This is a genomic window from Ensifer sp. Root954 (assembly GCF_001429005.1).
GTDB lineage: Bacteria > Pseudomonadota > Alphaproteobacteria > Rhizobiales > Rhizobiaceae > Ensifer > Ensifer adhaerens.
The window spans coordinates 149,565-247,059 of sequence record NZ_LMJM01000023.1; the positions used below are offsets into that span (position 1 = coordinate 149,565).

General features: G+C 63.3%; 85 protein-coding genes, 2 pseudogenes and 1 riboswitch. Of the genes and pseudogenes, 55 read left to right on the plus strand and 32 right to left on the minus strand.

The features are described 5' to 3' along the window. On the minus strand, positions 1-1,619 hold a 1,619-nt coding region (gene groL / locus ASE71_RS14790; protein ID WP_060634954.1), incomplete at its 3' end, for a chaperonin GroEL. Positions 1,620-1,681: 62 nt separating this feature from the next. Then, entirely contained in the window at positions 1,682-1,978 is a 297-nt protein-coding gene (groES, locus tag ASE71_RS14795) for a co-chaperone GroES (RefSeq protein ID WP_004675403.1), read from the minus strand. A gap of 433 nt (positions 1,979-2,411) precedes the next feature. On the opposite strand from groES, the gene ASE71_RS14800 reads away from it, so the two are divergent. From ASE71_RS14800 to ASE71_RS14820, 5 genes are all read left to right on the plus strand, one after another. Further along, positions 2,412-3,260 carry a TIGR01459 family HAD-type hydrolase gene (locus ASE71_RS14800; protein ID WP_034800971.1) on the plus strand — a complete coding sequence of 283 codons (849 nt, stop codon included), beginning with the start codon at positions 2,412-2,414 and terminating at the stop codon, positions 3,258-3,260. 13 nt (positions 3,261-3,273) lie between these two features. Then, entirely contained in the window at positions 3,274-4,260 is a 987-nt protein-coding gene (locus ASE71_RS14805; RefSeq protein ID WP_034800973.1) for a bifunctional riboflavin kinase/FAD synthetase, read from the plus strand. Between the two features lie 244 nt (positions 4,261-4,504). Further along, positions 4,505-7,414, plus strand: a complete 2,910-nt coding sequence (gene ileS / locus ASE71_RS14810; protein WP_060516569.1) for an isoleucine--tRNA ligase — start codon at positions 4,505-4,507, stop codon at positions 7,412-7,414. 127 nt (positions 7,415-7,541) lie between these two features. Next, a complete protein-coding gene (locus ASE71_RS14815) occupies positions 7,542-8,162 on the plus strand; it encodes a hypothetical protein (RefSeq protein WP_060516427.1) in 621 nt (206 codons plus the stop codon). A 115-nt stretch (positions 8,163-8,277) separates the two neighbouring features. Further along, positions 8,278-8,757 carry a GNAT family N-acetyltransferase gene (locus ASE71_RS14820; RefSeq protein ID WP_060516425.1) on the plus strand — a complete coding sequence of 160 codons (480 nt, stop codon included), beginning with the start codon at positions 8,278-8,280 and terminating at the stop codon, positions 8,755-8,757. Positions 8,758-8,772: 15 nt separating this feature from the next. Here the strand turns inward: ASE71_RS14820 and ASE71_RS14825 are convergent, their stop codons facing one another. After that, on the minus strand, positions 8,773-9,222 hold the full coding sequence (locus ASE71_RS14825; protein WP_060516423.1) for a nucleoside deaminase: 450 nt from the start codon (positions 9,220-9,222) through the stop codon (positions 8,773-8,775). A gap of 73 nt (positions 9,223-9,295) precedes the next feature. Between ASE71_RS14825 and ASE71_RS14830 the strand changes: the two genes are divergently transcribed. The 3 genes from ASE71_RS14830 (at position 9,296) to ASE71_RS14840 (ending at position 12,903) form a co-directional block, all read left to right on the plus strand. Beyond that, complete coding sequence (locus ASE71_RS14830) at positions 9,296-11,371, plus strand: pseudouridine synthase (RefSeq protein ID WP_034800981.1); 2,076 nt, start codon at positions 9,296-9,298, stop codon at positions 11,369-11,371. Positions 11,372-11,377: 6 nt separating this feature from the next. Continuing rightward, the gene (gene rsmD / locus ASE71_RS14835; protein ID WP_060516422.1) at positions 11,378-11,938 is read left to right on the plus strand and encodes a 16S rRNA (guanine(966)-N(2))-methyltransferase RsmD; all 561 of its coding nucleotides are present in this window, start codon (positions 11,378-11,380) and stop codon (positions 11,936-11,938) included. An 83-nt stretch (positions 11,939-12,021) separates the two neighbouring features. After that, positions 12,022-12,903 carry a patatin-like phospholipase family protein gene (locus ASE71_RS14840; protein WP_060516420.1) on the plus strand — a complete coding sequence of 294 codons (882 nt, stop codon included), beginning with the start codon at positions 12,022-12,024 and terminating at the stop codon, positions 12,901-12,903. A 71-nt stretch (positions 12,904-12,974) separates the two neighbouring features. On the opposite strand, the gene ASE71_RS14845 is transcribed toward ASE71_RS14840, so the two are convergent. Further along, positions 12,975-14,810 (minus strand): monovalent cation:proton antiporter-2 (CPA2) family protein, encoded by a 1,836-nt coding sequence (locus ASE71_RS14845; RefSeq protein WP_034800989.1) that lies wholly within the window; start codon positions 14,808-14,810, stop codon positions 12,975-12,977. 147 nt (positions 14,811-14,957) lie between these two features. On the opposite strand from ASE71_RS14845, the gene ASE71_RS14850 reads away from it, so the two are divergent. The 6 genes from ASE71_RS14850 (at position 14,958) to lpxK (ending at position 20,889) form a co-directional block, all read left to right on the plus strand. Beyond that, positions 14,958-16,304 (plus strand): TldD/PmbA family protein, encoded by a 1,347-nt coding sequence (locus tag ASE71_RS14850; protein ID WP_060516567.1) that lies wholly within the window; start codon positions 14,958-14,960, stop codon positions 16,302-16,304. 84 nt (positions 16,305-16,388) lie between these two features. Continuing rightward, positions 16,389-17,204, plus strand: a complete 816-nt coding sequence (locus tag ASE71_RS14855; RefSeq protein ID WP_034800994.1) for a 3'(2'),5'-bisphosphate nucleotidase CysQ — start codon at positions 16,389-16,391, stop codon at positions 17,202-17,204. A gap of 60 nt (positions 17,205-17,264) precedes the next feature. After that, the gene (locus ASE71_RS14860; protein WP_043620984.1) at positions 17,265-17,501 is read left to right on the plus strand and encodes a DUF4170 domain-containing protein; all 237 of its coding nucleotides are present in this window, start codon (positions 17,265-17,267) and stop codon (positions 17,499-17,501) included. A gap of 91 nt (positions 17,502-17,592) precedes the next feature. Continuing rightward, positions 17,593-18,906: a lipid IV(A) 3-deoxy-D-manno-octulosonic acid transferase gene (waaA, locus tag ASE71_RS14865; protein ID WP_060516417.1), complete on the plus strand. Its 1,314-nt coding sequence runs from the start codon at positions 17,593-17,595 to the stop codon at positions 18,904-18,906. Positions 18,907-18,930: 24 nt separating this feature from the next. Continuing rightward, entirely contained in the window at positions 18,931-19,635 is a 705-nt protein-coding gene (locus ASE71_RS14870) for an HAD family hydrolase (protein ID WP_060516415.1), read from the plus strand. 213 nt (positions 19,636-19,848) lie between these two features. Continuing rightward, entirely contained in the window at positions 19,849-20,889 is a 1,041-nt protein-coding gene (gene lpxK / locus ASE71_RS14875; protein WP_060516413.1) for a tetraacyldisaccharide 4'-kinase, read from the plus strand. 53 nt (positions 20,890-20,942) lie between these two features. On the opposite strand, the gene ASE71_RS14880 is transcribed toward lpxK, so the two are convergent. Both ASE71_RS14880 and mutL read right to left on the minus strand, forming a co-directional pair. Next, positions 20,943-21,176, minus strand: a complete 234-nt coding sequence (locus ASE71_RS14880) for a DUF2093 domain-containing protein (RefSeq protein WP_034801006.1) — start codon at positions 21,174-21,176, stop codon at positions 20,943-20,945. Between the two features lie 90 nt (positions 21,177-21,266). Continuing rightward, the gene (mutL, locus tag ASE71_RS14885; RefSeq protein WP_060516411.1) at positions 21,267-23,084 is read right to left on the minus strand and encodes a DNA mismatch repair endonuclease MutL; all 1,818 of its coding nucleotides are present in this window, start codon (positions 23,082-23,084) and stop codon (positions 21,267-21,269) included. Between the two features lie 381 nt (positions 23,085-23,465). Here mutL and ASE71_RS14890 point away from each other — a divergent pair, with 381 nt between their 5' ends. Then, a complete protein-coding gene (locus ASE71_RS14890) occupies positions 23,466-25,184 on the plus strand; it encodes a response regulator (protein ID WP_060516409.1) in 1,719 nt (572 codons plus the stop codon). A gap of 263 nt (positions 25,185-25,447) precedes the next feature. Beyond that, positions 25,448-26,794 (plus strand): putative bifunctional diguanylate cyclase/phosphodiesterase, encoded by a 1,347-nt coding sequence (locus ASE71_RS14895; protein WP_051659581.1) that lies wholly within the window; start codon positions 25,448-25,450, stop codon positions 26,792-26,794. Positions 26,795-26,800: 6 nt separating this feature from the next. On the opposite strand, the gene ASE71_RS14900 is transcribed toward ASE71_RS14895, so the two are convergent. Further along, positions 26,801-27,739 carry a LysR substrate-binding domain-containing protein gene (locus ASE71_RS14900; protein WP_060516407.1) on the minus strand — a complete coding sequence of 313 codons (939 nt, stop codon included), beginning with the start codon at positions 27,737-27,739 and terminating at the stop codon, positions 26,801-26,803. A gap of 92 nt (positions 27,740-27,831) precedes the next feature. On the opposite strand from ASE71_RS14900, the gene ASE71_RS14905 reads away from it, so the two are divergent. Then, positions 27,832-29,382 carry a trimethylamine methyltransferase family protein gene (locus ASE71_RS14905; RefSeq protein WP_060516405.1) on the plus strand — a complete coding sequence of 517 codons (1,551 nt, stop codon included), beginning with the start codon at positions 27,832-27,834 and terminating at the stop codon, positions 29,380-29,382. Between the two features lie 82 nt (positions 29,383-29,464). Further along, positions 29,465-30,015, plus strand: a pseudogene (locus tag ASE71_RS14910) (N-methylproline demethylase); the annotation flags it as partial. A gap of 101 nt (positions 30,016-30,116) precedes the next feature. Here the strand turns inward: ASE71_RS14910 and ASE71_RS14915 are convergent. Then, entirely contained in the window at positions 30,117-30,755 is a 639-nt protein-coding gene (locus tag ASE71_RS14915) for a PRC-barrel domain-containing protein (RefSeq protein WP_060516403.1), read from the minus strand. Positions 30,756-31,112: 357 nt separating this feature from the next. Between ASE71_RS14915 and ASE71_RS14920 the strand changes: the two genes are divergently transcribed. Continuing rightward, positions 31,113-32,207 (plus strand): hypothetical protein, encoded by a 1,095-nt coding sequence (locus tag ASE71_RS14920; protein WP_156400695.1) that lies wholly within the window; start codon positions 31,113-31,115, stop codon positions 32,205-32,207. A 63-nt stretch (positions 32,208-32,270) separates the two neighbouring features. Here the strand turns inward: ASE71_RS14920 and ASE71_RS14925 are convergent, their stop codons facing one another. The 5 genes from ASE71_RS14925 to ASE71_RS14945 all read right to left on the minus strand — a co-directional run bounded on the left by ASE71_RS14925 (position 32,271) and on the right by ASE71_RS14945 (position 37,314). Further along, positions 32,271-33,995 (minus strand): IlvD/Edd family dehydratase, encoded by a 1,725-nt coding sequence (locus ASE71_RS14925; protein WP_034801023.1) that lies wholly within the window; start codon positions 33,993-33,995, stop codon positions 32,271-32,273. A gap of 96 nt (positions 33,996-34,091) precedes the next feature. After that, complete coding sequence (locus ASE71_RS14930; RefSeq protein WP_060516398.1) at positions 34,092-34,976, minus strand: SMP-30/gluconolactonase/LRE family protein; 885 nt, start codon at positions 34,974-34,976, stop codon at positions 34,092-34,094. Then, on the minus strand, positions 34,976-35,611 hold the full coding sequence (locus ASE71_RS14935; protein WP_034801028.1) for a 2-dehydro-3-deoxy-6-phosphogalactonate aldolase: 636 nt from the start codon (positions 35,609-35,611) through the stop codon (positions 34,976-34,978). The genes ASE71_RS14930 and ASE71_RS14935 overlap by 1 nt, the downstream gene beginning before the upstream one ends. Before the next feature lie 15 nt (positions 35,612-35,626). After that, positions 35,627-36,547: a 2-dehydro-3-deoxygalactonokinase gene (locus ASE71_RS14940; RefSeq protein ID WP_200949861.1), complete on the minus strand. Its 921-nt coding sequence runs from the start codon at positions 36,545-36,547 to the stop codon at positions 35,627-35,629. Further along, on the minus strand, positions 36,544-37,314 hold the full coding sequence (locus ASE71_RS14945; protein WP_060516394.1) for an SDR family NAD(P)-dependent oxidoreductase: 771 nt from the start codon (positions 37,312-37,314) through the stop codon (positions 36,544-36,546). The genes ASE71_RS14940 and ASE71_RS14945 overlap by 4 nt, the downstream gene beginning before the upstream one ends. A 154-nt stretch (positions 37,315-37,468) precedes the next feature. Between ASE71_RS14945 and ASE71_RS14950 the strand changes: the two genes are divergently transcribed. The 12 genes from ASE71_RS14950 (at position 37,469) to ASE71_RS15005 (ending at position 49,464) form a co-directional block, all read left to right on the plus strand. Further along, positions 37,469-38,287 carry an IclR family transcriptional regulator gene (locus ASE71_RS14950; protein ID WP_060516565.1) on the plus strand — a complete coding sequence of 273 codons (819 nt, stop codon included), beginning with the start codon at positions 37,469-37,471 and terminating at the stop codon, positions 38,285-38,287. Between the two features lie 195 nt (positions 38,288-38,482). Further along, the gene (locus ASE71_RS14955; protein ID WP_060516392.1) at positions 38,483-39,223 is read left to right on the plus strand and encodes a LuxR family transcriptional regulator; all 741 of its coding nucleotides are present in this window, start codon (positions 38,483-38,485) and stop codon (positions 39,221-39,223) included. A gap of 142 nt (positions 39,224-39,365) precedes the next feature. Continuing rightward, a complete protein-coding gene (locus tag ASE71_RS14960) occupies positions 39,366-40,139 on the plus strand; it encodes a LuxR family transcriptional regulator (protein ID WP_051659571.1) in 774 nt (257 codons plus the stop codon). A gap of 460 nt (positions 40,140-40,599) precedes the next feature. Next, entirely contained in the window at positions 40,600-41,763 is a 1,164-nt protein-coding gene (locus tag ASE71_RS14965) for an Mrp/NBP35 family ATP-binding protein (protein WP_034801037.1), read from the plus strand. A 362-nt stretch (positions 41,764-42,125) separates the two neighbouring features. Further along, positions 42,126-43,103 carry a magnesium transporter CorA family protein gene (locus tag ASE71_RS14970; protein ID WP_060516390.1) on the plus strand — a complete coding sequence of 326 codons (978 nt, stop codon included), beginning with the start codon at positions 42,126-42,128 and terminating at the stop codon, positions 43,101-43,103. Between the two features lie 16 nt (positions 43,104-43,119). After that, positions 43,120-45,021, plus strand: coding sequence for a potassium transporter Kup (locus tag ASE71_RS14975; protein ID WP_034801041.1), 1,902 nt, complete (start codon positions 43,120-43,122; stop codon positions 45,019-45,021). Between the two features lie 345 nt (positions 45,022-45,366). Then, the gene (locus ASE71_RS14980) at positions 45,367-46,488 is read left to right on the plus strand and encodes a cell wall hydrolase (protein WP_060516388.1); all 1,122 of its coding nucleotides are present in this window, start codon (positions 45,367-45,369) and stop codon (positions 46,486-46,488) included. A 300-nt stretch (positions 46,489-46,788) separates the two neighbouring features. Further along, on the plus strand, positions 46,789-47,148 hold the full coding sequence (locus ASE71_RS14985) for an AtpZ/AtpI family protein (RefSeq protein ID WP_034801042.1): 360 nt from the start codon (positions 46,789-46,791) through the stop codon (positions 47,146-47,148). Positions 47,149-47,208: 60 nt separating this feature from the next. Beyond that, complete coding sequence (locus ASE71_RS14990) at positions 47,209-47,961, plus strand: F0F1 ATP synthase subunit A (protein ID WP_043620932.1); 753 nt, start codon at positions 47,209-47,211, stop codon at positions 47,959-47,961. An 82-nt stretch (positions 47,962-48,043) separates the two neighbouring features. Next, positions 48,044-48,271 carry a F0F1 ATP synthase subunit C gene (locus tag ASE71_RS14995; protein WP_025426100.1) on the plus strand — a complete coding sequence of 76 codons (228 nt, stop codon included), beginning with the start codon at positions 48,044-48,046 and terminating at the stop codon, positions 48,269-48,271. A 76-nt stretch (positions 48,272-48,347) separates the two neighbouring features. Continuing rightward, entirely contained in the window at positions 48,348-48,965 is a 618-nt protein-coding gene (locus tag ASE71_RS15000) for a F0F1 ATP synthase subunit B (RefSeq protein WP_034801046.1), read from the plus strand. A gap of 13 nt (positions 48,966-48,978) precedes the next feature. Next, on the plus strand, positions 48,979-49,464 hold the full coding sequence (locus ASE71_RS15005; protein WP_034801048.1) for a F0F1 ATP synthase subunit B: 486 nt from the start codon (positions 48,979-48,981) through the stop codon (positions 49,462-49,464). Between the two features lie 299 nt (positions 49,465-49,763). Here the strand turns inward: ASE71_RS15005 and ASE71_RS15010 are convergent, their stop codons facing one another. Continuing rightward, positions 49,764-50,414 carry a ribonuclease HII gene (locus ASE71_RS15010; protein WP_034801051.1) on the minus strand — a complete coding sequence of 217 codons (651 nt, stop codon included), beginning with the start codon at positions 50,412-50,414 and terminating at the stop codon, positions 49,764-49,766. A 221-nt stretch (positions 50,415-50,635) separates the two neighbouring features. Next, positions 50,636-51,793, minus strand: a complete 1,158-nt coding sequence (locus ASE71_RS15015; protein ID WP_060516385.1) for a PA0069 family radical SAM protein — start codon at positions 51,791-51,793, stop codon at positions 50,636-50,638. Positions 51,794-51,968: 175 nt separating this feature from the next. Here ASE71_RS15015 and ASE71_RS15020 point away from each other — a divergent pair, with 175 nt between their 5' ends. Continuing rightward, positions 51,969-52,490 carry a hypothetical protein gene (locus ASE71_RS15020; protein ID WP_060516383.1) on the plus strand — a complete coding sequence of 174 codons (522 nt, stop codon included), beginning with the start codon at positions 51,969-51,971 and terminating at the stop codon, positions 52,488-52,490. Positions 52,491-52,783: 293 nt separating this feature from the next. Here the strand turns inward: ASE71_RS15020 and moaB are convergent, their stop codons facing one another. From moaB to ASE71_RS15040, 4 genes are all read right to left on the minus strand, one after another. Then, positions 52,784-53,326, minus strand: coding sequence for a molybdenum cofactor biosynthesis protein B (moaB, locus tag ASE71_RS15025; RefSeq protein WP_034801059.1), 543 nt, complete (start codon positions 53,324-53,326; stop codon positions 52,784-52,786). Position 53,327: 1 nt separating this feature from the next. Continuing rightward, entirely contained in the window at positions 53,328-54,242 is a 915-nt protein-coding gene (locus ASE71_RS15030; RefSeq protein WP_060516381.1) for a 4-(cytidine 5'-diphospho)-2-C-methyl-D-erythritol kinase, read from the minus strand. 7 nt (positions 54,243-54,249) lie between these two features. Then, positions 54,250-56,085, minus strand: a complete 1,836-nt coding sequence (locus ASE71_RS15035) for a tetratricopeptide repeat protein (RefSeq protein ID WP_060516379.1) — start codon at positions 56,083-56,085, stop codon at positions 54,250-54,252. Positions 56,086-56,245: 160 nt separating this feature from the next. Continuing rightward, positions 56,246-57,262 carry a polyprenyl synthetase family protein gene (locus ASE71_RS15040; RefSeq protein WP_060516377.1) on the minus strand — a complete coding sequence of 339 codons (1,017 nt, stop codon included), beginning with the start codon at positions 57,260-57,262 and terminating at the stop codon, positions 56,246-56,248. A gap of 107 nt (positions 57,263-57,369) precedes the next feature. On the opposite strand from ASE71_RS15040, the gene ASE71_RS15045 reads away from it, so the two are divergent. From ASE71_RS15045 to ASE71_RS15070, 6 genes are all read left to right on the plus strand, one after another. After that, positions 57,370-57,591: a DUF2007 domain-containing protein gene (locus ASE71_RS15045; protein ID WP_034801069.1), complete on the plus strand. Its 222-nt coding sequence runs from the start codon at positions 57,370-57,372 to the stop codon at positions 57,589-57,591. Positions 57,592-57,602: 11 nt separating this feature from the next. Beyond that, a complete protein-coding gene (locus ASE71_RS15050; RefSeq protein WP_060516563.1) occupies positions 57,603-58,373 on the plus strand; it encodes a tRNA1(Val) (adenine(37)-N6)-methyltransferase in 771 nt (256 codons plus the stop codon). Positions 58,374-58,545: 172 nt separating this feature from the next. Further along, positions 58,546-59,412 (plus strand): S49 family peptidase, encoded by an 867-nt coding sequence (locus tag ASE71_RS15055; RefSeq protein ID WP_060516374.1) that lies wholly within the window; start codon positions 58,546-58,548, stop codon positions 59,410-59,412. Between the two features lie 34 nt (positions 59,413-59,446). Further along, positions 59,447-59,638 (plus strand): membrane protein, encoded by a 192-nt coding sequence (locus tag ASE71_RS15060; protein WP_034801076.1) that lies wholly within the window; start codon positions 59,447-59,449, stop codon positions 59,636-59,638. Positions 59,639-59,763: 125 nt separating this feature from the next. After that, positions 59,764-60,720 carry a glycine--tRNA ligase subunit alpha gene (locus ASE71_RS15065; protein WP_060516372.1) on the plus strand — a complete coding sequence of 319 codons (957 nt, stop codon included), beginning with the start codon at positions 59,764-59,766 and terminating at the stop codon, positions 60,718-60,720. Next, a complete protein-coding gene (locus ASE71_RS15070) occupies positions 60,717-61,283 on the plus strand; it encodes an AAA family ATPase (protein WP_060516370.1) in 567 nt (188 codons plus the stop codon). The genes ASE71_RS15065 and ASE71_RS15070 overlap by 4 nt, the downstream gene beginning before the upstream one ends. Here the strand turns inward: ASE71_RS15070 and ASE71_RS15075 are convergent. After that, complete coding sequence (locus ASE71_RS15075) at positions 61,276-61,473, minus strand: hypothetical protein (RefSeq protein WP_034801082.1); 198 nt, start codon at positions 61,471-61,473, stop codon at positions 61,276-61,278. The genes ASE71_RS15070 and ASE71_RS15075 overlap by 8 nt on opposite strands. Before the next feature lie 247 nt (positions 61,474-61,720). Here ASE71_RS15075 and ASE71_RS15080 point away from each other — a divergent pair, with 247 nt between their 5' ends. The 6 genes from ASE71_RS15080 to ASE71_RS15105 all read left to right on the plus strand — a co-directional run bounded on the left by ASE71_RS15080 (position 61,721) and on the right by ASE71_RS15105 (position 69,000). Continuing rightward, positions 61,721-62,269, plus strand: a complete 549-nt coding sequence (locus tag ASE71_RS15080) for a LemA family protein (RefSeq protein WP_034801085.1) — start codon at positions 61,721-61,723, stop codon at positions 62,267-62,269. A gap of 87 nt (positions 62,270-62,356) precedes the next feature. After that, entirely contained in the window at positions 62,357-63,613 is a 1,257-nt protein-coding gene (locus tag ASE71_RS15085) for a 3-phosphoshikimate 1-carboxyvinyltransferase (RefSeq protein ID WP_413814639.1), read from the plus strand. A 109-nt stretch (positions 63,614-63,722) separates the two neighbouring features. Next, positions 63,723-65,663, plus strand: coding sequence for a DUF2207 domain-containing protein (locus ASE71_RS15090; protein ID WP_060516366.1), 1,941 nt, complete (start codon positions 63,723-63,725; stop codon positions 65,661-65,663). 112 nt (positions 65,664-65,775) lie between these two features. Next, a complete protein-coding gene (gene glyS, locus ASE71_RS15095) occupies positions 65,776-67,941 on the plus strand; it encodes a glycine--tRNA ligase subunit beta (RefSeq protein ID WP_060516363.1) in 2,166 nt (721 codons plus the stop codon). 112 nt (positions 67,942-68,053) lie between these two features. Next, positions 68,054-68,434, plus strand: a complete 381-nt coding sequence (locus ASE71_RS15100) for a cupin domain-containing protein (RefSeq protein WP_060516361.1) — start codon at positions 68,054-68,056, stop codon at positions 68,432-68,434. 62 nt (positions 68,435-68,496) lie between these two features. Then, the gene (locus tag ASE71_RS15105; protein WP_034801098.1) at positions 68,497-69,000 is read left to right on the plus strand and encodes a DUF523 domain-containing protein; all 504 of its coding nucleotides are present in this window, start codon (positions 68,497-68,499) and stop codon (positions 68,998-69,000) included. Between the two features lie 118 nt (positions 69,001-69,118). Here ASE71_RS15105 and ASE71_RS15110 read toward each other — a convergent pair whose 3' ends face one another. From ASE71_RS15110 to ASE71_RS15130, 5 genes are all read right to left on the minus strand, one after another. After that, entirely contained in the window at positions 69,119-69,640 is a 522-nt protein-coding gene (locus ASE71_RS15110) for a plant virulence effector HPE1-like domain-containing protein (RefSeq protein ID WP_034801101.1), read from the minus strand. Positions 69,641-69,745: 105 nt separating this feature from the next. Then, positions 69,746-71,017, minus strand: coding sequence for a phosphoribosylamine--glycine ligase (gene purD, locus ASE71_RS15115; protein ID WP_060516358.1), 1,272 nt, complete (start codon positions 71,015-71,017; stop codon positions 69,746-69,748). Between the two features lie 108 nt (positions 71,018-71,125). Then, positions 71,126-73,495, minus strand: coding sequence for a putative bifunctional diguanylate cyclase/phosphodiesterase (locus ASE71_RS15120; RefSeq protein ID WP_034801106.1), 2,370 nt, complete (start codon positions 73,493-73,495; stop codon positions 71,126-71,128). Beyond that, positions 73,492-74,532, minus strand: a complete 1,041-nt coding sequence (locus ASE71_RS15125; protein ID WP_034801108.1) for an ABC transporter substrate-binding protein — start codon at positions 74,530-74,532, stop codon at positions 73,492-73,494. Before ASE71_RS15125 ends, ASE71_RS15120 begins: the two co-directional genes overlap by 4 nt. A 173-nt stretch (positions 74,533-74,705) precedes the next feature. After that, complete coding sequence (locus tag ASE71_RS15130; protein ID WP_060516356.1) at positions 74,706-75,902, minus strand: MFS transporter; 1,197 nt, start codon at positions 75,900-75,902, stop codon at positions 74,706-74,708. Positions 75,903-76,011: 109 nt separating this feature from the next. Between ASE71_RS15130 and ASE71_RS15135 the strand changes: the two genes are divergently transcribed. The 3 genes from ASE71_RS15135 to ubiA all read left to right on the plus strand — a co-directional run bounded on the left by ASE71_RS15135 (position 76,012) and on the right by ubiA (position 78,838). After that, a complete protein-coding gene (locus ASE71_RS15135; protein ID WP_060516355.1) occupies positions 76,012-76,827 on the plus strand; it encodes an AraC family transcriptional regulator in 816 nt (271 codons plus the stop codon). A 170-nt stretch (positions 76,828-76,997) separates the two neighbouring features. Then, the gene (locus ASE71_RS15140; protein WP_060516353.1) at positions 76,998-77,804 is read left to right on the plus strand and encodes a MipA/OmpV family protein; all 807 of its coding nucleotides are present in this window, start codon (positions 76,998-77,000) and stop codon (positions 77,802-77,804) included. Positions 77,805-77,878: 74 nt separating this feature from the next. Further along, positions 77,879-78,838 carry a 4-hydroxybenzoate octaprenyltransferase gene (gene ubiA / locus ASE71_RS15145; protein ID WP_060516351.1) on the plus strand — a complete coding sequence of 320 codons (960 nt, stop codon included), beginning with the start codon at positions 77,879-77,881 and terminating at the stop codon, positions 78,836-78,838. 401 nt (positions 78,839-79,239) lie between these two features. On the opposite strand, the gene ASE71_RS15150 is transcribed toward ubiA, so the two are convergent. Beyond that, a complete protein-coding gene (locus ASE71_RS15150; protein WP_034801118.1) occupies positions 79,240-79,806 on the minus strand; it encodes a DUF6101 family protein in 567 nt (188 codons plus the stop codon). Between the two features lie 343 nt (positions 79,807-80,149). On the opposite strand from ASE71_RS15150, the gene ASE71_RS15155 reads away from it, so the two are divergent. Beyond that, positions 80,150-82,624: a DUF1217 domain-containing protein gene (locus ASE71_RS15155; RefSeq protein WP_034801120.1), complete on the plus strand. Its 2,475-nt coding sequence runs from the start codon at positions 80,150-80,152 to the stop codon at positions 82,622-82,624. A gap of 69 nt (positions 82,625-82,693) precedes the next feature. Here the strand turns inward: ASE71_RS15155 and ASE71_RS15160 are convergent, their stop codons facing one another. The 3 genes from ASE71_RS15160 to ASE71_RS15170 all read right to left on the minus strand — a co-directional run bounded on the left by ASE71_RS15160 (position 82,694) and on the right by ASE71_RS15170 (position 85,923). Continuing rightward, positions 82,694-84,127 carry an FAD-binding oxidoreductase gene (locus tag ASE71_RS15160; protein WP_060516349.1) on the minus strand — a complete coding sequence of 478 codons (1,434 nt, stop codon included), beginning with the start codon at positions 84,125-84,127 and terminating at the stop codon, positions 82,694-82,696. Between the two features lie 144 nt (positions 84,128-84,271). Then, complete coding sequence (locus tag ASE71_RS15165) at positions 84,272-85,246, minus strand: L-threonylcarbamoyladenylate synthase (protein WP_060516346.1); 975 nt, start codon at positions 85,244-85,246, stop codon at positions 84,272-84,274. Between the two features lie 77 nt (positions 85,247-85,323). Further along, positions 85,324-85,923: a DUF6656 family protein gene (locus ASE71_RS15170; protein ID WP_060516344.1), complete on the minus strand. Its 600-nt coding sequence runs from the start codon at positions 85,921-85,923 to the stop codon at positions 85,324-85,326. Between the two features lie 317 nt (positions 85,924-86,240). Next, positions 86,241-86,442, plus strand: a riboswitch (cobalamin riboswitch). A 103-nt stretch (positions 86,443-86,545) separates the two neighbouring features. Between ASE71_RS15170 and ASE71_RS15175 the strand changes: the two genes are divergently transcribed. Both ASE71_RS15175 and ASE71_RS15180 read left to right on the plus strand, forming a co-directional pair. Further along, on the plus strand, positions 86,546-87,790 hold the full coding sequence (locus tag ASE71_RS15175) for an aromatic ring-hydroxylating oxygenase subunit alpha (RefSeq protein ID WP_060516342.1): 1,245 nt from the start codon (positions 86,546-86,548) through the stop codon (positions 87,788-87,790). Position 87,791: 1 nt separating this feature from the next. Further along, complete coding sequence (locus tag ASE71_RS15180) at positions 87,792-88,886, plus strand: hybrid-cluster NAD(P)-dependent oxidoreductase (protein WP_034801131.1); 1,095 nt, start codon at positions 87,792-87,794, stop codon at positions 88,884-88,886. A gap of 222 nt (positions 88,887-89,108) precedes the next feature. Here the strand turns inward: ASE71_RS15180 and ASE71_RS15185 are convergent. Then, positions 89,109-90,146: pseudogene (locus tag ASE71_RS15185) on the minus strand (glycoside hydrolase family 25 protein); the annotation flags it as partial. 78 nt (positions 90,147-90,224) lie between these two features. Here ASE71_RS15185 and ASE71_RS35770 point away from each other — a divergent pair. Together ASE71_RS35770 and ASE71_RS15190 are read left to right on the plus strand one after the other, a co-directional pair. After that, a complete protein-coding gene (locus ASE71_RS35770) occupies positions 90,225-90,479 on the plus strand; it encodes a hypothetical protein (protein WP_143034205.1) in 255 nt (84 codons plus the stop codon). Positions 90,480-90,562: 83 nt separating this feature from the next. Next, positions 90,563-90,991, plus strand: coding sequence for a BA14K family protein (locus ASE71_RS15190; RefSeq protein ID WP_034801454.1), 429 nt, complete (start codon positions 90,563-90,565; stop codon positions 90,989-90,991). 131 nt (positions 90,992-91,122) lie between these two features. Here the strand turns inward: ASE71_RS15190 and ASE71_RS15195 are convergent, their stop codons facing one another. Both ASE71_RS15195 and ASE71_RS15200 read right to left on the minus strand, forming a co-directional pair. Next, positions 91,123-91,557, minus strand: a complete 435-nt coding sequence (locus tag ASE71_RS15195) for a VOC family protein (RefSeq protein ID WP_060516340.1) — start codon at positions 91,555-91,557, stop codon at positions 91,123-91,125. Between the two features lie 76 nt (positions 91,558-91,633). Continuing rightward, complete coding sequence (locus ASE71_RS15200; protein ID WP_060516337.1) at positions 91,634-92,623, minus strand: transporter; 990 nt, start codon at positions 92,621-92,623, stop codon at positions 91,634-91,636. Between the two features lie 289 nt (positions 92,624-92,912). Here ASE71_RS15200 and ASE71_RS15205 point away from each other — a divergent pair, with 289 nt between their 5' ends. From ASE71_RS15205 to mcpU, 3 genes are all read left to right on the plus strand, one after another. Next, a complete protein-coding gene (locus ASE71_RS15205) occupies positions 92,913-94,694 on the plus strand; it encodes an acyl-CoA dehydrogenase (protein WP_060516335.1) in 1,782 nt (593 codons plus the stop codon). Positions 94,695-94,705: 11 nt separating this feature from the next. Beyond that, positions 94,706-95,458, plus strand: coding sequence for a crotonase/enoyl-CoA hydratase family protein (locus ASE71_RS15210; RefSeq protein WP_060516333.1), 753 nt, complete (start codon positions 94,706-94,708; stop codon positions 95,456-95,458). 378 nt (positions 95,459-95,836) lie between these two features. Beyond that, on the plus strand, positions 95,837-97,495 hold a 1,659-nt coding region (mcpU, locus tag ASE71_RS15215), incomplete at its 3' end, for a methyl-accepting chemotaxis protein McpU (RefSeq protein WP_244497372.1).

Here is a 97,495-nt window from a genome sequence, read left to right on the forward strand (position 1 = left end):
ATGCCGCCCATGCCGCCAGGCATGCCAGCCGGGGCGTCCTTCTTCGGCAGTTCGGCGATCATGGCTTCCGTCGTAACGAGGAGGCCGGCAACCGAAGCAGCGTCCTGAAGGGCGGTGCGAACGACCTTGACCGGGTCGATGATGCCCATCGAGATCATGTCGCCGTATTCGCCGGTCTGGGCGTTGTAGCCGAAGTTGTCCTGGTCCTTGTCGAGGATCTTGCCGACAACGATGGAGGCTTCGTCACCAGCGTTCTCAGCGATCTGGCGGGCCGGAGCCTGCAGAGCGCGACGAACGATGTTGATGCCGGCTTCCTGGTCGTCGTTTGCACCCTTGACGGTGATCTTGACGGAAGAACGCAGCAGGGCAACGCCGCCGCCCGGTACGATGCCTTCCTGAACAGCAGCGCGCGTCGCGTTGAGAGCGTCGTCGATGCGGTCCTTCTTTTCCTTCACTTCGACTTCCGTCGAGCCGCCAACGCGGATCACGGCAACGCCGCCAGCGAGCTTGGCAAGACGTTCCTGCAGCTTCTCGCGGTCGTAGTCGGAGGTGGTGTCTTCGATCTGGGCCTTGATCTGGGCAACGCGGCCTTCGATGTCGGCCTTCTGGCCGGCGCCGTCGACGATCGTCGTGTTTTCCTTGGAGATCGAAACCTTCTTCGCACGGCCGAGCATGTCGAGCGTGACGTTTTCGAGCTTGATGCCGAGGTCTTCGGAGATCACGGTGCCGCCCGTCAGGATGGCGATGTCTTCGAGCATGGCCTTGCGGCGATCGCCGAAGCCCGGAGCCTTGACGGCAGCGATCTTCAGGCCGCCACGCAGCTTGTTGACGACGAGCGTTGCAAGAGCTTCGCCTTCGACGTCTTCAGCGATGATGAGGAGCGGCTTGCCGGTCTGAACGACAGCTTCGAGAACCGGGAGCATGGCCTGGAGGTTCGAGAGCTTCTTCTCGTGAAGGAGAACGAAGACGTCGTCGAGGTCAGCGACCATCTTTTCCGGGTTGGTGACGAAGTAGGGCGACAGGTAGCCGCGGTCGAACTGCATGCCTTCGACGACTTCGAGTTCCGTTTCGGCGGTCTTGGCTTCTTCAACCGTGATGACGCCTTCGTTGCCGACCTTCTGCATCGCTTCAGCGATGTCGAGGCCGATCTGACGCTCGCCGTTGGCCGAGATCGTGCCGACCTGTGCAACTTCTTCCGAAGTGTTGATCTTCTTGGCCTTGGCCTGGAGATCCTTGACGACTTCGGTGACAGCGAGGTCGATACCACGCTTCAGGTCCATCGGGTTCATGCCGGCAGCAACAGCCTTTGCGCCTTCGCGAACGATCGCCTGGGCAAGAACGGTTGCAGTCGTGGTGCCGTCGCCGGCGATGTCGTTGGTCTTCGAAGCAACTTCGCGGACCATCTGGGCGCCCATGTTTTCGAACTTGTCTTCGAGTTCGATTTCCTTGGCGACCGATACGCCGTCCTTGGTGATGCGCGGAGCGCCGAAGGACTTGTCGATGATGACGTTACGACCCTTCGGGCCGAGCGTGACCTTTACGGCGTCAGCGAGGATGTCGACGCCACGCAGCATCTTTTCGCGCGCGGTGCGGCCGAACTTGATTTCTTTTGCAGCCATTAGAGAAAACTCCCGGGCTCATTGCCCATTGGTTGTCATAAAAAGGGGTGGACGCCGGCTGATCAGCCGATGATGCCCATGATGTCGGCTTCCTTCATGATCAGAAGGTCTTCGCCGTTGATCTTGACTTCGGTGCCCGACCACTTGCCGAACAGAACGCGGTCGCCAGCCTTGACGTCGAGGGCAACGACCTTGCCGCTTTCGTCACGGGCGCCCGAACCGACGGCGACGATTTCGCCTTCCTGCGGCTTTTCCTTGGCGGTGTCCGGAATGATGATGCCGCCCTTGGTCTTCTCTTCAGACTCAACGCGGCGAACGACGACGCGGTCGTGCAGCGGGCGGAAGTTGGTGCTTGCCATTAGTCTAATCCCTCGATCAAATGACATTACGGATCGCTGATCGACCCGATGGATGGGTGTTAGCACTCTCATTTATCGAGTGCTAGCGATGCCGAGATAAGCTTGGGTATGGGGTGAGTCAAGGATCGGCGCCTAGATTTTTTGCTGACGGCAGGTGCCCCGGACGGGCGCAGCAGGCGCGGGCACAGGCAGCCTAGCCCCATTCTTGGCGAAATGTGGGCGATCGCGTCGATGAGTGGCATGGGCGGGATTTTGACGGTTGATAACCACGACAATGTGCTTCTGCGCGGCGGGCCGCATCTGCAGTGCATTTTTCCTGGTTCTCGACACCGCCGGAATCCTTGGGAGGGTGCGCCTTTTTCGGGAGACGAGACTTGTAATCTCCTGCCTTCCTTGCCATGCAAGCCGGAAACCGTGTTTGCAGGAAGCCAGGATGGCCGCAAGGATCAACAGTTTTCGCGAAATCGCCAAGCGCTACGATGTCGTTTTATGTGACGTCTGGGGCGTGCTTCACAACGGCGTGCAGGCTTTCGCGTCCGCCTGTGAAGCATTGGCCGAGGCGCGCGCCGCCGGACTGACCGTCGTGCTCATCACCAATTCGCCGCGCCCGAGCCCGATGGTGAAGGTGCAGATCCGCAGTCTCGGCGTGCCCGACGAAGCCTATGACCGGATCGTCACTTCGGGCGACGTGACCCGGGCGCTGATCGCTGCCGCCGACAAGAAGATCTTCTTCATCGGCGCCGAGCGCGACCTGCCCCTGCTCGAGGGTCTGGGGACGCAGATCGTTTCCTCGGAAGATGCCGAGACGGTCGTCTGCGCCGGCTTCTACGACGACGAGACCGAAACGCCCGAGCATTACCGCGCGACCCTGACGGGCCTTGCCAAGCGCAAGATCCCGTTCATCTGCGCCAACCCGGATCTCGTCGTCGAGCGTGGTCACCGGCTGATCCCCTGCGCCGGTGCGATTGCCAAGCTTTACGAAGAGCTGGGTGGCGAGGCGCGCATCGCCGGCAAACCCTATATCGCGATCTATCGCGCCGCCCTGGGCGAGGCGAAGGCCGCGCGCGGAGCGATTGACCTGACCCGTGTCATCGCCGTTGGCGACGGCATGCCGACGGACGTCAAGGGCGCGCAGGACGCGGGCCTGGATCTGCTCTATATCAGCGCCGGTATCCACGCCCAGGAATACATGAACGAAAGCCGGACCGACGAGGCGAAGCTTGCCGCCTTCCTCAAGAAGGAGGGCGCCTCGCCGAAATACTGGATGCCACGGCTCGCCTGACGGGAAGACGGAGATGACGGTTTTTCATCGCAACGAGACCCGTGATCCGCTTCCGGAGCACTTGCGCGGCGGTGTCGTCGCCATCGGCAATTTCGATGGCGTTCACCGCGGCCACCAGTCGGTCCTTAACCGGGCGCTGGAGGAGGCCAAGTCGCGCGGCGTGCCCGCGCTGGTCCTGACTTTCGAGCCGCATCCGCGAACCGTTTTTCGCCCGGACACTCCAGTCTTCCGGTTGACGCCGGCGCCGCTGAAGGCGCGCATCCTCGAAGGCATGGGCTTCGGCGCCGTCATCGAATATCCCTTCGACCGTACCTTCTCTCAGCTTTCCGCCTCGGATTTCATCCACCGCATCCTGCTTGAATGGCTGCATGCCTCGCATGTGGTGACCGGTTTCGACTTTCATTTCGGCAAGGGCCGCGAAGGCGGGCCTGCCTTTCTGATGGCGGCAGGCGGCGACAACGGGTTTGGTGTGACGCTGGTCGATGCCTTCCGTGATGAAAATGCATCCGTCATCTCGTCGAGCTATGTCCGTGCGCTGCTCGGCGAAGGCGATGTCGCCCAGGCCGCGGGCATGCTCGGCTACCGTTATCTCGTCGAAGCCGAGGTGATCGGCGGCAAGAAGCTCGGTCGCGAACTCGGTTTTCCCACCGCCAACATGCGGCTTGCACCCGAGGTGGAACTCCGACCCGGCATCTACGCCGTGCGCTTCCGTCGTCCCGACGGCTCGCTTTACGACGGGGTCGCCAGTTTCGGGCGCCGGCCGACGGTCGACAGCGACGGCGAACCGCTGCTCGAGACCTTCGTCTTCGACTTCTCCGGCGATCTCTATGGCGAAGTCTGCGCCGTGACTTTCTTCGGTCACCTGCGCGACGAATTGAAATTCGATGGCCTCGATCCGCTGGTGGCGCAGATCCGGCAGGACGAGGCCGAGGCCCGCGCGCTGCTTTCCGGCGTCACGCCACTCGGTGACATCGACCGCAAGCTCAACTTCGCCCGATAAAAGATTTCGGTCTTCGCGCGGCGGCGGACCTTTTCAAAAGGCCGAAAACGCCTTAAACAACCGGCCACCATGACCCGGCACCGTCGATTGATCATCGATCAGCGAATTATTGGCCCGGCCTTCCGCGTGCTTTGATCAGCCGGAAGGTCCGGGATTTCGGCGTTTCCGACGCCCCAGTCATCTCTCGATACCGAGCCCATTTCGTATGCGCGGCCGTTCGCGCGAAGAAGCGATTGCAAAAACCATGACCGACACCGCTGAAAAGATCGACTACTCCTCGACCCTCTATCTGCCGCAGACGGAATTTCCGATGCGCGCGGGCCTGCCGCAGAAGGAGCCGGAAACGGTGGCCCGCTGGCAGAAGATGGGCCTCTACAAGAAGCTGCGCGCATCGGCTGCCGGCCGCGACAAGTTCGTGCTGCACGACGGCCCGCCCTATGCTAACGGCAACATCCACATCGGCCACGCGCTGAACAAGATCCTCAAGGACGTCATCAACCGCTCGTTCCAGATGCGCGGTTTCGACGCCAACTACGTGCCCGGCTGGGACTGCCACGGTCTGCCGATCGAGTGGAAGATCGAGGAGAAGTACCGCGAGAAGGGCCAGAACAAGGACGAGGTTCCGGTCAACGAGTTCCGTCGGGAATGCCGCGATTTCGCCGCCGGCTGGATCCAGGTCCAGGCCGAGGAGTTCAAGCGTCTCGGCATCGAGGGCGACTTCGACAATCCCTACACGACGATGAACTTCCACGCCGAAGCGCGCATCGCCGGTGAGCTGATGAAGATCGCCAAGCTCGGCCAGCTCTATCGCGGCTCGAAGCCTGTCATGTGGTCGGTTGTCGAGCGTACGGCGCTTGCCGAAGCCGAAGTCGAATACGCCGATGTCGAAAGCGACATGATCTGGGTGAAGTTCCCGGTCACCGAAGGTCCCGACAGCCTTGCCGGCACCTTCGTTGTGATCTGGACGACCACGCCCTGGACCATCCCCGGCAACCGCGCCATCGCCTACTCGTCGCGTTATGCCTATGGCCTCTACGAAGTGGCGACCGCCGAGAACGATTTCGGCCCCCAGCCGGGCGAGAAGCTGATCTTTGCCAAGCGCCTGGCCGATGAGTCTGCCGCCAAGGCGAAGCTCACCTTCAACTTCGTTCGCGACCTCGAGGCCGATGAACTGTCGTCCGTGACCTGCGCCCATCCGCTGCACGGTCTGGGCGGCGGCTACGCCTTCAAGGTGCCGCTGCTCGACGGCGACCACGTGACCGACGATGCCGGCACCGGCTTCGTGCACACGGCCCCGAGCCACGGCCGCGAGGACTTTGATGCCTGGATGGACAATGCCCGCGCGCTCGAAGCCCGCGGCATCTCCTCGGCGATCCCGTTCACGGTCGACGACGCCGGCTACTTCACCGCTGACGCCCATGGTTTCGGCCCGGACGCCGAAGGTGGCGCCGGCCGCGTCATCGACGACAAGGGCAAGAAGGGCGACGCCAACGATCGCGTCATCAAGGCGCTGATCGCCCGTCACGCGCTCTTCGCTCGCGGTCGCCTCAAGCATTCCTATCCGCATTCCTGGCGCTCGAAGAAGCCGGTGATCTTCCGCAACACGCCGCAATGGTTCGTCTACATGGACAAGGCCTTTGGTGATGGCACGACCCTGCGTTCGCGCGCGCTGTCCGCCATCGACGACACCCGTTTCGTTCCGGGCGCCGGCCAGAACCGCCTGCGTGCCATGATCGAGGGACGTCCGGACTGGGTGCTCTCGCGTCAGCGCGCCTGGGGCGTGCCGATCGCGATCTTTGCCGACGATCAGGGCGAGATCCTGATCGACGAGGCCGTCAACGCTCGCATCCTCGACGCTTTCGAACAGGAAGGTGCCGATGCCTGGTTCACCGAAGGCGCCAAGGATCGCTTCCTCGGCAACGACCACGATCATGCCAAGTGGCATCAGGTCATGGACATCCTCGACGTGTGGTTCGACAGCGGTTCGACCCATACCTTCACGCTCGAAGACCGTCCGGACCTGAAGTGGCCGGCCGACGTCTATCTCGAAGGTTCGGACCAGCATCGCGGCTGGTTCCATTCCTCGCTGCTCGAAGCCTGCGCCACGCGCGGCCGCGCACCCTACAACGCCGTTGTCACCCATGGTTTCACCATGGATGAGAAGGGCGAGAAGATGTCGAAGTCCAAGGGCAACACCGTCACCCCGCAAGAGGTGATGAAGGATGCCGGCGCCGACATCCTGCGCCTGTGGGTGATGACGACGGATTATTGGGAAGATCAGCGCCTCGGCAAGACGATCATCCAGACAAACATCGACGCCTATCGCAAACTGCGCAACACGATCCGCTGGATGCTCGGCACGCTCGCCCACGACAAGGGCGAGGACATTGCCTATGCCGAGATGCCGGAACTCGAAAAGCTGATGCTGCATCGCCTGGCCGAACTCGACCAGGTCGTGCGCGAAGGCTACGACGCCTTCGACTTCAAGAAGATCGCCCGTTCGCTGATCGATTTCTCGAACGTCGAGCTCTCGGCCTTCTATTTCGACGTTCGCAAGGATGCGCTCTACTGCGACGCGCCGTCGAGCCTGCGCCGCCGTGCGGCACTCGCCGTCATCCGCAAGCTCTTCGATTGCCTCGTGCTGTGGCTGGCGCCGATGCTGCCGTTTACGACCGAAGAGGCCTGGCTGTCGCGCAAGCCCGATGCGGTCTCGGTGCACCTCGAACAGTTCCCGGCGATCCCGGCGGAATGGAAGAACGATGCGCTCGAAGCCAAGTGGGAGAAGATCCGTGCGGTCCGCACCGTCGTCACCGGCGCGCTCGAGATCGAACGCAAGGACAAGCGCATCGGCTCGTCGCTGGAAGCCGCACCGGTCGTCCACGTCGCCGATCCGGAGCTGTTGAAGGCGCTGGAAGGCCAGGACTTCGCCGAGATCTGCATCACCTCGGGGATCACTGTCGAGACCACCGAAGGTCCGGCCGACGCGTTCCGGCTGGCTGACGTGGCCAAGGTCAGCGTCGTGCCGAAGCTTGCCGAAGGCCAGAAATGCGCTCGCTCCTGGCGGATCACGACCGATGTCGGTTCTGACGCACTCTACCCGGACGTGTCCGCCCGGGATGCCGCTGCCTTGCGCGAGCTTGGTTTCAAGGCTTAACGCATTGTTACCGGATGAATTGCACTCCTTGCGTTCATCCGGTAAAACCTGCCCGAAATTTGGCGGATTTCTCCGCCATGGGCGCTTGAGTGGCCGCGCTGACTGGTGGCCGGCTGGAAGGAATCTCATGGAAATGACGCGAGAGTTGCGAGTGTTTGCCAGCGTGGCCGCCATTTTGACGAGCGGCCTGGTGCTTACGGGCTGCATCGGCGGCCCGACCTACGGCACGGACAAGACCGCCGGCGAACAGCTCATGGACGACCTCGGCAGCGTCGCAAGCTTCGGCCCGCCGAAGCGGGATCCGGTCAAGTACCAGCCGCGTCCGGGTCTCGTCCTGCCGCCGTCGGCCCAGCAGGCCTCGCTCGTCGAGCCGCAGAAGTCGCTCGCCAGCCGCGAGGGGAACCCGGAATGGGTCGAGTCTCCGGAAGAGGTGCGCAACCGCCTGCGTGAAGAGGCCGACGCCAACAAGAACAACCCGAACTATGTCTCGCCGCTTGCCAAGGCAAGCGCCAACGGTCGCCGGCTCTCTGCAAAGGAGCAGCAGGAGGCCTATCGTGAAGGGCGCAAGATCGAGATGGGCGCCTATTCCGACAAGCGCCGCTTCCTGAGCGATCCGCCGCTCGATTACCGCCGCCTGCCCGAGGGTACCGAGACCGATCTCGGCGAGCCGGAGAAGGACAAGGAGCGCCGCCGCAAGAAGGAGGCGCAGATCAAGAATACCGGCTCCAAGTGGTATTGGCCCTTCTAAACCCGTTCTCGCCGTTCCCTTGAACGGCGAAATGCCTCTCTCCCTTGGATCTATGCAGTTCCGGTCGAAAGCGCGTTTGCTTGGCTGCTGGAACTGCTTGAGAAGCGCCTGAGCCATGACCATCAGCATTCGCGACGCCCGCCCGGAAGACGCCGAAACCATTCTGCGCTTCATCACCGAACTTGCCATCTACGAGAAGGAGCCCGACGCCGTCGAGGCGACGGTCGAGATGCTGCAGGCCTCGCTCTTCGGTCCCGGTGCGATCACCCGCGCGGTGATCTGCGAGAAGGATGGCAAGCCGGCTGGTTTTGCCATGTGGTTCTACAACTATTCCACCTGGCAGGCGCGCAAGGGTCTTTACCTCGAGGATCTTTACGTCACCCCGGATTGCCGCGGCTCCGGCGCCGGCAAGATGCTCCTGAAGCATCTGGCAAAGATTGCCGTCGAGGAAGGCTGCGGGCGCTTCGAATGGAGTGTGCTCGACTGGAACGAACCGGCGATCCGCGTCTACGAATCGGTCGGCGCAGAGCCGATGTCCGAGTGGACGCGCTACCGCCTTTCGGGTGTCGCGCTCGAGAGCTTCGCCGCCGACTGAAGACGTTAAGGGGTCTCACCGCTTGCCGGCAAAGAAATCCCTGAGGATATCGGCGGCTTCCCGCTCGGCGATGCCCGAATAGACATCGGGCGCATGGTGGCAGGTGGGCGAGCCGAAGAAGCGCACACCGCTGTCGACCGCGCCGCCCTTCGGGTCGTCTGCGCCGTAATAGAGGCGACGGATGCGGGCGAATGAAATCGCCGCCGCGCACATGGTGCAGGGTTCGAGCGTGACGTAGAGATCGGCGCCGGTCAGCCTTTCGTCCTCGAGAACGGCGGCAGCCTCGCGGATGGCGACGATCTCCGCATGGGCGGTCACGTCGTTGAGCTCGCGGGTGCGATTGCCGGCGCGCGAGATGATGCGGCCGTCGAAAACCACCACGGCGCCGATCGGCACTTCGCCGCGTTCGGCAGCCTTGCGGGCCTCTTCAAGGGCCGCATCCATGAAGCGTGTCGTCTCAGCCATCGCTCAAACAATAATTTCTCTTAACCCACGGGCCGCGACCTGATAGGACAGCCGCAAAAGGCAGGCAACACAAATGACATCCAAAGACAAGCCCACGCGGCCTGGCGGCAAGTCCGCTGGCCGGGACAAGAAACCGCATTTCGCCGACAAGAAGGGCGCTGCGCCGAAAAAGGCTGCAGGAGCCAAGGCTTCCGGCCCGAAGTCTTTCGGTGCCAAGGGCCCCGGCAGGAGCTTCGACGCAAAGACGTCTGATCCCAAGGCCGGCGCTTCGCGTCCGGCCCGGGAGCGCCCGGCAGCGGCTGCAGCGGCCGCCGACGAGCCGCAGCGCATCTCGAAGATCCTGGCGCGCGCCGGCGTTGCCTCGCGTCGCGACGTCGAGCGCATGATCATGGAAGGCCGCATCAGGCTCAACGGTGTCATCCTCGACACGCCCGTGGTCAACGCGACGCTCGCCGATGCGATCGAGGTCGATGGCCAGCCGATCCGCGGTATCGAGCGCACGCGCCTCTGGCTCTATCACAAGCCGGCCGGTCTGGTGACCACCAATGCCGACCCGGAGGGCCGTCCGACCGTATTCGAGAACCTGCCGGACGAGCTGCCGCGGGTTCTGTCGATCGGCCGCCTCGACATCAACACCGAGGGCCTGCTGCTCCTCACCAATGACGGCGGCCTTGCCCGCGTGCTCGAACTGCCGTCGACCGGCTGGCTGCGCCGTTACCGCGTGCGCGCCCATGGCGAGATCGATCAGGAAGCGCTCGACAAGCTGAAGGACGGCATCGCCGTCGACGGCGTGCTGTACGGCGCCATCGAAGCGACGCTCGACCGCGTCCAGGGCTCGAACGTCTGGATCACGATGGGGCTTCGCGAAGGCAAGAACCGCGAAATCAAGAACGTGCTCGGCGCGCTCGGCCTCGACGTCAACCGCCTGATCCGCATCTCCTACGGCCCGTTCCAGCTCGGCGAACTGCCGGAGGGACACGTCCAGGAAATTCGCGGACGCACGCTGCGCGACCAATTGGGACCGCGCCTGATCGAGGACGCCAAGGCGAACTTCGACGCGCCGCTTTACAATGATCAGGCGGCGACCGTTGCCGGTGAGGCTGAAGACGACGCCGCCGACACGCGCAGGCCGGAGCGCAACAACCGCTGGGAAAAGCCGGAGGACAAGCGCGAGCGTGCCCTTTCTCGTCTGGACACCCGTCGTGACGACCGCCGCGACGGTGGTGGTCGTGGCAAGGATGGTGCCCGCGGCAAGGGTGGCCCGCGCGAAGACCGCGACGCCAAGTTCGAGGATCGGCCGAAGCGCGCGCCGGCTCAGCGCGCCCGCACGGCCAATGTCTGGATGGCGCCGGGCGCCCGCCCGCTCGCCGAAAAGAAGCCGAAGTCCGTTGATGGCGATGCCACCGAGAAGTCCGCCCGTCGCGAGCGTCCGGAAAGCGCGCCGAAGTCCAAGCGCTACGGCCGCAACAAGGATGGTCTGGCGACGAAGACGACCGGCAAGTTCGACCCGGACCGCAAGGGTGGCCCGCACAGAGACTTCGACCGCGCCGATCGTCCGGCGTCTGCCGCGCCGGTCAAGCGTCGCGACGACGAGGGCGAATGGATCAGCGCCAGCGAGCCTGCCCGTCGCGGCAAGGACGAGGGCCGCGATGGCGGCTTTGGCCGACGCAAGTCGGGCGACGCGGGTGACCGCAGGTCGCGCGATCACGGTGACCGTCCTGCGCGCCGTGACGGCGGCGACCGTCCCCGTTCTGAAGGCGGACCGCGCAGCTATTCCGACAAGCCGAGGGCGCCACGCGCCGACGGTGATCGTCCGCAGCGTCGCGAAGGCGGTGAGCGTTCGTTCAGTGACCGTCCAGCTCGCAGCGACGGCGGTGATCGCCGGTTCGACAAGCCGCGGGCTCCACGCGCTGACGGTGACCGTCCGCCGCGTCGCGAAGGTGGCGACCGTCCGTTTGGCGACAAGCCTCGCGGCAAGTCGTTCGGCGGCAAGCCCTCGGGCGGAAAATCCTTCGGTGAACGCTCCGGCGGTCCGCGCGGCGGTAAGCCTGGTGGCGGCAAGCCCGGCGGTGGACGCCCCGGCGGTCCTGGTCGCTCCGGCGGCGGGCGCCCGGCTGGCGGCGGCAAGCCGCGCGGCAGAGGAAACTAAGCGGTCGTGCGGATCGTCGGCGGAGAGTTTCGGGGTCGCAGCCTGGCGACCCCCAAGTCCAACGATATCCGGCCGACCACGGACCGGACGCGCGAAAGCCTGTTCAACATTTTGAGCCATTCCTATCCGAACGCGCTCGACGGCACGCGTGTGCTCGACCTTTTCGCGGGCACCGGCGCCGTCGGCTTCGAGGCGCTGTCGCGCGGGTGCCGGCATGCGCTCTTTGTCGAGCAGGGCGTCGAGGGCAGGGGCCTGATCCAGACCAACGTCGAGACGCTCGGCCTGCAGGGCCGGGCCAAGGTCTTCCGGCGCGACGCCACCAGCCTTGGCGGCGTCGGTACGATGGAGCCGTTTCATCTCGTCTTCGCCGACCCGCCCTATGCCAAGGGGCTGGGCGAAAAGGCCTTGGAGTCGGCTGCCATCGGCAACTGGCTGGTGCCCGGCGCCCTGGTGATCCTCGAAGAGCGGGCAGATGTCCAGCCGGCGCCGGTCGCCGTCTTCGAAAACCTCGACGTCAGGGTGTTCGGCGACACGCGCATGCATTTCTATCGGTTTCGCGGAGCCTGATGCCGTAATTTCGGTTGAGTTGCCGGGATAGGCTCAGCCGGATGACGCCATTTTCTCAACCCGCCCAGCGCGGAGGCATGCCGATGAAGCAGGATCTTTCGATGACGCATGGATCGGCGGAAGCCCCGGCGCGGCCCACCGTCGCGCTGGCGCTTGGCGGTGGCGGCGCCCGCGGTCTTGCGCATATCCATGCCATCGAGGCGCTGGATGAACTCGGCATTCGGCCGGTCGCGATCGCGGGCTCGTCGATCGGCGCGATCATGGGCGCGGGCATGGCGGCGGGTTTGCGCGGCGAAGAGATCCGGGCCCATACGCTTTCCACCGTCGGCCACCGGCGCGAAGTGGTCAACCGCCTGTGGCAATTGCGGCCGTCGAGTCTTTCCGAAGCGATGGCGAGCGGCTTCCGTTTCGGCCAGTTCAATGTCGAGCGGGTGCTCAAGGCCTTCCTGCCCGAGGCCATCCCGCAAAAATTCTCCGACCTCGAAATCCCGCTGAAGGTAGTCGCCACCGACTATTACGGTCAGACGGAGAAGATCTGCGAGAAGGGCGACCTCCGCAAGGCCCTGGCTGCGTCTGCGGCGCTGCCGGCGATCTTCACGCCGGTCCGGATCGACGGGCGGGTCATGATCGACGGCGGCATCTACAATCCCATTCCCTTCGATCACCTGCGCGGCCTTGCCGATATCGTCATTGCGGTCGATGTCGTCGGCGGGCCGGATGGCGACGGCAAGGCGATCCCGAGCCGGATCGACAGCCTGTTCGGCGCGAGCCAGCTGATGATGCAGTCGATCATCGCCATGAAGCTGAAGGAGGGGGCGCCGGACATCCTGTTGCGTCCCGATGTCGGCCGCTACCGCGTGATGGATTTCCTGCGCGCCCAGGACGTGCTGAACGCAACGGCTGCGATCAAGGACGAACTGAAGCGCGCCCTCGAAGAGCGGATGACAGCGCCAAGGCTCACCTGAACCTTGGTGTTTGAAGCTTGGGGCCTGAACAACCTTGGCAATGACGGCGCGTGCCGTCGCAGCGTGAGCGGTTAGGCGCTTTCGCGCTCGTCCGCGGGAAGGCCCGGGAGGATCCGTTCGCCAGTCTCTTGCGAATGGTCGACCTCGCGCTTCGGCTTGACCAGCGGCTCCGGACGCACAGGCCGCGAGTGCAGCATGTCGCGGCCGGCGGTGATGCCCTCGGCCTCCTGTAGCACGAGGCGCGCCTCGTCGCGCTTGCGGATGTCGTCCATGATCGCGATCGCCTCGTCGTCGCCGACCCCCAGTGCCTCCAGTGTCTTGCGGCCGAAGAGCAGGCCGGACTCGAAGGTCTCGCGCAGTTCGTAGTCGACACCCTTGGCGCGCAGTTCCAGCGTGTGCAGACGATCGTAGGAGCGGGCGTAGATGCGGGCATTCGGATATTCGGATTGCACGAGGTCGATGATGTGGTCGGTCGTTTCCTTCTTCTGGGTGCAGACGGCGACGATCTTGGCCCGTTCGATTCCGGCGGCGCGCAGCACGTCGAGGCGGTTGCCGTCGCCGAAATAGATCCGGAAGCCGAAGGTCGCGGCCTGGCGCACGCGCGCGGCGGAATGATCGATGATCGTCACATCGCGACCGCCGGCAAGCAGGATCTGGGCGGCGATCTGGCCGAAGCGGGAGAAGCCGATCATCAGCACATCGGCATTGGCGCCATCGAAGTCTTCTTCGATCTCTTCGTCCATCTCGTCCTGCTCGCGCATCAATTTCGGCGCGAGCATGGAGGCAAGGGGCGTCAGCGCCATCGACAGGGTCACGATCGCGACCAGCAGCGAGGCGTTGCCGTCCGAGAAGACGCCGGCGCTTGCCGCCGCCGTGAACAGCACGAAGCCGAACTCGCCGCCCTGCGGCAAGAGCAGGCTGATGCGCACGGCGTCATTGTGATGTGATCCGGTGAAGCGGCAGAGCCAATAGAGAACCAGGCTCTTCAGTGCCATCAGCAGCGGCACGGCGATGATGATCAGCTGGTAGCGCTCGACGATGACGCCGAGCTCTAGCGACAGGCCGACCGCCATGAAAAACAGCGCCTGCAGGATACCGCGAAACGGCTCGATATCCGCCTCGAGTTCATGGCGGTAGGAGGACTCGGCCAGCAACACGCCTGCAAGGAAGGCACCCATGGCCATCGACAATCCGGCGAGCTGCATCATGGTCGCCGCCCCCATGACCACAAGCAGTGCGGCGGCGATCATGACATCGCGTGCGCCGGTGCGAGCGATGAGCTGGAACAGCGGATTCACCAGGTAGCGCCCGGCAGCGAAGAGCACGACGATCGCAGTGGTGGCGATGGCGAAATCCTCGAGCGGTGGCGTGGTGTCCTCGGGCGCCTGTGCCGCCAGCAGCGGGATCAGCGCCAGAAGCGGCACGATCGCGAGATCCTGCAGCAGCAGGATCGAGAAGGCGCGCTGCCCGTAGCGCGTGTTGCGGTCGTTGCCCTCGTCGAGAATCTGCATGGCGAATGCCGTCGACGAGAGGGACAGTCCGAAGCCGGCGATGATGCTGCCGCCATGATCGAGGAGGCCGAGGGCATAGATGGCGTAGGAGAGCAGGATGCCTGTCAGCAGCACCTGCGCCGTGCCGAGGCCGAAGATGTCGCGCCGCATCTGCCAGAGGCGCGAAGGCTTGAGTTCGAGCCCGATGATGAAGAGCAGGAAGACGACGCCGAGTTCCGAGACGTGCAGGATCTGCTCGCCTTCGGTGATGCTTTGGGCGACAGGTCCGATCAGCACGCCGGCCGAAAGGTAGCCGAGGATCGTGCCGAGCCCGAGCCGCTTGAAGATGGGAGCGGCGATCACTGCGCCACCGAGCAGCATCAGGGCCTGGGAATAGATGATCGGTGTCGTTGCCATGCCTCAGGCTTTCACTGTTGCTGAACCCGGCCCCCAAGCGGAGCTTTCGAGAGCGCTTCATTTGCGGTGTTTGAGCGGGAATCGGGTCGATGCCCTTGATGCCTGCTTCGCCGCACAATAAATGGGGCAGGAATGAAAGGCCACACCATGTCAGACACGATCGATTCTGCCGACCTCGAAAAACGTGCATCCGAACTCGTGGACCTCGCCCGCAAGGCCGGCGCCGATGCGGCGGACGCGGTGGTGGTGCGCGGGCGCTCCCGCTCCGTCGCCGTCCGCCTCGGCAAGGTCGAAGCGACGGAAGCCTCCGAAAGCGACGACTTTTCGCTCCGTGTTTTTGTCGGACGGCGTGTCGCCAGCGTTTCGGCCAATCCGGGTTTTGACCTGAAGCTGCTCGCCGAGCGCGCGGTTGCCATGGCCAAGGCTTCGCCGGAGGATCCCTTCGCCGCGTTGGCGGACGCCGACCGGCTGGCGAAGTCCTATCCGGACCTCGACCTTTTCGACGCCACGGCGGTTTCCACTGAAACCCTGACCGAGGCGGCGCTTGCCGCCGAAGAGGCGGCACTTGCGGTCTCGGGTGTTACCAATTCCAGCGGCGCTGGCGCATCGGCCGGCATGGGCGGACTGGTACTCGTAACCTCGCATGGCTTTTCCGGCTCCTACATGGCCACCCGCTTTGGCCGCTCCGTCAGCGCGATTGCCGGCGAGGGCACCAAGATGGAGCGCGACTACGATTATGATAGCCGCCTCTTCTTTGCCGACCTGCGCGACGCCGACGAAATCGGCCGCCTTGCCGGCGAGCGCGCGGTCGCCCGCATCAATCCGCGCCAGGTGCCGACCGCCAAGAATGTCACCGTCGTCTTCGATCCACGCATAGCCCGCGGCTTCGTCGGCCATCTGGCCGGCGCCATCAATGGCGCGGCTGTCGCCCGCAAGACGAGTTTCCTGCGCGACATGATGGGCAAGCAGATCCTGAAGTCGGGTCTTTCCGTGACCGACGACCCGCTGATCGTGCGTGGCTCCTCTTCGCGTCCCTTTGACGGCGAAGGGGTCAGCGGCGAGAAACTGGCGATGGTCGAAGATGGTGTGCTGAACCACTGGTTCCTGTCCACATCGGCAGCGCTCGAACTCGGGCTTCAGACCAACGGTCGCGGCGTGCGCGGCGGTCCGACGGTCAATCCGTCCTCGACCAATCTGGCGCTCGAGCCGGGATCGATCTCGCGGGACGATCTCATCCGTGGGGTTGGCACCGGCTTCTACGTCACCGAGCTGATCGGCCAGGGCGTCAACATGGTGACCGGCGAATACAGCCGCGGCGCCTCCGGCTTCTGGATCGAGAACGGCGAGCTGACCTTTGCCGTCTCTGAAGTCACGATCGCGTCCAATCTCAAAGACATGTTCATGGCGCTGACGCCGGCAGACGACATCGACCGCAAGTTCGGCGTCGCGGCGCCGACGCTCGCCATCGAGGGCATGACGCTCGCCGGCCTCTGACAAGGCCGCTGGAAAAGCAGGCGCGGGAAGCCCGCGCCGATCCCGCCTTCCGGACAAGGGAGAGGCGGGCTGACGGGGTTTTGAATGTCTGACACAGCACCACCGGGCGCGGACTGGAAGCCGGATCTCGACGTGATCCGTGCCGCGGCGGTTGTCGCCGGCGAAACCGCGCTCGGCTATTTCCGCAAGGCGCCCGACGTCCGCTGGAAGAACGAAGGCCGCTCGCCGGTAAGCGAGGCGGATCTCGCCGCAAACGATGTGCTGAAGACGCGCTTGCTTGCGGCCCGGCCCGATTACGGCTGGCTGTCGGAGGAGACGGACGACGATCTGAGCCGGCTGTCGCGCGAAACGGTCTTCGTCGTCGATCCGATCGACGGCACGCGGGCTTTCATCGCCGGCAAGGAACTCTGGTGCGTCAGCGTCGCCGTCGTGCATCGCGGCCAGCCCGTTGCCGGCGTGCTCTATGCCCCGGCGCTCGATGAACTCTTCGAGGCGGTCGCAGGCGGCAGTGCGCTGAAAAACGGTGCCCAAATCTCGGTGCGCGAGGCAAAACCCGGGGAAACACTGCATCTGGCGGCTGCCGAGGACACGATCGGCAAGCTTCCGGCGCCCTATCGCAGCGCCGTTACCCGTATCCCGCATGTGCCGTCGCTTGCCTATCGGCTGGCCATGGTTGCCGACGGGCGGATCGACGGCACGCTGGTGAAGAAGAACTCCCACGACTGGGACCTGGCTGCAGCAGATCTCATTCTAGCGAGCGCCGGCGGCGCGCTGGCCGATCTCGATGCGCAGCCGCTCTCTTACAATCGATCCACTGTCGTTCACGGGGTTCTCTGCGCGGCGGCAAAGCCGCTCTTGCCGGGCCTGATCGCCGCATCGCGGTCCATGGAGCCCCATTGACCTTTGAGGCTGAATGCCTCAAATCAACGCCCACACCCAACAAGAATAAATGGAAGTCCGATGGCTCACGACACCGAGAAAAAACAACGTCTGCACCTCGTCTTCGGCGGCGAACTCACCACGCTGACTGACGTACATTTCCGCGACCTGGACAAGCTCGATATCGTCGGCATCTACCCGGACTACGACAGCGCCCTGACTGCCTGGAAATCCAAGGCGCAGATGACCGTCGACAACGCTCACATGCGTTACTTCATCGTCCACATGCACCGTCTGCTCGACCCGGAAAACGGCTGATGCCGATGAGGTCGGGATGCGCGGTGTTTACCCGCATGCCAGTCGCCCTTAAGTCTCTCCGGGCCGGAACGGCCGGGGAAGGTGGCCTGTCATGAGCAGCTTTCGCGCGCGCCTGGCGCTGTCCAGCTACCGCTGGATCGGCTCGGCCATCTATCCCCTCGTCTGGTCCTACCTTGCCATTCGCGCGGCGAAGGGCAAGGAGGATCCGGCGCGCCGCCGTGAGCGCTACGGCCATGCCAGCGAGCCGCGGCCGCAAGGCCCTCTCGTCTGGTTCCACGCAGCAAGCGTCGGCGAAACCAACGCCGTGATCCCGATGATCAAGGAAATCAGGCGGCGCGGCATCCACGTCGTGCTGACGACCGGGACGATGACCTCGGCGCGTGTCGTGGCCGAGCGCCTGGGGTCGACGGTGATCCACCAGTATGTCCCGCTCGATTTCAAGCCGGCCGTCAGCCGGTTTCTCAACTACTGGGAGCCGGATCTGGCGATCATCGCCGAATCCGAGATCTGGCCGATGACCATCCTGGAACTCGGCCGCCGCCATATCCCGCAGGTTCTGGTCAACGGGCGCATGTCCGACCGGACCTTCGCGCGCTGGAAGCGCCGACCGGCGCTCGCCGACGCGCTGTTCGAGAATCTCGCGCTCGTCATTGCCCAGTCCGATGTCGATGCGGAGCGCTTCCGCACGCTCGGTGCGCTGCCGGTCATGGTGTCGGGCAATCTCAAGGTCGACACCGACGCACCGCCACACGATCCGCAGGCGCTGAAGGAGTATCGCCAGCAGATCGGCGCCCGCAAGACCTGGGCGGCGATCTCGACCTTCGACGGCGAGGAGGCGGCCGCCGGTGTCGTGCACCGTGCGCTCAAGGAGCGAACCGGCCTTCTGACGATCATCGTTCCGCGTCATCCCGATCGCAGCGACGCCATCGAGGCGGCGCTGACGGCCAAGGGGCTGAAGGTCGCCCGGCGCACGCGCCGCGATCCGCTGACGCCCGACGTCGATATCTTCCTCGGCGACACGATCGGCGAAATGGGCCTCTATCTTCGCCTGACCGAGGTCGCCTTCGTCGGCCGGTCGCTGTTTGCCGAGGGTGGTCAGAACCCGCTGGAGCCGGCGATGCTCGGCTGCGCCATACTTTCAGGCGGCAACGTCCAGAACTTTCGCGAGACCTATCAGACGCTGGCCAAGAACGGCAGCGCCAAGATCGTGCGCGACGTCGAGATGCTGGCCAAGGGCGTCAACTATCTGCTCGCCAACGACGACATGCGTCGCTCGATGATCGATGCCGGCCTCGAAACCGTGCAAGAGATGCGCGGTGCCCTGTCGGCGACGATGAAGGGACTTGAGCCCTATATCAATCCGCTCGTCGTCAAGGCGCGTCTCAACCCGCCGACCGACAACTGATCCAGCAGGAGACGAAGCCTCGTCATGACAGCAGCCAAAGCCATAGCCGGCATCCTGTTCGACAAGGATGGAACCCTGCTCGACTACGCAAAGAGCTGGGTACCGGTGAACTACGAACTGGCGCGGATCGCGGCAAAGGGTGATGAGGCTCTGGCCCGCACGCTGCTTGCAGCCGGTGGCATGGACGCCGACACCGGCCACGTGCTGCCCGACAGCCTGCTTGCCGCCGGCAACACTGTCGAGATCGCGACCGGCTTCGTCGGCGCGGGCGCGCCCTTCACGATTGCCGAACTGACGAACCTGTTTGACGGCCTGTTTGCGCGCTCGGCGGAATATGCGGTGCCGGTGACCGATCTCGGCGCCTTCTTCGCCGGGCTGCACGCCAAAGGTTACCGCCTCGGTGTCGCCTCGAGCGACAACGAGCGTTCGATCCGCGAAACGGCAAAGCGCTTCGGCTTCGAGGATTACCTACACTATGTCGCGGGCTATGACAGCGGCTACGGCGTCAAGCCGGAGCCGGGCATGGTGCTTGGCTTTTGTGCTGCGACCGGCCTTGAGCCGCGGCAGGTGGTCGTCGTCGGTGACAACAATCACGACATGCACATGGGCCGTAGCGCCGGCGTCGGCATGACGGTCGCCGTCCTGACGGGTACCGGCTCGCGCCAGTCGCTTGCAGCGGCTTCCGACCATTGCCTCTCGGATATCACCGAACTCGAAGCTGTCCTCTAGATCGAGTTGCGGCAGCGCTTGCCGCGATTGCCTTCAGTTTTGCATCGTGATCGGCCCGGTTCAGCGCCCCTGCCGTGGCCGTATCGGTCTCCATAGCTTGCGTTTTTTCCCGTTCTGACGTTTTTTGTCGCAATCCGCCGGTTTCGACCGGCGAACAAACCGTCCCTCCCGGAAACGGAAGGACCTGAGCGGCCGGGAGGCCACGGAACAAAGATGGTATCGGAAGCGCCGCCATTCTGGTGGACCAAGGCGGATTGGCGTGCGCGCGCGTTGTGGCCGTTCTCATGGGTTTACGGACGGATTGCCGGCATGCGCATGGATCGCGCGCAGCGCGCCTCGGTGCCGGTCCCGGTCATCTGCATCGGCAATTTCACCGTCGGCGGCGCCGGCAAGACGCCGACCTCCATCGCGCTTGCGCGCGTCATCCGCGAAAACGGGCTGAAGCCCGGATTCCTCAGCCGCGGTTATGGCGGCTCGCTCGACGTGACGACCGTCGTCGATCTGGAACATCATCGCGCCCGCGACGTCGGCGACGAACCGTTGCTTCTGGCGAAGGAGGCCTTGACCGTCGTCTGCCGCCGCCGCGTCGATGGGGCTCGTCGGCTGGTGAAGGAAGGCGTCGACATCATCATCATGGACGACGGTTTCCAGAGCGCGCGGCTGGCCTTCGACTTCGCGCTTTTGGTGATCGATTCTCGCCGCGGCATCGGCAACGGCTATCTGGTGCCGGCGGGCCCGGTGCGGGCGCCACTGTCGAACCAGCTCCGCCACGCCACGGCCCTGCTCAAGATCGGTGACGGCACCGAGGCCGACGCCTTGATCCGTCGCGCCGCCCGCGCCGGCAAGCAGATCTACGAAGCCGACGTCATAAGCCGCGACGACGGATCGCTAAATGGCGTCAAGGTGCTTGCCTGGGCGGGCATTGCCGATCCGGAGAAGTTTTACCGCACCGTTCGGGAGACGGGCGCCGTCATCGAGGAAACCCGCAGTTTTCCCGACCACCACCATTTCTCCGAGGACGAAATCGCCGATCTGCTCGACCAGGCTGCAGCGCTCGGCTGCCAGCTCGTTACCACCGCCAAGGATCTGGTGCGCCTGGAGCCCGGCCACGGCCGCGCCGCCGAACTTGCCGCAGCGAGCAGGGTGATCGAGATCGATGTGCGCTTCGACGACCCGATGGCGCCGAAAAAGATCATCGAGACGGCGCTTGCCGCGGCGCGTGCCCGCAAGCTGCGCGAAGGCGCGGCTAAGTAACGGCGCCCTGTGGGTCGTGGCGCCGGAGTGCCGTTGTTGGTGTCCGGGCTTGATTAGCGGCGCTGGTTGGGCAGCGCGCCTGCGCGCTTTTCCGCCTCGAGCGAGGCCTCCGCGTCGACATAGGGCTCCTGCCGGGCGACGCTCCAGTAACGCAGTTCGTCGACGGGGATGATCTTGCCGGTCATCGCGCAGACCACGTGCGAACCCGCGAGCACGATCTGAAAGTCGCCGTCGAGATAACGGATCTTCGCTTCGCGCGAAGCGCTTCCTTCAAACCGGTTCATCATGCTCGGCGCCTGTTTCCGTCTTCGTTATTGGTTCTCTGGTCTAGCTCGCCGTCCGGAAAAATGCCAGTCGCATTTCGCCAGGCGTGAAGATCAGCTCCGGCCGAACAGCCGTTCGATATCGGAGAGCTTGAGTTCGATATAGGTCGGCCGGCCGTGATTGCACTGGCCCGAGCCGGGCGTCGCCTCCATTTGCCTCAAAAGCGCGTTCATCTCCTCGGTGCGCATGCGCCGTCCCGAGCGCACCGATCCGTGGCAGGCCATGGTCGCGGCGAGATATTCGAGCCGGCTCGTCAGCCCGCTTGCCGTATCCCATTCGGCAAGCTCGTCGGCGAGCTGGCGCACGAGACCGACGGCATCCATTTCGCCGAGCATGGCCGGCGTTTCGCGCACCGCAATCGCGCCCGGTCCGAAGCGCTCGATCGCGAGACCCAGGCGGGAGAACTCCTCCGCATGGGCCATCAACCGGTCGCAATCGTCTTCGGGCAGGTCGACGATCTCCGGGATCAGCAGCGCCTGGGCGGCGACCGGCCGCGAATGCAGCGCCGTACGCATCGCCTCGAACACCAGCCGCTCGTGCGCGGCATGCTGGTCGACGATGACGAGGCCGTCATCGGTCTGGGCGACGATGTAGTTTTCGTGCAGCTGGGCGCGCACGGCGCCGAGCGGGAACGATTGCGGCGGCGGCGGTTGCTTGGCCTCCGGCGCCGGCACGGGCATTTCCCGCTCGAACGGGGTGGCAACGCGCGCCGAAGGGGCGGAAAATGCCGCAAAGCTTGCCTGCGGCTGCTCGCCGAGGTGGCGCAGCATCGCGTCGAATTGTGTCGGCCGGGAAGGCGACGTCTCGGCGCTCCAGGGCTGCGGGCGGTAATCGCCGGAGCGGAACGCCTGCATCATGCCGCGGGCGCCCGTCGTTGCGGCGCGGTCGCCGTCGCGCGTCAGCGCCTGACGGATCGCGCCGATGATCAGCCCGCGGATCAGGCCGGGGTCGCGGAAGCGCACGTCGGACTTTGCGGGATGCACGTTGACGTCGACGAGCGCCGGGTCGAGCGTGATCGACAGCACGGCGACCGGATAGCGGCCGCTCGGGATCGTCTCGGAATAGGCGGCACGGATCGCCGACAGCAGCAACTTGTCCTGCACCGGGCGGCCATTGACGAAGACATATTGCTGCAGCGAGTTGCCGCGATTGTAAGTCGGCACGCCGGCAAAGCCGGTCAGTTCGACGTCTTCCCGCGCCGCATCGATCTCGATCGCATTGTCGCGAAAATCCTTGCCGAGCACTTGCGCCATGCGCGCTAGCCGGTCGTCGCCGGTTGCCGGGAATTCGAGCGTCGAGCGGTCGCTGCCGGAGAGCACGAAACGGACCGCCGGAAACGCGATCGCCATGCGGCGCACCACTTCCGAAATGGCCGCTGCTTCCGCCTTCTCGGTCTTCATGAACTTCAGTCGGGCCGGGGTGGCGAAGAACAAATCGCGCACTTCGACGACGGTGCCGGTATTGGCCGGCGAGGGGCGGACCGCCTCGGTTTTGCCGCCGGTAACCGCAATGACCGCGCCTTCGCTGGCGCCGGCCGTGCGCGTCGTGATCGACAGCCGGGCGACCGAGCCGATCGAAGGCAGGGCCTCGCCGCGAAAGCCGAGGGTGCGGATGTCGAAGAGGCTGTCGTCGAGCTTCGACGTGCAGTGCCTTCGGACCGCAAGTTCGAGGTCGCCAGGTGCCATGCCCGAGCCGTTGTCGGTGACCCGCAGCAGCGTCTTGCCGCCGCCGGCGGTCGCGATCTCGATGCGGGTCGCGCCGGCGTCGAGCGCATTCTCGATCAGCTCCTTGGCGGCGCTGGCCGGACGTTCGATCACTTCGCCGGCGGCGATCTGGTTGATGAGGGTTTCTGAAAGCTGCTTGATGGCCATGGCCCATTTTCCGGGATTCGCCGCGGAAACGGAAGAGGGGACGGTATCTCGTCCCCGGTCGCGAGCGCTTGGTGCCGACACCCTTGAAAAATGATCGAGGGTTTAATCGGCCCTTAACACTCTGCTGCGATTTTCCACAACAACCTGAATGATCACGGGTTTTGTCTTTTGAGCCTTGCGGCGTAGCTGGACGCCGCACTCCCGCCGCTCGAAGAGACGCCTGCCAAGGCCACCCCAGCATGTCCCGAAATGAAACCGCCGTTGCAGCGCCGCGCGTCATTATGAAGACGCGGCAGGCCGTTGTGGCACTTTGGATGGCCGCCTGTTCCCCCTGATCTGACGATCCAGGGACACATGCGGTAGGCGAGTGAGGACAGTGCGATGAGCGATGGGGCGCCGAACGGCGCGGACATCAACAGGGTCATTCTTGAGTCGAGTTGCGACGCACTCGGCATCGCTGTGCTTGTCTGCAGCCGGGACGATACCATTCTCTTTGCCAGCCGCACGATGCTGCAATTTTTCCCGGTCCCGGCGGAAGCCCTGATGCCGGGCGCGCGGCTCAGGGACTTCCTCGGTGCCGTCTATGACACCGGTGTCCGTCCGGGCACCGTCCCGGAAAACAGCCGCCGACGCACCAACCGCGAGGAATGGATTGCCGAGCACATGGCGCTGCATTGGCGCGAGCGCTACGAGAGCGTAGAGCGCGCCGGCCGCACCCGCTGGGTTTCGATGCGCAAGCGCCGCCTGTCGAGCGGCATGGGCATCCTGTCGATCAGCGACGTCTCCGACCAGAAGAAGCGCGACGAACAGCTTCAGACCGACCTAGAGCGGGTGGAACTGACCGAGCAGATCCTCGACGCGCAGCCCAATCCCATCTGCGTCAAGGATCGCAATCTCAATTACATCGCAGTCAACAAGGCCTTCTGCCTGATCCATGACCTGGCGCAGGACGCCATCCTCGGCCGCTCAGCCTGGGACCTGGTCGAGAGCGACCTGGCGGAGCGCTTCGAACAGTCCGATCGCATGGTGCTTGAAACCGGCAAACCGTTTTCGCAGGCCGAGCACATCGTGCGTGCCGACGGTAGCGACCTCTGGGTGCTGACCCGCAAGTACCGCGTCGGCATGCCCGGCCGCCATTTCGTCGTCACCTGCATGAACGACGTGACCGATATTGCCGTCTGGTATCAGGGCGGCGAGGAGCCCTCGGGCGAGGTCGCCCTGCAGATCCGCGACTACAGCATTTTTGCCGCGGCGCAGAATTTCTACGATCCTTTCCGGGCGCTGAATGTCCAGCAGCTCGTCGAGGCGGGGTCGATGATCGAGACCTTGCCGGCGCGCGGCCTGCGGGTGCTTCTGGCGACCGACGACCGAGCGCTGGAGGAGCGGCTTGTCGCCCGGCTGCGCGGCTCCGGGCTCGACGCCTGCGCCGTTCGCGATGCCGACGAATTGTACGCCTTCTGCGCTGCCGTCGACGAGGCGGGGCTGAAGCTCGACATCCTGTTGCTGGACGCGGCTTTCCCCGAGCGGCAGAAGATCGCTGCCGGCTGGCGCGACAGCCCGATCCTCCCGGTGTCCGCCGATCAGGACGGGGCGGCGGTGCTTGCGGAAGTCTTCCGTGTTTGTTCCGAGCGCGCGGGTGCCGCGCTGCAACCGGAATGGTCGCTGTCGTTCGAGGCCGAAGAGATCGCGCCGCCGCCGCCGGCTCCGCAGGTCGACGTGCTCGTTGCCGAGGACAATCAGATCAACCAGTTCGTCTTCACCCAGATCCTCGAGGGGCTCGGCGTTTCGCATCGGATCGCCGCCAACGGTCGCGAGGCCATCGAACTCTGGCACGAACTGCAACCGGCCCTTGTGCTGATGGATGTGTCGATGCCGGTCATGAACGGCTTCGACGCAACCGTCGCAATCCGGTCGGCTGAAAAGGGACGCGCACAGAAAACTCCGATCATCGGGGTTACCGCCCAGGCCTTGGATATCGACCTGCAGCAATGCAAGGCATGCGGCATGGACGACCACATCATGAAGCCGGTGAGCCCCGATATGATCGAGGCGGTGTTGAGAAAATTCATGCCGGTGAAGGCAGTACGAACGGCAGGTTGAGTAAAAGGCGTGTCAACTCGCTAGAATTGGGGAGGCCAATGGCAAATCTTGGAGCGGCACGATATCGGATTGTTAACCGCCGATTGCGATCGTCTGCCCCGAATTGCCGCTAAAGTGTAGAGCCCCATCCGTATGCCTCGCATCCACCTCGTTGCCCAAGCCCCGGTCGTGTCGGAAAGACACAGCCGGTTTGCGTCGTGGCGCATGCTGGCGGCGGGCTCGATCGCACGCCATCCCTGCCAGATGAGTGGGGGACGGCGATGATGACAGCGGAAACACCTTACCACCGTGTTGGCCGCGAGGCGCCTGCGGCCCGGGGTGATGTCGATCAACTGACCGGGCTCGGCAACGCCCGTTGCCTGCGCCAGTGTGTCCTTGATCTCGCCGAGGAGCGTGCCAGTGACCCGGCTCCGTTCACCATCGGCCTTGCCAATATCGATGGTTTCAAGCCGATCAATGACCTGTTCGGACCGGAAGCGGGCGACGAGATCCTCTGCCAGGTGGCCTATCGCCTGAAGGCCTGCGCGCCCGAGGGTGCCACGATCATCCGTTTCGACAGCGATGAATTTGCCTTCGTGTTGCCGCTGATCTTCGAGCGCAAGGGCGCCGAGAAGATCGGACAGATGCTGAAGGAGGTGCTGTCGGCCCCCTTTGATCTCGGCGACCGTCACGTTCGTCTGTCCGCCTCCTTCGGTTTCGCCGTTTATCCCTTTGCCGGAGAGGTATTCGAGGACCTCCTGAAAAGCGCCGATACCGCGCTTTATCGCTCGAAGCGCCGCGGCCGCGGGCAGATCACCGTCTACTCGCAGGAGATCGCCCAGGAGATGAAGCGCGCGACGCAGCTTGAGCAAGCGCTGCGCAACGCCATCATCGCCAACGAGGTTGACGTGCATTTCCAGCCGATCGTCGATCTGCGCAACGACGCGGTTGTCGGCTTCGAGGCCTTGGCGCGCTGGTGCGATGCCGATCTCGGCTATGTCTCGCCGGCGGTGTTCGTGCCGCTCGCCGAAGAGCGCGGTTTCATCGATTCGCTCGCCGAGGTCCTGCTGCGCAAGGCAGCCCATGCCGCGCTTTCCTGGCCGAAGGAGCTCTTCCTCTCCTTCAATCTCTCCTCGGCGCAGCTCACGGATCCGACCACCAGCCGGCGCCTGCTGTCGATCATCAGCCAGATCGGCCTCGACCCGCGGCGCCTGGAGCTGGAGATCACCGAAACGGCCGTCATGGCCGATGCGGATATCGCCCAGAAGATCGTTGCGGAACTGCGCGCCGCCGGCGTCCGTGTCTCGCTCGACGACTTCGGCACGGGCCAGTCGAGCCTTGGCCGGCTACGCGACTTCTCCTTCGACAAGGTCAAGATCGACCGGGCCTTCGTCTCGCGCATTTCTGCCGATCGTGCCTCGGAGCATATCATCAAGGCGATCGTGTCGATGTGCGAGGGGCTTGAGCTCGAAGTCGTCGCCGAAGGCATCGAGGATTTTTCCGAAGCCCTGAAACTGAAGGCGCTCGGCTGCGGACTGGGGCAGGGCTACTTCTACGGAAAGCCCGCCGATGCGGTGGCGACGATGCGCTATCTTGCCGATCGCTACCGCGATCTTCCCGCCCAGGCCTGATCCGGGTTAGTCGTCGGCGCCGGACATCGCTGCGCGGTCGCGCCGCCCCTCATCCAGCAGCCAGTCACGCACCCTTTTGGCCTGCGCATTCAGTTCGCGCGATTTCGGCCAGACGACGTAGAAGGCAAGGCCCGTCTTCAGCACGTGTCCGGCGACCGGAACCAGCGCGCCCGAGCGGATCTGCGGATAGATCAAGTGTTCCCATCCGAGCGCCACGCCTTCGCCGGATAGCACCGCCTGGATCACCAGGACATAGTCGTTGATCGAAAGCCGACGGGCCTGTTTGGGATAGGCAAGACCGGCGCTCGCAAACCACTCGGTCCAGTCGCAGGCGCGTCGGACCGGCTCTTCCAGGTGGATGAGATTGTGGCGTGGCAGGTCGGCGGCCGTTTTCGGCAAGCCGTGCCGCTCGATATAGGCGGGTGTGGCGACCGCGTTGACCACCTCGTCGGCGAGCAGGGCGGCATGGTAACGCGGCCAATGGCTTGGGTCGCCGCCGCGGATGCCGAGCGGGATCGGCTCTTCTTCCAGATCGAGGTCGCGCACGCTGGTCTGGATCCGGAGATCGATTTCCGGCAGGTCCTCCCGCATGCGGTTGAGGCGCGGCAGCATCCACATCGAGGCAAAGGCGGTGGAGGCCGCGAGCGTCACGTTGGTCTCGCGGCCCTTTGCGCGAATGTCTTCGGCCGACTTCTGGATGCGCGACAGGCCGACGGAGACGTCGGCATGAAACTTCTCGCCCGCTTCCGTCAGCTCGACCGCGCGGTGCACGCGATGAAACAGCGGCACGCCCAGCTGTTCCTCAAGACCGCGCACGGCGTAGGAGACTGCAGCCTGGGTCATGCCGAGCTCGTTGGCAGCACGGGTGAAGTTCTGGTGGCGGCCGGCTGCCTCGAACACGATGAGGCTTGCGGCGGACGGGAGCAGGCGGCGAAGGTTTTCCATAAATCACGCTTATAGCATGAATCGAATTTTTCCAGCGTTACAGTGGAATTTTTCGCCCATAGCATCACCTGAGATGATGGGAGGATATGGGCATGGATACGGCACTGGCAACGGACGCGGCGGCACCGAGACGGACACGCGGCACACGGCCGAACCGGCGCGAGGGCGCAGGACGCAGCCTCGGTGTTCCCTACATCACCAGAAACATTCCCACCTACGATATCCTTGGCGAGGAAAGCCTGCTTCGGATCGAGGCGATTGCCGATCGAATCCTTGCCGAAGTCGGCATCGAGTTTCGCGACGACCCGGTTTCTCTCGATCACTGGCGAAGGGCCGGCGCGAAGGTCGACGGCGTCCGGGTGACCTTCGCGCCGGGCATGCTGAAGGAAATCGTCGCCTCGGCGCCGCACCAGTTTACCCAGCATGCCCGCAATCCGGCGCGCAATGTCGAGATCGGCGGCAACAACGTCGTCTTCTCGCCGGCCTATGGCTCGCCCTTCGTCATGGACCTCGACAAGGGCCGGCGCTACGGCACGATCGAGGACTTCCGCAACCTGATCAAGCTGGCGCAGTCGAGCCCCTGGCTGCACCATTCCGGCGGCACGATCTGCGAGCCGGTCGACGTGCCGGTCAACAAGCGCCACCTCGACATGGTCTACAGCCACATCAAATATTCCGACCGCGCCTTCATGGGTTCGATCACGGCGGAAGACCGTGCCGAAGATTCGATCGAGATGGCGCGCATTCTCTTTGGTCGCGATTTCGTCGATCGCAACTGCGTCATCCTCGGCAACGTCAACGTCAATTCGCCGCTCGTCTGGGACGGGACGATGACGAAGTCGCTGCGCGCCTATGCGCGGGCAAACCAGGCCGCGGTCATTGTGCCCTTCATCCTTGGCGGCGCCATGGGGCCGGTCACCAATGCCGGCGCCATCGCCCAGTCCTATGCCGAGACGCTTGCCGGCTGTGCGCTGACCCAGCTGGAGCGCAAGGGCGCCCCGGTCATTTTCGGCAATTTCCTGTCGTCCATGTCGCTGCGCTCGGGCTCGCCCACCTTCGGCACGCCGGAACCGGCGATCGGCAGCATGGTCGTCGGCCAGCTTGCGCGCCGGCTCGGCCTGCCGCTGCGCTGTGCCGGCAATTTCTCCAATTCGAAGCTGCCGGATGCACAGGCGATGCAGGAAGGCGCGATGTCGATGCTCTCGGCGGTGCATTGCGGCGCGAATTTCATCCTGCATTCCGCCGGCTTCGTCGATGGGCTGCTCGCCATGTCCTACGAGAAGTTCGTTATGGACACCGACTTCTGCGGCGCGCTGCATTCCTATCTTGCCGGCGTGGTCGTCGACGACAACACGCTGGCCATGGACGCCTTCCTGCAGGTCGGTCCCGGCAGCCATTTCCTCGGCTGCGACCACACCATGCGCAACTACCAGACCGCCTTCTGGGATTCGGCCCTTTCGGACAACGAGCCCTTCGAGAAATGGGTTGAGGAGGGCGAGACCGACATGGCGACGCGTGCCAACCGCGCCTGGAAGAAGACGCTTGCCGAATATGAAGCGCCGCCGCTGGATGTGGCGCTCGACGAGGCGCTGATCGATTATGTCACGCGCCGTAAGGAGAGCATGGCGGATGCTTGGTACTGACGAAGCCGGCATTCTCGGTCGCCTTTCAAGGAACAGGAAACGACATCGTCGAAAGATCCGCTGCTGCAGTCTTGCCGCCTGAGCCGACGACCTCGTCGTGTCGAGCTGGTGGGATATCATCGCCGGGACGGTGAAGCCGGAGGGGCGGTGCCGCTCTATGACGACAACGGCGCCTATAGCGGCATGATGGCGGCCGAGCTGATCGCGCGCGGCGGCGGCGAGCTCGAGATTGTCTCGCCCGAGCGCATGTTCGCGCCCGAGGTCGGGGGGCATGAACCATGTGCCCTATGCGACCGCCTTTGCCGAACACAATGTCCGGGTGACGATCAACACGCGGCTGAAATCCGTTCGGCGGGAGTGCAATGGCCTTGTTGCGACGCTCGGTTCCGATTTTTTGGACAAGGCAACGATCAAGGGGCGTGTGGCGCAAGTGGTGGTCGAGCATGGCACGGTGCCGATGGACGACCTCTATCGTGAACTGAAGCCGCTTTCACGCAAGCTGGGGGGCGTCGATTACAAGGCGCTGCTTCGCGGTGAGAACACCACCCCGCAGAAAACCTCGATGCCCGCTTCGACATGTTCCGCATCGGCGATGCCGCCGCCAGCCGCAACATCCACGCGGGCATTTACGATGCCTACGCGACGGAGTGCTCGTCTGACGCAAAGCCAAGGCGGCGGTGCCTGGCACCGCCGCCCATTGGAAGGCGTACTGAACAGCTTGGAATGCTACGACGTTACTGCTGCGGCTGTTCGGTACCCTGCTGCATCGGCTGCGCCGGTGCAGTAGTCGTGGTCGAAGAGGTCGTCGACGTGTCAACCGGCTGGTTGGCGTTCTGTTCGGCAACCTGCTGCGCCTTCGTCTTGAACTCCGGAGCCGCCTTCAGCGTATCGGCGGTTTCGGTGGTCGTCAGCTTCAGCTTGTCCGTGTTGGGCTGCTCGGCGATCGTGATGCGATCAAACGGAACCGCTACGTCCTTTTCACCGAGACCCAGGAAGCCGCCGACACCGATTACGGCCGCTTCCACGCCGCCATCCTTCTTCATGATCAGGTCGTTGATCTCGCCGATGCTTTCGTCACCGGCATTGTAGACGCTCTGGCCGATATAGGTGCTGGCTGCGATCTGGTCGCTTGCCTGCTCGGTCAGATAGGTGGCGTCCGATTGCGCCATATCCGCGGGCTTGGTTTCCGTGATCGGCGGCTTCGTTTCAGCCTGATCGGCCGGAGCCATGGCGTCCGGGGCGGGCTGCGCCGGCTGCATCGTCTGCGGCTGTTCCATCGGCTTGGTTGCGTCCTGCGCGAAAGCCACCGGGGCGACAGTAAGACCCGCGAAGAGCGCGCCGGCTGCGACGGTTGTTACGAGTTTCTTGATCATCTCAAACTGCCTTTCCTTGACGTTTCGATCAGGGCGCGGCCTGGCTTCTGCCGCCAGGTCGACCGCGCCGGTGATATGGTGTCAACGCCCGGGAGCCCGAACGGTTCCGGAAAAAATAGTCAAAGTTTCAGGTCGAAAGGTCCGTTGTCGCTGAACATGACCCTCCGCCGCGATTTTCCAAGGATTGTCGGCAATCTCGCGCGGACATGTATTTTGTTTTTCGAATATATGTATTTTAGTGATCAATTATGTACTTTGGGCCATTCATGAATTCTTGAGCGTTCTTGTCGATACTTGGCAGATGGCAGGAAATAGCGCGCAGCGTCGTCACCCTGTTATCCCGGGATGGTTTTCACGATGTTTTTGCCGCGCCGCTTTCTTTCTGTTTCCTTGCTCTCCGTTCTGGCGATGGCCGGCCTCGTTCTGATCGAGCGCAATCTTTTTGGGCTGCGCTATTTTTCGGAACGGGTTCCTGGCGTCGAGCCCTACAATCTCTGGCATGCCTGGGTGGCGCTGAGCCTGTCGCTCGCGGCTGTTCAGGGCTTTACCCGCGATGCCGCCTGGCTGGGCGCGCCGGAACTGCGGCTGGCGTCCGGCCGTGAGCTTGGGCTTTGTGTCGCCGGCTGGATGCTCGCCGTGCTGATGGCGCTGGTGTTCGTTGCCGATCCCCTCGGTTTCAGCCTTCTGGCGCGTGAAGACGGCCTGGTCGAATGGGTCTCTGCCCTGCTGATCTTCATCGCCAGCGGTTTCTTTGCGTTTGCTGCCGTCGGGCAACTGCGCGTGGCCCGTTCAGGAATGGGACGTCGCGCCTGGATGGCCGCGGCTTTTGCAGCGCTTCTGGCGCTTTGCTTCTTCGTGGTCGGCATGGAGGAGATATCCTGGATGCAGCGCGTCTTCGGTATCGCCACGCCGGAGGGCCTGCTCGCGCTCAACAAGCAGCAGGAATTGAACCTGCACAACATCTCCACCGGCTTCTCGGAACTGCTCTACTACACCGGCAGCTTCTTCCTTTTGACGCTGGCGCCCTTCGTCTGGCTCTATCTGCGCAAGAGCATCAGCCTTGGCCGGCTCGATGCTTTCGCCCCGAGCGTGCTGGTGCTGGCGGCAAGCGCCCCGATGGCCGCCTTCAACAGCGACAACTGGAGCATGCTGCCGACGCAGATGATGGTGATGATGACCGTGATCATACTGCTGGTGATTGCCGATATCGCGCTGAGGGCGGGGCACTGGCGCGAGTTCATCGTGCTGACGGCAGGCGCCATTCTGATCGTCGCGATCCAGGAGCTGTTCATTCTCCAGGCTTCCACGCTCGTGCGCCTTTGGGATCCGACCGAGTACAAGGAGTTTTTCATTGCGCTCGGGCTCGCCATCTACGGCTTTGAAACCTGGTCGCGACTGCGTTCGCCGGCCGCAAGGCTTTCGCCGTTGGGCTCCCGTTCCCTGGCCGGATAATAATACCCCGCCTGACGGGCGGGGTATTTGAAACGCGTCTGCCTCGAACTGCGTCCGAAGCCGTCAGTGGCTTTCGCGCAGCACTTCGCTGCCGCTGCCGCCGACGAGGAAGTCGAGGTCCGCACCCTTGTCGGCCTGTAGCACCGTGTCCTGGTAGAGCTTGTAGTAGCCGCGGGTCCATTTCTGCGGCGGCGCCTGCCAGGCGGCCATGCGCGTCGCAAACTCTTCCTCGCTGATCATCAGGTTGAGCTCGCCCTTCATCGCGTCGAGGCGGATGCGGTCGCCGGTCTTGACGATGGCGAGCGGCCCGCCGGCATTCGATTCCGGGCTGACATGCAGGACCACGGTGCCGAAGGCGGTACCGGACATGCGGGCGTCGGACACGCGCACCATGTCGCGCACGCCCTTTTCGACGAGGCGCCGCGGGATCGGCATGTTGCCGACCTCGGCCATTCCCGGATAGCCCTTGGGTCCGCAGCCCTTGAGCACAAGGATCGTGTCTTCGGTCACCGGCAGGTCCGGATCGTCAATCTTCGCCTTCAGCTCCTCGATCGTCTCGAAGACATAGGCCGGACCTTCATGGACGAGGAGATGCTCGCTTGCGGCCGACGGCTTGATGACGGCGCCGTTCGGGGCAAGGTTGCCCTTGAGCACGCGAATGCCGGCGGCAGCCCGCAGCGGATTGTCGAGCGGGCGGATGACGTCGTCGTTGTAGACTTCGGCATCTTCCCAGTATTTGCTGATCGGCACGCCGAAGACTGTCGGCGCGTCGGCATGCAGCAGATGCTGTATGCGGTTCATCACCGCCGGCAGGCCGCCGGCATAGGCGAGGTCTTCGATCAGATACTTGCCGGACGGCATGCAGTTGACGATGCACGGCACCTGGCTGCCGACGCGGTCGAAATCCTCAAGACAGAGATCAACGCCGGCGCGGCCGGCGATCGCCAGCATGTGCACGACGGCATTGGTCGAACCGCCGACGGCGGCGTTGGCAATGATGCCGTTCTCGAAATTCTTCTTGGTCAGCACCTTCGACAGGCGCAGGTCTTCATGCACCATCTCGACGATGCGTTTGCCGGTCATGTGCGACAGTGCCATGCGGCGGGCGTCGACGGCCGGCAGCGCGGCATTGGTCGGCAGCGACAGGCCCATAGCCTCGACGATCGACGCCATGGTGGTGGCGGTGCCCATGGTCATGCACACACCCGGTGAGCGCGACATGCCGCTTTCTGCCGCCATGAATTCCTGCATGCTCATATCACCGGCGCGTACGGCCTCGGAGAACTTCCAGACATCCGTGCCGGAGCCGATGTCCTTGCCCTTCCACTTGCCGTTCAGCATCGGGCCGGAGGAGACGACGATCGTCGGCAGGTCGACCGACGCCGCACCCATCAACTGGCCGGGGGTTGTCTTGTCGCAGCCGCCGAGCAGCACCACGCCGTCGATGCCATAGGCACGGATCGCCTCTTCGACATCCATGGCGAGCAGATTGCGAAAGAGCATCGCGGTCGGGCGCATCTGCGTCTCGCCGAGCGAAGACACCGGGAACTCGACCGGGAAACCGCCGGCCTCCCACACGCCACGCTTCACGCCCTCTGCCAGAATGCGCAGATGGCTGTTGCAGGGCGTGAGTTCCGACCAGGTGTTGCAAATGCCGATAATCGGGCGGCCGTCGAAAACGTGGTCCGGAAATCCCTGGTTCTTCATCCAGGAGCGATGGATAAACCCATCCTTGTCGGTGCCGCCGTACCAGTGACGGCTGCGCAGTTCTTTCTTCTTGTCGCTCATGCGAGCTTCCTCCTCACCATGCGATCAAACGCGTGGCTGAATTGTATGACTTTTTATTGGCGCTTCGCCAAGAGTTACTCGGCCAAGAATTTCCGGTCAGAGACGGAAAGACGGTTCGAACCGGCCCTTGACGCTGACGCCGAGATCGAAGGTCTTGCCGGCATGCGGGTCCGCCGCACGCGTTGCCTCGTCCATGTCCTGCCAGGCGGATGTGACCAGTATGCGGTCGGCCTTCGCTCCGATGAAGGCGGTACAGCTCGGCTGGCTCGTCGGCACGGCGTAGCGCGCGATGCGCGCGCCGTCGGGGCGGTAGACATCGACCGTGCCGCTGCCCCAGCGGGCGTTCCAGATCAGGCCGTCGGCATCGCACACGGAGCCGTCGATACCGCCAGCTTCGCCACTGCCGTCGACGAGCAGGCTCGGTTCGCCTTTCGGCAGCCCGGTCGCGGCGTCGATATCGACGCGCATCAGGTGATTGATGTCGGTATCGACGAAATAGGCGACGGTTCCATCCGGCGAGAAGCAGATGCTGTTGGGAATGGTGATGGCGGCATAGAGCTTCGTCACCTTGCTGCCGGCGACGTGATAGATCGCGCCGGAGCCCTTTTCGGCGCTGCGGCCCATGGTGCCGATCCAGAGCGAACCGGACGCATGAACCCGGCCGTCGTTCGAGCGATTGATGGGTTTGTCCTCAAGCGTGGTCAGCAGGCTGAAGGCACCGGTCTGCGTATCCCGGATGAAGAGGCCCTGGTCGGAGGCGATCAGCTGCCGGGTCGGATCGATGACGGCGAGCACGCTGCCGAGGAAGGGTAGGGCGTGCACGGTCTTGCGCCCGCTTTCGAGGTGCAGTTCATGCAGTTCCTGGCCCTTGATGTTGAACCACCAGGCGGTGCCGGTGGCCGGGTCATAGGTCGGACCTTCGCCGAGGATCGACGTCGCTTCGCAGAGAATGTTGCCGGAAAAGGGGATGGTGTCGCTCATCAGCGCGCTCCGTAGACGGCGTCGTAGGCCTTGATGGTGGCAACGGCGCGCTCGCGCACTTCAGCCGCGCTCATGCCGGGCTTGTAGAGGCTGGAACCAAGACCGAAGCTGCGGATACCGGCCTTGGCATAGTCGCCGAAATTCGCGTCCGAAACGCCGCCGACGGCAGCGATTTCCAGCTCTGGCGGCAGGATCGCGCGGATCGCGGTGATGCCGGACGGGCCGAGCACGCTTGCCGGGAAGAACTTGAGGCCGGTGGCGCCCGCCGCCGCGGCCGAAAGCGCCTCAGTCGGGGTGAGCACGCCTGGCATGGTCACCATGCCCTTTTTGGCGGCGAGAGAAATCACCGCCGGCTCGACATTGGGGCTCACCATCAGGCGGCCGCCGACATCGGCGAGTTGTTCCACCTGTGTCGTCGTCAGCACCGTGCCGGCGCCGATCAGGCATCCCTCGGGCGCCATCTTCACTGCCGTCTCGATCGACCGGAACGGATCGGGCGAATTCAGCGGGATCTCGATCGCGGAGAAGCCGGTCTCGATCAGGGCACCAACGACGCCTGCGGTTTCCTCGGGCTTGAGGCCGCGCAGGATCGCGATCAGCGGGTACTTCATCGACGGAAAGGGAATGCGGGTCATGAGCGTGTCTTTCGTTCAGAGGGGCCAGATCGCCTGGGCGGCGGTCGAAAGGCCGGAGCGGACGGCCGTGTCGGCATCGACCACCTGAAGAGGGCAGTCGAGGCTTTCGAGCGCAGCCTGATAAAGCGTACCAAGGGATCCGGAGGCGACGAGGCAGATGCTGTCGATCGTCTTGGCTGAAGCCAACGCGCCGGCGATCTCCAGGCCGATCAGCGTGCCCGACAGCAATGCCTTGGCGTCGGTCGCGCTTGCGCCGTGCAGCAATTGGCCTGAGCGCGCGCCGAAGATCAGGCTGGTGGCGAGCGCCGGATTTGTGCGTGCCTCGGCCACCGCCGCCGCAAAGGCGGGATGATCGCCGGTAAACGCGTGCGCGTCGGCGATCGAGTGGCTGAGGATCGAGTGCTTGGAGATCACGTCGAACAATTCGCCGGTCATGAAGGTGGAAAAGCCGCTGACGGCGCCGTCTTCGAGCCGCACCCATTTGCTGTGCGTGCCCGGCATGCAGACGAGATGCCGGCCGCGACCGAGGTCGCTTGCCGCGCCGAGCAATTGCGTCTCCTCGCCGCGCATCACATCCGGGTGCCGCCGGTCACGTTGCGCCAGACCCGGCAGGATACGGATGTCGCGATCGAGATCCGGCACGGCCACGGCATGGAAGGCGATATCGGCGAGCGCGGCCGGCGTATCGAGATAGCCGGCCTCGACCCAACCCTGCTTGGCACCGGCCATGCCGCAGATGATCGCCGGCAGGTGGCCTGGCGCATCGACGGCGGCCAGGTGCTTTTCTAGGATCGCATGGAACCCGGCCTTGTTGGCCGTGGTCATGCCTTCGCCGCTTCGGCGCTCGGCGAGCACCGAGCCGTCCTCGCCGATGATCCACAGCCGGAAACTCGTGGTTCCCCAGTCGACCGCGGCATAATAGGCTGCCGTCATCAAAGTGCGCCTCCATCGATGATCATTGTTTGCGCGGTCATGCCCGACGAGCACGCCGACGCGAGAAAAAGGCAAGGGTCGACGAGATCGTCGGCGGTGAGGCTGCGCTTCAGGCACTGCCGTTCCTGCATGCCGGCGATTGCCGCGTCGCTCAGCCACAGTCGTTTCTGGCGCTCGGTGACGATCATGCCGGGCAGGATCGCGTTGACGCGGATGTTGTCCTGGCCGAGCTTTCCGGCGAGCGATTTGGTCAGGCCGACAATCGCGGCTTTCGCCGTCGCATAGGCCGGGATTTCGGCCATGTTGAGCAGATAGGCGATCGACGAGAAATTGACGATCGACCCGCCGCCGGCTTCGCGCATATGCGGTGCAACCGCCTGGCTCATGAAGAAGAGGTGCCTGAGGTTAACCGCCTGGCTCTCGTCCCAGCTCTCTTCGGTCACGCTTTCCAGTGGCTCGCGATCGTCGCGCGCCGCATTGTTGACGAGCACGTGGATCGCGCCGAGAGCGGCCGCCGCAGTCTGCGCGGCCTTTTTTACCGCTTCAATGTCGCGCAAATCGGCGGGAATATAGACCGGTGCCGTGCTTGCCTTGATGGCGAGCCGTTCGACGAGGTCGAGGCTTGCCCTTTCGTCGATATCGACGAAGGCCACCCGTGCACCCTGGTCGACGAAGCCCTCGACAAGCGCTGCGCCAATGCCGGAACCGCCGCCGGTGACCAGCACCGCGCGGTCTTTGAGATCATGAAATTGTGCCTTCGGCACCGGCATATTCCTGTATCCCCGATCAGTCCTATGGTGAAGAATTGTTCCATTATTCGGAACTTGATTTTATTATATGGAATTATCACGTCGAAGCGTCTACCTTGTCAAGGTCGCGCGCCCGATCGCGCGACTGCAATCGGAAACAAACAAGCGAGCGACGATGACGGGTGAAGCGGCAGGCGGAGGGGACGAAGTGCGTGCGGAGGCTGGCACGGGCACGCTCGGCAAGGCAATCACCGTCCTGGAAGCGGTGGTCACCGCCGATGGCCCGCAGCGTTTTACCGATATTCTCGCCCGGTCCGGCCAGCCGCGCGGCACGTTGTACCGGCTGCTCAGCCATCTGGTCGAGGAAGGGCTGCTGATCCAGCGCCGCGACCTCTCCTATGAGCCTGGCCTTCGGCTGCTGACGCTGGCCTATCGCTCCTGGTCCGCCAATCGCTTTCGCGATGTTGCCGAGCCGCACCTGCAGCGATTGCACGAACTGACCGGCGAGACCGTGCATCTCGGCATCCTGCGCGAGACCGAGATCGTCTATGTCGACAAGGTAGAAAGCCGCCAGACGGTGCGCATGAGTTCGCAGATCGGCAAGGCGTCGCCGGCCTATTGCACCGGCATCGGCAAGGCGGCGCTGTCCTTGCTTGGACAGCCGGAGTTGGAAGGTATTTTGGCCCGAACCGAGTTTCACGCCTTCACGCCGCACACCCATCGCTCGGCTGCCACCTTGCTGGCGGAGATCGAGGAAATCCGGCGCGACGGCCACGCTTTCGACCGCGAGGAACATGAGACGGAGATCCGCTGCGTTGCAGCACCTATCCTCATTCCCGGCAGCGAACTTGCGGCCGGCCTGTCGGTAACCGGGCCTGCCTATCGGGTGACCATGGAACAATTGTCGGCCTGGGCGGCCGCGGTTCGGGCAGCGGCGCAAGCGGTTGGCGAGGACGCGGCGATCCGTCTTGGGCCCGGCCGTGGTGGACCTTGAATTCACTTTACGGTAAATTAGAAACATCGACTGGACGTGGCGCGTCTCGCTCGATAGCTTTAATATATCAGACTCAGGTTCGTGGATGGTCTTAGTCTGGTTCGTTTTTGGTATTGGTATAAATTTTTGACGTGATCTTCATGCGGCGTCAGCGGCCGGTTCCCGCATGGAACTGGATGTGGAGAAGGGCGGAAGATGATTGATTTCAGCGCGAATTTGTCGGCGTTGGCGCTTCCTGATGGGCGAACCATCCGTGGGCCGATTTGTTGCGAAGAGGATATCAGGCGCGTGATCACCCAGGTTGCGGATTCCTACGGTTTCCGTGGTTTCCTGGTGCTTGCCATTCCGGAAACGGAAAGCAACAGCCTGTCCGTCAACGCCTTGATGACGAACTACCCGGCCGCCTTTCTCAAAGGCTATGACAGTGCCGGCTTGATCAATGGCAGCCCGGTGATCCAGCGGCTTCGGCGCAGCACCATCCCCTTTACCTACGACGCGCACCAGCTTGCGCGCCGCCGAGCCGACGGCAAGGGCGATGCGGCGGTCTGCGTCTTCGAGCAGGCGAACATGCCGCGCGGCCTCTATCTGCCGGTGCACGATGCGAGCGGCCACCGCGCCGCGATCGCCTTTGGCGGCGACCGTCCCGTGGTTTCCAATGACGAGCTTCAGGAGCTCAACCTTTGGGCCGGCGTGCTCTACAGCAAATACATGGAGGTGCGCGATCGCGACAAGCGCGGTGCGGGAAGCCTTTCACGCCGCGAGGTCGAGTGCCTGCGCTGGGCGGCCGCCGGCAAGACCACCAGTGAAATGGCGAAAATTCTGGCGCTGTCCGAATATACCGTCAACCACTACCTCAACCGGGCAACGCGCAAGCTGGATTCGGTCAATCGCGTTCAGACCGTTGCAAAGGCCGTGCGCGCCGGGTTGATCAACTGATCGCCGGCACGCGTCGTGCGCGAGCTGATGGCAATATCGGCCTTCACGAGGGGAAATACACAGACTTTTGGGTCGAAGCGGCAGGGATTTTCGATCATCTGTTGGCATTGGCAGGCGGCTCGGTCTATTTGATACGTGATGAATGCCATGGAACGCGCGAATGCAGGATACGATGACGACCGGGATGACTGACGCAGATCTGCCCCGGGGCGGCGATTTCGCGTCCGAGATCGCAAAGCTTGAGACCCAGTTCGATATCATCCGCTATATGCGGCGGATCACGCAGGTTTTTGGCTTCAAGACGTTTCTGATCTGCTCGATCCCCTCGATCGACGTGGAGCGCCTCGCCGCGAGCACCGTCATCTCCAACATGCCGGCCGAGCTGCTGAACAAGTATGACAGCCTGTCGATGCTGCGCTTCAGCACCGGCGTGCGCCGCCTGCGCGAGACGACGACGCCGTTCCAGGTGACGCTTGCAGCCTGGGAGGGAGAGGGCGGCAAACCGGAATCGGCGGCCGAATACATCGAGATGCTGCGCGAAAACGGTATCTTCCAGGCAAGCTACTTCCCGGTTCATGACGCCGAGGGCGGCCGCGGCGCGGTCATCCTGATGGGCCCGCTGGTCGAACTGCCGATGACCGTCACCATGGAACTGCAGATGATTGCAATCCATGTCTATAACCGCCTCGCCGAAATAGGCTCCGTGTGGAAGAGCAGCGGCGCAGCACTTTCGGAGCGCGAGATCCAGTGTTTGAGCTGGACGGCTGCCGGAAAGACCAGCGCCGAGATCGCCGGCATCCTCGGGCTCTCCGAGCATACGGTCAACCACTACCTCAACCACGTGACCAAGAAGCTCGACGCCGTCAACCGCACTCAGGCGGTCGTGAAGGCGATGAAGAAGGGCTACATCAGCTAGCCCCAAGTCGGCCCTGCGCCGCAAGCCTCTTCCTGAATGTCCTCGACCTGATGCGATCGAAAGAAGCTTGGGGAAGCCCGGCATGCTGTCGCCAAGGTTCCGTCATCTGGGCGATCTGCTCCATCCTTGGACGATTTGCAGACGGTTGCTCAGAAACTGGGCATATGCCATCGCCGGCCGATGAATGGCGGTCGAGATTATCTTTTTGAAATTGCTGCTTATTTCCGCCAGATCTGAAACTGGCACGCATCCTGCATTTCTATTGGCATGTCCAGAGGGGACTAAAAAGAAGACAGCGCCCAAGAAGGTCGCGACCGAAAGGGCCACTGCCCGCCTTGAAGGTGATCCCGGATGTACGGACACCGAGGCGGGTGGTGGCCCTTCCTTTTTCCGTTATGTCGCATTGGCGAAGCGCCCCGCCTCGACTATCTAAGAGATAACAAAAGAATGAGAGGGCGCGATGCCGGAAGTCACGAAAGAAGTGGTGCTTGAAAAGTTGCGCACGGTGCGTGGCCCGGGCATGGAAGGCAATATCGTCGACCTCGGGCTCGTGTCTGATGTCTTCATCTCCGACGGCAAGGCCTATTTCTCGATCACCGTGCCGGCCGAACGCGCCAAGGAGCTGGAGCCGATGCGGGCTGCAGCCGAGCGCGTGGTGCGTGACATTCCCGGGATCACCGCGGCAATGGTCGCTCTGACGGCCGACCGCAAGGCAGCCGCAGGCAGCGCGCCGGTGCAGCGCCCGCAGCCGCAGGCACCGTCCCATGCAGGCCACTCCCACGCCCCGCGTCCGGCTGGCGGACCGCCCGCCAAGGCGGGGATCCCCGGCGTCGGCGCGATTATCGCCGTCGCTTCGGGCAAGGGCGGTGTCGGCAAGTCGACCACGTCGGTCAATCTGGCGCTGGCACTCCAGGCAAACGGCCTGAAAGTCGGTCTGCTCGATGCCGATATCTACGGCCCCTCGATGCCGCGGCTGCTGAAGATTTCCGGCCGGCCGCAGCAGATCGAGGGCCGGCTCATCCGCCCGATGGAAAATTACGGCCTCAAGGTCATGTCCATGGGTTTCCTCGTCGATGAGGAAGTGGCGATGATCTGGCGCGGACCGATGATCCAGTCGGCGCTTCTGCAGATGTTGCGCGAGGTCGCCTGGGGCGATCTTGACGTGCTCGTCGTCGACATGCCGCCGGGCACGGGCGACGCCCAGCTCACCATGGCCCAGCAGGTGCCGCTTGCCGGTGCCGTCATCGTCTCGACGCCGCAGGACCTGGCGCTGATCGATGCGCGCAAGGGCCTTGCCATGTTCCGCAAGGTGGAAGTCCCGGTGCTCGGCATCGTCGAGAACATGAGCTACTTCGTCGCGCCCGACACCGGAAACCGCTACGACATCTTCGGGCACGGCGGCGCCCGCAAGGAGGCAGAACGCATCGGCGTGCCCTTCCTCGGCGAAGTGCCGCTGACGATGGGAATTCGCGAGACGTCGGATGCAGGAACGCCGCTGGTCGCCTCCGACCCGGCAGGCGAGGTCGCGCGCGTCTACCGCGATATCGCGACAAAGGTCTGGGAACAGGTATCGGCCACGCAGCAGGACAAGAGCCGCGCCGCGCCGAACATCGTGTTCGAGTAGTTTGTCTCGAAGCGGTTCTGCCCGGCTGCCGGGCACGAATCGTTTTGCCCTTGATTCGGTTTTGATTTAAGCAAACATGCTATAGGGTGGCGCCGAACTGGCGGCGCATGCCCGCGTGCCGGATTGCAAGAGGGCATTGATTTTGCGTTTGCGTTGCGCCATATGCCTTGCCGCACTTGCGAAGGTGCCCAACTTGACGCCCTCTCGCCCGAGATCTTGGCCTCTCGCGATGACTGAGTTGAAGACTTTGTCCTGACTGGCGGAACGTCCCATCCGATGGATCTCTATTGTGGGTATTTTGTGGCGCACGACCTTTCGCCTCTTCCATTCGACCCTAAGGTTGGCATGACGAGGACGCTCGCATGATCACCGGCTATTGCGCCGATGGCACGGCCGTCGTCCTGACGCCCGCCGACCCGCCCGAGAGCTTGCGTTCGGACCTCATCTGGCTGGATCTGGTCGAGCCGAACAAGGCGGAAGATCTGATGATGGAAAAGCTGCTCGGCATTTCCATCCCGACGCGCGACGACCTCAAGGACATCGAGCCTTCGAGCCGTCTCTATATCGAGGAGAACGCCGTGTTCATGACGGCGTCACTGGTGTTTCGTTCGGACACGGAGATACCCGGCCTGACCGACATCGGCTTTATCCTGGCGGGTAGCCGGCTCATCACCATCCGCTATGCCGAGCCTCGATCCTTCGCCCTCTTCAAGGCGTCGATGCACCGCTTCCCCGGAAATTGCCGAGACGGCGCGGTGGTTCTGACCCGGCTCCTGGAAACGATCGCCGACCGAACCGCCGAAATTCTCGAAGAGGCCGTGACCAAGATCGACGATCTGTCGATCGCCGTCTTCGGCGACAAGGCCGCCGGCAAGCGCCGCCCGCCGCATTTTCTCGAGGCGCGCCTGCGCGACGTTGCCGGGCATCATCGTCTGGTCGCCAAGACCCGCGACAGCCTCGCCTCGCTCTCGCGCCTGCTGACATTCGTCTACACCGTTCCGCAGGTGCAGGACGACAAGGAAACGCGCGAACTCTGCCGCTCGATTTCGCGCGACATCCAATCGCTGTCCGAACATGCCGGGTTCATTTCCGGCAACATTACCTTCCTGCTCGATGCATCGCTCGGCCTGATCAACGTCGAGCAGAACGCCATCATCAAGATCTTCTCGATCGCGTCGGTCGTGCTTCTGCCGCCGACGCTGGTCGCCTCTGTCTACGGCATGAACTTCCGCGTCATGCCCGAGCTGGAATGGCAATTCGGTTATCCCTGGGCGATCGCGGCGATGGTGATATCGGCCGTGATCCCCTTTTTCTTTTTCCGCTGGAAAGGCTGGCTTTGAACGCCAGTAGGTTTGCATGACCCAATCGCATGCCCCTTCCACTCATGAGCCGAAGGACCTGCGCCGTCTGCTGGTTCTCGGGCTTGGTTCGATCGGTGTCGTCTATGGCGATATCGGCACCAGCCCGCTCTATGCCTTTCGCGAAGCGTTGCGCCCGGTTTCCCATGACGGTGTGACCGATGCGGAGATCATCGGCCTGATCTCGCTGATGATCTGGACGCTGACGATCATCGTCACGATCAAATACGTGCTGTTTCTTCTGCGCGCTGACAACCAGGGAGAGGGCGGTACGCTGTCGCTGCTTGCCCTGTTGATGAAGTCCGCCAACGGCCACGCCGCCATCCTCTTCTTCATGGGCATTGCCGGTGCCGCGCTCTTTATCGGCGACGCGATGATCACGCCGGCGCTGTCGGTTCTTTCAGCGGTCGAAGGTCTGAAGCTGGTGACGCCGGCGCTGTCGGAATATGTCGTGCCGATCGCGGTGGTCATCCTGTTGATGCTCTTTGCGGTGCAGTCGAAGGGAACCGCGGCGGTCTCGAACTTCTTCGGTCCGATCACGCTCGTCTGGTTCCTGGTGATGGGCGGCATCGGTTTCGTGCACATCTCCGACGACTTATCGATCTTCAAGGCCTTCAATCCCTACTACGCCGTGAGCTTCATGCTCAGCGAAGGCTATGTCGGCATCATCGTGCTCGGCGCCGTCTTCCTGACGGTGACCGGTGCAGAGGCGCTCTACGCCGACCTTGGCCATTTCGGCCGCCGGCCGATCCAGTGGGCCTGGTTCCTGATCGTCTTTCCGGCATTGACCCTCAACTATCTCGGCCAGGGCGCCTTCGTCCTGAAGAACCCGGAAGCGATGTCCGACCCGTTCTTCCTGATGTTCCCGAAATGGGCACTGCTGCCAGTGGTCATTCTGGCGACGGCGGCAACCATCATCGCCAGCCAGGCGGTGATAACCGGTGCCTTCTCGCTGACGCGCCAGGCGATCCACCTCGGCTTCCTGCCGCGCATGGCGATCTTCCATACGTCCGAGACCCATACGGGCCAGATCTACCTGCCGAACGTCAACACGCTCCTGATGTTCGGCGTCATGGCGCTGGTCTTCGTCTTCGGTTCGTCCGAATCGCTGGCGACCGCCTACGGCATCTCGGTGACCGGCGCGATGGTGGTGACGACGGTGCTTTCCTTCGAGTTCCTGCGCATGCGCTGGAACTGGTCGGCGCTTGCGGCCGCCGCTGTGCTGTTGCCGCTCTTCGCGCTGGAGTTCATCTTCCTCGGCGCCAACATGCTGAAGATCCACGACGGCGGCTATGTTCCGGTGCTGATCGCCGCCACCTTCATCATCATCATGTGGACCTGGCGGCGCGGCACCGAAATCCTGCACGCCAAGACCCGCCACATCGACATTCCGCTGGCGAGCTTCATCAAGTCGATCGAGCGCAAGAGCGAGCATGCGCCGGTGGCCGTGCCCGGAACCGCCGTGTTCCTGACGAGCGATCCGGAATCGACGCCGGCCGCACTGCTCCACAACATCAAGCACAACCACGTGCTGCACAATCAGAACTTCATCCTGACGATCCGCACGGCCAATACGCCGAAGGTGCCGAAGTCGGAACGGGTGAGCATGCAGCCGTTGTCGGACCGGTTCACATTGCTCGAAATGCGCTTCGGCTTCATGGAAACGCAGAACGTCTCGCAGGCGCTCGGTCTCTTCCGCAAGTCGGGTCTGAAGTTCGACATCATGTCGACGTCCTTCTATCTCGGCCGCCGCAAGCTCGTGCCCGATGCCGAGAGCGGCATGCCGCACTGGCAGGACCGGTTGTTCATCGCGCTTGCGAATGCGGCAATCGATCCGTCGGACTACTTCCGCCTGCCGACCAACCGCGTGGTCGAACTCGGCTCGCACGTGATCATCTGACGTTTGCCCGGTCCTTGGCCGGGCGCGGGATGGGCCGGATCTACAACGCAACGAAGCCGCCTTCCGATGGGGAGGCGGCTTCGTTGCGTTGTGGGGGCATCCACCTTTCAGCGATCGCGCATTAACCAAACATCAAGGTTAATGCTTCATTTTCAAAGCACGAACGGAGCAGTCCCGGCGAAGTGTCCGGTTGCTTGATTGTCTAATCTTCCCGCGCGGAATTCTCGACGCTGGCGCATAGCCGGCGCGGGCGAAGCCGTGCCGCCTGATAGCGTTGCGTGGAGTCGGTTGGTGCGTAAGAGTCGGAACCTGCGTCTAAAGTCTCGCCTGAACCCGTCCGCCTGGATGGCGCCCGCGATCATCGGCCTTGCGCTTTATCTCGGCTTTCCCTCGTCTGCGGCCTATGCCGACCTCGCGACCTTCCTGTCCGGCATCAACCGGGGCGGCGAGCGCTGGCGCATGTATATGACGCCGTCGCCGGCCGGCTCGATCCACGAAGCCGAAATGGTGTTTGCCGATCCGGTCACCACGGGCGCGCTTGACGGCGGCGCCGGCATCACCATGCCGGACGGCAGCCGCGTCGCGCTGACCGCGGAAACCAAGCACTCGGGCACGCCCGACGAAGACCGCGTCAACCGTCAGGCCAAGAAGGGTCGCGTCGTTGCCGTGACCCCCGTAACGCCGCCGAAGGATTTCTCCGCCGGCTCCATCCTGCAGCGCACCAGCTCCCTGATGGAGCCAAGCCTGGGGGAGGGGGAGAAGATGGTCTTCGCCAAGTCCCGCATCGAAGGCAAGGAGATCGAGATCGCCACCGCCTTCTACCGGAAGACGCCGCCAAAGGCGGAGCCCGGCGTTTCGCCGATGCTGGCCAAGCTCGTTACCAACGATCGCCCCGACATTCTTGCGACTGCTTACGTCCGGCCCGAGCCGGACTATGCGCGTGAATCGCCCTTCGATTCGATCCTGCGCGAAGACAGGAACGCCGGGCGCTTCATTCCCGAGATTGCGCCGGACGACCACGCCTGGGCCGCCACCGCATTGCCGGGGTCGGTTTTCAGCAAGGAAGAGCAGACCTGCCTGGCCGAAGGCATCTACTTCGAAGCCCGCAGCGAGCCGCTCAAGGGCCAGGCCGCCGTCGCGCAAGTGATTCTCAATCGCGTGCGCAATCCCACCTATCCGAAGACCATCTGCGGCGTTGTTTATCAGAACAAGGCCTGGCGCAACCGTTGCCAGTTTTCCTTCGCCTGCGACATGATCCGCGACCTTATTTATTCCCGCTCGCACTGGAAGACCGCCAAGGAAGTCGCCATGGCCGTCACCGCCGGCAAGATCTGGCTGCCGGAAGTGGGCTCTGCCACCCATTACCACGCAACCTACGTCAATCCGCCGTGGGCGAAGACGATGAAGCGGGTCGGCAAGATCGGCATGCATATATTCTATCGCACCTATGGCGGCGGCTGGAGCTGATCCGCGCCCGACGCGATTCCGCCGCCTTTCCTGCGCACACGCGGAAGGGGGATTCCCGCCGGTCTCCGGCCGGAATCCTGCCGCGACCTTGTCGAAGATCGATGAACGTGTGCTTAACCCATTGAATTTCATGGAAAACATTGTCCACGATCAAGCGACCTGCACGCCTTGACTATGCGGGTGCCTAAAACTATGTTGCGCGCGACTTCAAATGGGGCCGAAACGTGGCTTGTGCGAAGGCCTATTGTATGACCGAAATCGCGGTCTGAGACCCGATAAGGACGACAAGGGAGTAGCCACGTGGCGGAGAAACCTGAAGAAAGTCTGGAAGCGCGGCTGAAGCAGCTCGGCGACAAGATTGAGGCCAAGAGGCCCAATACGCCTGATGTAGCGGAAGCCAGGGCCGCCGAAAGCCGTAAAGGTTATGCGGCGGCGATGAAGCTCTCGAGCGAGTTCATCGCCGGCATCGTTGTCGGGGCGTTTCTGGGCTATCTTTTGGACCACTTTGCGGGTACAGGGCCGTGGGGATTGATTATCTTCCTGCTTCTCGGCTTCTGCGCTGGCGTGCTGAATGTGCTGCGCTCGGCCGGTATGGTGGCGACACCGGAAGCCGGAAGAGGCGGTTCTGGGAATGACAAGAAGGACGGCGACGCCCGCTGAGGCGTTGCCCCGAAGAAAACGGTTTCCGCTCTCGGGCGGGTAGAACGAAAGAGAAGCGCGGTGTCAAACGATCCGACCCACCAGTTCTTGGTCAATAAGATTGTCCCGATCGAAATTGGCGGAATGGACTTTTCCTTCACCAATGCGTCGCTGTTCATGGTCGCGACCGTGGGTGTTGCCGCAGGCTTTCTTTATCTGACGACGTCGCAGCGCGGTCTTATCCCGACCCGCATGCAGTCGGTCTCGGAAATGTCCTACGAATTCATCGCCTCGATGCTGCGCGAAGGTGCCGGCAGCGGCGGCATGAAGTTCTTCCCGATGGTGTTCTCGCTGTTCATGTTCATCCTGACGGCGAACCTGCTCGGCATGATGCCCTACTTCTTCACGGTCACCAGCCAGATCATCGTCACTTTCGCTCTGGCGCTGTTCGTCATCGGTACCGTCATTCTCTACGGTTTCTACAAGCACGGTCTCGGCTTCCTGAAGCTCTTCGTGCCGCATGGCGTTCCTGGCGTCCTTCTGCCGCTCGTCGTCGCGATCGAAGTCATCTCGTTCCTTTCCCGCCCCATCAGCCTCTCGGTCCGTCTTTTCGCCAACATGCTGGCCGGGCACATCACGCTGAAGGTCTTCGCAGGCTTCGTCACCTCGCTCAGCGCCCTCGGCGCGGTCGGCATCGGTGGCGCCATCCTGCCGCTCATCATGACCGTCGCCATTACCGGTCTTGAGTTCCTCGTCTGCTTCCTCCAGGCCTATGTCTTCGCGGTACTGACTTGCATGTACCTCAACGACGCTGTCCATCCCGGAAGCCACTAAGGAATAACAGTCGCTTGCTTCCGGCCGGACCTCCGCCGGAAGCGCAATCCTAAGCCGCAACACCATTCGAAGGAGTTCAAACATGGAAGCGGAAGCAGCAAAGTACATCGGCGCAGGTCTCGCTTGCCTCGGCATGGCCGGCACGGCTCTCGGCCTCGGCAACATCTTCGGCAGCTACCTCTCTGGCGCGCTGCGTAACCCGTCGGCTGCTGACGGCCAGTTCGGCCGCCTCGTATTCGGCTTCGCCGTTACGGAAGCTCTGGGCATCTTCTCGCTGCTCGTAGCCCTGCTCCTCCTCTTCGCCGTCTAATATCGGCTGGAGTTTCGGCCGCGACCCGTCAAAAGGTCGCGGCCGCGCATATTCTTGAGTGCACCTGGAGGTGAGCATGTTTGTGACCGCGGCTTATGCCCAGCAGTCAACCACCACTGAAGGCGCCGAAGCACACGATGCCGCTGCGGCCGGTGAGGTGCACACCGAAACGGGTGTGGCTCACGAAGGCGAGGCTGGCTCCGGCGTGTTCCCGCCCTTCGATACGACCCATTTCGCATCGCAGCTGCTTTGGCTCGCGATCACGTTCGGCCTCTTCTATCTCCTGATGTCGAAGGTCATCATTCCGCGCATCGGCGGAATTCTGGAAACCCGTCACGATCGGATCGCTCAGGATCTCGATGAAGCGTCCCGCCTCAAGGGCGAAGCCGACGCTGCCATCGCTTCCTACGAGCAGGACCTGGCAGCCGCCAAGTCCAAGGGTCACAAGATCGCCGACGACGCCCGCGAATCCGCAAAGGCCAAGGCCAATGCTGACCGCACCGCCGTCGAAGCCGACCTTGCCAAGAAGATCTCGGCTGCAGAAGACCGCATCGCCGACATCAAGGCAAAAGCACTGGCCGACGTCGGCGCCATCGCCGAGGAAACCGCAACGGCTGTCGTCAAGCAGCTGATCGGCGGAACCGTCACCAAGGCCGAGATCACCGCTGCCGTCAAGGCATCGGCTGGCAACTGAGGAGCACTGAACTATGCATCTTGATGCAACTTTCTATGCCTTCGTTGGCCTGATCCTGTTCTTCGTCCTGATTGCCTATCTCAAGGTTCCGGGCATGGTCGGCAAGGCGCTCGACGCCCGCGCCGAAAAGATCGGCAACGAGCTGACCGAAGCCAAGCGCCTGCGCGAAGAAGCACAGGGCCTCGTCGCTGAATACCAGCGCAAGCGCAAGGATGCCGAAGCGGAAGCTGCTGGCATCGTCGCTGCGGCCCAGCGCGAAGCCGAAATGCTGACCGCGGAAGCCAAGCAGAAGACCGAGGAATACGTCGTTCGTCGCACGGCTCTTTCGGAACAGAAGATCAAGCAGGCCGAAAGCGATGCGATCAACGCGGTTCGTTCCGCTGCCGTCGATCTCGCGATCGCCGCTGCCGAGAAGGTCATTGCCGCCAAGGCGGACGCCGGCGCCCAGAGCGATCTGTTCAAGAAGGCACTTGGCGACGTCAAGGCACGCTTGAACTAAGCGCTCGGACATTCGATTGAAGAAAGCCCCGCTTCGTGCGGGGCTTTTTTTATGCCTGTCTGCAGAGAACGCGCTGGCCCGAACAATGGGTGGTGCCAGCCTCACTCAGAGATTTGCGTAGGCGTTTCGCCACATCAGGTTCGGCCGCCGAAGTAGGACCAGTGTTCAACGGCTAGCGTAGCGCACGTCAGCATGCGCGCCGCCGGTATGGCTTTTGACGCGAGAAAAGCTGTTGACGAGATATGTCGGAAGCGGAACCGAAAACGCCTGCGTAGCGCTGGTCAGGGATTGCGCAAAGGTTAGTCGTCCCGGCGCAGCGGCCGGAAGCTCATGCGGTGCAGCGGGCAGGGGCCGTGGGTCTCGATGGCGCGACGGTGGGTCACCGTCGCATAGCCGGCATGGAGCGCGAAGCCGTAGCCGGGATGTGCGAGATCGGCACGGGCCATCATGCGGTCGCGGGTGACCTTGGCGACGATCGAAGCGGCGGCGATCGACAGCGACCGCGCATCGCCCTTGACGACCGCCTTGGCGTGGCAGGTGAGGCCGGGCGGCACGTCACGGCCGTCGACGAGCACGAAGCGTGCGTTCGAGGGCAGGCCGGCCACGGCGCGCCGCATGGCTTCAAGGCTTGCCTTGCGGATGTCGGTGGCGTCGATCGTGCCGGCCGAAGCCGAGGCGATCGACACTTCGGACGTGGCGAGGATTTCTTCGAACAGTTTTTCGCGCGCCTGCGCCGTCAGCTTCTTGCTGTCGTCGAGGCCTGCGGGAATGGCGTCCGGATCGAGGATGACGGCGGCGGCGACCACCGGTCCCGCGAGCGGCCCACGCCCGGCCTCATCTGCTCCGGCGACCGGCCAGAAGCCATCGCCCTTGGCCGAAAGCTCGAAACTGAAATCGGGCGCTTCGATGATATCGGGAAAAAGGGGAGAATCGGACGATCTGCGAGACATAAGTCTAATTCGCATGATCGCCCGATTCTCTTCAAGCCCCCAGGTCCGAGTGCGGCGGCGGACGGGGGATTACCGGGGCCCACGGCGGGTAAGGGGCACCGGAACTGCTATGCGATCTGAGGCGCCCGCTATCGGGTTCGCCTGGCGGTGCGGGGCGATCATCTCTCGCCGCGCGCCGATTACGAAATTGCGGGATGGCTACCCAGGCGACCGGAAAGCCTTCAAAGAAGCGAGAGCTGCACCCCCGTTCCGAGCGGCGGCACGAAGAGATCGTCGCGCAGCTGCCGGCGCGTCGGGTTGAAGCCGAGGCGCTTGACCGCCAGGTCGAAGCGGCGGCCAATCTGCCACGCATAGGGGCCGGCGCCCTTCATGCGTTTGCCGAATTCGGCGTCATAGTCCTTGCCGCCACGCATGGAGCGGATGAGCGACATGACGTGCCGGTAGCGGTCCGGATAATTGCGCAGCAGCCAGTCGCGAAAGAGCGGGCTGACCTCGAGCGGCAGCCGCAGCAGGACATAGCTTGCTTCGGTTGCTCCGGCTGTCCTTGCGCCTTCGAGCACGCGCTCGATCTCGTGGTCGTTCAGCGCCGGAATGATAGGGGAAACGAGAACACCGGCCGGGATGCCCGCTTCGGCAAGCATGCGTATCGCCTCCAGCCGCTTGCTCGGCGTAGAGGCCCGCGGCTCCATCGTGCGGGCGAGCTTCCGGTCGAGTGTCGTGACGGAGATGCCGACGCGCACCAGTCCCTTTTCCGCCATCGGCGCCAGGATATCGATATCGCGGGTGACCATCGCTGATTTGGTGACGATCATGACCGGATGGTTGGCGTCCCGCAGCACCTCGAGGATCTGGCGCATGATGCGCCACTCCTTCTCGATCGGCTGATAGGGGTCGGTGTTGGTGCCGATGGCGATCGGCCTCACCTTGTAGTCCTGCCGCGCCAGTTCGCGCTCCAGAAGTCGCGGTGCATCCGGCTTGGCAAACAGTTTTGCTTCGAAGTCGAGGCCGGCCGATAGGCCCATATACGCGTGCGTGGGGCGGGCAAAGCAATAGATGCAACCATGCTCGCAGCCGCGATAGGGATTGATCGAGCGGTCGAAGGAGATGTCGGGAGACTCGTTCCTCGTGATCACCGTGCGCGGCTTCTCGACCTGAACCTCGGTCTTGAACGGCGGCAGATCCTCCAGGCTTTCCCAACCGTCGTCGAACGTCTCGCGGCTGCGCGGTTCGAACCTGCCGGACATGTTGATCCCGGCGCCGCGCCCCCGGCGGCGATCGATGTCGATCCGGAGGCCCGTTGCGCTCATCATCGCGTCGGCCACATCTGCCGTGTTGGCGGGCGCAAGGGCACCCTGCCTGATCTGAGACAGCTCGGTCATTGGAATCTCCCCGGAATCAGATATTTGATCCCGTTTTGTTCTGATTATTTTCCTATCGCGAATGAGGGAACAATTCAAGAACAAAAAATTGGAATTTCGGTTTTGTCGATCAAGGCACCGCTTCGGTCGATGTCCTGGATGTAGCAATTGCCGTGCCGATGCGTTACGAGAAACCATGCTCACGATCATCATGGAAACCCGCGACAACGAAGCCGAACTGGCGCAGACGCTTGCTGTGTTGGTTGCCGGCGCCGTGGAGGGGCTGGTCAGCGATGTGATCATCCTCGATCATGGTTCGAAGGATGGTTCGTCCGATGTGGCCGATGCCGCTGGATGCCGTTTCTGCCGGAATTGGGATCTCGCCGATGTGGTGGGTTCGGCGCGTGGCGAATGGCTGATGTTGCTGGAGCCGGGCGCCCGCCCGATCGGCCGCTGGATCGATGAACTGGCCGAGTACGTGTCGATGAACAAGGCACCGGCCCGCTTCTCCGGTTCGAGGCTGCATCGCATGCCTCTCTTCCGCCGGCTGACCCGGCGGGGAAAGCCGCTGGAGACAGGCTTTCTCCTGCGCAAGAACGATGCTCTTGCGGCCGCCCGCGGCAATACGGGCCTGGATGCCATGACGAATGTCCGCTCTGTCCGCAAGCTCTCGACCGAACTTGTTCCGGCCTGGGTCGCCGTCGAAGCCAGGCGGTAACGCCGGTTCGTAGCGCGCAAAATTAAAGGTGCCAGTCCCGGGGGGACGGCACCTCCAAGCGGCTCTCAAATGACCTTGTTTGGTAGATTTCTATCCGGGCAGCATTCTGGCTACCCGTCGTATCCAACATTGCATTCCGCCTGGGGGACAGAGGCGGAAGGGTCTTGCGGCGCGAGGAATAGAACGTGCGGCGGTCGTTCCTCGCTGTGTCAACGCTTGGAGACTAACGAGAGGAGAAGCGACCGTCAGTTACTAAGGTAACAGGTCGGCCAAGCCGGAACGGTCCAAGCTCTTCAGCCACGTTTCAGATGCTCGTCGAGCCGCGGCATGATCTCCACGAAATTGCAGGGCATGTGCCGATAGTCGAGCTGTTGCTTGAGGATGCCGTCCCACGCATCACGGCAGGCACCGGGCGAACCCGGAAGGACGAAGATGAAGGTGGCGTTGGCAACGCCGCCAGTTGCCCGCGACTGGATCGTCGAGGTGCCGATCTTCTCGAAGGAGATACGGTGGAAGACTTCGGAGAACCCGTCCATGCGCTTCTCGAACAACGGTTCCAGCGCCTCAGGCGTCACGTCCCGCCCGGTGAAGCCCGTTCCACCTGTCGTGATCACTACGTCGATGTTGGGATCGAGCGTCCAGGCCTTTACCTGGTCGTAGATCTTCGTCTTGTCGTCGGAAACGATGGCGCGCGCCTCAAGCCGATGGCCGGCGTCACGCACCCGCGCTTCCAATGTGTCGCCCGACTTGTCGTCGGCGCGCGTGCGCGTGTCGGAGACCGTGAGGATGGCGATCCCGACAGGAATGAACGGACGCTTTTCGTCGATACCGGCCATGCTATTTCCCTTTGCCCACTGTCCTGCAGGCGAGAACGTACCACCCGGGGTAGGCCTCCGAAAGAGCGCGCGCTGTCGCAGCCGCGCGCACGTCGCTGTCGAAAAGGCCGAAGCATGTGGCGCCTGAGCCCGACATGCGCGTGAGCGCCGATCCGGCTTCGGTCAATGCCTTGCAGACCGTGCCGATCACGGGCTCAAGGCCCTCTGCCGGCAGCTGCAAATCGTTGCGCATCGTGGCGATGGCAGAGATCCACTCGGCCGCCGTACCGGCTCTGTAAGGCGCAACGAGCGGCGGGTTCGTCTTGTTGGCGAGGGCCCGGAAGACAACCGGCGTCGAGACGGCGACGAGCGGATTGACCAGCACGACCGGTAGCGCGGGGAAATCCGCAAGCGGCGTAATGTCCTCGCCGATCCCCTTCGCGAGCAGTGGCGTGCCGGCAAGACACATCGGCACGTCCGCTCCGAGCTGCAGCGCGATGGCGCCGAGGCGGGAGGGTTCGATCGTCGCGCCCCAAAGATCGAGAAGCCCAAGAAGCGTCGCCGCCGCATCCGCGGATCCGCCGCCAATGCCCGAGGCGAGCGGCAGGTTCTTCTCGAGATGCAGGTGGACCGGCCCGGCCGTGTCGGGGTTAAGCGCCTGCAGTTTGGCGCGCAGCAGATCCCGTGCCTTCAGAACCAGATTGCCGCCCTCAGCGCCGGCATCCATCGGCAACGCGGCGGCAAACGCGCCCGAAACCGTGAAGCGATCCGCATCCGCCGGCGAGAGACCGATGCGATCGCCGCGATCGGCAAAAGTGACGAGACTTTCGAGAAGATGGTGGCCGTCGGCGCGCTGGCCGACGACGTGAAGGGCCAGATTGATCTTGGCGAGGGCTGCACGCGTCAGCGCGAAGCCCGCGATGTCACCTTCCGACATGGAACGGTCAGGACTTCTTGTCCGGCGCCGGTGCTTCCGGGGTCACCTTCTTCGGCGCGGTTTCCTTGGCATCGGCCGAGGCGGGGACTGTTTCCTTGAGCGGCGGCAAGCCGTTCTCGATCTTTGCCTTGATCTTCGGGATCTCGGCTTCCTCGGGCTTCAGTTCGAGCGTCTGCGTCCACTGGAACACGGCTTCGAGCTTGCGGCCGACGCGCCAGTAGGCGTCGCCAAGGTGATCGTTGATCGTCGGGTCGCCGGCCATCAGTTCGGCCGCCTTCTCCAGTTCCACGACGGCGTCGTCGAAGCGGTTCATGCGGAAATAGGCCCAGCCGAGGGAATCGACGATATAGCCGTCATCCGGCTTCAACTCGACGGCCTTGCGGATCATCTCCAGGCCTTCTTCGAGGTTGATGTTCATGTCGACCCAGGAATAGCCGAGATAGTTCAACACCTGCGGCTGGTCCGGATTGAGCTCCAGCGCCTTGCGGAAGTTCGGCTCGGCCTTGTCCCAGAGCTTCTGGCGCTCATAGGCGATGCCGCGTTGGAAGAACACCGTCCAGTCGCTGCGCTTCGGGACGGAGCCGATCTGTTCGACGGCGCGATCGTAGAGTTCGCCCATCTCCTTGTAGTCCTTGGCGTCGGAAAGCACGCTGCCATAGGCGAGATAGTTGCGGATGTTCTTCGGATCGACGTCGATGAGCGCCTTCAGGTGCTTCTTCGCCTCGTCGACCTTGCCGATGCTGGCGAGGCTGAGCCCGAGCTGTAGTTCCGAAACGCGCCGCATCGGCGAGGTCTCGGGAATGGCCTTGTAGAGTTCGATCGCCTCGTTCGGTTTCTTCAGGTTTTCGGCGATGCCGCCGAGCATGACCAGGATGTCGGCGCTGTCAGGGTCGAGCCGGCGCGCGGTCTGCAGGTAGAGCGAGACGATGTCCTCGGCGCCGTCGCGGTTGAGTGCCGCACCGATCGAGAAGAGCACGGCCGCAGCGCCCTGGGTGGCGTTCTTGACCTGCTGTTCCTGCGGAACACCATTCTCGATATCGGTCCTCAGCGCCTGCAGCGGCGTGTAGTTGTTGACCATGTTTTCGCCGACGGCGACGGTATCGAGCGCCTTCTGCTTGTTGCCTTCGCGCGCCTCGAAACGGGCAAGCGCTTCGACCGCGCGCATGAAGGTGTCGGGAGCGGCACTTCCGCCCTCGCGGTCGAGAATGGCATCGTTGAGCCTGGTGCGCGCCGTCTGCTTGTCACCCGCAGCAACCGCGATCGCGCCCGCATGATAGTTCTTGAACACGCGGAACCATTCAGGACCGTCAAGGCCGTTAATCTCGGCGAGTGCTTCCTTCGGCTTGCCCTGGCCGAATTTCGCCCAGGCCGAAAGCAGGCCGTTCATCAGCCGGTCGAGATCGTTCGGACCCTGGTAGTTCAGAAGCTTCTGTGCGTTGCGATACTCGCGCTTGCGGATCGCCTCGATCGCGCGAATGACCGTCGTGATGCGCTCGACGGCCGGGTCGGACTTCAACTGCTCGGCAATCTTCGCGCCTTCGTCGAACTGGCCCGCCATCAGAAGCGTGATCATCAGCCGCTGCTTGACGTCGTTGTTGTTCGGCTCGAACTGCAGCGCGATGCGGTAGAGTTCCGTAGCGGAAGCGAAGTCGCGGTCCGTATCGGCGGTGCGGGCAGCGAGAAACGCGCCGGAAAAGGTATTGACCGACTTGATGTCGAACGGCTCAGTTTCCTCGACGGCTGCGGTCTTCTCCTCGGCAAATGCCTGGTAGCCGCCGCTGACAGCAGCGAGAGCCAGCAGTGCTGCGCCGCTGAGGAGGCGGAGAATCGTCTTTTGCCGCATGTCAAACCTTTCGCGCCGATTGCTCGGCTTTCGCACCACTAAGGGTTGTTTTCGGAGTCAGCCACATATAGCCCAACGCAACTCTTGAGGAACAGAATGGCTTTTTTGGCGCAACGCGGCAAGAAAATCCTGTCGCTCGTTCTGACCTGCCCGGAGCCCGTCAGCTGACGCGATCGATGCAGAAGTCGATGACTTCGGTGAGCGCCGATTTCCAGGGAGACGCCGGCAGCGGCGCCAGCGCATCGCGGGCAATCGTGCCGTAATGCTGGGCGCGCGCGATGGTGTCGCTCAAGCCCCCATAGCGCTTGATCAGGCCGAGTGCCTTGTCGAGGTTCGCGTCGCTGCTGTCGCCGCCTTCGATCGCCTCGCGCCAGAAGGCACGGTCTTCCGCCGTCCCGCGGCGATAGGAGAGGATTACCGGAAGGGTGATCTTGCCCTCGCGGAAGTCGTCGCCGACATTCTTGCCGAGGTCGCTCGACGAGCCGCCATAGTCGAGCACGTCGTCGACGAGCTGGAAGGCGAGGCCGAGGTTCATCCCGTAGGATTTCAGCGCGTTGCGGTCCGATTTGCTGGTCTGGGCAACGATCGGCCCAACTTCGGCCGCGGCGGCAAAAAGGGCTGCGGTCTTGGCACGGATGACCTGGAGATAGTCGTCCTCGGTCGTCTCCATGTTCTTGGCGACGGAGAGCTGCAGCACTTCGCCTTCGGCAATGACCGAAGCTGCGGTCGACAGCACGTCGAGCGCGTCAAGCGAGCCGACATCGACCATCATGCGGAAGGCCTGGCCGAGCAGGAAGTCGCCGACCAGCACGCTTGCCTGGTTGCCCCAGATCGTGCGTGCGGTGGATTTGCCGCGGCGAAGGTCGCTTTCGTCAACGACGTCGTCATGGAGAAGCGTCGCGGTGTGCATGAATTCGACGCTGGTTGCGAGCTTGACGTGGGCGTCGCCCTCGTAGCCGAACATCGCAGCGGAGGCGAGCGTCAGCATCGGGCGCAGGCGCTTGCCGCCCGAAGAAATCAGGTGGTTGGCGACCTCGGGAATCATCTGAACGTCGGAGCCGGCCTTCGACAGGATAAGCTGGTTGACGCGCTCCATGTCCGCAGTGGTCAGATCAACGAGCGGCTTTACGGACGCCTGTTTGTTTTTGCTGTCTTCCAGCGGTATCACTACGCCCACACCGGGACTCCTGTTTTCATTGTCGCTTTCGACAATAGGAAGGGGTGTCCCGTGCGGCAAGAGGCGAATTGTCCCGCTTGCTGAAATAGGACAGGAAAAACCGCCGGATGAAGGAATTGATCCGTACCAACGATGCCGTCGTGCTCTCCTTTGCCGAGAGCCTGATGAAGGATGCCGGCATCGCAAGCCTCATCGCCGACCAGGGGATGAGCATTCTTGAGGGCTCGCTCGGCCTCTTGCCCCGTCGCTTTCTGGTCGCCGAGGAAGACGCGGACGCGGCGCGCCGGATCCTGATCGATGCCGGGCTCGAGGCGGAGTTGCGCCCTTGAGCACGGAGCCGATGCCGGCTGCGACCGAAACCGTAGATGCATTTCACCGCGGCAAGTTCCATGTCGTCCAGCCACTCGGCAAGGGGCATCGCTCCGGCATGGACGCCATGCTGCTTGCGTCGCTCGTTGCATCGGATCGTCCCTGCCGGGTCGCCGATCTCGGTGCGGGCGCGGGTGCAGCCGGCATGGCCGTCGCCTCGCGGATCGACGATGCGGAAGTGGTGCTGGTGGAGCGCTCGCCCGTTATGGCGGAGTTTGCCCGCCGCAGCCTGGCGCTTGCCGAAAACGCCCGTCTTTCCTCGCGCGTCTCGGTCGTTGAGGCCGACGTTTCACTGACCGGCAAGGCGCGTGTCGCGACGGGTCTGGCGGATGACAGCTTCGATCATGTGATCATGAACCCACCCTTCAACGATGCCTCGGACCGCAAGACTCCGGATGCGCTCAGGGCCGAGGCCCATGCGATGAGCGACGGGCTGTTCGAGATCTGGGTGAAGACGGCGGGCGCGATCATGAAGCCCGGCGGGCAACTGTCGTTGATCGCTCGGCCGGAATCGATCGCCGAGATCATCGCCGCTTGCGGCCGCCGCTTTGGCGGCATCGAGATCACGGCGCTGCATCCGCGGGTCGGTGAAAACGCCGTGCGCATCCTGGTGACGGCGATCAAGCAGAGTCGCAAACGGCTGGTCTTCCGCGCCCCGCTCGTCATGCACGAGGAGGGGCATCGCTTCGCAGACCATGTCGACGACCTCAACAATGGCCGCGCCGCCTATCGCCGCCGCTGATTTACCGTATGCGGCATTGCGTTCGCCGCATCAGTGCATACATGGCATGGAAGAGCCCCTGGCGGGCGATCGGGCGAAGCATTCCGCTTTCGCCGATGAGACGCGGTCATGTCTATGATTTCCGGTCGTTCCGGCTCAAAATCATGGCATGTCCCAGCAGGCAGGAGTTGAAATGAAGGCGTTCCTGAGATGGTTGTTGCCCAAGCGTTTTCGCAAGGAAGGCGTGACGATCCCCGTCGTCCGGCTCCACGGCGCGATCATGGCCGGCGGCGGTCAGTTCCGGCCGGCGCTCAACCTGGCGACAGCGGCCCCGCTTCTCGAAAAGGCCTTCGCAAACAAGGACGCGCCTGCTGTCGCGATCTCCGTCAATTCGCCTGGCGGCTCCCCTGTGCAGTCGCGGTTGATCTACCAACGCATCCGCGATCTCGCCCAGGAGAAGAAAAAGCGTGTGCTGATCTTCGTCGAGGACGTCGCCGCATCCGGCGGCTATATGATCGCGCTTGCCGGCGACGAGATCATTGCCGACCCGACCTCGATCGTCGGCTCGATCGGCGTTGTCTCCGGCGGGTTCGGTTTTCCGGAACTCCTGAAGAAGATCGGCGTCGAGCGGCGTGTCTATACCGCTGGCGAAAACAAGGTGATGCTCGATCCGTTCCAGCCGGAAAAGGAAAACGACATCGCATTCCTGAAGAACCTGCAGCTCGATATCCACGATACCTTCATCCAGATGGTCAAGGCCCGTCGCGGCCAGCTGCTCGCCGACGATCCAGATATCTTCTCCGGCCTTTTCTGGACCGGCCGGCGCGGGCTGGAGCTCGGCATCATCGATAGTCTCGGCGATCTGCGCGGCGAGGTGAAGAAGCGCTATGGCGACAAGGCGCGGCTCGAGCTCATCCAGCCGGTGCGCAGCCTTTTTGGCCGCCGGCAGAGCGGCGCGGCCATTGCCGGTGCTCTGGTCGAGCCAATGGCCGCTTCCGCAGCGGCGGGACTTGCCGAAGCCATCGAGGAAAGGGCATTGTGGGCGCGGTTCGGGCTTTGATGCCTGCCCGGCCTGAAATGTCCTTGGAGGGAAAATGCCGCAACTCATCCTGCTCCTGATCGCAGGTTTCGTCTTCTGGCTCGGCTATCGCAAGTTCGTGGCGGATGCCCAGAAGCTGACGCGCCAGCGCGAACAGGCTCGCCGCGAGGAGCAGACCGGGGCGCAGGGAACGTTGGTGCAGGACCCGGAGACCGGCGAATACAGGCTGAAGCGCGACGGCGAGTGAGGGCGGTCGGAACGCGTCAGTGTGGCTGCGGTCTATTTGCCCGCCTGCTGCCGTAGCGCTTGACCCCTGTCATCAGGCGTGGCACCTGTCCGGCACATTTTCTAGAAGAAATCCGGACGCGATCCATGACCACTCTGCCTGATCATATGAACCCGAAGCGCTCGTTTCAGGCTCTGATCCTGACACTCCACAATTACTGGGCCGACAAGGGTTGCGCCGTGCTGCAGCCCTACGACATGGAAGTGGGCGCCGGTACCTTCCATCCGGCAACGACCCTGCGCGCGCTGGGCCCGCGTCCCTGGCGTGCGGCTTACGTCCAGCCGTCGCGTCGCCCGACCGATGGCCGCTACGGCGAAAACCCGAACCGCCTGCAGCACTACTATCAGTATCAGGTAATTCTGAAGCCGAACCCGTCCAACCTGCAGGAACTCTATCTCGGCTCGCTCGAGGCGATCGGCCTCGACCCGCTGCTGCACGATATCCGCTTTGTCGAGGATGACTGGGAAAGCCCGACGCTCGGCGCTTGGGGTCTCGGCTGGGAGTGCTGGTGCGACGGCATGGAAGTGTCGCAGTTCACCTATTTCCAGCAGGTCTGCGGCATCGAATGCTCGCCGGTTTCGGGGGAACTGACCTACGGTCTCGAACGCCTCGCCATGTATGTGCAGGGCGTCGACAACGTCTACGACCTGAACTTCAACGGTCGCGAGGGTGCCGAGAAGATCAGCTATGGCGATGTCTTCCTGCAGGCCGAACAGGAATATTCGCGCTACAATTTCGAATACGCCAACACGGCGATGCTGCATCAGCACTTCATCGATGCGGAAGCCGAGTGCCAGGCGTTGCTGGCTGCCGGAGCACCGGGCGACCACAGCAACAACCACCTGCACAAATGCGTCTTCCCAGCCTACGACCAGTGCATCAAGGCAAGCCATGTGTTCAACCTGCTCGATGCCCGCGGCGTGATCTCGGTCACCGAGCGCCAGAGCTACATCCTTAGGGTGCGCACGCTCGCCAAGGCCTGCGGCGAAGCCTTCCTGTTGACCGACGCCGGTGGCGCGAACCTCAACCGGGACGCCGCTTGAGCGTAGAACCGTCCGGCCTTGTCGTTCACATCAACGGCTGGCCGGGCACCGGTAAGCTGACGATCGCGCGCCATCTTGCTGAAAGGCTGGGCGCGCGGCTCGCCGACAATCACACGCTGATCAATCCGGCCGAGGCACTGTTTGCGCGCAGTGACCCGCTTTATCGCTCGCTTCGATCGGCGGTCCGCCAAAGCGTGTTCGAGCACCTGGAAAGGGCGGCAGCCGAACGGTCGTTCATCTTCACCGATGCGCTCTCGGACGATACCACCGACACGCGTGCCTTCGAGGACTGCGCCGCACTCGCGCAAAAACGCGGCGCTCGCTTCGTTGCGGTCGTGATCGATTGCGACGTCGAGGAAAATGTCAAGCGCCTGACACGCGCCGGCCGGAGCAAGCTGCACAAGCTGACCGATCCGGAAGTTCTTCTGGGATTGCGGCGCGCGCACCGGCTGCTGCGCGGCAGAAGCGACCGATTGATTGAGATCGATGTGACGACGCTCGGCGCTGATGAGGCAGCAGCGGCGATCGCGGCGCGGATCGCTGAACCTTCAACTGTCAGATGACGAAGGTCGTGCCGGCGTCGTTCTTGCAGTACGGCTTCATTGTGGGATAGGCGCCGGTATAGACCTGACCGGAGTAGGTCTGAAGAGCGCGGCGAACACCGCTCGGCCGTTCCGGAGAATGCGCGCTCGCATAGGCAACGAAGAGCGCCGTAAAGGCGATCACGTTGATGAGAGTTGCGAGCGTTTTCATGGTCTTCACTTCGTTTCCGGGGTTGTTCGATGAACCGACTATCGCCCATCACCGGTCCGGTCGCCGTTCCCGATGGAACAGGAAAGCCGGTCTTTTGACGTGAAAAGGCGTGGCATCGGGAAACACAGTGTTCACGGTGCAGGCGGGAATTGGGGAGGAGCAGGTTTCTCTGGCCAAATGCTGCAGAAAGCGCTTTGAAGCTGAGAAGCGAATGCTAATCTCTGCGCGAGTTTTTGGAGGGTGCCCTATGATCGGTCTGGCAATCGCCGTCGTCGTGATTCTGTATCTGGTTTTCGTCTATAACGGTCTCGTCAAGGCGCGGCAGATCGCCGAGGAGGCGTGGTCCGGTATCGATGTGCAGTTGAAGCGCCGCGCCGATCTGATCCCGAACCTGATCGAAACCGTGAAGGGCTACGCCGCACACGAGAAGTCGACGTTCGAAGAGGTGATCGCCATGCGCAACCGCGCACAGGCGGTGCCAGCCGGCGACGTCGAGGGGCGGGCCCAGGCGGAAGGCGCGCTCTCCCAGGCGCTCGGCAAGCTCTTTGCGCTGGCGGAAGCTTATCCGGACCTCAAGGCCAACGAGAATTTCGCCGAGCTGCAGCGCTCGCTGGAAACGATCGAAGGCGAAATCCAGATGTCGCGCCGCTATTACAACGGTGCGGCCCGTGACTTGAACGTCAAGGTCGAGAGCTTCCCGTCCAACCTGATCGCCAACGCCTTCCGCTTCGTCAAAGCCGGCTATTTCGAGATCACCAACGAAGCCGACCGCGCGGTGCCGCAGGTCAAGTTCTGACCGCCACGCCTCCCGAACATTCCTCGCCGCGGGATCCCGCCGCGGCGCCATTCGCATCAAGAGACCTATTCGATGACCTCCGCTAGCATGAAAAAACTGACCATCCTGCCGACCGACCACCCGCTCCGCGGCCATGTGCGCCCGCCGGGCTCGAAGTCGATCACCAACCGGGCGCTGCTTCTGGCCGGCCTTGCCAAGGGCACGAGCCGGCTGACGGGTGCCTTGAAGAGCGACGACACCCGCTACATGGCGGAAGCCTTGCGCGCGATGGGCGTCGAAGTCAGCGAGCCGGATGAAACGACCTTCGTCGTCACCAGCACGGGCAAGTTGCTCCCGCCGGCAGCTCCCTTGTTCCTCGGCAATGCCGGAACGGCGACACGCTTCCTGACGGCTGCTGCCGCGCTCGTCGATGGCACGGTCGTGGTCGATGGCGACCAGCACATGCGCAAGCGGCCGATCAAGCCCTTGGTCGAAGCACTCGGAACGCTCGGCGTCGAAGTCACCTCCGAAACCGGCTGCCCGCCGGTCACCGTCAAAGGCACCGGCGGCTTCCCGGCCGGTCGCGTCGTCATCGATGCCGGCCTGTCGAGCCAGTATGTCTCGGCCCTGCTGATGGCGGCCCCCGGCGCCAAGGGTCCTGTCAACATCGAGCTTGCCGGCGACGAGATCGGCGCGCGCGGTTACATCGACCTAACGGTTGCCGCCATGCGTGCCTTCGGCGCCGAAGTCGAGCAGCTGAGCCCCTCCGTCTGGCAGGTCGCGCCGACCGGCTACAAGGCAGCCGACTATGTCATCGAGCCGGATGCTTCGGCGGCGACCTATCTCTGGGCTGCGGAAGTCCTGACCGGCGGCGCCATCGATATCGGCGTTCCGGCGGACGCCTTCTCGCAGCCGGATGCCCGCGCCCATGCGGTGATCGCGAGCTTCCCGAACCTGCCCGCCGTTATCGACGGCTCGCAGATGCAGGACGCGATCCCGACGATCGCCGTACTTGCCGCCTTCAACAAGACGCCGGTGCGCTTCGTCGGTCTCGCCAACCTGCGCGTCAAGGAATGCGACCGCGTGCGCGCGCTGTCGCTCGGTCTGACAGCGATCCGGCCGGATCTGGCGCATGAGGAAGGCGACGACCTGATCGTCTCTTCCGATCCCACGCTTGCCGGCCAGACCTTGCCCGCCTCGATCGACACCTTCGCCGACCATCGCATCGCCATGAGCTTTGCGCTTGCCGGCCTGAAGATCCACGGGATCGCCATCGAAGATCCAGGCTGCGTTGCCAAAACCTACCCGGCCTATTGGGATGCGCTCGCCTCGCTCGGCGTCGAATTTACCGGCGACCGGCCTTGATACCGTGCGGGATGTGCGGCCGTGTCTGCGGTTTCCGCGCGCATCCCGTTCTCACCCATAAGAACCGATCTCGTGTCTTGAACCTCAACCGGAAGAAAGCTTGATCCGCATGGTCCGTTTCGCTGCCGCATTTGCTGTTCTGGTGTTTTTGCTGGCAACGGCAGGCGTCGGTCGGGCGGAGGAGGTCTTCTCCGCCTATCGCTCCGTCATCGATGTCGCCAAGGACGGCACGATGACGGTGACCGAGACGATCACGGCGACGGTCGAGGGCAACAAGATCCGCCGCGGTGTCTATCGCGACATGCCTTTGACCTTCACCGACGCGAATGGCAAGCGCAGCAAGGTCGATTTCAAGCTGCTCTCGGTCGAGCGTGACGGTGAGGAGGAGCCCTATCGCACCGAGACGATCAACGGCGGCATCCGCATCTACACCGGTTCGGCCGAGGTCTTTCTGGAGCGGGGCGAGCATACCTTCCAGTTCACCTACGAGACTGGCCGGCAGATTCGCTTCTTTGACGATCACGACGAACTCTACTGGAACGTCACCGGTACGGAGTGGGATTTCCCGATCGACGAGGCGAGTGCGACCGTGACGCTGCCGGACGGCGTCAGGGCCGAAGCGCTCGATTACTTCACTGGCGGCTATGGCGCGACCGGCAAGGATGCGCGTGCATCCAGGGACGGCAGCGAAATCTTCTTTGCCACCACCCGACGTCTCGACCCGCGCGAAGGGCTGACGATCGCCATCAAGATGCCGAAGGGCAGCATCGACAGGCCCACCTCCAGCCAGGAAAATGCCTGGTGGCTGCACGACCATCTGGCGCTCGTCATCGCCGGTGCCGGCCTTGCCGTCGTCCTGCTCTACTATAGCCAGGCCTGGCTCAGGGCCGGGCGTGACCCGGACCGCGGCGTCATGGTGCCGCGCTGGGATCCGCCGGAGGGCATCTCACCGGCGCTGGTCAATTACATCGACAACAGGGGCTTTTCCGGCGAGGGCTGGACCGCGTTGTCGGCGGCAGCACTCAATCTCGCGGTCAAGGGCCACGTGGTTCTCGAAGACCTGAAGAACGCCATCGTCATTGCCGCCACCGGCAAGAAACCCGACGAAAAGCTGCCGACCGGCGAGGCGGCCGTGATGAAGGCGGTCAATGCCGCTGGCGGCAAGCTCACCATCGACCGCGCCCATGGCACACGGGTGCAGGCGACCGGCGCCGATTTCCGCAACGCCATGGAGCGCGAGCATCGCGGCAAGTACTACCACGCCAACAGCGGTTACATCGTCGCCGGTGTCATCCTTTCGGTGTTGGCGGTTGCGGCCGTGTTCCTGTTCGGGGATCTCAGCGAGGACAGCCTGCCGCTGGTGATCGTTCCTGTTTTCATCGCCTTCTTCGTCTCGATCCTCGCAGTCTCCTTCGGCAAGTCGCTTCGCCGCGAAAGGAGCCTGATGAGCCGGATCATGTCGATCGTCGTGGTCGCCTTCATCGGCTTCGTCGCCTTCACCATCTTCTCGACCATCCTTGCGGCCGTCTTCTATTCGGCAGCCGAAACCGACGAACTGCCGCTGCTCTTCGTGATCGGCGCGATCGTGCTCGTCAACGTGCTGTTCTTCTTCCTGATGGGTGCGCCGACGCCGCTCGGAACGCGGATGATGGATGGCATCGACGGGCTCAGGCAATACATGACGCTCGCCGAGAAAGACCGGATGAACATGCAAGGCGCGCCCGAAATGTCGCCCCGGCATTTCGAGACGCTGCTCCCTTACGCCGTGGCGCTTGGCGTCGAGAAGCCCTGGACCGAGACCTTCGATCGTTGGCTGCTTGCCGCGGCGGCTGGGGCGGCTGCGGCCGCTGCCTATCAGCCGGGCTGGTATCACGGTGACGGCTTCGGCTCGAGCACCTTCGGCGATCGCATCGGCGGATTTGCCGGATCCATGGCGGACACGATGACGTCGTCGCTGCCTCCGCCGCCCAAATCGTCATCGTCGGGCTTTTCTTCCGGCGGCGGCTTCTCCGGCGGCGGCGGTGGTGGCGGTGGTGGCGGCGGCTGGTAAATCCGCCTCGCACTTGCCCTTGGAAAATCAAATTCATCGCGGCGCTTGGTGACAATCTTGCCAGAGATTGCTAAGTCCGCCGCAACCGTCAGGAACAGAAAAAGTCACTCCCATGCCCGATCTTCTTATCGAACTCCGCTCCGAGGAAATTCCTGCCCGCCTGCAGCGCAAGGCGGCCGGTGACCTCAAGAAGCTGCTGACCGATGCCCTGGTCGAAGCGGGCCTGACCTATGAGGGGGCGCGCGAGTACTGGACACCGCGCCGGCTGACGCTTGACATCCGCGGCCTCAACGCCCGCTCCGCCGATGTTCGCGAAGAGCGCAAGGGTCCGCGCACCGACGCCAACGAGAAGGCGATCGAAGGCTTCCTGCGCGGCGCCGGCCTTTCCTCGATCAGCGAGGCGCACGTCCATAGCGACCCGAAGAAGGGCGACTTCTACGTCGCCCATATCGTCAAGCCGGGCCGTCCCGCCGAAGAGATCATCGCCGAGGCGATGCCGGATATCATCCGCAATTTCCCCTGGCCGAAGCCGATGCGTTCCGGCGTGGCATCGGCCAGGCCCGGCGCGCTGCGCTGGGTCCGCCCGCTGCAGTCGATCGTCTGCACCTTCGGGTCGGAAACCGAGGAAACCCATGTGATCCCGTTTGAAGTCGACGGCATCGTCGCCTCGAACGTCACCTATGGTCACCGCTTCCATGCACCGGAAGCGATCACGGTTCGCCGCTTTGCCGACTATGCCGAGAAGCTGGAAAAGGCGAAGGTCGTTCTCGATGGCGAGCGCCGCAAGGAAATGATCCTGGCCGACGCCCGCAATGTCGCCTTCGCCAACGGCCTCGAGCTCGTCGAAGACGAAGGCCTGCTCGAAGAAGTCTCCGGCCTCGTCGAGTGGCCGCAGGTGCTGATGGGCAGCTTCGAGGAAGCCTATCTCGAAATCCCCTCGGAAATCATCCGACTGACGATCAAGACCAACCAGAAGTGCTTCGTCACCCGCGCGCCGGGCGCCGACACGCTCTCCAACAAGTTCATCCTGGTCTCGAACATCGAGGCGAAGGACGGCGGCAAGGAGATCGTGCATGGCAACGGCAAGGTCGTGCGCGCCCGTCTTTCGGACGCAGCGCATTTCTGGCACCGCGACCAGGGCAACTTGCCGGATCTCGAAACGCTGGAAGCATCCGCCAAGAAGTTCAATCTGGACCTCGGCAAGCCGCTCGATCAGCGCATGGCCAAGCTCGATGCGCTGAACGTTACCTTCCATGCCAAGCTCGGCACCCAGGGCGAACGCGTCGCCCGTATCCGCGCGCTTGCTGGTGAACTTGCCAAGGTCACCGGCGCCGACGCCAAGCTCGTCGACCGCGCCGTCGTGCTGGCCAAAGCCGATCTGCGCACTGAAGCCGTCGGCGAATTCCCTGAGCTTCAGGGCATCATGGGGCACAAGTACGCCCTGCTTCAGGGCGAGAACGGATCTGTCGCCACGGCGATCGAGGACCATTGGAAGCCGAATGGTCCCTCTGACCGTGCGCCTACCGATCCGGTGGCAGTGACCGTTGCGCTTGCCGACAAGCTCGACACGCTCGTCGGCTTCTGGGCGATCGACGAAAAGCCCACCGGTTCGAAGGACCCCTTTGCGCTGCGCCGCGCCGCACTCGGCGTGATCCGCCTGATCCTGGAAGGCAAGGCGCGCCTGGCGCTGTTGCCTGTATTCGAAACGGCACTCGTCGCCCTGCGCGCGCAGAAGCCGGCGCTTGCGGACGACATTTCGGCCGATCTGCTCTCCTTCTTCCATGATCGCCTCAAGGTCTATCTGCGCGACCTCGGCGCCCGTCACGACCTGATCGACGCCGTGCTGACGCCGGAAGCCGACGACCTGCTGATGATCGCCCGCCGCGTGGAAGCGCTGACCGCCTTCATCACCGACGAGGAAGGCCGCAACCTCTTGGCCGGCACCAAGCGCGCCACCCAGATCCTCGCAGCCGAAGAGAAGAAGGGCACTGCCGTCGCCGACGCCGTCGATGCCGGCCTCTTCCGTCTCGACGCCGAGAAGGCGCTGCACCAGGCTGTCGAAATTGCTTCGGCTGAAGCACGCGATGCGATCGCCAAGGAAGACTTCCGTTCGGCCATGGAAGCGCTGGCCAAGCTGCGCGAACCGGTCGACCAGTTCTTCAACGACGTACTCGTCAATGACGATGATGCGGCAATCCGTGCCAACCGTCTGGCGCTGCTCGGCCTGATCCGCTCGGCCACCGGCACGGTCGCGGACTTCTCGAAGATCGTCGGCTAAGGCCGGGTCGCCGCCGGGAGACCGGCGGCCTCACACCCGCGCACAAACGTTCAAGCGGCTCGCTGCCCGGCGACCTATATGCTGTCTCGATCACGCAAGATGGAGACAGCCGATGACTATCGCGACAAAGGCCTACAAGCCGATCAATTTTGCCGAAAAACTCTCGCTCTTCAGCGATCAGTGGCAACCGCGCGTCCTTGCCGAACTCAACGACTACCAGTTCAAGATCGTGCGCATCGAAGGCGATTTCATCTGGCACGATCATGAAGATACCGACGAGGCCTTCATCGTACTCGAAGGAACATTGCGCATCGATTTCCGCGATGGGGCTGTGACGCTCGGTCCCGGCGAAATGTACGTCGTGCCGAAGGGCGTCGAACACAAGCCCTATGCGGAGCGCGAGGTGAAGATGCTCTTGATCGAGCCGCGCGGCACGCTCAACACCGGGCATGAGGGTGGCGAACGCACCGCGCAAAACGACCGCTGGATCTGATCCCTTGTCCGGGCACTGCGATCGCGCTTGCTGACCGGCAGGGCGCCGGAGTAGAGAAAGGCATGCCCGCAAAAATTCTCGTCAGCGCCTGCCTCATGGGCCATGCCGTCCGCTACGACGGCCAGTCGAAGCCGCTCCTGCACCCGGCGATAGACCGCTGGCGCGCGGAAGGCCGTCTCGTGACCATCTGTCCGGAAATGTCGGCCGGCATGCCGGTGCCGCGTCCGCCGGCCGAGATCGCCGCCGGCGCTGTCGGCAAGGACGTGCTCGCCGGCAAGGCGAGGGTGGTGGAGATAGACGGCGGCGACGTCACCGAGGGGTTCATACAGGCTGCCGAAAACGCTCTTTCGCTTGCCAGGCAAGCCGACTGTCGCTTCGCGCTCCTGATCGATGGCAGCCCGTCCTGCGGGTCGGGTTTCGTCTATGACGGGAGCTTTTCCGGCGCGCGCCATCCGGGTGAAGGCGTAACGGCCGCCTTGCTCCTCGCCAACGGCGTCGAAGTCTATTCTGACAGACAGATAGAGGCGCTGGTCGCGCGGATCGATGAATTGGAAGGCTCGCAATAAAAAGATTGCGCCCCCGCTTCTCTCAGGGGCGCAATCTCTCGCTCTTACAGCGATACGCCCGTCAGCCTTTGAATGCAGGGGACGGCTGAGCGGGGCAGGGAACTTTCCCGATAGGCGATCAGTCTAGCCGAAGTTCGAGGGTGGACGGATCAAAATCCTGTGAGCTCTCGTCGGCCACGGGCGCAGCCACCATGGACGCGCCGATCGGGGTCACCGCGGCGGTCTTTGCGGTCTGATCGATGGAAAGAAACTCCGGCCTGGACGCCTGCGGGTTCTGGTCGTTTGCGATGTTCGAGACGGTCACCGTTGCAGCATCGTCGGTTTCGGCCGCGGCCGTCCTGATCATCTCGTGGGACGGCTTGCTGACGAACACCACCGGCGACCCGCCGAGCCAGGCCTCCGTGCGCACCATCTTCATCTCGCCGTTGATTTTCTTGAGCTCGATCGTCTCGTCGCCCGCCGCGATCGTCGGGACGACGTAGGTGACCTTCTTCCGCGACTGCAACGGCGGGCAATCGGCGCAGGAAACCGTGGAGACGCTGGCATTGTCGGTCGTGCCGGAGGCGATCGCTTCGATCGACGACGCCGCGGCGTTGCCAGCAGCAAGCCCAAGGACGGTGGTGATCAGCAACAGGCGCATCGTTTTTCTCCCGGATCGTTACCGGCGAGAATATGCGCGCTCCCTTACTTTCCCGTCAGGAGAATTGGTAAAAATAGAATGATCCGCGAATTGACCGGTTTCCGGTCAGGCCTTCTCGCGCGCGACCGCGCGCCAGCCGATATCGTGCCGGTAGAAGCCGTTGTCCCAGGAAACGGCCGACAGCGCCGCATAGGCCCTGTCCTTGGCCTCGCCGGCACTTGCCCCTGTCGCCGTAATGTTGAGCACACGGCCACCGGTTGCGACCAGGCCTCCGTCCTTCATCGCTGTGCCGGCGTGGAACACCTTGGTGGTGTCGGATGCTGCGGGGAGGGCGTCAATCGGGGTGTTCTTCGCGTAGCTGCCCGGATAGCCCTTGGAGGCCATCACGACGGTCAGCGCCGTCTCGTCGCGCCATTCCACAGTCATGCCGGCGAGCGTGCCGGTCGCCGCGGCATAGAGAAGCGGCAGAAGATCGCTCTTCATGCGCATCATCAGCACCTGGCATTCCGGGTCGCCGAAGCGGACGTTGTATTCGATGAGTTCCGGTCCTTTGGCGGTGATCATCAGCCCGGCAAAGAACACGCCGGAGAAGGGATGGCCGCTTTCCGCCATGCCGCGCATCGTCGGCTCGATGATTTCCTTCATCGTGCGCTCGATCATCTCTGACGTCATGACCGGGGCCGGCGAGTAGGCGCCCATGCCGCCGGTGTTCGGTCCGGTATCGCCGTCGCCGACGCGCTTGTGGTCCTGGGCCGACGCGAGCGCCAGCGCCGTCTTGCCGTCTGAGAGGCAGAAGAAGCTTGCCTCCTCGCCATCGAGATAGGCTTCTACGACCACTTCGGCGCCGGCGGCGCCAAAGGCGCCGGCGAAACAGTCGTCGACGGCGGCGAGCGCCTCGTCGAGCGTCATGGCGACGGTGACACCCTTGCCGGCGGCGAGACCATCGGCCTTGATGACGATCGGTGCGCCCTGTTCACGCACATAGATCTTGGCGCTCTCCGCATCGGTGAAGCGGCCATAGGCGCCGGTCGGAATATCGTAGCGGGCGCAGAGATCCTTGGTGAAGCCCTTGGAGCCTTCAAGCTGGGCGGCCGCGGCAGAGGGGCCAAAGACGGCGATGCCGGCTGCGCGCAGCACGTCGGCGATGCCGGCGACCAGTGGACCCTCAGGTCCTACCACGACGAAATCGATCGCTTCCTTGCGGCAGAAGTCGGCGACCGCTGCATGGTCGTCCGTGTCGAGCGCGATGATTTCCGCTTCTTCGGCGGTGCCGGGATTGCCCGGTGCGGCATAAAGCTTCGTCAGTTTCGGCGACTGCGCGATCTTCCATGCAAGGGCGTGTTCGCGCCCACCCGATCCGATCAGAAGAACCTTCATTGCAGCCCCCGATATCCCGAAAAATGTTGCGCTGCGGTTAGGACGGCAGGGCGGCAAGGTCAAGGGAAAACGGGAGTTCGGGTGGCGATTCTCGCAATCGCCACCATCTCAGGCGATGGCCTGGCGGCTCTGTTGCTCGTCCAGCGCTTCGTCGTGCGCATAACGCGCGGTGCGTGTCAGCGCCCAGATCGCCAGATCCTCGATCGGCAGCGGCTTGCTGATGAGGTAACCCTGGAACAGGTCGCAGCCGGCAGCCGTCAGCATGGAGAGTTTCTCCGGCGTGTCGATGCCTTCGCCGACGACCGCGACGTCCTTGGCGTGGCAGAGCGCGATCAGCGCCTTCAATACCGGCAGGGAATGCGACGCGGTGAGGTTCGACACCAGCGCCCGGTCGAGCTTGATGGTATCGGCGGTGTATTCGATGATCTGCTGCACGGACGTGTAGCCGGCGCCGAAATCGTCGATCGAAAGCCGGAAGCCGTTCTGGCGGAGCGCATCGATGTTGCGGCGAAGCTGGTCGCTGAACTTGACGGCGAAGGTTTCGGTAAGCTCGATCTCGATCGAGCGTGCCTCCAGCCCATGCCGTTCCAGGCAGTCGGCGAAGTGGTCGGCGATCGCCTTGGAATGTAGTTCGGCCGAGGAAATGTTGATGGCGAGCACTGTTTCGGGGCCGAACAGGGCCTTCAACTGGCCGCAGTCGGACATCGCCTTGTTGATCACCCACCAGTCGATCTTGGTGAAGAGCCCCGAGCTTTCGGCGATCGGCACGAATTCATCCGGGGTGACATTGCCGAGCACCGGCGAGTACCAGCGCAGCAGCGCCTCGCAGCCGGTGACCCGGCCCTCGGTATCGACCATCGGCATGTAGACGAGGTGGAACTGTTCGTCCGGATCGAGCGAGCGCAGCTCGTCCTGGATCTGGCGCAGCCGCGTGCGCTTGTCGTGAAGTGCGCGCGAGTAGCGGGCGGAGCGGTTCTTGCCGCTGGTCTTGGCCTGATACATTGCCGCATCGGCATTCGCGATCAGTTCGGTGAGGTTGGTGGCGTCATCCGGGCAGATCGCAGCGCCGATGCTTGCGGTCACCGGATAACGCTTGTCGGAGACTTCGAAGCCGTCCTCGAACAGCGAGAGGATGGCGCCCGAGATTTCCCGGACCGTTCCGTCGCCCGGGCGCGAGCGCACCAGCACGGCGAATTCGTCGCCTGAAAGGCGCGCGAGGATCGCCGGCTTCTGGCCGCGGCGCTCGGTGATCACGTCGACCCGCTCGGCGATGCGGGCCGCCAAGGTTTTCAGGAGTTCGTCGCCGATCTCGTGACCATGCTTGTCGTTGACGAACTTGAAGTTGTCGATGTCGATGAAAAGCAGGCTGCACTTCTCGCCGGCCGCGATCGCCTCGCGAACGACGCCGGCAGCGAGTGCGTTGAAGTGGCCGCGGTTGCTGATCCCGGTCAGCGTATCGGTCCAGGAACTGCGCTGCACGAGCTTCAGCGATTGCACCGACTGGCGGTGCAGTTCGCGGATGTTTTCCGTGAGGCGGCCGATCTCGCCCTTTTCTTCCATATCGCGGATTTCGTCGCGCGCACCCACCATCACGGCCATCACATTGGCGTCGAGAGTGGCGATCGGATCGGTGATGAAGCGGCGGATCAACATGATGATCAACCAGATCGAGAACAGGCTCATGGCGACGGCGCCGAGCGCCAGCAGGATTTTCTGCCGCGCCATCAGCGCGTCGAAATGCTCGCTCGAAACGGTGAGCGTCGCATAGAGCGAAGGTCCGAGATGCACGCTTGCCGAAAGGTCGTCGGTGATGGCCTGCGGCCAGGGCTGCAGAACGATGTCGGATCCGTATTCCTTCTTCAGCGCCTGCTGCATGTCGAGGAAGCGGTCGGGCTGGATCGCGACCTGGACGAGCAGGGCGTTCGATTTCTTGCTCGGCAACGGCCGGGTAAAGGCAATGGGGTCGAGGAAGAAGGAATAGACGATGCGCGGTCTCTGGCCCGCTTCGTAGAGATAGGTCCAGTCAGCGAGCTTGTCTTCGCGGATCAGCCGGCGGGCAAGGTTGAGCTGCGCCTCGTCGATTTCGGCGAACGGATCCCAGCTGTTTTCAAAATAGTATTCGGACTTGAGTTCCGAGCTCAGAAGCGCGAGCGAAACATAGCCCGTCGGATCGTCGAGCAGCGATTTGACGCTCTCCTGCAGCCGGACGCCGAGCGCATTGGCCCTGTAGCTCGCATCGGTTTCGGAAACGTACTGGCGCAGCGAATTGCCGTTCAGCAGCGCATTGAGAAAGCCCTTGCTGCGGCCGATCTCGTTCTGGAAGACGGCGGCCGCATGTTCAAGGCGCTGCGACAGCTTGGCATGCTCGAGCGCGCGGATGGAGCGGCTCTGCGTGACGTGGACCGAGACCGCCGCCAGCAGATAGCCGGCAAGCACCACGGGAAAGATCAGGATGAGCGCGCGTTTGCCGAGGTTCACTGGAAATTCGCCAATGTGCTGATGATACGCCGGCGCAGTTGCACCGACTCTGTGGACAGTTCCTGTTGATACTGGCTCTTGGCCAGAATGTCGGGCGAGGGGTAGATCGCCGGGTCGGAGCGAACCTCTTCCGGCAGGAGTGCGTGGGCCGCCCGGCTTGCCGTCGGCATGTTGAGCGCCAGCGCGTTGGCGGCGGCACTTCCCGGCGAACCGAGATAGTCGAGCAGCGCCAGCGCCCGATCCTTGTTTTGCGAATTGGCAACGACGGACATGCAGTCGAGCCAGGAGAGTGTGCCTTCCTTCGGAACCGCATAACGCCACACGCCAGGGGTGCCGGCCTTGGCGTTCAGCACGTGCTGGTCGCCGCTGTAGCCGAGCGCCATGTAGATGTCCTTGCTGACTGCAGGGTTCTGGATCGCGCTGATGATGTATTCGTAGGTGAGCACCGAAGGGGCCTGTTCCTTCATCAGCGTAAAGGCGGCCTTCAGCGTGCTGCTGTCGTTGGTATTGATCGATTGGCCGAGCAGCATCAACGGGGCGACGAAGGCCTCGTTGTGGTCGTCGTACATGGCCACATGCTTGGCAAGCGCAGCGGCAGGGCGCATCAGGTCCTGCCAGGAGGTCGGCGCTTCGGCTAAGACGTCGGAACGGTAGAGAATGCCCATCGTGCCCCAGAGATAGGGCAGGCCCCGGCCGGAGCAGCGCTTGCGCCAGCTCTCGTCATAGTCTCTGAGCGAGGCGACGTTGGTCTCGTCGATTTTTTCGAGAACGCCCTTGCGACCGAAGAGGGCGGCGCTGTTTTCGCCGGTCACCACCAGGTCGACGCGGCTGTTCGGATCGGCCAGCACCTCGTCGCGGGTATCGCCGCTGTCGTAATAGACCTGGTGCACTGACACGCCTGTAATCGACGACCAGCGGTCGAGGATCTTCTGGTCGATATAGGATTCCCAGATGAGCAGGTTCAGGGTCTCGGCCGGTGCCGCCGTTGCAAAGAGCAACGTCGCCAGTAAGGCCGGAATCGCCGTTCGCCCCTGCATTGTGTACCCCTGCCCAAGCCCGTCAGACGACCGTAGCGCGCAAAAATTGATGAATGATTACGTAGGGCTGCGACGAGTGGCCGGGGTGCCGCGTGCCGTTTGCCGCACAGACGAAAACCGGGCGCCGCATGGCGGCGCCCGGTCCGGTTTTCTGTTTTTTTCTGCCGGAGCGGCTATCGCGTCGGGATCTTCGGCAGGAGGATCGTCAGGATGCCGAGCAGCGGCAGATAGGAGCAGATCGTGTAGACGAACTCGATGCCCTGCCGGTCGGCGAAGATGCCGAGTACGGCAGCGCCCATACCGCCGAAACCGAAGGCGAACCCGAAGAAGACGCCGGCAATCAGTCCGACGCGACCGGGAACCAGCTCCTGGGCGAAGACGACGATCGCCGAGAAGGCCGAGGAGAAGATCAGGCCGATGATGACGGAGAGCACGCCGGTCCAGAAGAGGTTCGCATAGGGCAGCATCAGCGCGAAGGGGATGACGCCGAGGATCGAGAACCAGATGACGAAGCGGGCGCCGTAGCGGTCGCCGATCGGGCCGCCGAGGAAGGTCCCGGCGGCGGCAGCGCCCAGGAACAGGAACAGCATCAACTGCGCCTGCTGTACGTCGATGCCGAATTTCTCGATGACGAAGAAGGTGAAGTAGCTGGAGATGCTCGCCATGTAGACGTTCTTGGTGGCCGTCAAAAGCACGAGCACGGCAACAGCCCACATCACCCGGCCTTTCGGCAGAGGCAGCGCCCGGCTCGGCGCAGCGCGGCTCATGGTCGTACGGCGATGGCGGACATACCAGGTGCTGACCCAGGAGAGCACGAAGAAGCCGATGATCGCGACGATCGAGAACCAGCTGAGGCTGCCCTGGCCGAAGGGGATGACGATGAAGGCGGCGAGCAGCGGACCCATGGCGCTGCCGGCATTACCGCCCACCTGGAACAGCGACTGCGCCAGGCCATGGCGGCCGCCGGAGGCGAGGCGCGCGATGCGGGAGGACTCCGGATGGAAGATCGCCGAGCCGACGCCGATCAGGCTGGCAGCAACCAGAAGAACCCAGAAGTCATGGGCGTTGGCGAGCAGGATCAGGCCGCTGCAGGTCGACAGCATGGCGAGCGGCAGGGAATAGGGCAGGGCCCAGCGGTCGGTGATGATGCCGACGGCCGGCTGCAGCATCGATGCCGTCAGCTGGAAGGTAAAGGTCAGTAGGCCGATCTGCACGAAGTCGAGCGAGTAGTTCGCCTTCAGCAGCGGATAGAGTGCCGTCAGCAGCGACTGCATGATGTCGTTCAGCATATGGCAGAAGCTGACTGCCAGGATGACGGAGAAAGCCGTCTTCTCCGGGGAGATCCCGGAAGTTGAAGTCACGGTAGACATGGGTGATTCCTTGCCGTCTCGAAGGTTGTGTGCGGCGTGGCCTATCTCTACTGAGGTTGCGGTTGGCCTGCTTTTGTGATCTGGTCGATTTCTTTCGTGAGTGGGCCAAATGCCGATCCGCCGATATCCGCTGCCGCAGCTTCCCGATGACGATCACTTCCGGAACCTCGACTGGGTCGAGACGGGAAACGCCCCGGTGCTCGCGCTCGGACGGGATTACAATGCCGGCCTCCTCGTGCCTTTTCACAAACACACCCGGACCCAGCTGTGGTGGGCGCGCGGCGGCGTCGTGCTGATGCGCACCGAGCGCGGGCGATGGATGGTGCCGCCCGGCCACGCTCTGTTGATCCCGGCGGGCGTGGAGCATTCGGCCGAGATGATCAGCGACGTGCGCATGCACTCGATCTATTTCGCGCCGGACCTTTTGCGCGCCGAGCGGCCGATGGTGATGGAAATCAACCCGCTGGCCGGCAGCCTCGTCGATGCGCTCGTCAGCGTAGAGAACGAGGCGATGTCGGAGCGGCGCGAACAACTGGTGACTGATCTGCTTTTGGAGGAAATCGGCCGGCTGCGGGAGCGCCCACTCGGCCTGCCGTTCCCGCGCGACGAAAAGCTTGCGGCGCTCTGCCGGCAATTCCTGCAGGCGCCGTCGGCGGCCGCAAGCATCGACCAGTGGGCCGACAGGCTGGGTCTCAGCCGCCGCTCGTTCACGCGGCTGTTTCGCAACGAGACGGGCGTCAGTTTCGTCACCTGGCGCCAGCAGGCCTGCATCTTCGCCTCGCTGCCGCTTCTGGCCGACGGCGAGCCGATCATCAATGTGGCGCTCGATGCCGGTTATGAGAACGTCGCGGCCTTTACGACGATGTTCCGCCGCATGCTCGGCAGCCCGCCGAGCGTCTATCTGAAGACCTATCTCGGCCAGTGACCGCGGGCAGCTACGGCGCTCATGGGAAACGAAAGCTGAATTGACCTGGTTAACGGAATCGTAGGAACAAGGGCCAATAACTCGCCCTGTGCCGTTCCTGCCCACTCCCTCCTTCGGCCCGACGGCACGGCCAATTTCGCCCCGGCGAATGAATCTTCCGGAGTTGTTTCTTGCGTATCCGTTCTCTTGTTTTCCTTTCTGGAACCCTTTTGCTGTCGGCAAATGCCGCCTCCGCCGGTGACGGCCAACATTTCTGGTCCGGTGACTGGTACCTGAAGGTCGGCGCCACCGGCTTTTACGGCCCGAAATACGAAGGCGCTTCCAAGCGCATGTTCCAGGCGGCCCCGCTGATCTCGCTCGGCAAGGCCGGCAGCACGGTCCGCTTCTCCTCGCGCAACGACAACATGTCCTATGCGCTGGTCGACCAGGGCAGCTTCCGCGCCGGTCTTGTCGGAAAGCTGATTTTCGAACGCGATGCCGGCACGTCCAGCGACCTCAAGGGACTTGATCCGGTCAAGTTCGGCGGTGAAGCCGGCGGCTTTGCCGAGGTCTACCCGACCGACTGGCTGCGTGTGCGCGCCGAAGTCCGCCAGGGTATCCGCAGTCACCACGGCGTCGTTGCCGATGTCGCGGCGGACGCCTTTGCCGATGTCAGCAGCAATGTCCGCATTTCCGGCGGCCCGCGCCTGTCGGCAGCCAGCAGCGGCTACTACACGGCCTATTACGGCGTGAATGATCGCGAGGCGACGGCCTCCGGTCTCAGCAACTATACCCCGCATGGCGGCGTCGGCTCGGCCGGTATCGGTGCTGCGATCACTTGGCAGGCAACCGAAAAGCTCGAGACGAGCGCCTATGCCGAATACAAGCGCCTGCTTGGCCCGGCGGCCGATTCCAGCCTCGTTCGCGAACGCGGCAGCCGCAACCAGGTTCTCGTCGGTCTGTCAGCCACATACCGCTTCGACTTCACGCTTCCCTGATCAGGCGTTTTCCTCCCGTGGTCGGCGGCGATCTCGCCGCTTGACCGGCCGGGCCTGCGGCGTCAAACAGGGATATGAACACAATCTCTGCCGATTCCGGCCGCGTTCAGGACGCGCCGTCCAACAACTGGGTCTATCGCGTGCTGCCGCGTGCGCTCTGGCCCTATGCGCAGCTTGCCCGCTGGGACCGTCCGATCGGCTGGCAATTGCTGCTGCTGCCTTGCCTCTGGTCCGTGGCCCTGGCGTCGGGTGTGTCGGCGAGTGCCGGTCAATTCTCCTTCGGCCGCTTCCTGTTCCATTGCTTCCTGTTCACTGTCGGCGCCATCGCCATGCGTGGTGCTGGCTGCACCTACAACGATATCGTCGATCACGACATCGACATGGAGGTTGCCCGTACCCGCTCGCGGCCGCTGCCGTCGGGGCGTGTCTCGCGCCTTCAGGCCAAGGTGTTCACGGTGCTGCAGGCACTTGTCGGCCTTGTCGTGCTGCTGCAGTTCAACACCTTCTCGATCGTGCTCGGCATCCTGTCGCTGGCGATCGTCGCGATCTATCCCTTCGCCAAGCGGTTTACCGACTGGCCGCAGTTCTTTCTGGGGTTGGCGTTTTCCTGGGGCGCGCTGATGGGCTGGGCGACCGAATTCGGCACGTTGTCGGTTGCCGCCGTTCTGCTTTACGGCGCGGCCATCGCCTGGACGATCGGTTACGACACGATCTACGCTTACCAGGACAAGGAGGACGATGAGCTGATCGGCGTGCGCTCGACGGCGCGGCGTTTCGGTGAAAACCCGCGCCCCTGGCTGATCGGCCTTTATGGCATCGCGACGCTGCTCGTCCTTCTGTCGTTCGTCGCAGCCGGCGCCGGTGCCGTCGCCTATGTCGGCCTCCTGATCGCAGCAGCGATGCTGACCTATCAGATCCTCGTCCTGAACATCCATGATCCTGCACAGTGCCTGGCGCTGTTCAAGTTCAACAGCATCGTCGGTCTGATCATCTTCGCCGGGCTGGTGCTGGCGCTTCTCCTGCGCCTGACATGAAAAATCCTCCGTTGCGGCGGAGGATCGTCTTCATTGCCCCATGGTCGGCCCGCCTGTTGCGGGCCGCAAAAATCTCAGGCCCAGCTGATGTCGCGGGCGGCCTTGCGCTTCCTCGCCTCGTGACGCGCACGGAAGCTGGACAGGACGGCGGCAACGACTGAGGCGATGTGCTTGCGCATCGGGTTTCTCCTTCTTTCGTGGACTTGGCTATGCAGCCCATATGGCACGAAGAAGGCGACGCAACTGTTTCCGGGGGAACATTCGGTAAATCGTCAGGGGAGGCGGCGACGACCCCAGTGCATGCGTGCACGAAGAAAATGTCCCGACAGATCTGGCCTCGCCAAACGCGACAGCCGGCCGCAGGGAACGGCCGGCTGTCGCGCTGGAGGTAGGCTCTGCAATCAGCTGCGGGCGATGATCTCGCGCCCGTCGATCTTCATGTGTACGCCAAGCGTGCCGGTGGAGCGGCGCACGAGGAAGCGCGGGCGGCGCTCTGCGAAGAAGGAGTGGCGGCGGCGCGGCTTGACGGGCGCGGTGCGCACGTCGCCAAGGTGCTCTTCGAGCGGCCTTGCCACGCCATCCGCCTCGACCATGAGCATCGGAATGCGATAAGCTTCTGCCCAGGCGCGCCAGTCGGCTGCGATGTCGGACAGGTCGTGTGCGACGAGCAGCGGGACACAGAGGTCCGGGTCGTCGTGATGAAGTTCCAGCGTCACTGTAACGTCTCCGTCGCCGTGATCGATCGCGCGAGCCGCGACCCCCTTGAATGCGCGCGCCGGCAGTGCGATCGAAAGCGGCAGGCCGCTCGATGGTAGCACCTTGCGCAGAACTGCGCCACGCTCGTCCAGGCTGATCGTGACATTACCGGTGTGACCGCGCAAGGCGTAGCTCGCCTGCTGTGGAAAGCGCTGCGGATCAAGACGGAGCGTGTTTTCGACCCATGCGGGTTGAGAGAGTGTGTTGCGCATTTCAATCGCCCTTGTTTTTCCTTGAGAGCCGGTTTCCGGTCTTCTCGTCGGGACTTTTCGTCCTCTATGAGCGGGAGAATAGGCGGCGCCCTTTCCGAACGACTTAAAATTCGCGGTTAAGAAAACTTTGCGTTTCTCGATGGTTAGCAAAAGCCGACCGGTCAGGGTTTCCGTTTCGTCAACAGCGCGGCCGCATTCGTTCCGATCAGGCGCACCTTTGCCGTCGTTCGAACTGCCGGGAAAAGCCACACGCAAGCCAGTCCTGCAATCATGACGCGTCAGAATTCTGTTTCGGGGCTCGGGTCCAGCCTGTCCCCATGGGTAACCGACAAGGCGCCAGGGCATGGTATCGACCTATCTCGACTACAGTCGCATCACGCGGGACATGAGGAGCAGCCTCAACCGCATTGCCCAGCAGCCGCAGATCGCGCGCGAAGCGGAGTATTATAAAGAGAACATCGGCAGCGTGAAAACTGTCGAGGAGTTTCTGAACGACTATCGACTCTACTCATACGCGATGAAAGCGCATGGCCTGGAGGACATGACCTATGCCAAGGCCTTCATGCGCAAGGTGCTGGAAAGCGATCTTTCGGACGAAAGCAGCTTTGCCAACCGTCTCACCGATGAACGCTACCGCAACTTCGCGCAGGCCTTCAGCTTCAGCTCGTCGAAGCCGGTGGCTCAAACCAACGCACAGCAGGATGCGCTGATCGGTCTCTACAACGAGCGGATCGCCAGCCTCGACACGGCCATGCGCGGAGAGATGGCCTATTTTGGCGCGGCCATGGATCTCGTCACCGATGTCGACAAGTTCCTCGGCAACGAACGACTGCGTTCGTTTGCCTTCACCGTCTTCGATATTGACCCGAAGACGTTCAACTACACCGAGGTCCGCGACGCGCTGACCAGCGACCCTGCCGCTCTGACCGCAAGCCGCACGGCCGCTGTGACGAGGCGGGAAGAAGCGCTCAAGCTGCAGACTGACCTTCAGACGCGGCTCAAGTCCCTCGGGGAGATTAACAGGCTGACGTCCGAACTTGCGGAGGCGCCCGCTGCCGACAAGCCGGCGATTCAGGCCAAGATCGACGAGCACAACGCGATCGTCGCCGATCTCGATGCCAAGCTTCCGCCACGCGACCAGGCGCCCGCGCTGCTCGCATCGCTCGGCGAGGAATTGAACACGCTGAACGGGCGCATCCGCAATCTCGAAACCTACATCAAGTTGGCGGAAACCTTTAACTTCAACGCTGATGGCAGCGTGCCGGCCGGCGAAAAGGCGATAAGCGACGCAAAGAAGACGGAACTCAACAACATCTACGTGTTCAAGAAACCGGGCGAAACGCCGCTCGGCGGCGCGCGCCTGACCGGCGCCGGGGCACTGCTGAACAAGGAATATTACGAAGGCAAGATCGCCGGCGTCACCAGCATCTCCGAGCTGACCAGCGACAGCCGGCTGTTCAACTACCTCGTCACGGCCTTCGGCCTCAAAGCGTCGACGACCGTGCCGTCGACGATCGAAAACATCCTCACCAGCGACATCAACGACCCGAACAGCTACGTCAACACGCAGGGCGGCGAGTACAATGCCGCCTTTAAGGAAATGCACAAAGCCTTCAACTTCCGGCCCGACGGCACGCTGCAGCCCGGCAAGACGGCGCAGGACGCCGATCAGTTGAAGAAGACGTCCGACGGCTACATGGTCCGCTACAATGACAAGGGCGATGCCGAAGACGAAGCCTTGGTCAAGCGCTTCAAGCTGCTGGTCAATTCGATGGAGTCGGTCGACAAGCTGCTGGCCGACAATGGCGTACTGAAGTTCACGCTCAGCGCCTTCGGTCTCGAAGACGAGGGCCTGAGCAAGCGTGATCTGAAGCGCATTCTGACGAGCGATCTCAACGATCCCAGAAGCTACGTCAACACGCTGCGCGACGAACGCTACGTCAAGCTCGTGAAAGCGTTCAACTTCAATCCGGACGGGACTCTCGGCGCACCAAAACTCGCCCAGAGCGACGGCGACATCATGAATACGGCGCGGGCTTATATCGTCGCCAAGTCCCGCTTCGGCACGGACGACGAGAAGAAGATCGCGAAGGAAAAGGCCCAGGAAGAAGCCAAATATTACACCTCCGAGATCGCGAAGATCGAAACGCTGGATGCCTTCCTCAAGAACCGCCGGCTGGTCGACATGGTTCTCGTCGGCGCAGGTATCGATCCGGAGACGGTCAAGTCCGACTATCTCAGGAGTATGTTTACGTCGGATCTCGAAGATCCGAAGAGCTTCATCAACACCGACCCGAATGGGCTGAAGTATCGCGAGATCGTCTCGTCCTTCAACTTCGACAAGGACGGCAAGATCGTCAGGGGCGAGGCAGGGCAGATCCAGACCCGCCGCGGTCTCGTCACCACCGTTGATCTCTTCCTCAATCAGTCGCTCGAAGAGAAGGAGGGCGCCGATAACGGCGGCATTCGCCTGGCGCTCTATTTCAAGCGCAAGGCCTCGGACATCAACACGGCCTACGACATCCTGGCCGATCGCGCCCTGTTCGAGGTCATCAAGACCGCCTACAGCATGCCGGAGGGCTTGCAGAACGCCAAGATCGAGGCCCAGGCGGCCTTTATCGAGCGCACCGTCAACATCAAGGAACTGCAGCAGCCGGGTCAGCTTGAGAAGCTTCTGCAACGCTTCACGGCGCTCTACGACGTCGAGAACAACCAGGATGTATCGCCCGGTCTCGCGATTCTGACTGGCGGCGGCAGCGCTGGCGTCAGTGCCGAGACCTTGCTGTCGCTCTCGCAATTGCGCGCAGGCGGCCGCTGACGCACGCCGTCTGACGGTCAGCCCAAGACTGTTGCTGCATCGCCGCGCACCGCGCGAAACGGCGCGTCGTCAACCGTCGGCGCGCAGCACTTTATCGGGGTTCATGATACCTGCAGGATCGAACGCGTGCTTGATGCGTTGCATCAGCTCGATTTCGATCGGCGCCCGGACCTCGGCGAGTTCGTCGCGCTTCAACTGGCCGATGCCGTGCTCGGCGGAGATCGAGCCGTTGTAGCTCAGAACGATGCCGTGGACGATGGCGTTGATTTCGCGCCAGCGGTCGAGGAAGGCCTGCTTGTCGGCGCCGACTGGCTGCGAAATGTTGTAATGGATGTTGCCGTCGCCCATGTGGCCGAAGGAGCAGATGCGGGCGCCGGGGATCGCTTTCACAACGGCGGCATCCGCCTCCTTCATGAAGGCCGGAATGCTGGAGACGGGCACGGAGACATCGTGCTTGATCGAGCCGCCCTCGGGCTTTTGTGCCGGCGACATGCTCTCGCGCATGTGCCACAGCGCCTTCGCCTGTGTCTCGTTGGCGGCAATCACTGCATTCTCGACGAGGCCGGCCGCATATCCCTGCTCCAGCAGGTCCTGCACCATCCGTTCCGCGCTTTCGGCGCTATCGGACGTCGAGATATCGATCAGCGCGTACCAGGGATGGACCGTTTCCATCGGATCACGAACGCCGGGGATGTGCTTGGTGGTGAATTCGACGCCGAGCCGCGGCATCAGCTCGAAGCCGGTCAACGCCGGCCCGCAAAGGCTGGACGCCTTTTCGAACAGAGCGAGCGCATGCTCGACGCTGCCGACTCCGGCAAAGGCGACCTGATGCCCGAGCGGCTTCGGGAAAAGCTTGAGCACGGCGCCGGTGATCACGCCGAGCGTGCCCTCGGCACCGATGAAGAGATCGCGCAGGTCGTAACCGGTATTGTCCTTCTTCAACCGGCGCAGCCCGTCCCAGATTTCGCCGGTCGGCAGCACCACTTCGAGGCCGAGGCAGAGCTGGCGCATATTGCCATAGGCAAGCACGGCGGTGCCGCCTGCATTGGTGGAGAGATTGCCGCCGATGCGGGCTGAACCTTCCGAGCCGAGCGACAGTGGGAACAGGCGATTGTGCTCGTCCGCCGCCTTCTGGATATCGGCGAGGATACAGCCGGCATCGGCGACGATGACATTGCCGACCGGATCGATGTCGCGAATGCGGTTCAGCCGTTCCAGCGAAAGAACGATGTCTGCCTTGCCCTCCCGCGGGATCTGCCCGGCGACATGGCCGGTGTTGCCGCCCTGCGGCACAATCGCCGTGCGGGTGGCGCTCGCGAGCTTCATGATGCGCGAGACCTCGTCGACGTTGGCCGGACGCAGGACCATCGGCGTCGTGCCGCGGTAAAGTCCGCGCGATTCGACGAGATAGCGCGCCTTGTCGGCTTCGTCCGTCAGCACGTTGGTGTTGCCGACGATCTCGGCGAAGGAAGCGATGAGTTCGGGAGAGGGAAGGGTGGTCATGGGCCTCACTTCGCATTGCGCCTGCGCGCGCTATCGGATCGGTCGATCTGAGGATCTGGTCCTCGGTTCCTGGTCGGCGGCGATCATAACCGCAATTGGTGCCGTTCGATGAGGGTGGGTGCGGAGAAGATGCCGCACACTATCTTACCCTCGTGGTGCCGCCGCCCGTTGTAACCGGTCGATGATGGCTTCCCCCAACCCGTCCGAAGGGATCGGCCCGAAGGCGATGGTCTCTGCGCCGCTGGCATCCGCCCGCTTCATATAGTCGAAGAGATTGGCGGCGGCTTCGCGCAGATTGCCAGTCGGGCTGAGATCGAGAACGACGGCCGCCTGCTCTTCGCCGGCGATCCGATTGCCGCCGAAACGGATCAAGGCTTCGCCCGCATGCACCTCGGCGGCATCGAGCCGGACGGCAGCGCCGGGCGCGTAGTGCGAGGCGAGCATGCCCGGCGCCTCGATCGTCGCTCCCGCCGTCTCCGGCCGGGTCACCGGACGGCCAAGCAGGCGTTCGATCTCGGCGGCATCGAGGCCACCCGGCCGAAGCAGCCGGATCTCGTCGCCGTCTACCTTGATGATCGTCGATTCAAGGCCGATTTGGGCCTGGCCGGCGTCGAGGATCAGCTTCAGTTTTTCGCCGAGATCGGCTTCCACATGGACCGCACTGGTCGGGCTGATCTTGCCCGACGTATTGGCGCTGGGTGCGGCCAGTGGTCGCCCGAAGTGGGCGATTACCCGGCGCGAGAAACCGTCGGGCATGCGGATGCCGAGCGTGTCGAGGCCGGCGGACGCCAGCGCATGAACCGTGCTGTCGGCGCGCTGCCGAAGGATCAGCGTCAGCGGGCCCGGCCAGAAGGCTTCGGCCAGCTGCCTCGAAATCGGATCGAAATGCACATGGGCTTCGGCCATCGCCATGTCGGAAACATGCGAGATCAGCGGATTGAAGCGCGGGCGCCCCTTCATCTCGTAGATGCGACTGATCGCATCGGGATTGGTAGCGTCGGCGGCAAGGCCGTAGACGGTCTCGGTCGGAATGGCGACCGGCTCGCCTTCGGCAAGAACGGCGCAGGCGCGCGCGATCGCGCGGTCCGGTTCTCTATCCGTGTCGATGATCTCAGCCATGCCGTTTCCTTTCCGACGCTTCCTTAACGGACGCACCGGAAAAACAGAACGATTTTCTTTGAAGGAACCGGTTCGGCTCAGAGGCTGCGAATGATGCGACGCAACGCGTCATCCTTGGCGCCAAGCATCAGTACGTTTTTCAGCGCGACCTTGGGATCATCGGTGCGAAACAGCAGCCCGTTGTCACGAAAGTTGCGGTTGATGACCATTTGCCCGGCTTCGGCGCCCGGTTCGATGGCGACGGCGAAGTACATGCGTGAATAGCCGGGCTGGATACTCTCGAAAAAATGCGTCTCGTCGCCCAGGTTGCAGAAGAAGTTGGCGAAGTAGAAGGACCAGGTGATGTCCTTGGAGGGAGTAACCGGCGTACGCGCCGCCGTCACGTGACAGTAGCCGAGATGCGGCCGGCCGACGAGCGTGCGGTGGAAGATCATCTTCGGGAACTGGATCGAGGTGTGGAACCCGTTGATCCGCTTATGGGTCGTGTCGCCGGCGGTGCTGAGCTTCTTGCCCGTCCTGTCTGCGACTTCCTCATAGCTCAAATACCGGCGTTCGCTCGGCAACCATTGCCTGCGGTTGATCCGGCCCGTGCGCAGGAATTCGGTATGAACCGCCACCTTCGGCGGGATTGTCGGCAGCTTCTCGGCTGTCGCGTCGTAGTATCTCAACTTTGCCATGATCGTCAGCGCGCCATCTGCCTGCCTGCAGGACCTCTCTCGTCCGCCGGCTAGGCTAGCGGCTCATGGTTAATGAATGATTTCGTCCTGGCTGCATCATTAGCGTTCTCTATCTGACGCGATGTCGCAAACGGGCGAAACCCTCCCGCATCTGCGCCGACCGCGCCGCAAAAGTCGGCAAATGCCCAAGATGTGATCTATCTATATGTTTGCAATGTAAAAATTCTAAGACGGTGGCCTTTTGTGGCGGTTTTTTCCGTGTCGTCATTCTGGAATTGGATGTCGCTATCGGGCAGCTGCCAAGGCGACTTCCGCGATTACATATCCTTACTCAAGGTGCCGTCTTCGAAGGGAAGATGGAGAATTGGGAAGCCGGTCAAATCCCGGCGCTGCCCCCGCAACGGTGGTGGAGCGAAAGCCTCGGCAAAGGCCACTGGACGGTTCGTCCGGGAAGGCGCCGGGCAGGTCCGAAAGGACGGCTCCTGAGCCCGGAAACCAGCCTTGACGGACATAACCGTAACGGGTTGCGGCGGGCAGCCGGATCGGAGCCTCAAACGCATGGGCGTGCGCCCGTGCGGGTTCCTGTCCTGCCTCTCCGAAACATGGCGCATGAGGACAGGACATGGACACCAGAAACGATATGCTTCGAAAGCTGAAGGGCAGGCGGGACGGCTACAGCCTCGACCGGGCCTTTTACATCGATCCCGACTACTACAGGCAGGATCTGGAAAACATCTGGTACAAGGATTGGCTGTTTATCGGCCATGACTGCGAGATCCCGCGGGCCGGCAATTACTTCACCGTCCAGGTAGGCGACTACCCCGTTGTCATCACCCGCGACCGCCAGGGCGCCATCCGGGCGCTGCACAATTCCTGCCGCCACCGCGGCTCGCGCGTCTGCACGCAGGCGAAAGGCTCGTCGGCAAAGCTTGTCTGTCCCTATCACCAGTGGACCTACGAACTCGACGGCTCGCTGCTCTTCGCCCGGCAGATGGGAGAGGATTTCGACAAGGCCGCCCACAGTCTGAAGCCGATCCATTGCGAAACGGTCGGCGGCTACATCTTCATCAACCTGTCGGAAAAGCCGATGGATTTCACGGCGTTCCGCGACATGGCCTTGCCCTATCTCGCGCCGCATCGGCTCGGCGAAACCAAGGTCGCGTTCGAAAGCACCATCATCGAGAAGGGCAACTGGAAGCTCGTCTGGGAAAACAACCGCGAATGCTACCATTGCGCCGCCAATCATCCGGAACTCTGCCGCACCTATCCTGAGGCGCCGACGGCGACCGGGGTGCAGGGCGCCAAGGATGATCCTGTGATCGCAGAACATTGGGCGAAGTGCGAGGCCGAGGGCCTGCCGAGCGAATTTAAGATGTCGCCGACCGGTCAGTTCCGCGCCGCCCGCATGCCGCTTGTCGACAATGCCGAAAGCTACACCATGTCGGGCGCCCGCGCCGTCAGGCGGGCCCTGTCCGCCGACGTCTCCCAGAGCCAGATCGGCACGCTCTTGATGTTCCACTATCCGACCACCTGGAACCATGTGCTCGCCGACCACGCCATCACCTTCCGGGTGCTGCCGCTCGGGCCCGAACTGACGCAGGTGACGACGAAGTGGCTCGTCAACAAGGATGCGGTCGAAGGCGTCGACTACAATCTAGAAGAACTGACGCATGTCTGGACCGAGACCAACGATCAGGACCGTCAGATCGTCGAGGAAAATGCCTTCGGCATCCGCTCACCGGCCTATGAGCCCGGTCCCTATTCGCCCGAGCACGAGGGTGGCGTGATGCAGTTCGTCGAGTGGTACTGCAAGTTCATGGAGCAGCGCCTTGCCGGCGACGCGGCTCCGCTTTCAAGGGTCGCCTGACATGCAGATGGCCTCTTCGTTTCACCATTTCGACGCGCTGCATGTCTGGATCGACCGGCAGCAGATGCTCGAATGCACATCGGCGGTCGTCGAGACCGCCGATGTCATGACCTTCACCTTCCGGGCCGAAAAGCCCGCCTGGTTTCGCTATCTGCCTGGGCAATTCGTGACCCTCGAACTGCCCGTCGCCGACGAGCCAGTGATGCGCACCTACACCCTGTCGTCGACGCCCTCGCGGCCGCTGTCGATCGCCGTCACCGTCAAGGCGCAGTCAGACAGCATCGGCACCCGCTGGATGTTCGAGCACCTGAAGCCCGGAATGAAACTCCGCGCCTTTGGCCCGCTCGGCGATTTCAGCTTCGTCCGCCATCCCGGCGACAAATACCTGTTTATCTCGGCCGGCTCCGGCATCACGCCGATGATGTCGATGACGCGCTGGATGGCGGACTGCGTGCCGGAGACGGATGTGACCTTCATCTCCTGCGCGCGTCGTCCGGAGGACCTGCTGTTCCGTTCGGAGCTGGAGGTTCTGGCGACGCAGATGTCCGGGCTGAACCTCGGCTTCATCGTCGAGGGACATGAGGCACGCCACGGCTGGCACGGGCTTCGCGGCCGCATTGATGGCGCCAAGCTGCCGCTGCTTGCGCCCGATTTCATGGACCGCACCGTTTTCTGCTGCGGCCCCGAACCGTTCATGCGCGGCGTGCGCGAGATGCTGAAATCGGCCGGTTTCGACATGGGCCGCTACCACGAGGAGAGCTTCCAGCCGGCCGCCGCACCTGCGGCGGAAGAGATTGCCGTGCGCGCCGGCGCCGGTGACGAGGGCGAGGTCCAGGCCGCCAAGATCGCCTTCACCATGAGCGGCAAGGAGATCGAGGCCAAGCCCGGCCAGACGATCCTGCAGGCGGCGCGCGCCAACGGCGTCAGGATCGGCGCTGCCTGCGAAGGCGGCATCTGCGGCACCTGCCGGGTTATGAAGGTCTCAGGCGAGGTGGATATGAGCCACAATGGCGGCATTCTCGACGACGAGATCGATGAGGGCTACATCCTCGCCTGCTGCTCGCGACCGCTCGGAGACGTCCAGATCGAAGCTTGAAGGCTTTAATGATGTCGCGCAAAAGTGTGCAGCGGTTTTGCGGCAACGACATGCATAACAACAAGCGCTTAGTGCCTGTCGCGTGAATGCTTTTTCAAGCGAGAGGCTTTAGGGCGCGTTGCAGGGGATCGGATTGGCTGAAACGCTTGCCGGGGCGTCGGTGCCGGCCTCCGTCTTGGAGCATGCGCCCTGGGCGGCATCATTGCCGGCGATCGCCACCTGCAGGGCACGTTCCTGGCGGGCGAAATCGATCGAGCCGGTCACCAACATGTCGACGCCGCTGCCGGCGCCGCTCGTAGCGTCGGCGCGGCTCACGAGCAGCGGCTCGCTAAACATCGCAGTCGCCCTTGCGATCGCCTGCATGCCCGTTCCCCGCTCGGCTTGGGCGACGAGCATCAGTGGCAGTGGCTTTTCCGGCAGCAAGGCGCCCTGTGCCCAGATCGCTTTCAGCGCCGGCGGCGACATTGCCGCCACATTCACGTCGATGTCGTCAAGCGTTCCCGGCACGCGGTAGGGGCAGCGGCGCTTGCCGCAGTTGATGCCCGAGGAGAACTGCCACAGCGCGTAACTATCCCAGTTGCCCATCGGGAAAACCTGGCGGATATCCGGTTTGTAACGGGCGTACCAGAGCGGCAGGCGCGACAGCAGCCGGTGTTTGGCCCGGTGCGCGGCGATGTATTTGGCGGTGATGTGGTTGGTATAGAGGATCGGGTAGCGCCCGGTCCGGGTCTTGATGTGCCCGGCGAAGATGGCGGCGTCCTCCAGCGACATGTACTTGTCCGGATCGATGCCCTCGAGATCGAGCACCATCAGTTCGTCGTCGCGCGGATCGGCGTAATCGAGGAAATGGTTCGCCTGGTCGACGGGATTGCCCGGGCGGGCAAGATGGTAGGCACCCCACAGCAGCCCGTGCGAACGGGCAATCATCCGGCGGGTCTGGTAGAGCTCGCGGCTGACGGCGTATTTGCGCCACATGGTCTTGCAGTGGTTGAAGGTGTCGCCGTTGTGGTCGCCGGTGCAGGAGAAGCTTTCGGGCAGGCCGTCGGAGGCCTTGGCGATGAAACCGGAAACGCGCTTGTCGCCAAGCATCGTTTCCCAGTCGATGCTGTTCATCTCATAGGCGTCGACGATGATGGCATTCGACTTGGTCTTCCAGGGCTCCAGTTCACCGGCGCGTGCGATCGCCGCCGCGAAAGCCAGACCGATGAAGGTCGCGAGGCGCAGAATCATCCCTGTCGTGGAGATACACCGCTTTGCCATTCTCTGAGATTGCCGACAGTATCGTTAACGCATCGTAAATCCCAGCCCCCGAGCGGACTGTGCGGGAGCGACGCGCGAATGTATACCGACCTGTGGCTGTATATAAGCAATTGCTTTCATGTTCGCGATCTGACGATCAGCCGGGAAGGCGTTGGTCGACGATGCGGCAATGCCTTGCTGCAGCAACGGGTGCTGGCCGCGCCACCTGATCCCGCAGGAGGCGGAAGATGGAACAAAACCGGTGACTTATGCGTTATCGGTCGATTTCGGATTTCCCGGCTGAGGGACATCCCCGTATCGGCCTCGGTCCGGGTGAAATCATGGAAAGGTTGAAATGCCGCGGCAACCCGAAACCGGGCCGCGCAAAATGCGTTCGGTGATGGAGGGATTTTATGAAGAACGTGCTGAAGTCCGGGATGAGCCGGTGGTTTTCCGTGGCCGTTGCGGTGGCTGTGCTGGCGACGTCGGCCGCCCCGTCGCAAGCCTTCACGCCGACACCGCCGCGCCTTGAGCGGCAGAGCGATGCACAGAACGTCCAGTATCGCCGACCGGGCATGGAGCGTCGTGGCGGCTATTACTACTACAACGGCTACCGCGGTTATAACTACCGCCGCCCTGGCTATCGCTACTACAATGGCTGGTGGTATCCGATGGCAGCCTTCGGCACCGGAGTGATTATCGGTGGAGCGATCGCCCAGCCGCCGCGCTACACGCGTCCTGCCCCCGTCTATGGCAGCCGCCATGTGCAGTGGTGCTACGACCGCTACCGCTCATACCGGGCCTACGACAATACCTATCAGCCCTATGGCGGCCCGCGCCGCCAGTGCTATTCGCCCTATGGTTAAAGGGTAGGCCGGGCCGGGCGCTTTCGCTCCTGGCCCTTTTTCGCCTGGGATCACATGAGGCCGCCATAGCTGGGAGCGATGGGCCTGGCCGATGATCGCGCCGTGCCTAGCGAAAACTTGTCCTGCAGTGGCTAAAGTTCTTGGCCGAGCCCGATGAGCAGGCCCTCGGGGCCGCGGATATAGCAAAGCCGATAGGCGTCCTTATACTGGACCACTTCGCCGACCAACTGCGCGCCGCGTTTGCGGAGCCGCTCAACCGTCTCGTCGACGTCGTCGACCGCGAACATGACGCGGAGGTAGCCAAGCGCATTGACCGGGGCAGTGCGGTGATCGGCGACGACCGGTGGTGCGAGGAAGTGGGAAAGCTCGAGCCTGCTGTGGCCATCCGGCGTGCGCATCATGGCAATTTCGACAAGCTGATCGCCGAGCCCGGTGACACGCCCGGCCCATTCCCCGTCGATCGTCGCCCGCCCTTCGAGCTCAAGGCCAAGTTCGCGGAAGAAATCGATCGTCTCTTCGAGGTCTTCGACGACGATGCCTATGTTGTCCATTCGCTTGAGCGCCATGTTTCCAATCTCCACGGTCTACGGGGACGTCGCTCCAAACAACACCGAACGCCTGGGGAGAGTTCCGAACCGCGTCTCAGAGAATGCCGATCCGCCGGAGAATCCACCAGGCAAAGCCCATGGAGAGTGCGATGAACAACGCCGCATAGAGCGTGCCGGTGCCGTCGGCGAAGGGCAGCGCCCCGGTATTCATGCCGAAGAAGCCGGTGACGAGCGTCGGCGGCAGGAGGAAGGCGGTCATCAGCGACAGGATGTAAAGATGCCGATTGGTCTCCGACGAGATCTTGCTGTCGATCTCTTCATGCAGCAGACGCGCGCGTTCCTGCAGCGCGAAGACGTCGCGGTCGACCGCTTCGAGCCGATCGGAAAGCCGCTCGGCGGCGTCGATGAACCCGGGCGGTACCTCGTCCTCATCCGATGCGCCCGCCCGCCTGAGCAAGGCGAGGATCGTGCGAAGGTGCCGATGCAGCCGCACCACCGTGCGCCGCAGCGGCGCAAGTCCCGGCTGCTGCCGATGCCCAGCCTCGCCATAAACATGGTCCTCGATGACGTTCAGGTCCTCGGTCAGTTCCAGAACCAGCGAGATCAGCGTGCGCTGGAATTCGACGACGATCATCTCGAAGAGGTCGATCGGCCGTGCGCATTTCGTGCTCTTTTCCACCGCTGCCTTGACGCGGTCGATGCTGCGCAAAGGATGCAGGCGGGTGGTGATGATGATGCGGTCGCTGACGGCGAAATGCAGCCAGCCGATCGTCTTCGTCACCGCGTCGAAGGTGCGCTCGAAATCGACGAGCGTGCCGTGCACGATATCGTCCGAAACGGTGATGGCCGCCTGGGTGTCGTGGCTCGTCAGCGTGGCGACTGCGAGCGGCGGCAGGTTGCCGATCCGCTCGATGAGCGCAGGCGTTCGCGCATCCGAGAGCGCGAGGTGAACCCACACCCATCCTTCCCCGGATAGGAGGCTGTCGATCGAGGCGTCGGTGGCGATCCGCTGGCAGCGGCTTTCACCCGGCAGGAAACGATAGGCCCAGACGATGCCGGGTATTTCGGTGGAAATCAGGTTCATCTGAACGCCTTGTCCAGGGTCCGCCGCCTGTTCCGATCCATCGTTGGCAACGGGGGGGAGGAACACGCAGCCATTCAAAGTGCTAAAGTGACAGTCGCGCGTCCAGCGACGACGCGCGGCACTATCTGTCTTGGCTTCTATGCGCCGTTGATGACAGTTTTGTTACGGGCGGCCGTAGCCCGATGTTCGGGAAGCCGACGGCAATTGACGTTGACGTTTACGTAAAAATCAATAGTGTTCGGCGCACGAGGACGCGCCCGGCGCGACCTGGCTATCTGGGAGGATCATCATGTACAAGGCACCCGTCGACGAGATCGCATTCACGCTGAAGCACGTGGCAGGCATGGGCGATGCGCTGCAATCGGGCGCGCTGGGTGATCTCGGTGAAGACCTGGTCGATGCCATCCTTTCGGAGGCCGGTCGGTTCGCGACGGAAGAGGTGGCGCCGCTTGGCGACATCGGCGACAAGCAGGGGTCGCGCCTCGTCGAAGGTGAGGTCGAGACCCCAGACGGTTGGCGCGATCTCTACCACAACTGGATCGCCGGCGGCTGGAACGGGCTGACGGCCCCGGAAGATTTCGGCGGCCAGAACCTGCCGCACATGCTGCACGTCGCCGCCATGGAAATGTGGAACGCCGGCTCCATGGCCTTCGCGCTTGGCCCGACGCTCACCATGGGCGCCGTCGAGGCGCTGGAAAAGCACGGTTCCGATGAGCTCAAGGCCACCTATCTGCCGAAGATGGTCTCCGGCGAATGGACCGGCACCATGAACTTGACCGAGCCGCATGCCGGCTCCGACCTCGGTGTGCTCAAGGCCCGCGCTGAGCGCCGCGACGACGGCACCTACCGCATCTTCGGCCAGAAGATCTTCATCACCTGGGGCGAACACGACTTCACCGACAACATCGTCCATCTGGTGCTGGCGCGCCTTCCGGACGCGCCGGCCGGCACCCGCGGCATCTCGCTGTTCCTCGTGCCGAAATTCCTGGTCAACGCGGACGGTTCGCTCGGCGAGCGCAACGATCTCTTCTGCCATTCGCTCGAACACAAGCTCGGTATCCATGGATCGCCGACCTGCACGATGATCTATGGCGATGGCAAGTTCGGCGCTGAAAAGGGCGCGATCGGCTATCTGATCGGCGAGGAGAACCGCGGCCTCGCCTGCATGTTCACGATGATGAACAACGCCCGTCTGGCCGTCGGCATGCAGGGCGTGGCCATTGCCGACGCCGCGACGCAGAAGGCGATCGCCTTTGCCAAGGAGCGCACCCAGGGTAAGGCGCCTGGCTGGACGGGGCAGGGCATGAGCCCGATCATCGAGCACCCGGATGTTGCCCGCATGCTCCTGACGATGAAGGCGCTGACGCAGGGCTCGCGCGCGATTTCCTACGCCTGCGCCCACGCCGTCGACATGGGGCATGCAGCCGAAGGCGAAAAGGCGAAGTTCTGGCAGGAACGCTCCAGCCTGCTGACGCCGATCGCCAAGTCCTTCTCGACCGACGCCGGCGTCGATGTCGCCTCGATGGGTATCCAGGTGCATGGTGGCATGGGCTTTATCGAGGAAACGGGTGCTGCCCGCTATCTGCGCGACGCCCGCATCGCGCCGATCTACGAGGGTACCAACGGCATCCAGGCGATCGACCTCGTCACCCGCAAGCTGCCGCTTTCCGATGGCGGCCACGTGCGTGGCTTCATTGCCGAGTTGCGCGAGATCGCCGCGGCAGTTCGCGCCTCGAACCGCGACGGTTTTGGCGAGACGGCTGCACGCCTCGATGCGGCGCTGGACGATCTTTCGACCGCGACCGAGTGGCTGATTGCGGCGGTTGCCGGCGGCAAGGTCACAGAAGCACTCGCCGGCGCCACCGCCTACCAGCGGCTCTTCGGCCTGGCGCTGACCGGCGCCTATCTCGCAAAGGGTGGTCTGGCGGAAGTCAGCGATGGCAAGGACGATCAGCGCATTGCGCTCTGCCGCTTCACCGCCGAAAACCTGCTGGCCGAGACTGCCGCACTGAAAGACCGTGTCGTCAACGGTGCCGACAGCCTCGCCGTCGCTCGCTCTGTTCTGGCCTGAAAGGACCCATCATGACCGACCACGTGCTCATCGAACGGCCGGAAGCCCACCCCGGCGTCCAGGTGATCCGCTTCAACCGGCCGGAAAAGAAAAACGCCATCACGCGCGACATGTACGCGAAGATGACCAATGCGCTGACGGTCGCTTCTAGCGATCCGGCCGTGCGCGCCACCGCCTTTCTCGGCACCGATGGTTGCTTCTCCGCCGGCAACGACATGGCCGACTTCCTCGCCTTCGCCATGGGCGGTTCCATGGGCATGGAGGTGATCGAGTTCCTGAGGGCACTCGCGACCGCAACGAAGCCTGTCGTCTCGGGCGTCGACGGTCTCGCGATCGGCATCGGCACGACGATCCATCTGCATTGCGACCTGACGATTGCGTCCGAGCGCTCGGTCTTCAAGACGCCCTTCGTCGACCTGGCGCTGGTGCCGGAAGCGGCCTCCAGCCTGATCGCGCCGCGCATCATGGGTCACCAGCGGGCCTTCGCGCTGCTTGCCGCCGGCGAACCGCTCACCGCAGGCGAGGCCGTGGACGCGGGACTGATCTGGAAGATTGTCGGCGCGGACGCGGTCGAGCGCGAAACCCTGGCGCTTGCTGGCCGGCTCGCCAAGAAGCCGCCGGAGGCACTTCGCATCGCTCGCGATCTCGTCCGTGGCGACCGCAGCGACGTGCTGGCGCGTATCGACGAAGAGGCGAAGCACTTCGCCGCGCAATTGAAGAGTGCCGAGGCGCGGGCCGCCTTCGAGGCGTTCATGCGCCGCTAAACCAGTTTGGATTTGTGATGGGTGAGACGGGTGCCGCTGTGCACCCGTTTTGCATTCGGGGGCAAGCTCTTACCCGTCCCGCGGTAAAGATCCCGTTGCCGCCGCCATCGCGAACTTGAATAGATCAATTTTAATTTGTTCTTAAATACCGGTCGCTAGCGTCCTGCGCGATAGGCCCATCCCTATTTTGGGATGGCCCCAGCCGCATGAAGCAGGGCTGGCCTCGCCTTCGGGCATGTTCAACGTTTTCCCGTCAGCCTCTGCGCGCCGTCTTCACGGACGGACGACGGATGCTGCGCGAAAATCATCAAGAGCTCATGTCCGGCGGCCGCCGCCGGCACCCATTGGGAGCCCACCTTGTCCAAGCGATCGAACCTCATGACGCGCATTCTCGTTGCCGCGTCCTGTGTCGTCGTCGGCGCTTTCGCCGGCTTTTCCGTTTACATCGACAGCCTGCAGCGCGACACGACCACCAAGGCCGTCGAGGAGAACATTGCCTCCTCCGGTACCCAGGCCGCGCAGAGCGTCGCCAAGTGGCTGAACGGCCGCGTCACGCTGACGGCGATGGTGGCTGATGCCACCGGCAACGTCGCGGATGACGGTGGGGTCCAGCCGATCCTGAAGAACGACGTTCTCACCAGCGAATTCATGTCGACCTATGTTGGCAACGAAAGCGGCAAGTTCATCACCTGGCCCGACAATCCGATGCCGGCAGGCTATGATCCGCGTCAGCGCCCCTGGTACCAGCAGGCCGTCAAGGCTGACGCTCGCGTGCTGACCGAACCCTATGTCGACGCGTCCAGCGGCGCGCTGATCATCAGCGCCGCCGTTCCGGTCAAGCGCGACGGCAAGCTCTATGGCGTTGCCGCCAGCGACTTCTCGCTCGATACCCTGGTGACGATGATCAAGGGCGTCGATGTCGGCGGTGAAGGCTTTGCCTTCCTCGCCAGCAAGGACGGCCAGATCCTGGTTCATCCCGATGCCAAGCTGGTCACCAAGTCGCTCGCCGATGCCTTCCCGATCGACACACCGGCAATCGGCTCCGGTATCATGAACACCGAGCTCGACGGCAAGCCGATGCTGGTGAGCTTCGTTCCGGTCCAAGGCCTGCCCTCAGTCGAATGGTATGTCGGCTTCGTCATCGACGCCGACGCCGCCTATTCGGCGATCGATCAGTTCCGCATTGCCGCGACCATCGCCACGATCCTTGCGGTCGGCGTGATGCTCGTCTTCCTCGCGACCTTCCTCAACCGCCTCGTCATCCGTCCTGTCACGGATATGACCAGCGCGATGGAGAAGCTCGCGTCGGGTAACCACAACGTCGAGATCCCCGGCGAAGAGCGGACCGACCAGATCGGCTCGATGGCCGCCGCCGTCGCCGTCTTCAAGGCCAATGCAGTCGAGCGCGCCCGCCTCGAAAGCGAAGCGGATGCGAACCGTTCGCTGTCGGAACGCGAGCGACTGGAACGCGAAGCGCAGAAGGCGCGCGATGCTGCCGAAGTGCAGCAGGCCGTCGATGGTCTGGCAACCGGTCTCGGCCGTCTTGCTGACGGCGATCTGGCCTATCGCATCGACAATCCCTTTGCCGATCGTCTCGATCGCCTGCGCGCCGACTTCAACAACTCGGTCGCCAAGCTGCACGACACGCTCTGCGCCGTCGGTGCCAATGCCCGCGGCATTGATGCCGGCGCGACGGAAATCCGCTCGGCCGCCGACGATCTCGCCCGCCGCACGGAGCAGCAGGCAGCCTCGGTCGAGGAGACCGCCGCAGCGCTTGAAGAGATCACTACGACGGTCAAGGACTCCGCCCGCCGGGCTGAAGAGGTCGGCGCGCTGGTCGCCCGCACGCGTGCCGGCGCTGAGAAGTCCGGCGAAGTCGTTGCCAACGCCGTAGATGCGATGCATGCGATCGAGAAGTCCTCGGGCGAGATCTCCAACATCATCGGCGTCATCGACGACATCGCCTTCCAGACCAACTTGCTCGCACTGAATGCCGGCGTCGAGGCGGCCCGTGCCGGTGAAGCCGGCAAGGGTTTT

Bases quoted from the DNA above. Each gene is read 5' to 3' on its own strand.
- ASE71_RS14855 (WP_034800994.1), top strand. From the start codon at position 16,389: ATGTCTGACACAGCACCACCGGGCGCGGACTGGAAGCCGGATCTCGAC.
- ASE71_RS15200 (WP_060516337.1), bottom strand. From the start codon at position 92,623: ATGAACCTGATTTCCACCGAAATACCCGGCATCGTCTGGGCCTATCGT.
- moaB (WP_034801059.1), bottom strand. From the start codon at position 53,326: ATGGCCGGTATCGACGAAAAGCGTCCGTTCATTCCTGTCGGGATCGCC.
- ASE71_RS14905 (WP_060516405.1), top strand. From the start codon at position 27,832: ATGGATACGGCACTGGCAACGGACGCGGCGGCACCGAGACGGACACGC.
- ASE71_RS15165 (WP_060516346.1), bottom strand. From the start codon at position 85,246: ATGGCTGAGATCATCGACACGGATAGAGAACCGGACCGCGCGATCGCG.
- ASE71_RS15160 (WP_060516349.1), bottom strand. From the start codon at position 84,127: ATGACCACCCTTCCCTCTCCCGAACTCATCGCTTCCTTCGCCGAGATC.
- ASE71_RS14945 (WP_060516394.1), bottom strand. From the start codon at position 37,314: ATGCCGGTGCCGAAGGCACAATTTCATGATCTCAAAGACCGCGCGGTG.
- waaA (WP_060516417.1), top strand. From the start codon at position 17,593: ATGAGCAGCTTTCGCGCGCGCCTGGCGCTGTCCAGCTACCGCTGGATC.
- ASE71_RS15005 (WP_034801048.1), top strand. From the start codon at position 48,979: ATGCATCTTGATGCAACTTTCTATGCCTTCGTTGGCCTGATCCTGTTC.
- ASE71_RS15075 (WP_034801082.1), bottom strand. From the start codon at position 61,473: ATGAAAACGCTCGCAACTCTCATCAACGTGATCGCCTTTACGGCGCTC.
- ASE71_RS14975 (WP_034801041.1), top strand. From the start codon at position 43,120: ATGACCCAATCGCATGCCCCTTCCACTCATGAGCCGAAGGACCTGCGC.
- ASE71_RS15155 (WP_034801120.1), top strand. From the start codon at position 80,150: ATGGTATCGACCTATCTCGACTACAGTCGCATCACGCGGGACATGAGG.
- ASE71_RS14955 (WP_060516392.1), top strand. From the start codon at position 38,483: ATGATTGATTTCAGCGCGAATTTGTCGGCGTTGGCGCTTCCTGATGGG.
- ASE71_RS15205 (WP_060516335.1), top strand. From the start codon at position 92,913: ATGTACAAGGCACCCGTCGACGAGATCGCATTCACGCTGAAGCACGTG.
- ASE71_RS14935 (WP_034801028.1), bottom strand. From the start codon at position 35,611: ATGACCCGCATTCCCTTTCCGTCGATGAAGTACCCGCTGATCGCGATC.
- ASE71_RS14840 (WP_060516420.1), top strand. From the start codon at position 12,022: ATGAAGCAGGATCTTTCGATGACGCATGGATCGGCGGAAGCCCCGGCG.
- ASE71_RS14995 (WP_025426100.1), top strand. From the start codon at position 48,044: ATGGAAGCGGAAGCAGCAAAGTACATCGGCGCAGGTCTCGCTTGCCTC.
- glyS (WP_060516363.1), top strand. From the start codon at position 65,776: ATGCCCGATCTTCTTATCGAACTCCGCTCCGAGGAAATTCCTGCCCGC.
- ASE71_RS14805 (WP_034800973.1), top strand. From the start codon at position 3,274: ATGACGGTTTTTCATCGCAACGAGACCCGTGATCCGCTTCCGGAGCAC.
- ASE71_RS35770 (WP_143034205.1), top strand. From the start codon at position 90,225: ATGTATACCGACCTGTGGCTGTATATAAGCAATTGCTTTCATGTTCGC.
- ASE71_RS15000 (WP_034801046.1), top strand. From the start codon at position 48,348: ATGTTTGTGACCGCGGCTTATGCCCAGCAGTCAACCACCACTGAAGGC.
- ASE71_RS14925 (WP_034801023.1), bottom strand. From the start codon at position 33,995: ATGAGCGACAAGAAGAAAGAACTGCGCAGCCGTCACTGGTACGGCGGC.
- ASE71_RS15050 (WP_060516563.1), top strand. From the start codon at position 57,603: ATGCCGGCTGCGACCGAAACCGTAGATGCATTTCACCGCGGCAAGTTC.
- ASE71_RS15150 (WP_034801118.1), bottom strand. From the start codon at position 79,806: ATGCGCAACACACTCTCTCAACCCGCATGGGTCGAAAACACGCTCCGT.
- ASE71_RS15060 (WP_034801076.1), top strand. From the start codon at position 59,447: ATGCCGCAACTCATCCTGCTCCTGATCGCAGGTTTCGTCTTCTGGCTC.
- ASE71_RS14930 (WP_060516398.1), bottom strand. From the start codon at position 34,976: ATGAGCGACACCATCCCCTTTTCCGGCAACATTCTCTGCGAAGCGACG.
- ASE71_RS14815 (WP_060516427.1), top strand. From the start codon at position 7,542: ATGGAAATGACGCGAGAGTTGCGAGTGTTTGCCAGCGTGGCCGCCATT.
- ASE71_RS15195 (WP_060516340.1), bottom strand. From the start codon at position 91,557: ATGGCGCTCAAGCGAATGGACAACATAGGCATCGTCGTCGAAGACCTC.
- ASE71_RS15085 (WP_413814639.1), top strand. From the start codon at position 62,357: ATGAAAAAACTGACCATCCTGCCGACCGACCACCCGCTCCGCGGCCAT.
- ASE71_RS15100 (WP_060516361.1), top strand. From the start codon at position 68,054: ATGACTATCGCGACAAAGGCCTACAAGCCGATCAATTTTGCCGAAAAA.
- ASE71_RS15130 (WP_060516356.1), bottom strand. From the start codon at position 75,902: ATGTCTACCGTGACTTCAACTTCCGGGATCTCCCCGGAGAAGACGGCT.
- ASE71_RS14950 (WP_060516565.1), top strand. From the start codon at position 37,469: ATGACGGGTGAAGCGGCAGGCGGAGGGGACGAAGTGCGTGCGGAGGCT.
- ASE71_RS15170 (WP_060516344.1), bottom strand. From the start codon at position 85,923: ATGGCAAAGTTGAGATACTACGACGCGACAGCCGAGAAGCTGCCGACA.
- ASE71_RS15080 (WP_034801085.1), top strand. From the start codon at position 61,721: ATGATCGGTCTGGCAATCGCCGTCGTCGTGATTCTGTATCTGGTTTTC.
- ASE71_RS14895 (WP_051659581.1), top strand. From the start codon at position 25,448: ATGACAGCGGAAACACCTTACCACCGTGTTGGCCGCGAGGCGCCTGCG.
- ASE71_RS14825 (WP_060516423.1), bottom strand. From the start codon at position 9,222: ATGGCTGAGACGACACGCTTCATGGATGCGGCCCTTGAAGAGGCCCGC.
- ASE71_RS15065 (WP_060516372.1), top strand. From the start codon at position 59,764: ATGACCACTCTGCCTGATCATATGAACCCGAAGCGCTCGTTTCAGGCT.
- ASE71_RS15035 (WP_060516379.1), bottom strand. From the start codon at position 56,085: ATGCGGCAAAAGACGATTCTCCGCCTCCTCAGCGGCGCAGCACTGCTG.
- ASE71_RS15125 (WP_034801108.1), bottom strand. From the start codon at position 74,532: ATGCAGGGGCGAACGGCGATTCCGGCCTTACTGGCGACGTTGCTCTTT.
- ASE71_RS14870 (WP_060516415.1), top strand. From the start codon at position 18,931: ATGACAGCAGCCAAAGCCATAGCCGGCATCCTGTTCGACAAGGATGGA.
- ASE71_RS15030 (WP_060516381.1), bottom strand. From the start codon at position 54,242: ATGTCGGAAGGTGACATCGCGGGCTTCGCGCTGACGCGTGCAGCCCTC.
- ASE71_RS14920 (WP_156400695.1), top strand. From the start codon at position 31,113: ATGTTTTTGCCGCGCCGCTTTCTTTCTGTTTCCTTGCTCTCCGTTCTG.
- ASE71_RS15105 (WP_034801098.1), top strand. From the start codon at position 68,497: ATGCCCGCAAAAATTCTCGTCAGCGCCTGCCTCATGGGCCATGCCGTC.
- ASE71_RS14970 (WP_060516390.1), top strand. From the start codon at position 42,126: ATGATCACCGGCTATTGCGCCGATGGCACGGCCGTCGTCCTGACGCCC.
- lpxK (WP_060516413.1), top strand. From the start codon at position 19,849: ATGGTATCGGAAGCGCCGCCATTCTGGTGGACCAAGGCGGATTGGCGT.
- purD (WP_060516358.1), bottom strand. From the start codon at position 71,017: ATGAAGGTTCTTCTGATCGGATCGGGTGGGCGCGAACACGCCCTTGCA.
- ASE71_RS15045 (WP_034801069.1), top strand. From the start codon at position 57,370: ATGAAGGAATTGATCCGTACCAACGATGCCGTCGTGCTCTCCTTTGCC.
- ubiA (WP_060516351.1), top strand. From the start codon at position 77,879: ATGAACACAATCTCTGCCGATTCCGGCCGCGTTCAGGACGCGCCGTCC.
- ASE71_RS15210 (WP_060516333.1), top strand. From the start codon at position 94,706: ATGACCGACCACGTGCTCATCGAACGGCCGGAAGCCCACCCCGGCGTC.
- ASE71_RS15090 (WP_060516366.1), top strand. From the start codon at position 63,723: ATGGTCCGTTTCGCTGCCGCATTTGCTGTTCTGGTGTTTTTGCTGGCA.
- ASE71_RS15055 (WP_060516374.1), top strand. From the start codon at position 58,546: ATGAAGGCGTTCCTGAGATGGTTGTTGCCCAAGCGTTTTCGCAAGGAA.
- ASE71_RS14820 (WP_060516425.1), top strand. From the start codon at position 8,278: ATGACCATCAGCATTCGCGACGCCCGCCCGGAAGACGCCGAAACCATT.
- ASE71_RS14880 (WP_034801006.1), bottom strand. From the start codon at position 21,176: ATGATGAACCGGTTTGAAGGAAGCGCTTCGCGCGAAGCGAAGATCCGT.
- ASE71_RS14960 (WP_051659571.1), top strand. From the start codon at position 39,366: ATGCCATGGAACGCGCGAATGCAGGATACGATGACGACCGGGATGACT.
- mutL (WP_060516411.1), bottom strand. From the start codon at position 23,084: ATGGCCATCAAGCAGCTTTCAGAAACCCTCATCAACCAGATCGCCGCC.
- ASE71_RS14965 (WP_034801037.1), top strand. From the start codon at position 40,600: ATGCCGGAAGTCACGAAAGAAGTGGTGCTTGAAAAGTTGCGCACGGTG.
- ASE71_RS15020 (WP_060516383.1), top strand. From the start codon at position 51,969: ATGCTCACGATCATCATGGAAACCCGCGACAACGAAGCCGAACTGGCG.
- ASE71_RS14915 (WP_060516403.1), bottom strand. From the start codon at position 30,755: ATGATCAAGAAACTCGTAACAACCGTCGCAGCCGGCGCGCTCTTCGCG.
- ASE71_RS15135 (WP_060516355.1), top strand. From the start codon at position 76,012: ATGCCGATCCGCCGATATCCGCTGCCGCAGCTTCCCGATGACGATCAC.
- ASE71_RS14800 (WP_034800971.1), top strand. From the start codon at position 2,412: ATGGCCGCAAGGATCAACAGTTTTCGCGAAATCGCCAAGCGCTACGAT.
- ASE71_RS15015 (WP_060516385.1), bottom strand. From the start codon at position 51,793: ATGACCGAGCTGTCTCAGATCAGGCAGGGTGCCCTTGCGCCCGCCAAC.
- ASE71_RS14980 (WP_060516388.1), top strand. From the start codon at position 45,367: ATGGCGCCCGCGATCATCGGCCTTGCGCTTTATCTCGGCTTTCCCTCG.
- ASE71_RS15110 (WP_034801101.1), bottom strand. From the start codon at position 69,640: ATGCGCCTGTTGCTGATCACCACCGTCCTTGGGCTTGCTGCTGGCAAC.
- ASE71_RS15180 (WP_034801131.1), top strand. From the start codon at position 87,792: ATGCAGATGGCCTCTTCGTTTCACCATTTCGACGCGCTGCATGTCTGG.
- groES (WP_004675403.1), bottom strand. From the start codon at position 1,978: ATGGCAAGCACCAACTTCCGCCCGCTGCACGACCGCGTCGTCGTTCGC.
- ASE71_RS14850 (WP_060516567.1), top strand. From the start codon at position 14,958: ATGTCAGACACGATCGATTCTGCCGACCTCGAAAAACGTGCATCCGAA.
- ASE71_RS14890 (WP_060516409.1), top strand. From the start codon at position 23,466: ATGAGCGATGGGGCGCCGAACGGCGCGGACATCAACAGGGTCATTCTT.
- ileS (WP_060516569.1), top strand. From the start codon at position 4,505: ATGACCGACACCGCTGAAAAGATCGACTACTCCTCGACCCTCTATCTG.
- ASE71_RS14900 (WP_060516407.1), bottom strand. From the start codon at position 27,739: ATGGAAAACCTTCGCCGCCTGCTCCCGTCCGCCGCAAGCCTCATCGTG.
- ASE71_RS15175 (WP_060516342.1), top strand. From the start codon at position 86,546: ATGGACACCAGAAACGATATGCTTCGAAAGCTGAAGGGCAGGCGGGAC.
- ASE71_RS14860 (WP_043620984.1), top strand. From the start codon at position 17,265: ATGGCTCACGACACCGAGAAAAAACAACGTCTGCACCTCGTCTTCGGC.
- ASE71_RS14845 (WP_034800989.1), bottom strand. From the start codon at position 14,810: ATGGCAACGACACCGATCATCTATTCCCAGGCCCTGATGCTGCTCGGT.
- ASE71_RS14830 (WP_034800981.1), top strand. From the start codon at position 9,296: ATGACATCCAAAGACAAGCCCACGCGGCCTGGCGGCAAGTCCGCTGGC.
- ASE71_RS15190 (WP_034801454.1), top strand. From the start codon at position 90,563: ATGAGCCGGTGGTTTTCCGTGGCCGTTGCGGTGGCTGTGCTGGCGACG.
- ASE71_RS15010 (WP_034801051.1), bottom strand. From the start codon at position 50,414: ATGTCTCGCAGATCGTCCGATTCTCCCCTTTTTCCCGATATCATCGAA.